At 62.6% G+C, this 112,881-nt stretch carries 108 protein-coding genes and 2 pseudogenes (1 of these 110 only partly in view); 68 read left to right on the top strand and 42 right to left on the bottom strand.

Features of this window, described 5'->3' with window-relative positions; translation table 11 throughout:
• Positions 1-332: 332 nt before the first annotated feature.
• Together rnhB and NKJ09_RS16255 are read right to left on the bottom strand one after the other, a co-directional pair.
• Complete coding sequence (gene rnhB, locus NKJ09_RS16250) at positions 333-1,028, bottom strand: ribonuclease HII (RefSeq protein WP_352483735.1); 696 nt, start codon at positions 1,026-1,028, stop codon at positions 333-335.
• Between the two features lie 166 nt (positions 1,029-1,194).
• Entirely contained in the window at positions 1,195-2,349 is a 1,155-nt protein-coding gene (locus NKJ09_RS16255) for a PA0069 family radical SAM protein (protein WP_352483734.1), read from the bottom strand.
• 151 nt (positions 2,350-2,500) lie between these two features.
• Here NKJ09_RS16255 and NKJ09_RS16260 point away from each other — a divergent pair, with 151 nt between their 5' ends.
• Together NKJ09_RS16260 and NKJ09_RS16265 are read left to right on the top strand one after the other, a co-directional pair.
• On the top strand, positions 2,501-3,004 hold the full coding sequence (locus NKJ09_RS16260) for a glycosyltransferase (RefSeq protein ID WP_023716858.1): 504 nt from the start codon (positions 2,501-2,503) through the stop codon (positions 3,002-3,004).
• A gap of 189 nt (positions 3,005-3,193) precedes the next feature.
• Positions 3,194-4,168: a phytanoyl-CoA dioxygenase family protein gene (locus tag NKJ09_RS16265; RefSeq protein WP_023716859.1), complete on the top strand. Its 975-nt coding sequence runs from the start codon at positions 3,194-3,196 to the stop codon at positions 4,166-4,168.
• Positions 4,169-4,201: 33 nt separating this feature from the next.
• On the opposite strand, the gene moaB is transcribed toward NKJ09_RS16265, so the two are convergent.
• From moaB to NKJ09_RS16295, 6 genes are all read right to left on the bottom strand, one after another.
• A complete protein-coding gene (gene moaB / locus NKJ09_RS16270; RefSeq protein WP_023716860.1) occupies positions 4,202-4,744 on the bottom strand; it encodes a molybdenum cofactor biosynthesis protein B in 543 nt (180 codons plus the stop codon).
• The gene (locus tag NKJ09_RS16275; RefSeq protein ID WP_023716861.1) at positions 4,731-5,633 is read right to left on the bottom strand and encodes a 4-(cytidine 5'-diphospho)-2-C-methyl-D-erythritol kinase; all 903 of its coding nucleotides are present in this window, start codon (positions 5,631-5,633) and stop codon (positions 4,731-4,733) included. Before NKJ09_RS16275 ends, moaB begins: the two co-directional genes overlap by 14 nt.
• 26 nt (positions 5,634-5,659) lie before the next feature.
• On the bottom strand, positions 5,660-5,845 hold the full coding sequence (locus NKJ09_RS16280; RefSeq protein WP_023674078.1) for a membrane protein: 186 nt from the start codon (positions 5,843-5,845) through the stop codon (positions 5,660-5,662).
• 80 nt (positions 5,846-5,925) lie between these two features.
• A complete protein-coding gene (locus NKJ09_RS16285; RefSeq protein ID WP_023716862.1) occupies positions 5,926-6,783 on the bottom strand; it encodes a S49 family peptidase in 858 nt (285 codons plus the stop codon).
• Positions 6,784-6,870: 87 nt separating this feature from the next.
• Complete coding sequence (locus tag NKJ09_RS16290) at positions 6,871-7,671, bottom strand: tRNA1(Val) (adenine(37)-N6)-methyltransferase (RefSeq protein ID WP_352483733.1); 801 nt, start codon at positions 7,669-7,671, stop codon at positions 6,871-6,873.
• Positions 7,671-7,895: a putative signal transducing protein gene (locus NKJ09_RS16295; protein WP_023716864.1), complete on the bottom strand. Its 225-nt coding sequence runs from the start codon at positions 7,893-7,895 to the stop codon at positions 7,671-7,673. Before NKJ09_RS16295 ends, NKJ09_RS16290 begins: the two co-directional genes overlap by 1 nt.
• Before the next feature lie 160 nt (positions 7,896-8,055).
• On the opposite strand from NKJ09_RS16295, the gene NKJ09_RS16300 reads away from it, so the two are divergent.
• A complete protein-coding gene (locus NKJ09_RS16300; protein WP_023716865.1) occupies positions 8,056-9,072 on the top strand; it encodes a polyprenyl synthetase family protein in 1,017 nt (338 codons plus the stop codon).
• 25 nt (positions 9,073-9,097) lie between these two features.
• Here the strand turns inward: NKJ09_RS16300 and NKJ09_RS16305 are convergent, their stop codons facing one another.
• A complete protein-coding gene (locus NKJ09_RS16305) occupies positions 9,098-10,534 on the bottom strand; it encodes an MFS transporter (protein WP_198030447.1) in 1,437 nt (478 codons plus the stop codon).
• Between the two features lie 104 nt (positions 10,535-10,638).
• Between NKJ09_RS16305 and NKJ09_RS16310 the strand changes: the two genes are divergently transcribed.
• The 3 genes from NKJ09_RS16310 (at position 10,639) to NKJ09_RS16320 (ending at position 14,494) form a co-directional block, all read left to right on the top strand.
• The gene (locus NKJ09_RS16310; RefSeq protein ID WP_023716867.1) at positions 10,639-11,244 is read left to right on the top strand and encodes a TetR/AcrR family transcriptional regulator; all 606 of its coding nucleotides are present in this window, start codon (positions 10,639-10,641) and stop codon (positions 11,242-11,244) included.
• Between the two features lie 465 nt (positions 11,245-11,709).
• Positions 11,710-13,485, top strand: coding sequence for a tetratricopeptide repeat protein (locus NKJ09_RS16315; protein ID WP_023716869.1), 1,776 nt, complete (start codon positions 11,710-11,712; stop codon positions 13,483-13,485).
• A gap of 64 nt (positions 13,486-13,549) precedes the next feature.
• Complete coding sequence (locus tag NKJ09_RS16320) at positions 13,550-14,494, top strand: glycine--tRNA ligase subunit alpha (protein WP_023716870.1); 945 nt, start codon at positions 13,550-13,552, stop codon at positions 14,492-14,494.
• Here the strand turns inward: NKJ09_RS16320 and NKJ09_RS16325 are convergent.
• Positions 14,491-14,664: a hypothetical protein gene (locus NKJ09_RS16325; RefSeq protein WP_023716871.1), complete on the bottom strand. Its 174-nt coding sequence runs from the start codon at positions 14,662-14,664 to the stop codon at positions 14,491-14,493. The genes NKJ09_RS16320 and NKJ09_RS16325 overlap by 4 nt on opposite strands.
• A 277-nt stretch (positions 14,665-14,941) precedes the next feature.
• On the opposite strand from NKJ09_RS16325, the gene glyS reads away from it, so the two are divergent.
• On the top strand, positions 14,942-17,524 hold the full coding sequence (gene glyS / locus NKJ09_RS16330; RefSeq protein WP_352494389.1) for a glycine--tRNA ligase subunit beta: 2,583 nt from the start codon (positions 14,942-14,944) through the stop codon (positions 17,522-17,524).
• Positions 17,525-17,553: 29 nt separating this feature from the next.
• Here the strand turns inward: glyS and NKJ09_RS16335 are convergent, their stop codons facing one another.
• Positions 17,554-17,985, bottom strand: a complete 432-nt coding sequence (locus NKJ09_RS16335; RefSeq protein WP_352494388.1) for a hypothetical protein — start codon at positions 17,983-17,985, stop codon at positions 17,554-17,556.
• Positions 17,986-18,144: 159 nt separating this feature from the next.
• On the opposite strand from NKJ09_RS16335, the gene NKJ09_RS16340 reads away from it, so the two are divergent.
• The 3 genes from NKJ09_RS16340 to NKJ09_RS16350 all read left to right on the top strand — a co-directional run bounded on the left by NKJ09_RS16340 (position 18,145) and on the right by NKJ09_RS16350 (position 21,326).
• On the top strand, positions 18,145-19,125 hold the full coding sequence (locus NKJ09_RS16340; protein ID WP_023716874.1) for an L-threonylcarbamoyladenylate synthase: 981 nt from the start codon (positions 18,145-18,147) through the stop codon (positions 19,123-19,125).
• Positions 19,126-19,143: 18 nt separating this feature from the next.
• The gene (locus NKJ09_RS16345; RefSeq protein ID WP_023716875.1) at positions 19,144-20,574 is read left to right on the top strand and encodes an FAD-binding oxidoreductase; all 1,431 of its coding nucleotides are present in this window, start codon (positions 19,144-19,146) and stop codon (positions 20,572-20,574) included.
• Between the two features lie 185 nt (positions 20,575-20,759).
• Positions 20,760-21,326, top strand: a complete 567-nt coding sequence (locus NKJ09_RS16350) for a DUF6101 family protein (protein WP_352763046.1) — start codon at positions 20,760-20,762, stop codon at positions 21,324-21,326.
• Positions 21,327-21,498: 172 nt separating this feature from the next.
• Here the strand turns inward: NKJ09_RS16350 and ubiA are convergent, their stop codons facing one another.
• Entirely contained in the window at positions 21,499-22,482 is a 984-nt protein-coding gene (gene ubiA / locus NKJ09_RS16355; RefSeq protein ID WP_023716876.1) for a 4-hydroxybenzoate octaprenyltransferase, read from the bottom strand.
• Positions 22,483-22,638: 156 nt separating this feature from the next.
• Between ubiA and purD the strand changes: the two genes are divergently transcribed.
• Positions 22,639-23,916, top strand: coding sequence for a phosphoribosylamine--glycine ligase (gene purD / locus NKJ09_RS16360; protein ID WP_352483726.1), 1,278 nt, complete (start codon positions 22,639-22,641; stop codon positions 23,914-23,916).
• A gap of 21 nt (positions 23,917-23,937) precedes the next feature.
• On the opposite strand, the gene NKJ09_RS16365 is transcribed toward purD, so the two are convergent.
• Complete coding sequence (locus tag NKJ09_RS16365; protein ID WP_031193355.1) at positions 23,938-25,098, bottom strand: GH25 family lysozyme; 1,161 nt, start codon at positions 25,096-25,098, stop codon at positions 23,938-23,940.
• A gap of 554 nt (positions 25,099-25,652) precedes the next feature.
• Here NKJ09_RS16365 and NKJ09_RS16375 point away from each other — a divergent pair.
• Positions 25,653-27,416, top strand: a complete 1,764-nt coding sequence (locus tag NKJ09_RS16375; RefSeq protein WP_352494387.1) for an acyl-CoA dehydrogenase family protein — start codon at positions 25,653-25,655, stop codon at positions 27,414-27,416.
• Between the two features lie 36 nt (positions 27,417-27,452).
• The gene (locus NKJ09_RS16380; protein ID WP_023716880.1) at positions 27,453-28,205 is read left to right on the top strand and encodes a crotonase/enoyl-CoA hydratase family protein; all 753 of its coding nucleotides are present in this window, start codon (positions 27,453-27,455) and stop codon (positions 28,203-28,205) included.
• A gap of 72 nt (positions 28,206-28,277) precedes the next feature.
• Here the strand turns inward: NKJ09_RS16380 and NKJ09_RS16385 are convergent, their stop codons facing one another.
• From NKJ09_RS16385 to pdxH, 4 genes and pseudogenes are all read right to left on the bottom strand, one after another.
• The gene (locus NKJ09_RS16385; RefSeq protein ID WP_023716881.1) at positions 28,278-28,577 is read right to left on the bottom strand and encodes a hypothetical protein; all 300 of its coding nucleotides are present in this window, start codon (positions 28,575-28,577) and stop codon (positions 28,278-28,280) included.
• Between the two features lie 71 nt (positions 28,578-28,648).
• A complete protein-coding gene (locus tag NKJ09_RS16390) occupies positions 28,649-29,011 on the bottom strand; it encodes a type II toxin-antitoxin system RelE/ParE family toxin (protein ID WP_348633202.1) in 363 nt (120 codons plus the stop codon).
• A gap of 31 nt (positions 29,012-29,042) precedes the next feature.
• Positions 29,043-29,216: pseudogene (locus NKJ09_RS16395) on the bottom strand (CopG family ribbon-helix-helix protein); the annotation flags it as partial.
• Between the two features lie 27 nt (positions 29,217-29,243).
• Positions 29,244-29,861: a pyridoxamine 5'-phosphate oxidase gene (pdxH, locus tag NKJ09_RS16400; RefSeq protein ID WP_023716884.1), complete on the bottom strand. Its 618-nt coding sequence runs from the start codon at positions 29,859-29,861 to the stop codon at positions 29,244-29,246.
• A gap of 39 nt (positions 29,862-29,900) precedes the next feature.
• Here pdxH and NKJ09_RS16405 point away from each other — a divergent pair, with 39 nt between their 5' ends.
• The 3 genes from NKJ09_RS16405 (at position 29,901) to NKJ09_RS16415 (ending at position 32,321) form a co-directional block, all read left to right on the top strand.
• Positions 29,901-30,362, top strand: a complete 462-nt coding sequence (locus NKJ09_RS16405; RefSeq protein WP_023716885.1) for an RT0821/Lpp0805 family surface protein — start codon at positions 29,901-29,903, stop codon at positions 30,360-30,362.
• 100 nt (positions 30,363-30,462) lie between these two features.
• Positions 30,463-31,389 carry a DnaJ C-terminal domain-containing protein gene (locus NKJ09_RS16410; protein WP_023716886.1) on the top strand — a complete coding sequence of 309 codons (927 nt, stop codon included), beginning with the start codon at positions 30,463-30,465 and terminating at the stop codon, positions 31,387-31,389.
• Between the two features lie 602 nt (positions 31,390-31,991).
• Entirely contained in the window at positions 31,992-32,321 is a 330-nt protein-coding gene (locus tag NKJ09_RS16415) for a hypothetical protein (protein WP_023716887.1), read from the top strand.
• Here NKJ09_RS16415 and NKJ09_RS16420 read toward each other — a convergent pair.
• From NKJ09_RS16420 to NKJ09_RS16440, 5 genes are all read right to left on the bottom strand, one after another.
• On the bottom strand, positions 32,318-32,833 hold the full coding sequence (locus tag NKJ09_RS16420; protein WP_051409559.1) for a hypothetical protein: 516 nt from the start codon (positions 32,831-32,833) through the stop codon (positions 32,318-32,320). The two genes, NKJ09_RS16415 and NKJ09_RS16420, sit on opposite strands and share 4 nt — an antisense overlap.
• Before the next feature lie 110 nt (positions 32,834-32,943).
• Positions 32,944-34,140: a gluzincin family metallopeptidase gene (locus tag NKJ09_RS16425; RefSeq protein WP_023716889.1), complete on the bottom strand. Its 1,197-nt coding sequence runs from the start codon at positions 34,138-34,140 to the stop codon at positions 32,944-32,946.
• A gap of 53 nt (positions 34,141-34,193) precedes the next feature.
• Positions 34,194-34,982 (bottom strand): TfuA-like protein, encoded by a 789-nt coding sequence (locus tag NKJ09_RS16430; RefSeq protein ID WP_023716890.1) that lies wholly within the window; start codon positions 34,980-34,982, stop codon positions 34,194-34,196.
• A gap of 2 nt (positions 34,983-34,984) precedes the next feature.
• Positions 34,985-36,217: a YcaO-like family protein gene (locus NKJ09_RS16435; protein ID WP_023716891.1), complete on the bottom strand. Its 1,233-nt coding sequence runs from the start codon at positions 36,215-36,217 to the stop codon at positions 34,985-34,987.
• Positions 36,214-39,240, bottom strand: a complete 3,027-nt coding sequence (locus tag NKJ09_RS16440) for an ATP-binding protein (RefSeq protein WP_031193359.1) — start codon at positions 39,238-39,240, stop codon at positions 36,214-36,216. The genes NKJ09_RS16435 and NKJ09_RS16440 overlap by 4 nt, the downstream gene beginning before the upstream one ends.
• 650 nt (positions 39,241-39,890) lie before the next feature.
• On the opposite strand from NKJ09_RS16440, the gene fabI reads away from it, so the two are divergent.
• Entirely contained in the window at positions 39,891-40,709 is an 819-nt protein-coding gene (fabI, locus tag NKJ09_RS16445) for an enoyl-ACP reductase FabI (protein ID WP_023716893.1), read from the top strand.
• Between the two features lie 31 nt (positions 40,710-40,740).
• Positions 40,741-41,328, top strand: a complete 588-nt coding sequence (locus NKJ09_RS16450) for a histidine phosphatase family protein (RefSeq protein WP_023716894.1) — start codon at positions 40,741-40,743, stop codon at positions 41,326-41,328.
• A 76-nt stretch (positions 41,329-41,404) separates the two neighbouring features.
• Here the strand turns inward: NKJ09_RS16450 and NKJ09_RS16455 are convergent, their stop codons facing one another.
• A complete protein-coding gene (locus tag NKJ09_RS16455) occupies positions 41,405-42,307 on the bottom strand; it encodes an AfsR/SARP family transcriptional regulator (protein ID WP_023716895.1) in 903 nt (300 codons plus the stop codon).
• A gap of 371 nt (positions 42,308-42,678) precedes the next feature.
• Here NKJ09_RS16455 and NKJ09_RS16460 point away from each other — a divergent pair, with 371 nt between their 5' ends.
• The 3 genes from NKJ09_RS16460 (at position 42,679) to NKJ09_RS16470 (ending at position 46,837) form a co-directional block, all read left to right on the top strand.
• Positions 42,679-43,389 (top strand): N-acetylmuramoyl-L-alanine amidase, encoded by a 711-nt coding sequence (locus tag NKJ09_RS16460; RefSeq protein ID WP_023716896.1) that lies wholly within the window; start codon positions 42,679-42,681, stop codon positions 43,387-43,389.
• Positions 43,390-43,558: 169 nt separating this feature from the next.
• Positions 43,559-44,770, top strand: coding sequence for a YcaO-like family protein (locus tag NKJ09_RS16465; RefSeq protein ID WP_198030448.1), 1,212 nt, complete (start codon positions 43,559-43,561; stop codon positions 44,768-44,770).
• 24 nt (positions 44,771-44,794) lie between these two features.
• Positions 44,795-46,837: an AfsR/SARP family transcriptional regulator gene (locus tag NKJ09_RS16470; RefSeq protein WP_084642385.1), complete on the top strand. Its 2,043-nt coding sequence runs from the start codon at positions 44,795-44,797 to the stop codon at positions 46,835-46,837.
• A 22-nt stretch (positions 46,838-46,859) separates the two neighbouring features.
• Here the strand turns inward: NKJ09_RS16470 and NKJ09_RS16475 are convergent, their stop codons facing one another.
• Positions 46,860-47,327: a hypothetical protein gene (locus NKJ09_RS16475; RefSeq protein WP_031193363.1), complete on the bottom strand. Its 468-nt coding sequence runs from the start codon at positions 47,325-47,327 to the stop codon at positions 46,860-46,862.
• Positions 47,328-47,541: 214 nt separating this feature from the next.
• On the opposite strand from NKJ09_RS16475, the gene NKJ09_RS16480 reads away from it, so the two are divergent.
• Positions 47,542-49,203 (top strand): hypothetical protein, encoded by a 1,662-nt coding sequence (locus tag NKJ09_RS16480; protein WP_352494384.1) that lies wholly within the window; start codon positions 47,542-47,544, stop codon positions 49,201-49,203.
• Between the two features lie 86 nt (positions 49,204-49,289).
• Here NKJ09_RS16480 and NKJ09_RS16485 read toward each other — a convergent pair whose 3' ends face one another.
• Together NKJ09_RS16485 and NKJ09_RS16490 are read right to left on the bottom strand one after the other, a co-directional pair.
• Positions 49,290-49,553 carry a DUF1344 domain-containing protein gene (locus tag NKJ09_RS16485; protein WP_023716902.1) on the bottom strand — a complete coding sequence of 88 codons (264 nt, stop codon included), beginning with the start codon at positions 49,551-49,553 and terminating at the stop codon, positions 49,290-49,292.
• A 15-nt stretch (positions 49,554-49,568) separates the two neighbouring features.
• A complete protein-coding gene (locus NKJ09_RS16490) occupies positions 49,569-49,793 on the bottom strand; it encodes a hypothetical protein (RefSeq protein WP_352494383.1) in 225 nt (74 codons plus the stop codon).
• 37 nt (positions 49,794-49,830) lie between these two features.
• Between NKJ09_RS16490 and aroC the strand changes: the two genes are divergently transcribed.
• Together aroC and ribB are read left to right on the top strand one after the other, a co-directional pair.
• The gene (gene aroC, locus NKJ09_RS16495; RefSeq protein ID WP_352483721.1) at positions 49,831-50,940 is read left to right on the top strand and encodes a chorismate synthase; all 1,110 of its coding nucleotides are present in this window, start codon (positions 49,831-49,833) and stop codon (positions 50,938-50,940) included.
• Between the two features lie 98 nt (positions 50,941-51,038).
• Positions 51,039-52,139, top strand: a complete 1,101-nt coding sequence (ribB, locus tag NKJ09_RS16500; RefSeq protein ID WP_023716904.1) for a 3,4-dihydroxy-2-butanone-4-phosphate synthase — start codon at positions 51,039-51,041, stop codon at positions 52,137-52,139.
• A gap of 59 nt (positions 52,140-52,198) precedes the next feature.
• Here the strand turns inward: ribB and NKJ09_RS16505 are convergent, their stop codons facing one another.
• Positions 52,199-53,422 carry an MFS transporter gene (locus tag NKJ09_RS16505; protein ID WP_352483719.1) on the bottom strand — a complete coding sequence of 408 codons (1,224 nt, stop codon included), beginning with the start codon at positions 53,420-53,422 and terminating at the stop codon, positions 52,199-52,201.
• A gap of 118 nt (positions 53,423-53,540) precedes the next feature.
• Between NKJ09_RS16505 and NKJ09_RS16510 the strand changes: the two genes are divergently transcribed.
• The 7 genes from NKJ09_RS16510 (at position 53,541) to NKJ09_RS16540 (ending at position 59,306) form a co-directional block, all read left to right on the top strand.
• Positions 53,541-54,194, top strand: coding sequence for a TetR/AcrR family transcriptional regulator (locus tag NKJ09_RS16510; RefSeq protein ID WP_023716905.1), 654 nt, complete (start codon positions 53,541-53,543; stop codon positions 54,192-54,194).
• A 131-nt stretch (positions 54,195-54,325) separates the two neighbouring features.
• Positions 54,326-55,252 (top strand): histone deacetylase family protein, encoded by a 927-nt coding sequence (locus NKJ09_RS16515; protein ID WP_023716906.1) that lies wholly within the window; start codon positions 54,326-54,328, stop codon positions 55,250-55,252.
• A gap of 3 nt (positions 55,253-55,255) precedes the next feature.
• Positions 55,256-55,507 carry an exodeoxyribonuclease VII small subunit gene (locus tag NKJ09_RS16520; protein WP_023716907.1) on the top strand — a complete coding sequence of 84 codons (252 nt, stop codon included), beginning with the start codon at positions 55,256-55,258 and terminating at the stop codon, positions 55,505-55,507.
• Positions 55,508-55,614: 107 nt separating this feature from the next.
• Complete coding sequence (locus NKJ09_RS16525; RefSeq protein ID WP_023716908.1) at positions 55,615-55,881, top strand: DUF2277 domain-containing protein; 267 nt, start codon at positions 55,615-55,617, stop codon at positions 55,879-55,881.
• A gap of 9 nt (positions 55,882-55,890) precedes the next feature.
• Positions 55,891-56,811: a pirin family protein gene (locus tag NKJ09_RS16530; protein ID WP_023716909.1), complete on the top strand. Its 921-nt coding sequence runs from the start codon at positions 55,891-55,893 to the stop codon at positions 56,809-56,811.
• A gap of 81 nt (positions 56,812-56,892) precedes the next feature.
• Entirely contained in the window at positions 56,893-58,806 is a 1,914-nt protein-coding gene (gene dxs / locus NKJ09_RS16535; protein WP_023716910.1) for a 1-deoxy-D-xylulose-5-phosphate synthase, read from the top strand.
• 206 nt (positions 58,807-59,012) lie between these two features.
• On the top strand, positions 59,013-59,306 hold the full coding sequence (locus NKJ09_RS16540) for a hypothetical protein (RefSeq protein WP_023716911.1): 294 nt from the start codon (positions 59,013-59,015) through the stop codon (positions 59,304-59,306).
• Between the two features lie 3 nt (positions 59,307-59,309).
• On the opposite strand, the gene NKJ09_RS16545 is transcribed toward NKJ09_RS16540, so the two are convergent.
• Positions 59,310-59,711, bottom strand: coding sequence for a GFA family protein (locus NKJ09_RS16545; RefSeq protein ID WP_352494381.1), 402 nt, complete (start codon positions 59,709-59,711; stop codon positions 59,310-59,312).
• A gap of 174 nt (positions 59,712-59,885) precedes the next feature.
• On the opposite strand from NKJ09_RS16545, the gene NKJ09_RS16550 reads away from it, so the two are divergent.
• The 4 genes from NKJ09_RS16550 to NKJ09_RS16565 all read left to right on the top strand — a co-directional run bounded on the left by NKJ09_RS16550 (position 59,886) and on the right by NKJ09_RS16565 (position 62,879).
• Positions 59,886-60,695, top strand: coding sequence for a TlyA family RNA methyltransferase (locus tag NKJ09_RS16550; RefSeq protein ID WP_023716912.1), 810 nt, complete (start codon positions 59,886-59,888; stop codon positions 60,693-60,695).
• Complete coding sequence (locus NKJ09_RS16555) at positions 60,692-61,933, top strand: class I SAM-dependent RNA methyltransferase (protein WP_023716913.1); 1,242 nt, start codon at positions 60,692-60,694, stop codon at positions 61,931-61,933. The genes NKJ09_RS16550 and NKJ09_RS16555 overlap by 4 nt, the downstream gene beginning before the upstream one ends.
• A 75-nt stretch (positions 61,934-62,008) precedes the next feature.
• Positions 62,009-62,380, top strand: a complete 372-nt coding sequence (locus tag NKJ09_RS16560) for an antitoxin Xre/MbcA/ParS toxin-binding domain-containing protein (protein WP_023716914.1) — start codon at positions 62,009-62,011, stop codon at positions 62,378-62,380.
• Positions 62,346-62,879, top strand: coding sequence for an RES family NAD+ phosphorylase (locus tag NKJ09_RS16565; RefSeq protein ID WP_502895932.1), 534 nt, complete (start codon positions 62,346-62,348; stop codon positions 62,877-62,879). The genes NKJ09_RS16560 and NKJ09_RS16565 overlap by 35 nt, the downstream gene beginning before the upstream one ends.
• Before the next feature lie 249 nt (positions 62,880-63,128).
• Here the strand turns inward: NKJ09_RS16565 and NKJ09_RS16570 are convergent, their stop codons facing one another.
• The 3 genes from NKJ09_RS16570 to NKJ09_RS16580 form a co-directional block, all read right to left on the bottom strand.
• The gene (locus NKJ09_RS16570; protein WP_023716916.1) at positions 63,129-63,836 is read right to left on the bottom strand and encodes an NAD-dependent deacylase; all 708 of its coding nucleotides are present in this window, start codon (positions 63,834-63,836) and stop codon (positions 63,129-63,131) included.
• 66 nt (positions 63,837-63,902) lie between these two features.
• Positions 63,903-65,315: a metalloprotease TldD gene (gene tldD / locus NKJ09_RS16575; protein ID WP_023716917.1), complete on the bottom strand. Its 1,413-nt coding sequence runs from the start codon at positions 65,313-65,315 to the stop codon at positions 63,903-63,905.
• Positions 65,316-65,443: 128 nt separating this feature from the next.
• Positions 65,444-65,968, bottom strand: a complete 525-nt coding sequence (locus NKJ09_RS16580; protein ID WP_023716918.1) for an invasion associated locus B family protein — start codon at positions 65,966-65,968, stop codon at positions 65,444-65,446.
• Positions 65,969-66,339: 371 nt separating this feature from the next.
• On the opposite strand from NKJ09_RS16580, the gene coxB reads away from it, so the two are divergent.
• The 12 genes from coxB to NKJ09_RS16640 all read left to right on the top strand — a co-directional run bounded on the left by coxB (position 66,340) and on the right by NKJ09_RS16640 (position 76,107).
• Positions 66,340-67,218, top strand: coding sequence for a cytochrome c oxidase subunit II (gene coxB / locus NKJ09_RS16585; protein WP_023716919.1), 879 nt, complete (start codon positions 66,340-66,342; stop codon positions 67,216-67,218).
• Positions 67,219-67,256: 38 nt separating this feature from the next.
• Positions 67,257-68,909: a cytochrome c oxidase subunit I gene (gene ctaD, locus NKJ09_RS16590; RefSeq protein ID WP_023716920.1), complete on the top strand. Its 1,653-nt coding sequence runs from the start codon at positions 67,257-67,259 to the stop codon at positions 68,907-68,909.
• Between the two features lie 76 nt (positions 68,910-68,985).
• Positions 68,986-69,930 (top strand): heme o synthase, encoded by a 945-nt coding sequence (locus NKJ09_RS16595; protein ID WP_352483710.1) that lies wholly within the window; start codon positions 68,986-68,988, stop codon positions 69,928-69,930.
• Positions 69,927-70,094, top strand: coding sequence for a cytochrome c oxidase system small membrane protein (locus NKJ09_RS16600; RefSeq protein ID WP_023716922.1), 168 nt, complete (start codon positions 69,927-69,929; stop codon positions 70,092-70,094). Before NKJ09_RS16595 ends, NKJ09_RS16600 begins: the two co-directional genes overlap by 4 nt.
• Before the next feature lie 7 nt (positions 70,095-70,101).
• The gene (locus tag NKJ09_RS16605) at positions 70,102-70,734 is read left to right on the top strand and encodes a cytochrome c oxidase assembly protein (protein ID WP_023716923.1); all 633 of its coding nucleotides are present in this window, start codon (positions 70,102-70,104) and stop codon (positions 70,732-70,734) included.
• Between the two features lies 1 nt (position 70,735).
• The gene (locus NKJ09_RS16610) at positions 70,736-71,617 is read left to right on the top strand and encodes a cytochrome c oxidase subunit 3 (protein WP_023716924.1); all 882 of its coding nucleotides are present in this window, start codon (positions 70,736-70,738) and stop codon (positions 71,615-71,617) included.
• Between the two features lie 111 nt (positions 71,618-71,728).
• Positions 71,729-72,115: a DUF983 domain-containing protein gene (locus tag NKJ09_RS16615; protein ID WP_023716925.1), complete on the top strand. Its 387-nt coding sequence runs from the start codon at positions 71,729-71,731 to the stop codon at positions 72,113-72,115.
• Positions 72,112-72,867: an SURF1 family protein gene (locus NKJ09_RS16620; protein WP_023716926.1), complete on the top strand. Its 756-nt coding sequence runs from the start codon at positions 72,112-72,114 to the stop codon at positions 72,865-72,867. The genes NKJ09_RS16615 and NKJ09_RS16620 overlap by 4 nt, the downstream gene beginning before the upstream one ends.
• 107 nt (positions 72,868-72,974) lie before the next feature.
• A complete protein-coding gene (ispH, locus tag NKJ09_RS16625) occupies positions 72,975-73,979 on the top strand; it encodes a 4-hydroxy-3-methylbut-2-enyl diphosphate reductase (RefSeq protein WP_023716927.1) in 1,005 nt (334 codons plus the stop codon).
• Positions 73,980-73,984: 5 nt separating this feature from the next.
• Entirely contained in the window at positions 73,985-74,947 is a 963-nt protein-coding gene (locus NKJ09_RS16630; RefSeq protein WP_352494379.1) for a homoserine kinase, read from the top strand.
• Positions 74,944-75,471 carry a ribonuclease HI gene (gene rnhA, locus NKJ09_RS16635; RefSeq protein WP_023716929.1) on the top strand — a complete coding sequence of 176 codons (528 nt, stop codon included), beginning with the start codon at positions 74,944-74,946 and terminating at the stop codon, positions 75,469-75,471. Before NKJ09_RS16630 ends, rnhA begins: the two co-directional genes overlap by 4 nt.
• Positions 75,472-75,513: 42 nt before the next feature.
• Positions 75,514-76,107, top strand: coding sequence for a histidine phosphatase family protein (locus NKJ09_RS16640; RefSeq protein WP_023716930.1), 594 nt, complete (start codon positions 75,514-75,516; stop codon positions 76,105-76,107).
• A 5-nt stretch (positions 76,108-76,112) separates the two neighbouring features.
• Here NKJ09_RS16640 and NKJ09_RS16645 read toward each other — a convergent pair whose 3' ends face one another.
• From NKJ09_RS16645 to NKJ09_RS16655, 3 genes are all read right to left on the bottom strand, one after another.
• A complete protein-coding gene (locus NKJ09_RS16645; protein WP_023716931.1) occupies positions 76,113-76,592 on the bottom strand; it encodes a DUF2938 domain-containing protein in 480 nt (159 codons plus the stop codon).
• Between the two features lie 146 nt (positions 76,593-76,738).
• Complete coding sequence (locus tag NKJ09_RS16650) at positions 76,739-77,239, bottom strand: peroxiredoxin (protein ID WP_023716932.1); 501 nt, start codon at positions 77,237-77,239, stop codon at positions 76,739-76,741.
• Between the two features lie 83 nt (positions 77,240-77,322).
• Positions 77,323-78,129: a protein-disulfide reductase DsbD domain-containing protein gene (locus NKJ09_RS16655; RefSeq protein WP_023716933.1), complete on the bottom strand. Its 807-nt coding sequence runs from the start codon at positions 78,127-78,129 to the stop codon at positions 77,323-77,325.
• A 147-nt stretch (positions 78,130-78,276) separates the two neighbouring features.
• Between NKJ09_RS16655 and NKJ09_RS16660 the strand changes: the two genes are divergently transcribed.
• Positions 78,277-78,885, top strand: coding sequence for a YqgE/AlgH family protein (locus NKJ09_RS16660; RefSeq protein WP_023716934.1), 609 nt, complete (start codon positions 78,277-78,279; stop codon positions 78,883-78,885).
• Between the two features lie 23 nt (positions 78,886-78,908).
• On the opposite strand, the gene NKJ09_RS16665 is transcribed toward NKJ09_RS16660, so the two are convergent.
• From NKJ09_RS16665 to thrC, 4 genes are read right to left on the bottom strand one after another with little or no spacing between them, the layout of a single operon-like run.
• The gene (locus NKJ09_RS16665; protein WP_023716935.1) at positions 78,909-81,797 is read right to left on the bottom strand and encodes an EAL domain-containing protein; all 2,889 of its coding nucleotides are present in this window, start codon (positions 81,795-81,797) and stop codon (positions 78,909-78,911) included.
• 2 nt (positions 81,798-81,799) lie between these two features.
• On the bottom strand, positions 81,800-82,396 hold the full coding sequence (locus NKJ09_RS16670) for a GNAT family N-acetyltransferase (protein WP_023716936.1): 597 nt from the start codon (positions 82,394-82,396) through the stop codon (positions 81,800-81,802).
• Positions 82,397-82,411: 15 nt separating this feature from the next.
• Positions 82,412-83,704 carry a M16 family metallopeptidase gene (locus tag NKJ09_RS16675; protein WP_023716937.1) on the bottom strand — a complete coding sequence of 431 codons (1,293 nt, stop codon included), beginning with the start codon at positions 83,702-83,704 and terminating at the stop codon, positions 82,412-82,414.
• Positions 83,705-83,718: 14 nt separating this feature from the next.
• Positions 83,719-85,116: a threonine synthase gene (thrC, locus tag NKJ09_RS16680; protein WP_352483705.1), complete on the bottom strand. Its 1,398-nt coding sequence runs from the start codon at positions 85,114-85,116 to the stop codon at positions 83,719-83,721.
• 127 nt (positions 85,117-85,243) lie between these two features.
• On the opposite strand from thrC, the pseudogene NKJ09_RS16685 reads away from it, so the two are divergent.
• Positions 85,244-85,949 (top strand): annotated as a pseudogene (locus NKJ09_RS16685) (hypothetical protein).
• Positions 85,950-85,987: 38 nt separating this feature from the next.
• On the opposite strand, the gene NKJ09_RS16690 reads toward NKJ09_RS16685, so the two are convergent.
• The gene (locus tag NKJ09_RS16690) at positions 85,988-86,677 is read right to left on the bottom strand and encodes an HAD family hydrolase (RefSeq protein WP_023716940.1); all 690 of its coding nucleotides are present in this window, start codon (positions 86,675-86,677) and stop codon (positions 85,988-85,990) included.
• Positions 86,678-86,857: 180 nt separating this feature from the next.
• On the opposite strand from NKJ09_RS16690, the gene NKJ09_RS16695 reads away from it, so the two are divergent.
• Entirely contained in the window at positions 86,858-87,991 is a 1,134-nt protein-coding gene (locus NKJ09_RS16695) for a site-specific DNA-methyltransferase (protein ID WP_023716941.1), read from the top strand.
• 65 nt (positions 87,992-88,056) lie between these two features.
• On the opposite strand, the gene NKJ09_RS16700 is transcribed toward NKJ09_RS16695, so the two are convergent.
• Positions 88,057-88,668, bottom strand: a complete 612-nt coding sequence (locus tag NKJ09_RS16700) for an HAD family hydrolase (protein WP_023716942.1) — start codon at positions 88,666-88,668, stop codon at positions 88,057-88,059.
• A gap of 11 nt (positions 88,669-88,679) precedes the next feature.
• Positions 88,680-89,792: an A/G-specific adenine glycosylase gene (gene mutY / locus NKJ09_RS16705; protein WP_023716943.1), complete on the bottom strand. Its 1,113-nt coding sequence runs from the start codon at positions 89,790-89,792 to the stop codon at positions 88,680-88,682.
• A gap of 56 nt (positions 89,793-89,848) precedes the next feature.
• Here mutY and NKJ09_RS16710 point away from each other — a divergent pair, with 56 nt between their 5' ends.
• From NKJ09_RS16710 to nadE, 8 genes are all read left to right on the top strand, one after another.
• Positions 89,849-90,349 carry a DUF721 domain-containing protein gene (locus NKJ09_RS16710; protein WP_023716944.1) on the top strand — a complete coding sequence of 167 codons (501 nt, stop codon included), beginning with the start codon at positions 89,849-89,851 and terminating at the stop codon, positions 90,347-90,349.
• 129 nt (positions 90,350-90,478) lie between these two features.
• Positions 90,479-91,207 (top strand): DsbA family protein, encoded by a 729-nt coding sequence (locus NKJ09_RS16715; RefSeq protein WP_023716945.1) that lies wholly within the window; start codon positions 90,479-90,481, stop codon positions 91,205-91,207.
• 117 nt (positions 91,208-91,324) lie between these two features.
• On the top strand, positions 91,325-94,783 hold the full coding sequence (gene smc, locus NKJ09_RS16720) for a chromosome segregation protein SMC (RefSeq protein WP_023716946.1): 3,459 nt from the start codon (positions 91,325-91,327) through the stop codon (positions 94,781-94,783).
• 109 nt (positions 94,784-94,892) lie between these two features.
• Complete coding sequence (locus NKJ09_RS16725) at positions 94,893-95,861, top strand: NAD-dependent epimerase/dehydratase family protein (protein ID WP_023716947.1); 969 nt, start codon at positions 94,893-94,895, stop codon at positions 95,859-95,861.
• A gap of 294 nt (positions 95,862-96,155) precedes the next feature.
• Positions 96,156-98,093, top strand: a complete 1,938-nt coding sequence (gene asnB / locus NKJ09_RS16730; RefSeq protein WP_352763060.1) for an asparagine synthase (glutamine-hydrolyzing) — start codon at positions 96,156-96,158, stop codon at positions 98,091-98,093.
• Between the two features lie 19 nt (positions 98,094-98,112).
• Complete coding sequence (locus NKJ09_RS16735) at positions 98,113-98,376, top strand: acyl carrier protein (protein WP_156948004.1); 264 nt, start codon at positions 98,113-98,115, stop codon at positions 98,374-98,376.
• 22 nt (positions 98,377-98,398) lie between these two features.
• A complete protein-coding gene (locus NKJ09_RS16740; RefSeq protein WP_023716950.1) occupies positions 98,399-99,946 on the top strand; it encodes a class I adenylate-forming enzyme family protein in 1,548 nt (515 codons plus the stop codon).
• Complete coding sequence (nadE, locus tag NKJ09_RS16745) at positions 99,943-100,950, top strand: NAD(+) synthase (protein ID WP_352494377.1); 1,008 nt, start codon at positions 99,943-99,945, stop codon at positions 100,948-100,950. Before NKJ09_RS16740 ends, nadE begins: the two co-directional genes overlap by 4 nt.
• Before the next feature lie 54 nt (positions 100,951-101,004).
• Here nadE and NKJ09_RS16750 read toward each other — a convergent pair whose 3' ends face one another.
• Positions 101,005-102,120, bottom strand: a complete 1,116-nt coding sequence (locus tag NKJ09_RS16750) for a hypothetical protein (protein ID WP_352494376.1) — start codon at positions 102,118-102,120, stop codon at positions 101,005-101,007.
• Between the two features lie 517 nt (positions 102,121-102,637).
• On the opposite strand from NKJ09_RS16750, the gene NKJ09_RS16755 reads away from it, so the two are divergent.
• From NKJ09_RS16755 to NKJ09_RS16800, 10 genes are all read left to right on the top strand, one after another.
• Entirely contained in the window at positions 102,638-103,765 is a 1,128-nt protein-coding gene (locus tag NKJ09_RS16755; RefSeq protein WP_023716954.1) for a transporter substrate-binding protein, read from the top strand.
• Entirely contained in the window at positions 103,762-104,364 is a 603-nt protein-coding gene (locus NKJ09_RS16760; protein WP_023716955.1) for an ANTAR domain-containing response regulator, read from the top strand. The genes NKJ09_RS16755 and NKJ09_RS16760 overlap by 4 nt, the downstream gene beginning before the upstream one ends.
• A gap of 19 nt (positions 104,365-104,383) precedes the next feature.
• Positions 104,384-105,250, top strand: a complete 867-nt coding sequence (locus NKJ09_RS16765; RefSeq protein WP_254818659.1) for an ABC transporter permease — start codon at positions 104,384-104,386, stop codon at positions 105,248-105,250.
• Positions 105,247-106,167: an ABC transporter permease gene (locus tag NKJ09_RS16770; protein ID WP_023716957.1), complete on the top strand. Its 921-nt coding sequence runs from the start codon at positions 105,247-105,249 to the stop codon at positions 106,165-106,167. The genes NKJ09_RS16765 and NKJ09_RS16770 overlap by 4 nt, the downstream gene beginning before the upstream one ends.
• A 32-nt stretch (positions 106,168-106,199) precedes the next feature.
• Positions 106,200-107,843: an ABC transporter substrate-binding protein gene (locus tag NKJ09_RS16775; protein ID WP_023716958.1), complete on the top strand. Its 1,644-nt coding sequence runs from the start codon at positions 106,200-106,202 to the stop codon at positions 107,841-107,843.
• Positions 107,833-108,777: an acetamidase/formamidase family protein gene (locus tag NKJ09_RS16780; RefSeq protein ID WP_023716959.1), complete on the top strand. Its 945-nt coding sequence runs from the start codon at positions 107,833-107,835 to the stop codon at positions 108,775-108,777. Before NKJ09_RS16775 ends, NKJ09_RS16780 begins: the two co-directional genes overlap by 11 nt.
• Positions 108,774-110,570 (top strand): ABC transporter ATP-binding protein, encoded by a 1,797-nt coding sequence (locus NKJ09_RS16785; protein ID WP_023716960.1) that lies wholly within the window; start codon positions 108,774-108,776, stop codon positions 110,568-110,570. Before NKJ09_RS16780 ends, NKJ09_RS16785 begins: the two co-directional genes overlap by 4 nt.
• Before the next feature lie 202 nt (positions 110,571-110,772).
• Complete coding sequence (locus NKJ09_RS16790) at positions 110,773-111,657, top strand: dihydrodipicolinate synthase family protein (protein ID WP_023716962.1); 885 nt, start codon at positions 110,773-110,775, stop codon at positions 111,655-111,657.
• 39 nt (positions 111,658-111,696) lie between these two features.
• Positions 111,697-112,356 carry a GntR family transcriptional regulator gene (locus tag NKJ09_RS16795; protein WP_023716963.1) on the top strand — a complete coding sequence of 220 codons (660 nt, stop codon included), beginning with the start codon at positions 111,697-111,699 and terminating at the stop codon, positions 112,354-112,356.
• 61 nt (positions 112,357-112,417) lie between these two features.
• Positions 112,418-112,881, top strand: the beginning of a protein-coding gene (locus tag NKJ09_RS16800) for an extracellular solute-binding protein (protein WP_352494375.1). The gene runs 874 nt beyond the window's last position; the window shows 464 of its 1,338 coding nt (coding positions 1-464); the start codon lies at positions 112,418-112,420; the stop codon falls past the right edge of the window.

Genomic DNA, 112,881 nt, shown 5'->3' on the forward strand with positions numbered 1-112,881 from the left:
ACGATCAGGTCGCCAAGCCGGTGCGTGGCGTTGGGCGCGCGTGGATCAGGCACCGCGCCAAAGTAGCTCTCAAGGCAGGAAATGGCAGTCGCTCCTTCGCTCACCTGCCTCTCCAAAGAATCCTTTCTCAGCCTAAACTCAACCCCAAAATCGCCATATGCGATTCCCCTGCCCTCGAGGGGGAGATGTCGCCGAAGGCGACAGAGGGGGTCAGTACGTCCTGGCGCGACGCCATGTGGGACGAAAGAGAAGGTTGGCGCTTCACGCGAGGCGACCCCCTCTGGCCTGGCCATCTCCCCCTCGAGGGGGAGATTACGCCTAGCCGCTTTCGCTCAATCCAGGCCCGAAAGGCCCTCTTCCTCCAGCACCTCGGTGCCGCCGAACCGGAACGGCGCGAAGGAGGCGCGGTGCAGCCGTGCCACTGGCCCGTGCAGATCGATCGCCGTGCGATGGCGCACAGTGGCGTAGCCCATATGCAGCTCGAAGCCGTAACGCGCATGATGGCTGCCGCAGCCGCACATCATGCGGTCGCGCAACACCTTGGCGACGATCGAGGCTGCAGCGATCGACTGCGAGCGCTGGTCGCCCTTGATCAGCGCTTTGCCCTCGCAGGGCAGGCCGGGCGGCACGTCGCGGCCGTCGGCCAGCGCCAGCTTCGGCCGGATTGACAGGCCGGCCACTGCACGGCGCATCGCCTCCAGGCTGGCCTTGAGGATGTTGGAGGCATCGATGCCTTCGGCGCTGACCGAGGCCATCGATACGGCGAGTGCGGAGCCGAGGATTTTCAGGAACAGCGCCTCGCGCTGCAAATGCGTCAGCCGCTTGGAATCATCGAGGCCGTCGGGGATGTTGGCGGGATCGAGCACCACCGCTGCAGCCACCACCGGCCCGGCGAGCGGGCCGCGGCCGGCCTCGTCCATCCCCGCCACCGGCCACAGGCCTTCGGCCATCGCCTTCGTCTCGAACGAGAAGTCGGGTTTCTCGACGATTTCGAAGAGAAGCGGAGAATCGGAACGCGGGCGAGCCATGGTGCGGCGAGGTTCGCATCGGCTCCGATTCTCCGCAAGTCCCCTCCGGGTCGGGCGGGGCACCGGACCAGGAGGGGCTACCGTCTGCAAGCCCGGGGACAGGACAGGCCGGACGGGATTTTTCGCCTGCTGCGGCCGCTTCAAGCGGCTGGCGCGAGACGCTTTGTCACAGCAGCATCAGCTGCTCGGTTGCCTTGGCGGCGGGGACGAACCGGTCGGTCCTCAGCGAGCGCCGCTCGGCATTGAGGCCGAGCCGTTTGGCGGCGATCTCGAAACGGCGGCCGATCTGCCAGGCATAAGGGCCGGAGCCTTTCATGCGCTTGCCCCATTCCGAATCGTAGTCCTTGCCGTCGCGCATCGAACGGATCAGCGACATGACGTGGCGATAGCGGTCGGGATAGTGGCGCAGCAGCCAGTCCTTGAAGATCGGCGCGACCTCCAGCGGCAGGCGCAGCAGCACATAGCCCGCTTCACGCGCGCCCGCTGCCTGCGCCGAATCGAGGATGCGCTCCATTTCCGAGTCGGTCAGTCCGGGGATGATCGGCGCGACCATCACCGAGGCCGGAATGCCGGCGTCCGAAAGCTGCCTGATCGCCTCCAGCCGCTTGGTCGGCGTCGACGCGCGCGGCTCCATCGTTCTGGCCAGCATCCTGTCCAATGTCGTCACCGACAGTGCCACCTTGGCCAGCCCGCGTTCGGCCATGCGTGACAGAATGTCGATGTCGCGTGTCACCAGCGCTGACTTGGTGACGATGCCGACCGGATGCCCGCGCGCCTCCAGCACTTCGAGGATCTCGCGCATGATCCGGTATTGCTTCTCGATCGGCTGGTAGGGATCGGTGTTGGTGCCGATGGCGATGGTGCGCGGCTGGTAATTATCCCTGGACAATTCCTTGTCGAGCAGCCGCGCCGCATCCGGCTTGGCAAACAGCTTCGATTCGAAATCCAGCCCCGGCGACAGGCCCATGAAGCTGTGCGTCGGCCGCGCGAAGCAATAGACGCAGCCATGTTCGCAGCCGCGATAGGGATTGATCGAGCGGTCGAAGGAGATGTCGGGCGATTCGTTGCGGGTGATGATGGTGCGCGGCTTCTCGACCTGTACCTCGGTCTTGAAGGGCGGCAGCTCCTCCAGCGAATTCCAGCCGTCGTCGAACACATGCCGGCTGACCGGCTCGAAACGGCCGGACGGATTGATGCCCGCCGACCTGCCGCGATTGCGGTCTGGGCGGACGCGCATGCCGCTCTGCTCGATCATCGCATTCGCCATCTCGGCCCTGCCAGCGCCGAAGGCGGCAATGTCGGCACGCACGATCTGTTCCATTTTGGCCCTTTCCCAGGGACTGTCCGCCCGCTGTCGAATCGCTCTGCTCATGAATGTATTCCTATCGCACCGAGTGGAACAAAGCAAGAACTTTCTCGCGGCGTGCCGCAAAAACTGGCGCTGCCCACCGCTTTCCGCTATTCGGCTAAACATGCTTAGCGTCCTGATCGAAACCCTGAATGACGAGGAGGGCCTCGCCCGCACGCTCGCCTCGCTGATCGGCGGCGCGGTCGAAGGCGTGGTGCGCGACGTTCTCGTCTGCGACACCGGCTCGACCGATCAGACGCACCGCGTCGCCGAACATGCCGGCTGCCACTATGTCAGCGGCGGCATCGCCGCCGGCATCAGGCAGGCCAAGGGCGACTGGCTGCTTTTGCTGGAACCGGGAGCGCGGCTGGGGGAGGGCTGGATCGACGAGGTCGTCGCCCATACGGCCAGGCAAACCATGGCGGCGCGATTTTCACGGGCACGCGGCAGCCGCGCGCCGTTCCTGTCGCGGGTCTTTGCCGGAAATCGCGCTCTCGCCGAAGGCTTGGTGATCAGCAAGCGTCAGGCCGCCGCGCTGTCTAAGAGCGCCCGCAGCGCCGAAGCGATCGCCCGCGGCCTGGCGACAAGAAGGCTCCACGCCGAGATCTGGGTGGCGCCGCGGAAGTGACGGCTTACCATCCCGGCCTAGGAAACGCCGCCCAAGCAAATTTTCTGGCGGGTTGTCGTTTATTGTGCATTGCACAAAATCTGGCCGGGGGTTACCATTCCCAGCGATACGGGCGAATGGGTTTGGGGTGTGCCGGAGCGGCGACGACGACTATCGTCGATGCTGTTCCCTCGACATTTGAGGACCCCGATGACCCTTTCAAGCCCTGACAAGTCCGGCGCTGCAAGCCTCGAGGCGATCGCACGCAACGGCGGTACGCTGCGCCGCATCGCCGCCCGCATTCCGACCTATCTTTCCGACCTTCGCGAGAATCCGGCATGGCTGCCGATGTTCATGCTGGCGCGCACCATGCCGGCGCGGCGGCTGCACTGGCGCGGTGCGAAGCCGGTTCGGCCGGCGCGCAATGTCAGTGAAACGATGTTCGCCGGCGTCGATCGCGATGCCGTCGTCGGCGCGCTGCGGACGGAGGGGCTCTATTCGGGCCTGACGCTGCCAGCCGCCATCCATGAGGAGATCGCCCGCTTCGCCGAGCACACGCCATGCTTCGGCAATTTCGACCGCCGGCTGGAATTCCTGCCCGAAAAACACGCCGATGCAGAAAAGCATTTCGGCCGCCCGCTGCTCAGCGGCCACTATTTCGAGCGGGTCCTCGACTGCAACGCTGCGGTCGCCGTGCAGCGCGATCCGCTACTCCTCGACATCGCAGCGCACTATCTCGGCAGCCAGGCCAAGCTGATCACCACCCGCGTCTGGTGGAGCTTTCCGACCGGTGGCGTCTCGGACGCCGACAAGAACATGGCTTCGCTCGGCAAATACCATTTCGACCTCGACGACTGGCGCATGCTGAAGTTCTTTTTCTACCTGGTGCCGGTCGACAACGACACCGGGCCGCATGTCTATGTCCGCGGCTCCCACAACCGCCGCATCCTGAAGCATCAGCTGACGCTTCTGGTCGGCCATTCGGCGGAAGAGGTGCTGGGCGTCTATGGCGAGCAGAGCCCGGTCACGCTGACGGGGCAGGCCGGTCTCGGCTTTGTCGAGGATCCGTTCGGCTTCCATATGGGTACCGTGCCGACGCGCACCCCACGACTGATGATGGAAGTCGGCTTCGGCGTCTCGCCGCCGTCGCGCCGGCGGTTTCACGGCGAGCCGGTCATTCGCTGAGGCGGGATCGCCCGGCTGATACCTCGCTCCGTCTCAGCCGCGCCGCAAATGCTCGTCCAGGCGCGGCATGATCTCGACGAAGTTGCAGGGCATGTGCCGATAGTCGAGCTGCGGCTTCAAAATGCCGTCCCAGGCGTCCTTGCAGGCGCCGGGCGAGCCCGGCAACACGAAGACGAAGGTGGCGTTGACGACGCCGCCGGTTGCCCGGCTCTGGATCGTCGAAGTGCCGATCTTGTCGTAGGAGATGCGGTGGAACACTTCGGAAAAGCCGTCCATGCGCTTTTCGAAGATCGGCTCCAGCGCCTCCGGCGTCACGTCGCGGCCGGTGAAGCCGGTGCCGCCGGTGGTGATGACGACATCGATCGCATCGTCCTTCGACCAGCCCAAAACCTTGTCGCGGATCTTGTCGCGGTCGTCGGTGACGATGTCACGAGCGGCGAGGATGTGGCCGGCCTCGGTGATGCGGTCGGCCAGGGTCTGCCCGGATTTGTCGTCGGCGAGGCTGCGCGTATCTGAAACGGTCAGTACCGCGATGCGTACGGGAACGAAGGGGCGGCTCTCGTCAATCCTGGCCATGCGCCTCAGCCTCCGATGTCATGCTTCGCGTCGCGGCGACAAACCAGTCGGGATGGCGGCTGCGGATATCGACGGCCGCGCGCTTGGCCACATTGCCGGTCTCGAACAGCCCGAAACAGGTGGCGCCGGAACCAGACATTCTGGCAAAACCGGCTCCAGCCTTGTTGAGCACAGAAAGCGCCTTGCCGATGGCGGGCTGGATTGCACGCGCCGCAGGCTCGAGATCGTTGCGGGTGATCTCCAGCCAGTTGCGGATGCTGTGGAAGTCGAGGCTGTGCGGCAGCGGCGGCAGCCCCGCATTGTCGCGGCGGCCAAGCGCCTCGAACACTTCGGCCGTCGAGACGGCAGTTCCTGGATTGACGAGCACCAGACCCAGGGCCGGGAAACTCCGCACGAGCGTCAGCTCGTCGCCGATGCCGCGGGCTATCAGCGGCTTGGCTGCGAGGCACATCGGCACGTCGGCGCCAAGCGACAGGCCGATCCGCGCCAGTTCGGCATCGCCGATGTCGAGCCTCCAGGCCTGGACCAGAGCACGCAGCACAGCCGCCGCGTCGCTTGACCCGCCGCCGACGCCGGACGCGACCGGCAGGTTCTTTTCGAGCCTGATGGCGACAGCCGGCGCATGCTGGGGACCGGCCTCGCGACGCAGCGCGTCGCGCGCTTTCGCCACCAGATTATTGTCGTCGGCCGGTACCGCGGAGGCGTATTTGCCGGACACGGAAAACCCGTCGCTGTCGGCAAGTTCCGTCTCGATGCGGTCGCCGAAGCGCGTGAACACAGCCAGGCTTTCGATCGTGTGATAACCGTCGGCGCGCCGGCCGGTGACGTGCAGCGCGAGATTTATCTTGGCGTGCGCATGCGATGCCCGGATGCTGGTCTCGGAATCCACTGGCTCGGCCGCGAGGGAGACGACGGTCAATCCTTGGCCAGACGGTATTCGCCGGTCTTCGGATCCTTGACCAGCGTTCCCATCGTACCGTTGGCGGCTTGCTTTTCGGTACGCCGCACCTTGGCGGTCACCCGCTCGGCTTCCCTGACGAAGGAGCGGTAGCCGAAATAGGCGGCAATGCCGACGACGGCGAAGAAGATGATCTGCGGCATGTCAAACTCTCCCTCGCAAGGCCGGCAAGACGGCCGGTCGGGTCGGTTGATGATTTATGCTAGACGCTTTCACCGGCTTTTCAAAGCCCGAAGCGCGCCCACAGCGCGCGCTCTTCCGCCGCATCGATGACGCCGCTTGCCGCGGCGGCGGCAATATCGGGCGCCGAAAAACTCGAGCCGAACAGGCCGAAGCGGCCGAACAGGCCGCGCGGCGCGGTGATCAGCTTGAGCTGGGTCTTCGGCCCGAAACGGCTTTTCAGCACGCTGCGCATGTCGCCGAGGGCATCGACCAGCCCGAGCTCGAGCCCCTTCTTGGCCGTCCAGAACAGGCCGGTGAACAGGTCGGGATCGTCCTTGAGCTTGCTGCCGCGCCTATCCTTGACGAGATCGATGAAGGTCTCGTGGACCTCGAGCTGCAGCGCCTTCAGGCGCTCGACGTCTTCCTTCTTTTCCGGTTTGAACGGGTCGAGCACCGCCTTGTTCTGGCCGGCGGTGTGGACGCGGCGCTCGACGCCGATCTTCTTCAACAGCTCCGGAAAGCCGAACGAGGCCGACACCACGCCGATCGAGCCGACGATGGAGGACGGGTCGGCAAAGATCTCGTCGCCGGCGACCGCGATCATGTAGCCGCCCGATGCCGCCACGTCCTCGACGAAGACCAGGACCTTCTTGTTTTTCTCCGTTGCCAGGTCGCGGATGCGCCTGAAAATCAGCCGCGACTGCACCGGCGAGCCGCCTGGCGAATTGATCGAGATGGCGACCGCCGGCGCGTCGAAGGAAAACAGCTTTTCGAGAAGGCCGGCAGTCGACGCCAGCGACAGGCTCGGCCGGAACTGGCCGCCGCCGGGCATGATGGTGCCGTGCAGCCGGATGACCGGAATGGTGACGACGTTCGAGCGCCAGGATTTCGGCAGCAGGCGATTGAAAAGACGTTTCACGAGGGGGCTGTCTCCGGTCGATTTGCTTGAGGCATGTAGGAATTCGCCGGCCAACGGCAATGCCGTCACCCCGGCAATCAAAATGGATCAGTCTCCGAACAGCGACGCCAACCCGTTATTGATCAGCTCTGCCCGTTCCGAGGGGCCATTGCCTGAATAGGCATGCAGCATCAGCGGCGGCCGGATCGACAGCTTGCCGCGTGCGCCGAGTGCTGCCCGGACGACGATGCGGATCGCTGCCGCTTCGGGGCGAGGATGGACGGCCAGCATCTCGGCATCGCCGAAGCGGCCGGCAATGGCATCGAGGATGGCGCCGAGCTGTTCCGGCCGGGCAATGACGGCCAGCCCGCCGCCCGGCCTGACCACCGCCGCCGCGCTGCGGATCCAGCTGTCGAACAGCCCGTCCTCCGCGACATGCGCGGCCTTTCTCAGCGGATCGGGCGTCGCGCGATCCTCGGCGGCATTGAACGGCGGGTTCATGATGACGAAATCGAAGCTGTTATCCTCGAGGCCGGCGGCCATTCGCGCCCGGCCCGACAGCGCGACATCGGCGACGAGCACCGAGGCGCGGTCGCTGAGATGCGCGTTGCCGGGATGGGCAAGCGTGGTTGTGGCGAAGGCCGCCATTTCCGGAGAACGCTCGACGAGCACTGCCTCGGCACCGGGGCAGCGCGACAGTACCGCCAGGCCGGCGGCACCGGCACCCGCGCCAAAGTCTGCAAGCCGCCCGGCGAACGAGGACGGCACGGCAGCCGCCAGCATCATCGCATCCATGCCGGCGCGGTGACCTGCCTTTCTCGGCTGCACCAGCCAGAAGCGACCGCGATGGAAGGCATCGACCGTATGAGCCGGCATGTCCGGGACAAGGGCAGCGGGCGACGCGGACATTATTTTTGGCGGATCTCGTTGGCGATGCCGGCATCCGTCAGGATGCGCCGCGCCGCATCGGCCTTGTCGGCGTCCACCATGACACGGCGGGGCAGAATGCCGATCGAGCCGTCGAGCACGCTCATGTTCTGGTCGGCGACGAAAAAGCCGATGCCGGCATCGCGCATTAGCGATTCGACAAAGGAAATGATGACGGCGTCGTTGGTGCGGATGAGCTCTATCATCGGATGAAACTCGCAGTTTGCGGCGTTGATGTAAACGTGGACGTGATTATGTACCAGAGCCGCCGCGCCAATTCGCCTCTTGCCGCACCGGTGGCTGCCGCCCTAGAGTCTGTCCAGGGACCATGTTGCCGTCGTGCATATCGAGGTTGGGAGTTTTGCCGTGGGTGTCGTTCTCAACATTGAAAACGGGAAGCGGGAAGCCGCCTCGATCAAGGACCTTATCGACCTGACCGCCGCCGACATGGGGCGCGTCAATGAACTGATCCTGTCGAAGGCCGGCTCCGACGTCGAGATGATCCCGGAGATTGCCAACCACTTGATCTCGTCCGGCGGCAAACGGCTGCGGCCGATGCTGACGCTCGCCGCCGCCCAGATGTTCGGCTATTCCGGTGACGGCCACGTCAAGCTCGCCACCTCGGTCGAATTCATGCACACCGCGACACTTCTCCACGACGACGTTGTCGACGAAAGCGGCATGCGGCGCGGCAAGAAGACGGCGCGCATGATCTGGGGTAACCAGGCCAGTGTTTTGGTCGGCGATTTCCTGCTCGGCCAGGCCTTTCGCATGATGGTCGATGTCGGCTCGCTGGAAGCGCTCGACATCCTGTCGAGTGCGGCTTCGGTCATCGCCGAAGGCGAGGTGATGCAGCTCGCCGCCGCCAAAAACCTCGAGACCACCGAGGATGAGCATTTCGCCGTGATCAAGGCCAAGACCGCGGCGCTGTTTTCGGCCGCCGCCGAGGTCGGCCCGGTCATCGCCCAGGCGACGCGCAATGATCGCGCAGCACTCCGCTCCTACGGCATGAATCTCGGCCTTGCCTTCCAACTGATCGATGATGCGCTGGATTACGGCGGCACCAGCAAGGACCTCGGCAAGAATGTCGGCGACGATTTCCGCGAGGGCAAGGTGACGCTGCCGGTGATCCTCGCCTATCGGCGCGGCACAAAGGCCGAGCGCAGCTTCTGGAAACGCGCCATCGAGGACAATGCCGCCGACGATGCCGGACTGGAGAAGGCCGTCGGCCTGATGCTCCGCCACGGCGCAATTGCCGACACCATCGGACGCGCCCGCCACTTCGGCGAGATCGCCCGTGACGCGCTGGCGCCGCTCGAGGCGACGCCGCAGAAATCGGCGCTGATCGACGTCATCGATTTCTGCATCAGCCGGGTGAATTGACAGGCGTCGGCGCCCGCGCCTGTTCTCATCGCGCCTTTGCCGGAAGAACCATTGCTGCGAGCAGGCTGACGACGATGCCCGCCGCCGCGAGCCAGAAGGCGACCTGGATGCCGTCGGCGACGGCAATTTTCAAGGCATTGCCGGACAATTCGCCGATTTGGCTGTTCGCAATCGCAATCAGCACGGCCATGCCGACGGCATTGCCGACATTGAGTGTCGTCGAAGCCATCCCCGAGGCGACGCCTTGCTGATCATGCGCAACGCCGGAAGCGGCGGCAATCCACATTGCTGTCCAGACGATGCCTTGTCCAACGCCGGAGACGATCAGGCCGGGTACGAGGGACAGATAGCTGCTCTCCGCGGTCGCGCCTGATACCATCAATGCTGTGCCTACCGCGCCGACGATCATGCCGCCGACCAGCGTGCTGCGCGTCGAAAAGCGCGTCGCCAGACGCTCGCCGGCTTGCGTGCCGGTGGCGATGGCGACCGACGGCACGAGAAAGGCGAGGCCCGTCTGCAAGGCGGTGAAGCCGTGCACGTTCTGCAACAGCACGGTGAGGAAGTAGGGCAGCGCTCCGAAAGTGGCCATGTAGAGGAAGGTGATCGTCATGCCGGCGACGAGGCTGCGGTTGTGGAACAGGCGCAGCGGCATCAGCGGATCGGCGCTCTTCGCCTCGATCATCGTGAAAGCGATCAGGAAGAATGCCGCCAGTGCTGCACTGACGATGATTGCGGTCGATCCCCAGCCATATTCGGGCCCCTGAACCAGTGTGAAGACAAGCAAGGTCGCGCCGGCGGTGACGGTCAGCGCGCCCGGCAGATCGAAGCTGCGGTGCTCGTGCGGCTTCGGATCGCGCGGAATGATGGCGAAAGCCGCGATGATGGCGATCCCGGCCAAAAGCACGTTGACGTAGAAGACCGACGGCCAGCCGAAGGCGCTGGTCAGAAACCCGCCGGCAAGCGAACCGAGCGTCAGGCCGCTGGCGCCTGCGCCACCCCAGACGGCGAGCGCCCGGTTGCGTTCCGGTCCTTCGGCGAACAGACGGTTGATCAGCGACAGCGTCGCCGGAAACAGGAAGGCGCCGCCGATGCCTTGCACGGCGCGGGCCGCAATGATGATTTGCGGCGACCATGCGAGGCCGCCGACCAGGGACGAGAGCGCGTAGAGCCAGAGCGCGAAGATGAAGACGCGGCGCTGGCCGATCAGGTCGGCGGCCCGGCCGCCGAACAGTAGGAAGCCGCCGGTGAACACGGTATAGGCGCTGACCACCCATTGCAGGGTCTGGCCTGAAAATCCGAGGCCGGCGCCGATCTCCGGCAACGCCACGAAGACGATGTTGAGGTCGAGCGCGATGATGAGCTGCGCGAAGGCGAGCAGCGCCAGCGTTGCGCCGCGCTTCGCGCTGGTTGTTCCTTGCGCTGCCATCGCCCCGAGCGGCGCGCCTTGATCGAGTGAACTCATGCCGGTCTCCTTGTCGACAATTATTTAATGATCGACAAAGAATTGAGATTTGCAATCCGAAGTCAAGCGGATTATTTGTTGATCGACAAAAATTGGAGACCGCCATGGCAGGCAGGCCAAGGGAATTCGACCGCGACCAGGCGCTTGAGAAAGCCCGCGACGCCTTTTGGAGACGCGGCTACGAGGGCACCTCGATGGCCGATCTCGTATCGGCGCTTGGCCTCGCATCGGCGCGCATCTATGCCGCCTTCGGCTCGAAGGAGGACCTGTTTCGCGAAGCGGTGGCGCTTTACGAAGCCAATGAGGGCGGCTTCGCCACGCGCGCGCTGCAGGAAGAACCAAACGTCCGGCGCGTCATCGAGCGCATGCTTCGCGACGCCGTCGAAATCTATACGCGGCCGGGGCGGCCGCAGGGCTGCATGGTGGTGACGGCCGCGACCAATTGCGCCGTCGAAAATGACGCCGTGCTGCAATGGCTGGCGGAGCACCGGCTGGCACGTACCGCATCGATCGTCGAGCGATTGAAAAAGGCCGTGCGCGATGGCGAATTGAAGCCGGCCACCGACGCCGCGGCGTTGGGCGATTATTATGCCACGCTGATGCACGGCCTTTCGGTGCAGGCACGCGACGGCATTCCGAAAAAACGGCTGCACGATCTTGTCACCGTCGCCATGCAGGCGCTCGACGCAAGGCTTTCGCAAACGTCCTGAGTTCCGGGCCGTGACGCCTCACTTACCGGCTTGTTCGGCGGCCCTTCTGGGATTGACCTCCGGCGTCGGCGGCGGCGAACGCTGCTTCGTAGATACGATCGACGATGGCGAAGGCTTCTTCGTCGCGCGGCACTTCCAGCATCGGCGCCCCCATGGCTGGCGAAGCAAGAATTGAAATCTCATCCTGCCACGCAAAGTTGCATGGCGGAAGCTTTCAACCGATGGCGCTTATGGATCGCTTACGGCATCGGGCAAATAGCGACGCGCAGGCAGCGCCAAAGCGGACGCCACGCGGTCAAGGGTCGCAGTTCAGGCCCTTTCGGCATGGTTTATTAATTGCTTGACCCGATTGTGAATTCGGGCCGGGTTGAAGCACGACCCCAAAAAGGCCATGCTTTACCTGTAAAGATCGAGTCTACGGCGATCCCGCTGACGCGGAGATGGCGTTTGGCTGAAAGGGATATGATGCGGCAAGGATATGCGCGCTGGCTGACGGGGCTGGCAATCGCGACGGGCATGGCGATCTCGGCTCTGCCGGTCCATGCCAAACAGACCGCAGAGCCGGTCAGGATCACATCCTTCTCGGGGGCCTATCTCGCCGCCCGGATTGCCGAAGGCGACAACGACCTCGACAGCGCCGTCTCCTACTACAAGCAGGCGCTTGCCTTCGATCCGAACGATACGGGACTGCAGCAGAGCCTGATGCTGTCGCTGATCGCACAGGGGCGCTTCGATGAGTCCCTGGTCTACGCCGACAAGCTCAAGGCGGTTCCCGATGTCGAGCGCTTCTCGCGCCTGGCGCTGGCCATCGATTCCTTCCACAAGAAGGATTTCTCCAAGGCCGAATACTGGCTCAAGCTGTCGCTCGAATCCGATCTCGACCGGCTGATTTCCGGCGTCATGACCGGCTGGGCCAAGCAGGGTGCGGGTGACGCCGGCGAGGCCATGGCTTCCATCGACAAGCTGCAGGGCCCCGACTGGTTCGGCCTGTTCAAGTCCTTCCACCGTGCCTTGATTGCCGACGCCTCCGGCCTGCCCGACAGGGCGGATGCGCTCTACACCGCCACCCTGCAGGACACGGCCGCCGGCGGTGCCGCCCCCGAAACATGGATGCGCAACGCGCAGGCCTACGCCTCTTTCCTCGCCCGTAAGGGCGACAAGGCCAAGGCGCTGTCGGTGCTCGACCAGGCCGAGACATTTGCGCCCGGCAAGGTCGAGATTGCAGCCCTTCGCGACAAGATCAACAAGGGCGAAAGGATCCAACCCTTCGCTGCCGGCCCGTCGGACGGCGCCTCGGAAATCCTGCTCGATCTCGCCACCGCGCTCAACCGCGGCGGCGGCGAGCCGTTCGTGCGGCTTTATCTGCAATATGCGCTGGCGCTGCGGCCCGACAATGACGCGGCGCTCGTTCAGCTTGCCGCCGTTGCCGAGCAGTTGAAGGACGGCGAGGGCGCCATCGCGCTCTATCGCCGCATTCCCGCCGGTTCGCCGCTGAAGGAGCTTTCGGACCTGCAGCTCGGCCTCAACCTTGCCGATCTCGACCGCAACGACGAGGCGATCACCCACCTCAAGGCCATCGTCGATGCGCATCCCGACGACATGCGCGCCTATCTGGCGCTCGGCGGGGTCTATTCCTCGAAGGAGGATTTCCGCTCCGCCGCCAATCTTTATGACAAGGCGGTCGAGGTGCTGAAGACGCCGACCGCCGTCAACTGGAACATCTTCTACCAGCGCGGCATCGCCTATGAGCGGCTGAAGGAATGGCCGAAGGCCGAGCCGAATTTCCGCAAGGCGCTGGAGCTCTACCCCGACCAGCCGCAGGTTTTGAACTATCTCGGCTATTCCTGGGTCGACAAGGACATGAACCTCAAGGAAGGCCTCGCGATGATCCAGAAGGCCGTCGACCTGAGGCCGAGCGACGGCTACATCGTCGATTCGCTGGGCTGGGCCTATTATCGCCTTGGCCAGTTCGACGACGCTGTGCGCGAAATGGAACGCGCCGTTTCGTTGAAGCCGGAGGATCCGGTGCTCAACGATCACCTCGGCGACGCCTACTGGCGCGTTGGCCGCAAGCTGGAAGCCACCTTCCAGTGGAACCAGGCCCGCGACCTGAAGCCGGACCCGGACGTGCTTGCCGCCTTGCAGCAAAAGCTGATGAAGGGCCTGCCGCCGATCGAATCCAACACGGCGCAGGAAACCCCGAACGTAAAGCCCGAGCCGGCGCCCGCCCCGAAGGGGTGACCCCATCGCCTTGACGGTCGCGGAGCGGCACTCTACGAGGTGCCGCATCCCGCCGGAGGCCGCCGTGACCGTTGACATCCCTGCCCACACGCATCCCAGCCGCTCGTTCCAGGGGCTGATCCTGACCTTGCATAATTATTGGGCGGACTATGGCTGCGTCGTCCTCCAGCCTTACGACATGGAAGTCGGCGCCGGTACCTTTCATCCGGCAACGACATTGCGCGCGCTCGGCCCAAAACGCTGGAACGCGGCCTATGTCCAGCCCTCGCGCCGCCCCAAGGACGGCCGCTATGGCGAAAATCCGAACCGGCTGCAGCATTATTACCAATACCAGGTGATCCTGAAGCCCAATCCGCCCAATTTGCAGGAGCTTTACCTCGGCTCGCTGGCCGCGATCGGCATCGATCCGCTGCTGCACGACATCCGCTTCGTCGAGGACGACTGGGAAAGCCCGACACTGGGCGCCTGGGGACTGGGCTGGGAGTGCTGGTGCGACGGCATGGAGGTGTCGCAGTTCACCTATTTCCAGCAGGTCTGCGGCATCGAATGCGCGCCGGTGGCGGGTGAGCTCACTTACGGGCTGGAACGGCTGGCCATGTATGTGCAGGGCGTCGACAATGTCTACGACCTCAACTTCAACGGCCGCGAAGGCGCCGACAAGGTGACCTATGGCGACGTCTTCCTGCAGGCCGAGCAGGAATATTCGCGCCACAATTTCGAATTCGCCAACACGGTGATGCTGCTCAGGCATTTCGAAGACGCCGAGGCCGAGTGCAAGGCGCTGCTACAAGCCGGCGCGCCGGCGTCGAACGACAATCTGGCGATGCACAGGATGGTATTCCCCGCCTACGACCAGTGCATCAAGGCCAGCCATGTCTTCAACCTGCTCGACGCACGCGGCGTCATTTCCGTCACCGAGCGCCAGAGCTACATCTTGCGGGTGCGCAATCTGGCCAAAGCCTGCGGCGAGGCGTTTCTGCTGACGCAGGCGGGTGGAATGGCGGCTTAGCTCCAGGCGATTTCGACAGGGGCGCTGATTGGCAACGTGCCTTGGCCGCTTGCACCGGCTATTGTCCGCAGCGCCTGCCGGACGCCGGGCATCGAGAAGGCACCGTGCACCTGCGCTGTAAAACAGGCGCTGAGCGCGAGGATCTGCAGGAATGTCGATGCCGTTTTCATGGTCGTTCAGCCAATAGCTCTCTGCCTGAGCGTTGGTCGCTTCAGCGCTGCGTTCGGTTCATGGAAATCTTTGATCCAAGGACGGGCGGACCGGCGCGTGTCCGACAGGAGGCTGAATTTTTTCGGAAATCGCCGCTGGACGCCTTGATCGTGCTGGCCCGATCTTGCTGGGAAGGGTGACAGCGGCCGACCGAGTTGCTATGCCCCGCTTACCTCCGCCTCGATGGGGGAGGACGCCGCGAAGCGGCGGCTGTTTTTTGTCGCGTGAGCTCTTTCAATGCCTGACCTGCTTCTAGAACTTCGTTCCGAAGAAATCCCCGCTCGCATGCAGCGCAAGGCGGCCGGCGATCTCAGGAAGCTTTTGACCGACGGTCTGGTTGAAGCCGGGCTGACCTATGAGGCGGCGCGCGAACATTGGACGCCGCGTCGGTTGGCGCTCGACATCCGCGGCCTGACCGCCCGCTCGAAGGACATCAGCGAGGAGATCAAGGGCCCCTCGACCAAGGCGCCCGAGCAGGCGGTGCAAGGTTTTCTGCGCAAGGCCGGCCTTGCCTCGATTGCCGAGGCGCATGTCCATTCCGATCCGAAGAAGGGCGACTTCTATGTCGCCCATATTTCCAGGCCGGGCAGGTCGGCGGAGCAGATCATCGCCGAGCTGGTGCCGGGCATCATCCGCAACTTCCCCTGGCCGAAATCGATGCGCTGGGGGCCGGCGTCGGCCAAGCCCGGGTCGCTGCGCTGGGTGCGGCCGCTGCAATCGATCCTGTGCACCTTCGGCCCGGAAACCGAGGAGCCGGTGGTGGTCGATTTCGAGATCGACGGTATCCGCTCAGGCAACGTCACCTACGGCCACCGTTTTCATGCGCCGGGCGCCATCACGGTGCGCCGCTTTGACGATTACGTCGCCAAGCTTGAAGCGGCCAAGGTCGTGCTCGATGCCGACCGACGCAAGGAGATCATTCTTGCCGATGCCAGGAACCTCGCCTTCGCCAGCGGGCTCGACCTCGTCGAGGACGAGGGGCTGCTGGAGGAAGTGTCGGGCCTGGTCGAATGGCCCGTCGTGCTGATGGGCGAATTCGAGCAGGATTTTCTGGCCATTCCGGCCGAGGTGATCCGGCTCACCATCCGCGCCAACCAGAAGTGTTTTGTGACGCGGCCGCATGGCGCGGGCGAAGAGCTCTCCAACCGCTTCATCCTGACCGCCAATGTCGAGGCCAAGGATGGCGGCAAGGAGATCGCCCATGGCAACGGCAAGGTGGTGCGCGCCCGCCTGTCCGACGCGCTCTATTTCTGGAAGACCGACCAGGGCGACCTGCCGGATCTCGACCAGTTGCAGGCATCGGCGGAAAAGTTCGGGCTTGACCTCAACAAGCCGCTCGACCAGCGCATGGCCCGCCTCGACCATCTCAATGTGACGTTTCATGCCAAGCTCGGCACGCAGGGCGAGCGGGTGGAGCGGATTGCGCGCTTGGCCGAAGAACTGGCACCAATCGTGGTGCGCGCAATCTCCCCCCTTGAGGGGGAGATGGCCGGCAGGCCAGAGGGGGTCGCTTCGCGTGAAGCGCCGGCATCCTCGGTCCACAAGAGAGAGTCGCGTCAGGACGCACCGATCCCCTCTGTCGCCTTCGGCGACATCTCCCCCTCAAGGGGGGAGATTACCGCGCTGGCGCGTCGCGCTGCCGTCCTCGCCAAGGCCGATCTCACCACCGAGGTGGTTGGCGAATTCCCGGAACTGCAGGGCGCCATGGGTCGCAAATACGCCCTGCTGCAACGCGAGCATCCGTCGGTCGCCGCTGCGATCGAGGAGCACTACAAGCCGCAGGGGCCGTCAGATCGCGTGCCGACTGATCCGGTATCGATCGCCGTGGCGCTCGCCGACAAGCTCGATACGCTGGTCGGGTTCTGGGCGATCGACGAAAAACCGACCGGATCGAAGGACCCCTATGCGCTGCGGAGAGCGGCGCTGGGGGTAACGAGGATACTGATTGAGAACGGGATTAGGTTGTCCCTGAAATCTGTGGCCAATATCGCGTCCGAAGATATTGCAGGTCACATACGCGATCCCAAACTCGACCGACAGTTCGAAATTGCTGCGGAGCTAGACCAGCAACTCGGAGGAGATTCGCTTACCGATCTCGTCATCGAACGCGATTCCGCAATCTCAAACAACACCTTTGAGCGTTCCGGAGAAAGGCAGCAGCAAGAGATCAACAATCTCCTCTCCTTCTTCCACGATCGCCTCAAAGTCTATCTCCGCGATCAGGGTGCGCGGCACGACCTGATCGACGCGGTGCTGGCGAGTGGCGCTGCCCCCTCATCCGGCCCTTCGGGCCACCTTCTCCCCGCTGGGGAGAAGAGGCTGGCACCGGCGTTGGCGACCTCTTCTCCCCTCGGGGAGAAGGTGGCCGCGAAGCGGCCGGATGAGGGGGCTTCGCAAAACGACGACCTTCTGCAAATCGTCCGCCGGGTCGAAGCCCTTGGCTCGTTCCTCGACACCGAGGACGGCAAGAACCTGCTTGCCGGCACCAAGCGCGCGGCCAACATCGTGGCTGCCGAAGAGAAGAAGGCGACAGCGATCGCAAGCAGCGTTGAGCCGGCTCTGTTCCGGGAGGGCGCCGAAAAAACCCTGTTCGCGGCGGTGAATCAGGCCGAGAGGCAAGCCGGCGAAGGAATTCAAAACGAAGACTTTTCCGCCGCCATGCTGGCGCTTAGCGTGTTGCGCGAGCCGGTTGATTCATTCTTTGAGAAAGTCCTGGTAAACGACGACGACCAGGCGGTGCGCGCCAATCGCCTGGCATTGCTCGCCCGCATCCGCGCGGCGACCGACCGGGTCGCGGATTTCTCCAAGATAGCCGGCTGACGTCTGGGAAAAAATCATCGCTTGTGGCGCTATTTGGGCTGGTCGGGAGCTGCTAGCGGCGCAGGCTGCGGCGCTGCCGGCTCAGGGGTTTTGCTGGCGACCTTTGGATCGGCCTTGCTGTTCGCGGCGGGCGCGGCGGCGGTGGCCGGCGCGGCTCTGGGCGCAGGCGTTGCAAAGGCATCGCCGACGATACCGCCGCGAATGATCATCGGACTTCCGTCGAAGCCACGACTCGGCTGGCTCGGGATTGCCGCGACCTTTTCATCGGTGACGTTTTCATTGACGTCAGGCAACTTCTCGCCGAGCGCGACGATCGACCGTGTTTTCGCCCGTTCGAGCGCGCTGGCACTTACAACCGAAGGCGTCGCCGTCGTTTGCCCGAGAAAAACCAGCGATGAGGCCTGTGCCGTGCTGGCCATAACCGCCAGACCAAGCGCTCCAAGGATACGCATCGAAAGCATGATAATTCCCCTTGCCCAACAAGACGGCACCGTAGCCGAGGGCAGTTGATGCCGGCTTGCGGGGAAACATAGCATTTTAGCGATTTGCGATTCGCCAATGCCTGGGCTTGCTCGCCCGGCGTCGCCGTATTAGGCACCCGCATCCGTGAGGTGACGACAGTGGCTGAAATTCGTGCCGTCGGCGAGGCGATGGAAAGGGCGTTGGCGCTGCTCGAAAGCGGCGACGTCGTCGCCATACCGACCGAGACCGTCTATGGCCTGGCCGGCGACGCGACCAACGGCGTTGCCGTGGCTCGTATCTTCGAAGCCAAGGGCCGACCTCGCTTCAACCCGCTGATCGCCCATATAGCCGATCCGGCGATGGCCGAGCGCATCGCGCTGTTCGATCCGCTGTCGGAAAGATTGGCGCAGGTATTCTGGCCGGGGCCGCTGACGATGGTGCTGCCGCAACGGCCCAGCAACGGCATTCATCCGCTGGTCACCGCCGGTCTGGACACCATCGCGCTGCGCATGCCGAAAGGCTTTGGCGGCGAGCTGATTGCCAGGTTCGGTCGCGCGCTTGCGGCGCCCAGCGCCAATTCCTCGGGCAGGATCAGCGCCACGACGGCGGAAGCAGTGGCGGCCGACCTCGGTCCCAGGATCAAGCTTGTGGTCGATGGCGGCGCGACGCCGGTCGGGCTGGAATCGACCATCCTCAAGGTCGAAGCCGGAAAGCTGCGGCTGCTGCGACCGGGCGGCATTGCCGCCGAAGAGATCGAAGCAGTGGCCGGGACAAAGTTGCTGCGCGGCGCTTCGGGCATCGAGGCGCCCGGCATGCTCGCCTCGCATTACGCTCCGGGTGCGGCGGTGCGGCTCAATGCCGGCAAGGTCGCCACAGGCGAAGCCTTGCTGGCCTTCGGCCGCCGCCGTGCCGAGGGCTGGCGCGATGCAGCCGCACTGCGCAATTTGTCGGAGACCGGCGACCTGCGCGAGGCAGCAAGCAATCTCTTCGCTCATCTGCAGGATCTCGATGGCAGCGGCGCCAAAACCATCGCCGTCGAGCCGATCCCGTTCGAAGGGCTGGGCGAGGCGATCAACGACAGGCTTTCGCGCGCCGCCGCCCCGCGTGACAAGATCGCCCCTCGTGACAAGATGGATTGAGCACCATAGTTTCCACCCATGAACGACATTTCCCCCGACCTCGATCCTGCCGTCATCGCGCGCTTTGTGACAATCGTCGGCGACAAATATGCGCTGCGCGACCAGCAGGACATCGCGCCTTACCTCACCGAGCGGCGCGGACTTTGGCACGGCAGGACGGCGCTGGTGCTGAGGCCGGGCAGCGTCGAGGAGATCAGCCGCATCATGCGGCTGGCGACCGAAACGGGCATGCCGATTGTACCGCAAAGCGGCAACACCGGGCTGGTCGGCGCCCAGGTGCCGGACGCGTCCGGCCGCGAGATCGTGCTGTCGCTGTCGCGGCTAAACCGCATCCGTGAGATCGATACCCTGTCCAACACGGTGACGGTCGAAACCGGCGTCATCCTGCAAACGCTGCAGGAAGCGGCCGATGCCGCCGACCGGCTGTTTCCGCTGTCGCTTGCCGCGCAAGGCTCCTGCCAGATCGGCGGCAATCTCTCTTCCAACGCCGGTGGCACCGGCGTGCTTGCCTACGGCAATGCGCGCGAACTCTGCCTCGGCGTCGAAGTGGTGCTGCCGACCGGCGAAGTGTTCGACGATCTGCGCAAGCTGAAGAAGGACAATACCGGTTATGATCTGAAGGACCTGTTCGTCGGCGCCGAGGGTACGCTCGGCATCATCACCGCCGCCGTGCTCAAGCTTTTCCCCAAGCCCAAGGGGCGCGAGGTGGCGTTTGCCGGCCTGTCATCGCCGGAGGCGGCACTGTCGCTGTTCAGCCTCGCGATGGACCGTGCAGGGGCAGCGCTCACCGCCTTCGAGCTGATCGGCCAGAGGCCTTACGACTTCACGCTTGCCCACGCACAAGGCGTAGTGCGGCCGCTGGCCGGCGATTGGCCGTGGTATGTGCTGATGCAGATCTCGTCGGGCCGCTCGGCCGAGGATGCACGGGCGCTGATCGAAGAGGTGCTGGAGGCAGGCCTCGAGCAAGGGATCGTCGGCGATGCGGTGATCGCGTCAAGCATCGCCCAGGGCGATGCGTTCTGGAATTTCCGCGAAGTGCTGCCCGAGGCGCAGAGACCCGAAGGTGCCTCGATCAAGCACGACATCTCGGTGCCGGTGGCGTCGATCCCGCCCTTCATCGAAAAGGCCGCCGGCGCCGTGCAATCGGTCAGTCCCGGCGCACGCGTCGTCTGCTTCGGCCACATGGGCGACGGCAATCTGCACTACAACATTTCCCGGCCGGTCGACGGTGACGACGAGGCGTTTCTCGGCCTTTACCACGTCATGAACAAGGCCGTGCACGACGTCGTGCGCTCGTTTCATGGCTCGATCTCGGCCGAGCACGGCATCGGCCAGTTGAAGCGGGACGAATTGATCGCGACGGCGCCGCCGATGGCGATCGAGCTGATGCGCAGGGTGAAGGCCGCTTTCGATCCCGCCGGCATCATGAATCCCGGTAAGGTTATCTGATCCTTTCGCCGGCCCGCGCCGGTTCGTATTCCGATAACCATCCGCCTCGGATCAGCAAAATTTAACCGACTTTCTTAAGCGCGAGGATAAGAAGCTCGCGCTAATGTTTCTCCACAACGAGGCTGGGAAAACCGGCCCGGAGATCCGGAAACACCGGCTCTCAGGAGAAACAGGAAAGGCACGATATGAACACTGGACTGAAGCCAGTCTGGGCCGGGCGCAATATGCGCCTCGACCCATTCCGCCTGGCGCAGGTGGTGAGCTACGCCACGCGCGACGACTATGGCGACGTTACCTTCACCATCGATCAGCGCGGCGCGGTTATCCGCCGCACGCTGGAGATGAGTGGCGTGCCGGCGATCATCGCTCTGCCCGCCAACGCGTTTCGCGGCGTCGCCGCCCGCGCCATGGAGGATCCGGATGGCAATGTCACAGTGACGCTTGAGCTTCTGCACAACGACCCGATGCTGTCGGTGCCGCTGCTGGTCGCCGACGATCTCGACGACGTCGCCGCCGACTGGCGCGCCTGGGCCGACGCCTACCGCCTGCCGATGCTTCTGATCGAGGCCGACGGCATTGCCCGCACGCTGGAAGAATCGCTCGGCGCCGCCATCAAGGCGCTCCCGGCGCAGGACCGTCGCAAAGGTCGCGTCTCGACCATGCGCCGCCCGCGCTTCCTCGCCCGCCGCCGCGCCGGCGACCTCGGCCTCAGGCTGGTCATCGGCGGCGAGGAGCTTATTTCGCGGGAATAGGCCTGAGCGCCTCTTCCTTCTCCCCCTGTGGGAGAAGGTGGCCGAGCGGAGCTCGGTCGGATGAGGGGTGTTCCAGGGACCGCCAACGCCTCATTTCTTCCAACACCCCTCAACCGTCTTGGCGCTACGCGCCAATCCACCTTCTCCCACAGGGGGAGAAGGGAAAAGGCTCCTAAACCAGCGGCTTCAGCGCCACCCAAACCGCGCCGCCGATCAGGCCGAGGAAGATCAGCCAGCCGACCTGGTTGTTCGATCTGAACAGCCTCAGGCACTGGTCCGGATCGTCGATGTCGAGCACGCCGATCTGCCGCGCCAGATGGGCGCCGGCGGCAATCAGCCCGGCGAGCGCCGGCACCGGTGCCTGCGCCGAGGCGAAAGCAATGGCGAAGCAGACCAGCGCTCCGCCATAAAGTCCGGCAAGCCAGCCCTTGGTGTTGTCGCCGAACAGGCGCGCCGTCGAGCGCACGCCGACGATGGCGTCGTCCTCCTTGTCCTGATGCGCATAGATCGTGTCATAGCCGATCACCCACAGGATCGAGCCGATATAGAGCATGATTGCCGGCCCATCGAGATCGCCGAACTCGACCGCCCATCCCATCAGCGCCCCCCAGGAAAAGGCAAGACCGAGAACCAGTTGCGGCCAATTGGTGTACCGCTTCATGAACGGGTAGATGGCGACGATGACCAGCGAGCCGATGCCGAGCAAGATGGCCAAGCTGTTGAACTGCAAAAGCACGGCGAGGCCGACCAGTGCCTGCAAGACAACAAACATCCAGGCCTGCCGGCGCGTAACCTTGCCGGCCGGCAGCGGTCGCGAGCGTGTGCGTTCCACCTGGTTGTCGATGTCCTCGTCGACTAGGTCGTTGTAGGTGCAGCCGGCGCCACGCATGGCGAACGCGCCAAGAAAAAACAGCAGCAGATACCACGGCGACGGCAGCAGCGAGAGCAGCGGGTCCGTCGGACGCGGATAGGCGCTCGCGGCAAGTGCAGCCGACCACCAGCATGGCCACAGCAGCAATTGCCAGCCGATCGGCCGGTCCCATCGGGCAAGCTGCGCATAGGGCCACAACCCCCGCGGCAGCGCGCGATAGACCCAGTGGCCGCTCGGCGCATCGGCGACGCGGCCCTGGGCCGCTTTCGACTGGACGGTTTCCATTTTGCTGGAGTGGCAGCAGAGGCGAATGCCGTCAAGCGTCAAGCAGGCCGGATCCGCTCGCGGCGCGGAATCGCCGCCGCGGACAGCCAAATGTCTTGACCCGCCGCCCGGGGCGCAATAGCGCAGTCCTGATCGGAACGGGCAAGGAATCCAGGCATGCGTGTTTTGCTGATCGGCTCCGGCGGACGAGAACATGCGTTGGCCTGGAAGATGGCGGCGTCGCCGCTGCTGACCAAACTCTACGCGGCGCCCGGCAATCCGGGCATCGGCGGCGAAGCCGAACTGGTGAGGCTCGATGTTTCGGATCATGCAGCGGTGGTCCGGTTTTGCCGCGAGAAAGAAATAGACCTCGTCGTGGTCGGCCCGGAAGGGCCGCTGGTCGCCGGCATTGCCGACGACCTTCGCGCCGAGGGCATCCGCGTCTTCGGCCCGTCAAAGGCAGCGGCACGGCTGGAAGGCTCGAAGGGGTTCACCAAGGACCTCTGCGCCAAATACGGCATCCCGACCGCCGCCTATGGCCGCTTCGGCGATCTGGCTTCGGCCAAGGCCTATGTCGAGAGAATGGGTGCGCCGATCGTCATCAAGGCCGACGGCCTCGCTGCCGGCAAGGGCGTCACCGTCGCCATGACGCTTGACGAGGCGCTGGCCGCGCTCGACGCCTGTTTCGACGGCTCCTTCGGCCAGGCCGGCGCCGAAGTGGTGGTCGAGGAGTTTCTCAGCGGCGAAGAGGCAAGCTTCTTCTGCCTTTGCGACGGCATCACCGCGCTGCCCTTCGGCACCGCGCAGGATCATAAGCGCCTCAGTGACGGCGACACCGGCCCCAACACCGGCGGCATGGGCGCCTATTCGCCGGCGCCGGTGATGACGCCGGAGATGATCGACCGAACCATGCGCGAGATCGTCGAGCCGACCATGCGCGGCATGGCTGAAACAGGCGCGCCGTTTTCCGGCGTGCTGTTCGCCGGGCTGATGATATCAGACAGCGGGCCGAAGCTGATCGAATACAACAACCGTTTCGGCGACCCGGAATGCCAGGTGCTGATGATGCGGCTGAAGGACGATCTCCTGGTCCTGCTCAACGCCGCCGCCGACGGCCAACTGGCGCACACCTCGGTGCGCTGGCGCGACGAGGCGGCGCTCACCGTGGTGATGGCAGCCAGGGGTTATCCCGGCACGCCGGAAAAGGGCTCGGTCATTCGCGGCGTCGAGGCGGCGGCAGGTGAGGGCGTCGAGATTTTTCACGCCGGCACCGCAATCAACGGCGGCGCACTCGTCGCCAATGGCGGTCGCGTGCTCAACGTCACGGCGACCGGCCGCACCGTCGGCGAGGCGCAGAAGAAGGCTTACGCCGCGCTCGACCGGATCGACTGGCCGCAAGGCTTTTGCCGCCGCGACATTGGCTGGCTGGCGGTGGCGCGCGAGCAGGCGAACTGACGCTTCAGGCGGCCCTCAGCCTCAGCGCAGGCCGCGGCCGAATACGGACGAGACGCTGCTGACCGCATCGGCGGTGGGGGCAATTCCAGACACCGATGCCAGGCGCTCTTCGTTTCGCGTCCAGGCAACATATTCGGCAATCCCGCGCGGAAGGCTCGGCGCCGCCTTCGCCGCAGGCATTTGAAAGCCGCTGCTGAACCTGGCCAAGCGCGTCCTAAATACCGCGACCAGTTGCTCGAGGCTCGCGGGTGCTGCCACTGTGGCATAGGTCATGGCAGTGCCGGCGAGCCCCGCCTCGCGTGAGAGCGGCACCGGTATCGAGGCGAGATAATCCGGCTGCACGTCGATCAGGCCGCCGAACGGCCACTGTGCGCGCAATTCCGTCGCGTTCATCGGCGCGACGCTGACATCGATATCGTTGGGCGTGCCCGCAACCCTGTAGGGACAGCGGAACCGGCCGCAATTTGCTCGCGCCGAAAACTGCCAGAGCGCATAGCCCTGCCAGTTGCCCATCGGAAAATGCACATCGATGTCTGGCTTATAACGCGCGTACCACAGCGGCAACCGGGACAGGAGCGGGTATTTATACTTATTGTCGGCGATATGCCTGGCGGTCGTGCCGTTGGTGTAGAGCACCGGAAAGCGGCCAACCCGACGATGCACATGGCGCACGAATTCCTCGGCATCCTCGAGCGACATCCATTGGGTGGGATCATCGTCCTCGATGTCGAGGGCAAGCAGGTCATCCGGCCCGGGTTTCACGAAATTGATGAAATTATTGGCCTGTCCCACGGGGTTGCCAGGGCGGGCGAGATGATAGGCACCCCATTTCAGGCCCAGCGCCTTGGCCACCACCTTGCGCGTCTGGAACAGTTCCTGTGCCATCGCATGGCGCTTCCAAAGCGTCTTGCACAGACGCATCTCGGTCTCGTCGCCGAAACAGAAATAGGGTGGCGGCATTCCGTCGGATGCCTTGTTGATGAAGCCGACAAGACGCTTGTCGGCAGCTAGCCGGGTCCAGTCAATGGAATTGTATTCGTAGGCGTCGACGACCAGCGCCCGGTCCGCATCCTTCCACGGTTCGGAGAAATCCGAGGCCCTTGCCGGCGTCAGCGCCAGGGTTATCGCGGCCGCGACAAGGAGAAGCGCTGAGCGGACAAGGGGGTGCGCCGGCGTTTTCAAACAGCAGGTCCTTGCTGGCCAAAGCCAGATCCTGAACCGCCATGGTTAAGGAAATGCTTTCGATCGCGGCCCGCGGATGCCACGGCTCGGACAGCTTCTCCGTCGATGGTCTTGATGGTTGTCACTGGCGAGAGGGGATATGAAACGGATTTAGCGCCGGCACTTGCGACAGCGTTCCCTCGGCCTCGCGTTTGCGATGAGGGGTCAGCGAGCATGGTGGTGAGCACAATGTGCCGCGATCCGACCAATAGGCTGCGCCGTTCTCGACCTTACCTTCATGATAGCAAAAACCGGCCGCCCGCCAAAGCAGGCGCATTCGATGCAGCGATGGGCGTCAGGTCTGCGAGCACGAGGCAATCCTATTTCGGTATTCTGCTCTATCTTGGCGAATTTAGCCTGCGTCGTGGCAATTGCAAAATCCACGTGACAAAGTTTGACGTTTACGTAAAAAGAAGATGGACAGGGAACTCCGAAAGCTGATGATTTTGCGCCGGCACGGGTCTTAACTTGGCCTGCCGGACTGAGGAGAGCCAGGCTGAGGAGAAGCGAGCGCCATGTATCGGGCACCGGTCGAGGAAATCGCCTTCACCCTGAAGCATGTCGCCGGCTTGAAGGCGGCGCTCGATGCCGGCACCTTTGGCGAACTCGGCGAAGACCTCGTCGACGCCATTCTGGCCGAGGCCGGCCGTTTCGCCAGTGAGGAGGTGGCGCCGCTCTATGAGATCGGCGACCGGCAAGGCGCGGTGCTCAACGGCGCTGCCGTCACCACGCCAACCGGCTGGAAGGAACTTTATCGCCGCTGGATAGATGGCGGCTGGAACGCGCTGTCCGCGCCGGAAGCGTATGGCGGCCAGGCGCTGCCGGCCATGCTCGGCGCCGCCGCGCTCGAAATGTGGAACTCCGCCTCAATGGCGTTCGGCATCGCTCCGACGCTGACCATGGGTGCGGTCGAAGCACTCGACAAGCACGGCTCGCAAGCGCTCAAGGCCAAATATCTGGAAAAGCTGGTCTCTGGCGAATGGATGGGCACTATGAACCTGACCGAGCCGCAGGCCGGCTCGGACCTGAATGCCTTGCGAACCCGTGCCGAGCCGGCCGGCGACGGCACCTACCGCATCTTCGGGCAAAAGATCTTCATTACCTATGGCGAGCACGATTTCACCGACAACATCATCCATCTGGTGCTGGCGCGGCTGCCGGACGCGCCGGCCGGCACGCGTGGCCTTTCGCTGTTCCTGGTGCCGAAATTCCTGGTTGGCGACGATGGCGCGCTGGGCGGGCGCAATGACGTCTTCTGCTCCGCGCTGGAGCACAAATTGGGCATCCACGCTTCGCCGACCTGCACCATGATCTATGGCGATGGCTTCGAGGGCAGCACGCCCGGCGCGATTGGCTGGCTGGTCGGCGAGGAGAACAAAGGCCTCGCCTGCATGTTCACCATGATGAACAATGCGCGCCTTGCCGTCGGCATGCAGGGCGTCGCGGTCGCCGAGGCGGCGACGCAGAAGGCGCTGGCCTACGCCAATGATCGCCGGCAAGGCAAGGCGGCAAGCTATCGCGGTGCCGGCATGGCGCCGATCGTGCATCACCCCGACATCCAGCGCAGTCTTCTGACTATGAAGGCGCTGACCCAGATTGCCCGCGCCATCTGCTATTCCTGCGCCTACGCCATCGATCTCGCGTCCGCGAGCGAGGATGCAAAGCACTGGCAGGAACGCGCCAATCTTTTGACGCCGCTGGCCAAGGCGTTTTCCACCGATGTCGGCGTCGAAGTCGCCTCGCTTGGGCTTCAGGTGCATGGCGGCATGGGGTTCATCGAGGAGACGGGGGCTGCAGCGCTTTATCGCGACGCACGCATTGCGCCCATTTACGAAGGCACCAATGGCATCCAGGCAATCGATCTGGTGACGCGCAAACTGCCGCTCGGCGGCGGTCGGCATGTGCATGGCTACATCGCCGAGCTCAAGGCCGTCGCCGATGCGGTGCGAGCGTCGAACCTTGAAGGCTTCGGCAGCACCGCCGATCGCCTCGACCAGGCGCTCGACGACCTCACACAGGTGACCTGTTTCCTGCAAGACCTGCAGGCCGAAGGCCGTTCCGACGAGGCGCTGGCCGGCGCCACGCCTTATCTCAGGCTGATCTCGCTTGCCGCTGGCAGCGCCTATCTGGCGCGCGGTGCGCTTGCCGACCAAAACCGCATCGCGCTTTGCCGGTTCTTCGCCGAGAACCTGCTGGGCGAGGTGGGCGCGCTGAAGGAGCGCGTCATCGGCGGCGCCGACAGCCTTGGCGTTGCCGGCAAGTCGCTGATTTCCGCCTGACGTTCGCAAACGCCCGAAATTCACAAAGGACAATCCGTGACAGACCACATCCTCGTCGAACGCCAGGGCGCCATCCAGATCATCCGCATCAACCGTCCGGACAAGAAGAACGCCCTGACCCGCGCCATGTATGCGACAATGTCGGCGGCTCTTACCGGCGGCGACGCCGATCCGGCGATCCGTGTCCATGTCTTTCTCGGCGTGCCCGGTGCCTTCTCGTCCGGCAACGACCTTGCCGATTTCATGGTCATCGCCTCGGGCGGCGAAGCCGGTACCGAAGTCTGGGATTTCCTGATGGCGTTGGCCAAAGTGGAAAAGCCCATGGTTTCCGGCGTCGACGGGATTGCGGTCGGCATCGGCACCACGCTCAACCTGCATTGCGACCTGACGTTCGCCACGCCGCGCACAATATTCCGGACGCCCTTCGTCGATCTCGGCCTTGTGCCGGAGGCCGGTTCGAGCCTGCTCGCACCGCAGATCCTCGGCCGGCAGGGCGCTTTCGCGCTGCTTGGCCTTGGCGAGGGCTTTTCGGCCGAGCGGGCGAAGGCCGCCGGGCTGATCTACGAGGTGGTCGAGGAAGACGCACTCGAAGCATCGGTATTGGCGGCGGCGGGCCAGATCGCGGCCAAGCCGCCGCAAGCGCTGAGGATCGCGCGAGACCTGATGCGCGGCTCGCGCGAAGACCTTGTCGAGCGCATCGGCCAGGAAAGCCAGCATTTCCGCGAGCGGCTCAAATCCGATGAAGCCCGCGCCGCCTTGACCGCCTTCTTGACCAGGAAAAAGGCCTAGACCTTCTGGCCTTGTCTCGCATCGTGGACCCGCCGGCAGCAACCGGCGGGTTTTCTCGCCATGCTCTCTTTGTCACATCGCCATTTTTTTACATTCGGCCTGGGCCTTTGCCGAAGACGTGTCGATCATGAATGTCTTGCCTTTGGCGTCGGTCATCAACATCATGCAATGCTTGATCGGTTTCGCCATTTTCATCATTTCGGCGCTCATCTTCGCGTCGGGCATCATGGTGCCCATATGCCCATCGGGCATGATCGCCATGACCTCGCCACCCTTCATCACCGTCATTGTCCCCATCGCGTCCTCCGCAAAGGCTTGCGAAGCGAAAAGGCCGGCAAGACCGGCTATCGTGACCAACCTGAGTGAATGCATTGCGTCCTCCTGAATTTGCGCCAGCGGCGCGTTGAGCCCTTCCCTGGTTCGTCCCCGCAAGCTGGAACGTTTCACGCACACGAGATCGTGAAGTGAGATCGGAAGCGCCAGGTCTCTGGAGCCCGGGAGTTCCGGGTGGTTCGGCGCAGGCGGTATGGCCTGACCTGGGTGCCGAGCGACTTACAAGGCCTAAGCCACCGCTGGGCGGCGTGCATGACGGTGAGGATTTCGACAGTCTCGCCGTCGACGCGATGAGGGATGATATACGGCTTCGACCAAGACGAGTTCCCGTGTCCCGTTGATGCGCCCGACACGCCCCATCGCGGTTGTTCGGCGAGATGTCCCGCCGCCGTTACGATGCGCGCAATGACTCTCGCGGCGGCCTCGGGATTGTCTTTCTCGCCATGCGCGCCGATTTCATCAAGCCGCCGCAGCGCCCGCTCGGTTTAGCGGATTGACTGTGGCTTATGCCTGGCGGGTCGACTTGACGTATTTCCCGACAACAGCCTCTACCTCGCCGGCACTGGCAAAATCGCCGCGCGAGGCTTCAGCCAATCCTGCCTCTATTTCGGCGAGTTGCCATTCCTCACGGGCTACAAAATCCTCGATGGCCTGCGCAGCCACATAGGAGTCACTCCTGCGATTGAAACAGCGCGGCATCGTCCCCTACGGATAAAGCCTCACCTTGTCCCAGCCGCCCTCGGCGTTGCGCGAAAAGACGACACGGTCGTGCAGCCGGAACGGACGGTCGTGCCAGAACTCGATGCTCTGCGGCACGATGCGAAAGCCTGACCAGTGTTTTGGCCGCGGGATCTCGCCGATCGCATGGCGCGCCGTGTATTCGGCGACCGCCTTTTCCAGCGCGAAGCGGCTCTCCAGCGGCCGCGACTGTTTGGAGGCCCAGGCGCCGATGCGGCTGCCGCGCGGACGCGTCGCGTAATAGGCGTCGGCTTCGGCGTCGGTGACGATCTCCACCGGGCCGCGCGCTCGCACCTGCCGGCGCAGCGATTTCCAGTGGAAGCACATCGCCGCTTTCATGCTGCCAAGGATCTCACGGCCCTTGGCGCTCTCGAAATTCGTGTAGAAGACAAATCCGCCCTCATCGAACCCCTTGAGCAGCACCATACGCACATTCGGCATGCCTTCGGCATCAACGGTCGCCAGCGCCACGCTGTTGGGGTCGTTGATCTCGCTCTTCGTCGCGTCGTCGAGCCACGCCGCAAAGAGCCGGAACGGCTCCGCCGCCTCGGTAAAGTCACCGCTTGTTAACCCGGTTTCGCTCATAGTTTTCCCAAATTTGTCGCCGGCTGGGGAGATTGCCGATTGTCGCGTATCGCGCAAGCTTTTGACAGTGGGCAATGGAGCGTTATCGCTTCGGCCAGCGCCAAAGCCATGATCGTGATAATCGTCCTGCCGCTTACCGCCTGTGGCGGCGGCGGCTTCAGCCTGGAGCAGGCGGAGGTCGACCGCTCGGTGCTGACCTCGAGCACGCCGGCCTCAGTCACGCCGCTCGATCAGGACCGCGCCTCCGATCAGGCCACGATCCGCAACGCCGTGTCCTCCGCCGACGTCGAGCAACTGGCTGGGCAGGCCGTTCCCTGGGCGAATGCCGACACCGGCTCGCGCGGCTCCATCACCGAGCTCGCGGAATTCAGGGCTAACGGTGAGACATGCCGTCGCTTCACCGCGTCGCGCGAGAGCTTCGACGGCGTCGCGCTGTTCAAAGGCGAAGTATGCCTGGCCGGCGGCAGCGCCTGGCGAATGCAGGACTTCAAGGCGCTCTGATTTTCCGCCGGCGATATAGTGGTAAGCCACTGGAATTTCTTCCTATGCAAGCGCATATAGGAGGCGATCATGGAACCACTCCTTCTCCAGGGCAGTAAGCATGCGCGACCCCTATGAGGTGCTGGGCGTTGCCAAGAACGCATCGGCCAAGGACATAAAATCGGCGTACCGGAAGCTCGCCAAGAAGTATCATCCGGACCAGAATCCGGATCCCAAGGCAAAGGAGCGTTTTGCCGCCGCCAACCAGGCTTACGAGATCGTCGGCGACGAGAAGAACCGCGCGGCTTTCGATCGCGGTGAGATCGACGCCGAAGGCAAACCGCGGTTCCAGGGTTTCGAGAGTGCGGCCGGCGGCGCCGATCCTTTCGCCGGTTTCCGCCGGCAGCAAGGGCCGGGCGGCGCGCATTTCGAATTCCGCACGGGCCGTCCCGGCGGTGACCCGTTCGACGGCAACAGCGACATCTTCAGCCAGATCTTCGGCGATGCTTTCAGCCAGCAGCGCGGTGCCGGCATGGGCGCCGGCCGCCGGATGCCGACCGCAGCCGACCTCAACGTGACGCTGGACGTCACCATCGAGGAGGCCGCAACCGCCGAGAAAGTGACGGCGATGTTCCCCGACGGCCGCAAGATGGCGGTCAAGTTGCCGGCCTATGTCGAGGACGGCCAGACCATCCGCCTGAAAGGCCAGGGTGAGCAAGGACCGGGCCAGCCGGGCGATGCGCTGGTTAAAATCCGTTTCCGCCGGCACCCGCGCTACCGCGTCGAGGGGCGCGACCTGCATGTCGACCTGCCGGTGGAACTGGCCGATGCGGTGCACGGCGCCAAGGTGGCGGTCGAAACCCCGACCGGCAGGATTGCGGTCAACGTCCCCCCTTGGTCGAGCTCGGACAAGGTTCTGCGGCTGAAGGGCAGGGGCCTGCCGGAAAAGGCCGGCGGTCACGGCGACCTCTACGCGCACGTGCGGCTGATGCTGCCGGAAGGCGGCGACGCCGAGCTCGAGGCGCTGATGCGCCGGCGAAAGGGCTGACGATCGAAAAGGCCGGCGCTTGATGCCGTGTGGAAAAGCGGACTTGCGGACGCTTCTGCTATACACCGAACGTCTTGATTGGGCCAGGAGCGTTGTCGCCGAACTACTGCTCAGACGTCGCGTTTGGAGCCGCGAGCGGAAGGGCAGCTTATGGAGCTTCATAGATGAGAGCGACGTTCAAGCCACGAAGCGCCGTGAGCGTAGATCGGAGCGCTCGCGACTGCAGAACGGGAATCCCAATTTCCGTCGCAAATCTCTGGAGCTTTGTCGGCTCCTGCAACAGGGGTAGGTTAGCTTATCTCGTAAGGAATAAAGCCACCGGTTTGGTGTTTCCACAGACGGGCAAACAGGGCCATCCTGTCCCACCAGTTCGTCCGGCCCGCCTTCTTCCACGATGCGTCCCTGATCGAGCACAACTATCCGCTCCATCCTGGCAATCGTGGAGAGGCGACCTGCGATGGCGATCACCGGGGTCGAGTTTGTCCGTGTGGGTTCTGTGCCCGAAAGGTAAGGCCGTAGTCACTGCCTTTACAACGAGCCGAACTGGTTGCACTGTACTGCTTCGCACCGAATTTGAGCACGGCCTTCTGCAGGAGGGATCAATGGCAGGCGTGGAATCGATATATTTCACCGTGACGGTTAGTGATAAATTTTTGAGAATAACAGACAAACTACCATTTCCCGAGCCGCCGCCGACGGAGTTTTTCCTGAAAGTCCGTGATGCCAAACGTGAGGTGGCCGTTACGACCCAAGGCAATAACGTCGGCAGTGTCGATGTCTATGTGAGCAAGAACGAGAAAGATTGGCTTGTACACGAAGAGAATATGGAGGTCGAGGCTGACAGCACATACAATATTGATGACAAAGCTTTCCCGCCACCGCCACCCTCGAAGTCGAAGCAAGAAGCCGCCAAGGAAGATACCAAGAACTAACTTTGGCTCCCCCCTCCGCGGCTTAGCCGGCCGCCGCGATGTGCCAGCATGAAGCTGTTCCCGTAAGTGTTTGGGCTGCGGTTGCCGGGAAGGTTTGCATTCAAGATGATTTCTTCGGCGAAGTCAGTACTTGTGGCAAGTTCCATGATCGGGGTTTTCTTTGTAACTCCCCACATGACGTATCCCAGGTCATCAAATCCGCATCCTGTCGCGGCGGTTTCTCGTGACGTTGGATGAAAAATGAGTAGTTTTGGTTTGTCATTGCGGTAGCATTGACCTTCAAAGGCATATCCATAGACGACAGCAATCACCTCCTTGGTTGGAATTATAGGCTCGAGGTCATCGCGTTTCTTGACAATGGACATGCGAAGTAAGTTTTCATTCAACGGCAAAGTCGCTGTTCTGTGACTAACTTTGCCCACATTATCGAAATTCAACCTGACGCCATAGAGCGTAATCTGATCCGGCGAATAGTTTTGCGCGCTGGGTGGCGCAGGAATATCGGACGACATAATGCTTCTCCCTCCAGTATTGTTTGGCGATCGACCTGGCCCACCGCCCGGGCCAGATGGTTTAAGTGGGTTGCCTGTCGGCGTTGGTGACTTTGGCATCCCTTTCTCCTTCAAAAAATCTCGCGCCAGGCGAAGTTGTCGACAAGGCTGTCAGCGAAGCGGCGCGCACGCCCGCTTTCGCAGGCAACAACCATCGCCTCGGCTGCTTCGCGATAGTCCAGTGCATGCGGATCAAGCTCTTCCCACGACCGCACCAGGATCTCGCCCACTAGGTCGCGGGCTTCTTCCAATGCCGATTTCAATGCGAAGAGGCGGCCGTCATTGGCGGCGAGTGAAACCGAAAGCAGGTCTTCGACCTCTTCTTCGGAAAGCTCACTCCTGAGATCACGAAAGTCACGCGGATCCAGATCGGACAGCCCGCGTTCGAACAGCAGCACCTGGTAGATCTCGATAAGGATGTCGAAGAGTGCGCCCGCGAAGGGCTTGGAAAGGTCATGCACTTCCGTGCTGACGTCGCTCATCCGCAGCGAGTGGCTGAACCGTCGGACCTGCTTTTCGTCGGAGAGCTCGCCGAAGCGGTCCAGTTCGTTGTTGATCAGGAGGTTGCCGCGCGTGCGCCGCAAAAGCAAATCCAGCGCAGTATCGAAGTGCAGGAGCGAGATCAGCGCGATGAAATCGGCCACTGCCTCGTGGTAGGCGAAGTATTCATGCGGCGGATCGAAACGGGGAACTCCCATGACGCCGAAAATCACCAGATGCCCGATCTCGTGTGCAACAGCATCGAAGTTGAGCGCGAAGGGCTGCGTGGTTCCGCGGGCCTCATCGATCCCCATCTCCAGAAAGCCGTAACCCGACTGGGCGTTGTCCCAGTTCAGCCGCGGCACAATCTCGAGACGCGGATAGGTCGGTTCGAAGAACCAGGGAATCTCGCGCCCCACATAGCTCTCGCAGATGTCGAGCACCCGCCGCACGCAAGCGTAGGCATGCGCCGCCTCGAACTCCGGTGTGCCCAGCGGAATGTTGTCGAAGTGCCCGTCTGGGCCGGCTACCGCAGGCGGCCTGAGGGCACCGGCGTAAGGAGGCAGGTAAGGAAACTGGTATGGCTGCTTTTCAAGCAACGGGTCGATCACATACATCCGTCGGTCGGCTGGCCCGGGGCCGATCGCGTCAGGCGGCGTGGAGACCCAAATCATCTCGGGCCGTTCGTAACCCTGAATGAAAGGAGGTTGGGGAAAAACAAGAAAGCGTGTTCCAAGGCGCGAAGCCGCGGATCCAATACCCGACTGCCATCTTGCACTGGCGCCCATGCAGGCAGTCCCACCCCTCTCCTGAAAGGACAGTCTGAAGTATTCCTGTTAGATCAAAATCCATCCCGTTCCGCAAGAACAGACCCAATGTCGTCGTCCCACAGCCCGGCCGCGCCGAGGTCATAGGCCCAAGCTTCGGTCAGGGTGAAAGGCGGGGTCATCGGCGCATGCGCCAGAAGTTCAGGGCAGCATGCAAGTTTCGCCAGCAAGCCGGTTGCGTCTTCGCGTTTGCGGTCGATCGCCGATCGGGGGAGCCAGTCAGCAAGCCGATCCAGGGCCGTTGCGGATTTGCTGGGCAGAGAAGATCGCGCCTCCGCGAGCAGCCTCGGATAGCTGCGATCGACGAAGTGCGTGTCCCGCGCCAGCACTTCCAGAGATCGCCTTTCCACGGCGTTGATGATGCCTGCTCGCAATGCCCGCTTTAGCGTAAGGCGTATGTTGATAAGCGCTTCGCTCAGGGCCGCCGCGCCGAGTTCAGTAGGACACATCGCTACCGCGACTTCATCGTCGTCGGCGAGCGGCGTCAACGCGTACCATCGGTAGATGAAGCCATGGCCCTGCATGCCGAACGCCGCCAGTTCAGCGGCGCGGAGCGCGCCCATGCTTGCCGCCCCGAACACCGGAATTCCGTTTCCCAACGCCCACAGGATTTCCTTGTGACGAACTGCCGGTACCTTCCCGAACGAACCGTCGATGAGGATTATCGCTTTCGGTTGATAGGCTCTCATTGCGCGGACGATCGAACCCTGTTCGGCGGGCGGTAGATAAACGGCGTCGAGGATGGCTGCCGCTTGGGCACGCGGCAGTGTCGGTCCGAGGAAAATGACCGGCTTGTCCGCCATCCCTATCCTCTGATGAGGTCTTTGAGCGGAGGGGCGACGAGACGGACAATCTCGATATCGGGATCCGTGCTGCTATGGAGCGGCACGACAAGGGCCGCCTGCGCTCCGGCGCGCCTTAGCGATTTGAGAACGGCGTCGAGCTTGCTGGCGCCTGAGGTCGGTCCGACGCTATCGGCGGGAAGCGTGGTGGCGTTCCCTGGCACCCGGAACGAGCGTCGACGCGTGTCCAGGTCCACTCGGTCGTACCACTCGGGATAAGCGGCACGTGTAATATCTTCACGGGCACCGGCGAGCGCGGTTACCCGGGCCTGTGCCGCCTCCATCAGTGCCTTGGCCAAGGCGCCATCATGGGTAAAGTCGCACGCAAACCCCTCGCCCGGCAGCGGCGCAATCTCCTGATGCGCTTCCGATTCCATTACGGCGCAGCGAAAGACCGGCAAATCATGATCGCCTGGGACGAGCCATATTCCGGCAACGAGATCCGCGGCTGCGAGGCTTGCCAGAATTCGCGACGAACGCGGACCGCCAATACGGGCGGGGTCGATACGAATTTCCGGAAAGGAACGTGGATACCGCTTGGCTCCTGCGATGCTCGCGCGCTCGATGATTTCTAGCGCTGCATGGGTGATCGCGGAAACTAGCGTTTGCCCGGCGGCGAGTCCGCGCGTGGATCGGGGAAACGCCACGGGATGCGGGGACGGAAGCGTGTAGATGGTATCGACCAGGGGGAGAGGAACTGGCAGCACCCGGCCGGTGAAAATATCATAACCGTCGGTCCACTGGAGTTGCAGTTGATCCCAGCCGGCGTCGAAGTCATGGACTCGGCAGCCGGCATAGAGGGCCCGAATCTCTTCTCCCAGAACGCGCGCGCTTGCGATCCTGATGCGCTCATGCGAGACCTGCTCCGCTGCCCATCCTTCGAGCGCTTCCATCAGTGCCCCGGCCGCTGCCTCTATGAGGGTTTCACCCTTGCCCTGGGAGACAGCGTTGGAGAGCGACAATGGCCGCACGGCTTGAGCAACCGCCACGCCGGCGCGATCAAGGCGGGTCAACGATCCGATCCGCGTTATGCCAAAACGTCTCCGGACGGAGAAAAGCCCGCGGGCGAGCTTCTCGGTGGCTGCGGAGTCTGTGCACTGGGCATCGCCAAGGGCGGAGAGTTCGCGGTCGAGCCTAAGACCGATCTCATTCGCAGGAATGGCAAGCGCCTGCGCAAAGCCGGTGTCGGACTTCACAGCCGGAGCCGATCGAGGTCCAGCCGCACGCGTGACGCCAGGGGTGCGGCCCGCTGTTCGGTGCTGACTTCGAGCGCTCGACGAAGGTCGGCCATCACCGCCTCCTGCGATTCGCCAAGGGTATGACGGAGCACACCGCGCTGCCGTAGCAACTCAGCAAGCCAGAACACTTGCCCACTGCTGGTCGAAGCTGCGATGATGCTATCCAGTATCGACAAGGCCTCGTCGTTGCGTCCAGCGCGTTCTAACAACTCCGAACGCATGCCCTCAAAAACGGGGGCACCCTCGTAGGTCGCGATCTCGCGCCAGCGTGTCAGCTCGGTTTCGAATGCCACTACGCCAGCTGCCGCGTCCCCGCTCATACCCTGCGCCCAGGCACGGAACAGCGCCGCCTTGGCGAGTACACCCGGCGTTGCCCGCCCGAGTTCTCCGATCCTTTCGGAGACCGCAATCACACCGGGATGGTCGTTTCGATATCGTTTCAGCTCGATCTCGAACTCCAGTGCATGCAACATGCTGTTCGGATGATTGATGTGCTCGGCCCATCGTTTGGCAGCGATTATACTTTCGGAAGCCCCATTGTCGTCGCCTACGAACCACAGGGAGAACGCACGTTCGCCCAGGCCGCAGACCTTGGCGTCATGACCTCCGTAACGGCCGCGGTTGAAACATGCGCGATCCTCGTCGTAAAGAACGAGACCCTGCTCGACGCATTTTAGGCAGTGCGAATGCAGCCCGGCATCAATGTTGGTCGCCCATGCGCAATGCAGCGACTGAAGCCGGACCTCAGGATCTGCAGAGCCTTCAAGGTCCTGCACGAGGATGTCGGATCTTGCGCGCTGTGTCTGGTAGTCGGGCGCAGTGAACCACCAACCCCAGTAAAGCGGGAACCATTCTGCACGATCCCGATCCTTAACCGTGGCGCACAGCGATACGCCGCGCTCATAGATCGCACGCGCTTGCTTGCTGCCTCTACCGAAAAGCGCTGCAACGACCGGCCCGCGAACTGTGAGGAGGCGAAGCAGCTGCTCATTCGACTCGGCATTCCTGCCGGCCTGAGCGAGTTGTTTCTCAGCGAAATCCAGCAGGTTTTCTGCCTCCTGCATTGCTGACCGAACATCGCAAGCCTCTGCCGCCTGAATAGCGTGGCGCGCCGCCTGCACAGGCTGTCCGGCCTGCCCGAAATGCCATGCCATCGTCTCGTCGGAGAGCGGCGGAACAACACCTGATTGAATGAGATTTACAACGCTTGTGTGGATTTCCTGCCGCTCGGATTTCAGGAGGCTTTCGTAGGCCGCTTCCTGGATCAGCACGTGGCGGAAGCGAATTTCCATACCGCCAGACTTCCGACGGACAATCCCGGCTTGGACAAGACCTTCGATTGCTTCGTCCAGAGGTATGGCAAGAGGCCCAAGTTCAAGCACACAAGCCAGCAGTTTCCGTCGGAACTGTCGCCCTAGGACGCTTGCGATTTGGGCGACACGTCTCAATGGCCCCAAGCTGGCGAGGCGGGCTGCGAGAAGATCCCGGAGATCCAGAATGCTATCCGCACGAAGCAACGCCTCCAATCCGGCCCGATCTGGCAAGCCAGCCTTCGCTCGTTCACGGATCCAAAGCGCCAGCTGTTCGGCAAACAGGGGCACGCCATCGCTCTTCTCGTAGATAAAGGCGACCAGTTCATCTGGTGGCGAATAATCCTCCCAGATCGTGCTGAGCAGCTCCGCGGTAGCTTGAGCAGTCAGGCCAGACAAGGCGACGGCAAGCACGTTTGGATCGCCGAAACCGTCCGGCGCGATAGCCTCGCGCGACGTTACTGCGGCAAGAATCGGCCGTGTTTCGATCCACCGGCTCAGCTTGGCGACAAGTGCTTTGGTGAGCGTGTCTGCCCAGTGAACGTCCTCGATTATCAGGAGGAGCGGTCCAAGAACGGACGGCGACGTCAGAAGTGACAGCATGGCCTCGACAACACGCGCCCTGATCTCCTCGTTCGAGAGATCGACCTGCCAGGCTTGGCCAGCGCCCCCCTCCGTCTCGCCCGCGACAAGGAATGTGATGATCTCGGCATTCAACGCGCCAAGTTCCGAGCCATGTGACCGCAGGTAGCGCGTGACCGCATCCCGATCCGGGTCGGCGTTGCCGGTCGCGTCTGCGATTGCCTTTCTGAGAGGTTCTAGAAACGGGTGCAGCGGTTCCGAATTGCCGCGCGGCTGACATTGAAACACCAGGGTCCGCACACCCTTAGCGGCAAGATCACGGCGGAACTCGGCGATCAGCCGGGATTTTCCGATCCCGGGGTCGCCATGGAGAAGAATGAACTGGCCATTGCCGTTTGCGGCTCTAACCCAACGCCGGCCACACAATTCAAGCTCGTCTTCGCGACCGATTAGCGGCGCGGAAACGCGCCGATACGCTGTGAAGCGGTCGAACTGCTGCCGGCGAGTTAATGGCCGCCACAAAAGTACCGGTTCGCCAAATCCTTTCAGGTGCCTTGGACCGATCTCCTCGAATTCGAACGCGCCCATGGTAAGCCGATAGGTGGCTTCTGCGACAGCAACACTGTTCGGCGCTGCTTCGGACTGGATGCGCGCAGCCAGTGCCGGCGCGACGCCAATAATCTCGGTGGCGCCCGGAAGGTTCGTTTTCGAAGCGTCAGCGATGACGACCACACCTGTGGTGATGCCGACCCTTACCTTGAGGCTGGATTCGGACTGTCTCGCCAGTTTCTCGCACCACTCGACAATTTCGATTGCCGACGCGACCGCACATTCGGCGGCATCTTCCCTGGACTCGGGAAAGCCGAAATAGGCGCAGCCGCCGTCGCCATGAACCCGCTCGAGGTAGCCATTGTAGTCGCTGATCAATGCAGCCGCTCCATTGTGGAGCGAACGTTGCATAGCGCCGAATTCTTCGGGGTCCAGCTGATTTAGCAGAGTGGTCGAACCAACAATGTCATAGTACAGCGCGGTCACATGCCTGCGCTCCCCTGCAAGCGACCCGGTCTGAACTCGTTCCCTGGTGGTCATCGGACGTCCTGCAACACGCTGAGAGAGCCACGCGGCTTTCTCGGATGTTATCGAAGCTCCATCGTGAGCACTAAGGCTTAGAATAGTCCCATTGGCAACGGCATAATGGGTTCCTAGCCCACCCGTCTGCTATCCGTTCGCAATCCAGTCGTGATCATCAACGCGGGCTTTCAGTTCGCTGCAACGACAGGAATGGGGTGCCTCTAGCCTAACAGGAGTGTCGGCTGGAGGAGCGCGCGTGCGGTCCACGTTTGGCGCAATCACGTCTCCAGCGCGCTCACTGGCAACGTCCGCTTCCGGGATAGGACCGCGTCTCCGGAATGTCTTAGATTAGGCGCAAACCGGTCGTCCACAGCTCAAATCATGAAGTCGGCTTGGGGTCATGAGCGTGACTTCGGCCGCTGGCCAACGAAACTTCCGCCAAAGGGTCATCTTCCGCCGTGCCACACGGACACCAAGTGTCGTATTTTTTCACTGGCCCACGACCGCAAGGTCAAAGCGCTACAGCGTCCTTTGCACGTCCAAAGGACGCGCGGCACTGCTGAGCAACCGCTTTGTCCCCCGAACTGTCCGCTTTGAACGCTTGAAGGGGCACTGTGGCTGTGCGATAGGCACTCCACAAAGTAGAGAACCTTGCGGAGAGCGCTGACATGGCGGGTGGACGGGGCCTTATGGCCGGCAAGCGCGGCCTTATCCTTGGCATCGCCAACAATCGCTCGATCGCTTACGGCATCGCCAAGGCCTGTGTCGACCATGGCGCCGAGATCGCGCTGACCTATCAGGGCGAGGCGTTCAAGAAACGCGTCGAGCCGCTTGCCGCGGAACTGGGCGCGCATGTCGCCGGCCATTGCGACGTGACCGACCCGGCCAGCCTTGATGCGGTGTTCGCCGATATCGACAGCCATTGGGGCAAGCTCGATTTCCTCGTCCACGCCATCGCCTTTTCCGACAAGGACGAGCTGACCGGCCGCTATGTCGAGACGACGCGCGACAATTTCCTGCGCACCATGGATATTTCGGTCTATTCCTTCACCACCATCGCCAAACGTGCCGAGGCGCTGATGACCGACGGCGGCTCGCTGCTGACGCTGACCTATTACGGCGCGGAAAAGGTGATGCCGCACTACAACGTCATGGGTGTCGCCAAGGCGGCACTCGAAGCCAGCGTGCGCTATCTGGCCGTCGATCTCGGCGCCAAGAAGATCCGTGTCAACGCGATCTCCGCCGGCCCGATCAAGACGCTTGCCGCATCCGGCATCGGCGATTTCCGCTACATCCTGAAGTGGAACGAATACAATTCCCCGTTGAAGCAGACGGTGACGCAGGAGGAGGTTGGCGATTCCGGCGTCTATTTCCTGTCCGACCTTTCGCGCGGTGTCACCGGCGAGATCCATCATGTCGATTCCGGCTATCATGTCGTCGGCATGAAGGCGGTCGACGCGCCGGATATTTCTACCGTCAAGGACTGACGCCGCCGCCTGACCTCTTCCGGAAGACCTGATGTACCCGCTCGTCTATATCGTGCGCCACGGCCAGACGGCGTGGAACGCCGAGGCCCGGCTGCAGGGGCAGGCCGATACCGACCTCAACGAGCTTGGCCGCGAGCAGGCTAGCCGCAACGGGCGTAGGCTGGCCGAACTCATCGACAAGCCCGAAGATTTCGACTTTGTCGCCAGCCCGATGCGGCGCACGCGCGAGACGATGGAGCGCCTGCGCGCGGCGATGAAGCTCGATCCGCACGCCTATCGTACCGAGCCGCTACTCGTAGAATTGAGCTTTGGCGACTGGCAGGGTTTCACCTTTGCCGAACTCGAGGCGAACGATCCCGGTTCGACCAGGCACCGCCGCCTCGATAAATGGAATTTCCAGCCGCCCGGCGAGGGCGCCGAAAGCTATCAGATGCTGCTCGAACGGGTGAAGCCGTGGTTCGACGCGCTCGATCGCCAGACGGTCTGCGTGACCCATGGTGGCGTCATGCGCGCGCTGTTCCGCTTCGTGCTGGGGATGTCCGAACAAGATGCGGTCAGCATGGAAGTGCCGCAGGACCGCCTGCTCAGGCTGGACGGCTGGCGCCTGGAGTGGCTTTAGTCGTGAGCTTTCGAGAGATTGAAGCAGAATGCGATCTCGCGCTGAATCGGCGACAGAGGCGCGTAGGCGAAGTTGATCACGCCGGGATCGTCGCTGGCCTGAGAACCGGGACAAACCGTTCTCGACCGGCCCTGACATATTGCCCAACAGGTCCGGTCTCACGCGCAAGGCGCGCGAAGAGCAACTGGATGAGGGCACGCAGCTCAGGCGAAGGTGTGCTACCGCATGATGCGCGAAGTGTCCGCTCGTAGCAGGAGTAATCCTCGATCGCGCCAGCAACATCGTCTTGGGCGATGTCGCCCTGAATGAGCGCCTTGTAGATTCTCACAGAGTCGGGGTAAAAATCGAGCGCCCGCAAATAGATAGTCCGGGCTTTCCCAGGATCGTTGCGAGCCTCGCAGTGCTTGCCGATGCGGATCGCGAGTTCGATCACGTCGCGGCGCACGCGTTCAGCGGCCGGCAAGCACCAGGCGGCAATACGCTCGTGCAGAAAGAGAGGCCCCGGGAACAGGAGGAAGAGCCGCTCCAGCTCCGGTTCAGTCACGGCATTCGAGGCCAGAGCCCGTTTGAGGCGCGCCTCCCAATCGGCCAAATCCACCCAAACCCTGTCTGCGGCGAGGCGCAGCTTGCCCTCCCTCTGAATCACCAGGTCCGTCTGGCCGAGCAATTTGCGCAGACGGTGGAGCGCCTGATCGCAGGCAGCCTTCGCCTGGTCGCCGTCAAGGTCGGGCCAGAGCCAGTCCTGCAGGCCTTCGAGCGGGCAGACTTGGCCCTGGGAGATGGCCAAGGCACGAAGAATGTCGAGGGCCCGCGTCGGTGGCTTGGCGCCAAGGTCCAGTGCCGAACCGTCACGTTCAAGCCGGAACCCGCCGAGAACATACACCTTGATCGGCCAAGACAAGCTTGCCGGACGCCGCAGGGACGCAGCCAGCTGGTGGTTGCGGGTCATGGACCGGCAAAACTCGAACTGAGCATTCATCTGCTATCTCCCCACTGGCGTGCCGGATTCGCGAGCGTTCCAATCCGGACGCAGCACGATCGTCTGGGTCGGCGAGACATGCCGGATCCTCGGGTGTTGCGGCGGTTCCGGTAGCCAAAAGTGACGGTTGGCCACAACACGATGATGTTTACGAGTTCATCCACGGCATCGCTCCTCACCAAGGGATCGGGAGAACATCGGGTTCGCCTCCAGATCGGGATATGCACCGATTTGAACCGGGTCGTCGTAAGTTGCTCGTGAGCAGCACGTGATTGGCAGTCGACGCGCGGCAGACGGCTGCGAGCGGGGGAATCACGCTGCCTTCACGCGTGGCGCAGACAAAGGTGGTCTCGACCCTGGGATAACGGACGATGAACGATCCGAGATTTTTTCTCTTTGATTTGCCAAGGTCGGGACGACCTGCACCATTCAGAATTCCGGAGGAATATTATCCCGGCGTACGGGATCACTGGTATAATGCGACGTCCCGTCGAGCGGTCGATCCGATCGAAGGAATCAGGGCGCTGGTCATCCACGCGGCGGCAGGGCTAAGTTCGGCGGGCGCCATGTCCGTCATGAAAGCGCACAGGGCCAGTTGGCATTGGCTGATTCCTGGCACGGACGAAGAGCCGCATGGCAAGTTCGCATGGGCCTGTGTGCCGGAGGCAAGCGCCGCCCTCCACGTGCGAGACCATCGGTCGTATCCTGCGGTGAACGCTGGCCAGGCCAAAGTCGATGACTGGAGCCTCGCAATCCAGATAGTCAATTCGCGGAGCCGCGATGTCGTGGAGCCATTCTCGGACTGGCAGGTGGAGATTGCCGCTGAAATCGTGCGCTACTGTTGGGCGAAGTACCCAAATTTGAAACACATCGCATCGCATGCCTTGCTGGACCCTGATCGATGCAGCGATCCAGGTGCCCACTTTCCGTGGAAACGGTTCCGCGATCTCGTGCTCGACGGTGCCGGCGACACCTACCCAGCTCTGCGTACCCCCGCTGGGGTGCCGATGGAATTGCTGCCCGCCCTGCACGATGTCGCCACCTGCTGCGCGGGCTGGGATTTGCTGCCTGTGGACGACTAATCGGGCCGCACCGCCCACCGATCGCCCGTGTTGCGCATTAGACCTGCACGCGCGAAGATGCCACATCGTCTGTCGAGGCAAGCAGCCGGTTATCCGGCGCCCGGTTGGCCGATATGGTTGGCAAGCCTGCAACGGGCATTCTGCTGGGGCGCTCAGCGATGGAGGGCACGTGGCCACGGTTGCTTCGGGTTCGCTTGAAACTCCACACGAGCTCGATCCGATATCACGAGAAAATCGGATAGCGATCGCGCGGTTGGCGACGAAGCTTCGTCTTATTACTCGACTGCCTCATCCGGACGCACCTGGTGCCGCGATATATGTGGCGCAAGCGCATCCCCATGAACACGGCGAGGAGTTCCGCGACTTTCAGCCTGTCGGAGTCGCGGGCTGCGATTGGCGTTCCGAGCGGGCATTCGAAGCCTGCATCGGCGAAGCAGCCGAATATCTTTCCCAGCTCGAGTACCCGGAGGACCGAAATCCTGGGGCCGAAACGGCCGGTCGGCGCATTGATGCCTTCGATCACTATCTTGCCGGCGTCACCGAAACCGGAGGCGAGCGCCTGTGGCTAGCCGGGCATCAGGTCGGCTCATCGGAACCGGTGGCTTTGCCGGGCGAACTTTGCGTCCGCCGCGCAAGCGGCAATGGTGTTTTGCCGTACAGGCTCGGTAACGGCGTCGCGGCGGGAAGAACCCTTATAGAGGCGGCAAACCGTGCAATATGGGAACTAGTCGAGCGCGATGCCGTCGCGAGATGGTGGCACGGCGACCAGGTGGCGCATGCGATTGGCGAAGATGTATTGCGGGATAGCGGACTCCCGGACCTGCTCTCCCGATACCGGTCGGGAAAGACGACCCGGACGTGTGGCTGGGTCGATATCCGCGCAGCTGTTGACATTCCGGTCATCGCTGCCTTTTCGTTTTCTCGTGACGGGAGCGATTTCGCTTGCGGTTTCGCAGCACGGCCAAACATGGCCGATGCTGTCCACGCCGCAACGAAAGAGATGGTGCAGATGGAAATCGGACATCATCTGGTACGAGCCAAGCAACAGGTGCACGGTTTCGAGAAGCTCAATCAGGATGACCTCGCCTATATTGCGCGAAGCCAGCGGGTCACCCCCGATCATCCAAAGCTTAAAGCTGCTCCCGTCGGCTCGAAGAGTTCGTCCTTAGAAGGCAGCGACGAATTACTCCTCCTCGACTATACGCGCCAGGCACTCCTCCGTGCTGACTGTACGGCCTTTATCGTGGACCTGACGCGCGATCGCATTGGCATTCCGGTCGCCCGCGCTCTTGCCACAGGCCTGCAGCAGATTCCCCCAGGCGACGTGTTGCAATTCGACTCCGTGGGTAGGTGCATCAACTTCAACATTCCGGTACTGTAAGGCGTTTGCTGTAATCAGAGTCCCATGGACCAATATAGCCGGGCAGCATCGCGGAGCAGTGAAACGCCAAGCTTCCGTATTGAGACGCTTGGCATCTTCCGTATGTCTCATGGCGCCGTGAATTGCACCTTCAAGAGCCGTAAGGCACAGGCGCTCTTTGCCTACCTCGCATTTTGCAAGAACATGATTGAAAGCCGGGAGCGCCTCGCCGGCCTTTTGTGGGGCGAAAACAGTGAGGAAGCCGCGCGCACCTCCCTGCGTCAGCTAATCAGTGGGATAAAGAAGGACACGAAGCAGTTTCCAATACAGATATTCGACTGCGATCGGAACAATGTTTGGTTGCAGCCGATCCATGTATCAAGCGACGCGGCGACCCACATCGCCGATCTCGAACAGAATATCGTGCCCGAAGTGATGATCACGCAGAAGCGGCTGTTCGGGGGCTTTCTCGTCAATTTGAGGGACATTGATCCCAGCTTCGATATGTGGCTCTCGGTCCAGCGCGAATATCTCCACGACAGGGCCGTTAAGCTCCTCCAGGACCAGGCCCGGCGCGAGCAGAACGATGCCAAGCGGGAGAGGTTCGCCACCGCCATCCACAATCTGGACCCGACGCATGAGGAAGCCTGCCGTATCCTCATGCAGTGCCGTGCCTCACGTGGCGACACGGCGGGAGCGCTTCGCATCTACAACGACCTGTGGGAATTGCTCGGCACCGACTATGACATGGAGCCGTCACCGCAAACCCAGGCGCTGGTTGCGGAGATAAAGACGGCGGAACCTCTTCCCGCGCCTCCCAGCCACGTCCCGCAACTCGCCCCCGCTGTTCCGGCAGCAGCGCAGCTGTTCGACGGTGTAGGAATCGCCGCTCAGGCGCGCGCTGAACCCCCACTGATCCTGGTTCATCCATTCTTGCACGAGGCGGTTCATGCCATCCGTATCAATGGCTTCCGCCACGAATTGATCGCAGCCATGACACGGTTCCGGGACTGGTCGGTGAGGGAGCATTCGGCCTCCGACGATGCTCTCCCGCCAAGCGGCCGCAAGGTCTATGACTTGCTTGCCACTGCAACCGGCGAGGACGGTGAATTGCACATCGCCGTGCTGCTGCGTCGCAGGTCTGACGGCCACTACATGTGGAGCGAGAACTCGGAGATCGAGATCGGCAACTGGCATCGCGCCAGACTGCAGATCGTCCGGCACCTGGCCGCAGCGCTCGATGTTCAGATCTCGGCAGAGCGTTTGAGCACGACGGCGGGCCTCGCCGATATGGATCTCGACATCTACGACCGCTGGCTACGTGGTAATGAGCTTCTTTCGCGGTGGCGTCCGGCCGACGAGAGCCGGTCCGAGGGGATATTCCGGTCGATCATACGGAATGCTCCCGATTTCGCGCCCGCTCATGCCAGTCTGGCGCAGATCCTCAACAGCAGACATCTCATCTTCCCCGGCCTCATGCGGGATAGAAAGCGGGAACAGGAGGCCCTCAAACTTGCAAACATGGCTTCCAAGCTCGCGCCGATGGATAGCCGGACCAAGCTCACTCTGGCCTGGTCCTATCTTATGAACGAAAAGTACGAGCAAGCGATCTATTGCTATGGGCTGACGCTCAAAATGAACGACAACGATCCTTGGACGCTGATCTCATGTGCGCAGGGCCTTGCCTATTGCGGCGAGAAGGCGCTCGCAGACGAGATCGCACAAAGGGCGCTGCGGGTAGGATATGGCGCCGAACCCGTTCATTGGGCCTACCACGCCTGTATTCGCTTTCTCTTCGGCAACAGCGAGGGCGCGGTGGAAGCAGCCGATCTTGCCGAGGATGCGACCTTCTTTGTCGGCGGCTTGAAAGCGGCGGCGCTGGCCGAGCTTGGCTTGAAAGAGGCGGCTCTTGAAGAGGCGGCAGCGTTCTTCCGCCGTACCGCGGACAACTGGCATGGCGACGGTCCTGCTTCGCCGAAAGCCACGCTCGAATGGTTCTGGCAATGCCTCCCGATCCGCCTGATGGCGGACCGGGAGAGGCTACATTCAGGAATTCTGGCGACCGGGTTGCTCGACCTGGCTGGTTAGCGTTCCACCCACCGTTTTTCGCTCACCGGCAGCCACGCATCGTATAGTCGGCAACCCGCGCATAGAAAAAGCGCAACTGAGTGATCACGCGCTTGTCCTCGTCGCGTCCGCCCGGCTCGAAATCCTTGTAAAGCGCCGGAAGCGGATAGACGTCGTCTTCAACATTAGCTTTGACGATCTGCTCCGACTCCGTTACCTGGCCCTTCGGTGGCAACCGCAGGAGAAACTCGTAGTTACCTTCGATATGGTCGTCGCCCCGTACCACCGTGAGCGTCTTGAAGACGTCCGGTATCGTCAGGAGGTCCTTAAACGCCTCCCGCAACTCATCGATGGTTGTGGGCCAAGAGTCTCTGTCTTGCTGCGCCCATTCGACCAACTTCTTCCCGACAGCCTCGTAATCCTTGAAGATGGCACCTGTCTCGTCGCCATGTCTACCGAACTGAATCGGCGGGTATTTTCGATCTGGTGAACCGATATCTGGTCCCGGCATGCTTCCCTCCTTTGGTAGCGTCTTCACGCACGGGCAGTAGACCGCTAACGTCAAATACCCGCAAGGGCGATTAACTCACATCGTCAGCGTGAAAGCTTCGTGAAAATTTCACGTGACACCGCCAGAAGACAAAATCGGCTTCACGTTTTAACATATCTCCTTTCCGCTAATCGGGGCTCAAGACGGTATTAAGCTTTTTGAGGGGATGGTCGGCATGAACGATATTGGTCGTCTGGGTTTTGCTTGGAGACGACTTTCTCGCCAACTGTGGTCAGTCCGGCTCGCGCCGGTTCGTGGAGTGCTGGTCGGGCTTGCGGTGTTGTTGTCTTCCGCAGGTGCGCCCGATGCCGGCGAAGGTAAGGCGCCGCTTCAAGACCATCCGGAGCGGCGTGGCTTGGGTGTCAAGTTGGCGGGAAAAAGCTCGACGAATACTGAAGCGACACCTGGGCGCGACGCTGGCGCCGCTCCCACCATCGAGTGGGGACGGTCGCTTTTCGTGCGAAAGGCGGCCCTTCTGAACAAAATTTCCTTCACCGCCGTGATGGACCAACTCGTGGCGTCGAGCGGGGGCAAGATCGCCGACCGAAACGAGCTGTTCCGGAACTGGTGGAAAACGGCTGCTGGCTGCGAAGAACTGCGGCCGAAGCAGCCGAATGGTGGCCCGCCGTTTTCCTACGACTGTTCGCGAGCCGAAGGGATGCTCAAGGACAAGGATCCCTACAAGGAGTTCGGCGTTGGCAAAACTCCATTCATCATCATTGCCGCCGTGAATCGGGTCGATCTGCTGCGTGATTCGCTTGGCGGCGATTGCGGCGAGTTTCGCATCATAGCGGGAAAGCATCCGGATTGGGAAAATCCGGCTGCTCCCGATCGAATCCACGGCGAGATGCTGATCGCCTTCGAGGCAGTCATGCCCAATGGGGGGAAGCCGGAGCGCTGCATGGCAATCCAGAAGTTCTGGCTATCCCTTTCGGAAAAGCGGTTCTCGGACGAGGAAGTCGCGATTTGGCTGCGCAGGTTTTTCCTGGAGGGAATAACGCTCGCGGAGGACGGCAGCGTTGTTGACGGCGATGCGGTCGGTCCGACGACGTTTCAGCTGCCTCCGGCCATGCATGTCGACCATCTCGGCGCGTCGGAATCAAGCAGCGGTCAGATCCGGACGAACTCGAAGCTACATGGGGGACAATGGGGGCTCCGTGAGTACCGTTTCGACAAGCCTTCGATGCGCCTGCTTCCCACGCGTACAACAGGTTCCCCTGAGCCCACTCTTTTTTCCAAAAATTCCCCGGACCCCGAAGCAACGAACAAGCTCGTTGAGCTAGTGGCAAAGTCTATTCGCACCGATGGTTCTGCGCCTGGTCCTCTGCTTGATCCCAACATTAACAGCTTCCATTTGTTGCCAAGCCTGCCCGAGCACCTGCTCGCGGCGGAAATGAACGCTGAAGATCGTTCACTCGGCGACTACGCGAAAATACTCGACGCTGAAGGACATCCCGACCTCATTGGTGAGATCGAAGGTGGTGCTACGAGAACTCTGACAGCGGAACAAATCCGAAAGCGGATTCAGTCCCTCTCCTGCGCGGGTTGCCATCAGTTTTCCAGAACGGGCAACGGCGGCTTCACCGACGACTTCAAACGCGAGGTCTGTTGGCAAATTTCCTTCGAGAACAAACACGTCACCACCGAATCAACGGATGGTGAGTACGAAATATCGGATGCTTTGAAGTTCGTCTTTCTACCGCATCGGGAATTTGTAATGCGGAAGTACCTGGCGGGAAAATATATAAAAGGAGTGTACTGGCCGGGAAACGATCCGAAGAAGGAAGACATGAGCAACGATGCGCAAGCAGCCTCGATCGGTCTGCCCCACTGCTAGAAAACCATCTGCTATCACGCGGAATGAATCCCGTTGGATATCTGTGCGGCTCCCCACGCATCGCGTAAGAAGCTTCGCAAAAGACTCTACTCGGTCGATCCGGTGTCCGGCAGTTCCATGTCGGTGACGACGTTCTCGCCATTCGTCACGTCATACGCGAGGACGATGTCCATGCCCGGTTTCAGCGCATCGAGATCGGTTTCGGCGTTCAGCTTGTAGGACTTGCCGTCGTCCAGCGTCAGCGTCAGCGCGTCCTTGTCGACCTTCTTGATCAGGCCTTCGGTCTGGCCGGCGAAGGCGGCGGTGGAAATCAACAGCGTGGCGGCAACAGCGCCAATCAGGATACGCATCATCGTCCTCTTTAATCATTGCCGGTACAGCGGCTCGGTCCAACGGAACGGAACTGAGCAGAAACCAATCGAATGTGTCAAAACTAAATCCGCCGGATCACAGTTTGACCACTGTGGAAAACGCCAATAGAAGGCAAGCTGCAGCGCCGCGTCCTCCTGGGCGCGCAACGAACGCTGTAGCACTTTTGATTTTTTTTGCGCATGATCCTTTCCGAAAATCGCGCCGATTTTCGAGGTCATGCGCTAGGCCGGCTCCGACGCCGGCAGGGCTGGTTCCATGTCGCACAACACGTTCGGCCATCTCTTCCGCGTCACCACCTGGGGCGAAAGCCACGGGCCGGCGCTGGGCTGCGTCGTCGATGGCTGTCCGCCCGGCATCCGCTTCACTCGCGACGAGATCCAGGCCGAACTCGACAAGCGTCGCCCCGGCCAGTCACGTTTTGTGACCCAGCGTCGCGAACCTGACGAGGTCAAGGTCCTGTCCGGCTTTATTGTCGATGAGGACGGGGAGACGATGATCACCACCGGCACGCCGGTGTCGATGCTGATCGAGAATGTCGACCAGCGCTCCAAGGACTATGGCGACATCGCCCGCCAGTTCCGGCCGGGCCATGCCGACTACACTTACGAGGTCAAATACGGCCTGCGCGATTACCGCGGCGGCGGTCGCTCCTCGGCGCGTGAGACTGCGGCGCGAGTGGCGGCCGGGGCGCTTGCCCGCAAAATCGTGCCAGGCATGGTGGTGCGCGGCGCGCTGGTGTCGATGGGCGAAAGATCGATCGATCGCGCCAACTGGAACTGGAATTTCGTCGGTGACGCCGAAAACCCGTTCTTCACTCCCGATCCGGCGTCGGTCGCCGTCTTCACCAAATATCTGGACGGTATCCGCAAGGCGGGCTCCTCGGTCGGTGCGGTCATCGAGATCGTCGCCGACGGCGTGCCGGCGGGGCTTGGCGCGCCGATCTATGCCAAGCTCGACCAGGACATCGCCTCCGGCCTGATGTCTATCAACGCCGTCAAGGGCGTCGAGATCGGCAACGGTTTCGAGGCCGCCCGCATCACCGGCGAGGAGAATGCCGACGAGATGCGCATGGGCAATGACGGCAAACCGGTCTTCCTGTCCAACAATGCCGGCGGCATCCTCGGTGGCATCTCGACCGGCCAGGCGATCGTCGCGCGTTTCGCCGTCAAGCCGACCTCGTCGATCCTGACGCCGCGAAAGTCGATCGACAAGGACGGCAACGACGTCGAGATCATGACCAAGGGCCGGCACGATCCATGCGTCGGCATCCGCGCCGTGCCGATCGGCGAGGCGATGGTTGCCTGCGCCATTGCCGATCATTATCTGCGGCATCGGGGACAGACAGGGAGGGGAGTAGGGGAGTAGGGGAGTATGTTGGTGCACGCCAAGCAGCCAATTTTTTCCTTTTCCCTACTGCCGTACTGCCCTATTCCCCTACTCCCCTGCGAGTGAAACGAGCGCTTATGCCTTACGACCAGAAGAAGATCGTTGAAGCCCTGCGCGCCTTCGAGCGCGGCGAGATCGTCGTCGTCATGGACGATGACGGGCGCGAGAACGAGGGCGACCTGATCGTCGCCGCCGTCCATTGCACGCCGGAAAAGATGGCGTTCATCGTCCGCAACACGTCAGGCATCGTCTGCACGCCGATGCCGCGCGAGGAAGCCAAGCGGCTCAACCTGTCGCCGATGGTGGCCGACAATGATTCTGCCCACACCACTGCCTTTACCGTCAGCGTCGACTTCAAGCACGGCACCACGACTGGCATTTCGGCGGACGACCGCACGCTGACGGTGCGCAATCTCGCCAATGGCAATGTCGGCGCGTCCGATTTCGTGCGCCCCGGCCACATCTTTCCGCTGATCGCGCGCGAGGGCGGCGTACTGATGCGTTCGGGCCATACCGAAGCCGCTGTCGACCTTTGCAAGCTCGCCGGCCTGCCGCCGGTCGGCGTCATTTCCGAGCTGGTCAACGATGACGGCACCGTGATGCGCGGCCCGCAGGTGCAGGCCTTCGCCGAAAAGCACGGGTTGAAGCAGATCTCGGTTGCCGACCTCATCGCCTACCGGCAACGCAAGGAAACGCTGGTCGAACGCGTCGCCTGTTCCGACATCGAGACGCCCGGCGGCAAGGCGCAGGTCTTTACCTATACGCTGCCCTGGGATTCCATGCATCACGTGGCGGTCGTCTTCGGCGATATCCGCGACGGCGTCGAGGTGCCGGTGCGCCTTCATTCCGAGGACGTGGTGAGTGACGTCTTCGGCACCAGCCACAGGCTGGACGCCATCATGAAGGCGATGGGTGAGCGCAAGCGCGGCGTCATCGTCTATCTGCGCGAAGGGTCGGTCGGCGTCGCCCATCAGGAGCGCAAGCGGCCGGCTGCCGGCGACCGCGAGGACCATGAAGAGGCGCGCCGGCGCGAGAACGAATGGCGCGAGATCGGCCTCGGCGCGCAAATCCTCAAGGATCTCGGCATTTCCTCGATCAATCTGATCGCCTCGCGCGAGCGCCATTATGTCGGCCTCGAAGGTTTTGGCATCCACATCGCCAAGACCGAGATTCTTTAGACCGTTCTCACGATGCTGGTATGCGTCCGGCCCCCGCCTCGGGCCGGACGCACCGGAAGCTATTCCGCAGCGACCGCAGCAGCGTCGCAGGCTGCAATGTCGCAATCTGGCGCGGCAAGGCTGCGCTGGCCGGCAAGCACGATGACCAATGCGATTGTGCCCGACGCCACCGATACCCAGAATCCGTTCTGCGCGCCGAAAGCGTCCACCACCCAGCCGGCGGCGAATGAGCCGAGCGCCATGCCGATGCCAATGCCGGTCATCACCCAGGTCACGCCTTCGGTCAGCACCGCCTCGGGCACGCGCCGCTCGATCAGACCGAATGCCGTGATGAAGGTCGGCGAGATCGCCACGCCGCTGACGAAGACGGCCAGTGCCAGCAGCGGCACGGTGTCGGCGACGAGCAGCGGCAGCGTGGTAAGCGCAATGATGGCGATTGCGATGGCAAGTTGAATTTGCAGCGGCACTTTCAGGTTCAGGGCGCCGATAATGATGCCGACGACGAACGATCCGAGCGCGTAGACGCCGATAACGAAGCTGGCGGCGCCCGGCTGGCCAAGCTCCTTGGTGATCGCCACCGTGCTCACCTCAGTGGTTGCAAAGGTCGCGCCAATGAAGATCAGGGCCAAGGTGAGGATCTGGACAGGCCGCAGGCGGATTGCCGAACCGCCCGAACCATGTTCCACCGGTCTGGCTCGCGGTTCGGTCGAACGCTGCAGGATGAAAGCCGTCGAACCGAGGGCGAGGAACAATGTGCTCGCGAGCACTCCCGCTTCCGGGAAAAGCGCGACGCTCAGCCCCACCGACAGCGATGCCCCGGCGATGTAGACCAGTTCGTCCGCCGCCGATTCAAAGGCGAACGCGGTGTTCAGCTCGGGACGGTTGCGGAAGATCTCAGTCCAGCGCGCGCGCACCATTGCCGGGATGCTGGGCATGACAGCAGCCAGCAGCGACGACACGAACAGCGTCCATATCGGCCAATGCTGATTGGCCGCCGCAATCAGGATCGCGAAAGCGAGCGTGGAAATCACGGTGGTCGGCACCACAATCCGCGTCTGGCCGAGGCGATCCACCAGTCGCGATACCTGTGGCGCGACGAAAGCGTTGGCAAGCGCATATGTCGCGGAGACAGCGCCGGCCAGCCAGTATTCGCCATCAGTCTGTGACAGCATCGCAACGATCCCGATCGGAGCCATGGCCATCGGCAGCCGGGCAACGAACCCGGCTGCGGCGAAGCCTATGGCGCCAGGCGCGCGAAAGATCTGGGTATAGGGATTTTGCATGGTCTGGCTCCTCGACAACGAACGGTTCGACGATTACATACGTAACGTATGAGTTTAAATAGATCATACGCCGCGTATGTCAATTGGCGTACGAAGCGTATGTTAATAGGGCCAGAGCATGCACAGACCACGCAAGGAGATGATTGCCGAGACCCGCGCCAAGCTGATTGCCGCGGCACGCCAGGCCTTCGGGACGCTCGGCTATGCCGAAGCCTCGATGGATGATTTCACGGCATCGGCCGGGCTGACGCGCGGTGCGCTCTATCATCACTTCGGCGACAAGAAGGGCCTTCTCCAGGCGGTCATCGCCGAGATCGACGCCGAAATGTCGGCCCGGCTGAAGGTCGTTTCGGCCAAGCCGGACAATCTCTGGCAGGGCTTTGTCGACGAATGCACCGCCTATATTGAGATGGCGCTGGAGCCGGAGATCCAGCGTATTGTGCTTCGCGACGGCCCGGCGGTGCTCGGCGATCCATCGCAATGGCCAAGCCAGAGCACATGCATCCGCTCGATGACGGAGAGCCTGCAAAGACTGAGCGACGAGGGGACCATTCTTGCCGTCGATCCCGAAGCCGCGGCAAGGCTGGTCAGCGGCGCCTCGTTGCATGCGGCGCAGTGGATCGCAAATTCGAACGATCCCGAAGCGACGTCGAAGAAGGCAGTGAAGGCGTTCAAGGTTCTTCTGGAAGGGCTGCTCAATCTCACCGGCAGGCTGCACCAGCCTGATCGACTATCGTCGATGCACCCCGAGATTGACCAGTCACCGGCCTGAGGTTGTTCTTTCCAGCAATCTGGCGGCTCGCGCTGGAACCAGCCGGCCCCGCCCGCTTAAACCCTGTTGAACATCACACCAGCGAGACGCTAAAACATGGCCAAAGCGTCGAGGCGCGCCTATATCGGGGCATGGTCACGAGACTTTACACCCATCCGATTTTCCTCGAACACATAACCCCGCCCGGTCACCCGGAGCGGCCGGACCGTTTGCGCGCCATAGAGCGTGTGCTTGACGACGAGGCCTTCGCGGCGCTCGATCGCGTCCAGGCGCCGGAAGGCGACGAGGCAACCATCCTTTACGCGCATCCGCCCGAATTCGTCGAACGTGTCCGCACAGCGATACCGGACACCGGCATCGCCCGTATCGACGCCGATACCACCGCCAGCCCAAAGAGCTGGCAGGCGGCCGTGACTGCGATCGGGGCTGCCAACGCTGCTGTTGACGACGTCTTCACCGGCCGTGCCGACAATGTCTTCGTCGCCGCACGGCCGCCTGGCCATCATGCCGAAAAGACCACCTCCATGGGTTTTTGCCTGTTCAACACCGCGGCGATCGCCGCACGCTACGCGCAGAAGAACCATGGCGCCGACCGCGTTGCCGTCGTCGACTGGGATGTGCATCATGGCAACGGCACGCAGGACATCTTCTGGGACGATCCGTCGGTGCTCTATTGCTCGACGCACCAGATGCCGCTTTACCCCGGCACCGGGGCCGTGAGCGAAACCGGCGCCGGCAACATCGTCAACGCGCCGCTGGCGCCGCAGAGCGGCAGCGATGTTTTCCGCGACGCCTTTCTGTCGCGCATCCTGCCGGCGCTCGACAATTTTGCGCCCGATCTTATCATCATCTCCGCCGGTTTCGACGCCCACCACCGCGATCCGCTGGCCGAGATCAACCTGACCGAGGATGATTTCGACTGGGCGACCGGTCAGTTGCTCGAACGCGCCGGGCGCCTTAGCGGCAATCGGGTCGTCAGCCTGCTCGAGGGCGGCTACGATCTGCAGGGATTGGCATTTTCAGTCGCCGCCCATGTCGGGCGACTGATGAAGGGATAGACGATGGCTGGTGAGATCAACGAGGACGTCAAGGCGATGAGCTTCGAGCAGGCGCTCGACGCGCTAGAGAGGATCGTCGACGATCTGGAGCGCGGCGACGTGCCGCTCGACCAGTCGATCCGCATCTACGAGCGCGGCGAGGCGCTGAAGGCGCATTGCGACCGGCTGTTGAAGGCGGCCGAGGACAAGGTCGAGAAAATCAGGCTGTCGCGTGACGGCAAGCCGGTGGGGACAGAGCCGTTGGACGCGGATTGAGGCGGCCTCGAACGACGATTGTGCTTGCCGGCTTTGGACATCACCATGATTGAGGATAAAACTCATCCCGTTTGAAACGGCTCCAGGACGAGAGGAGATTGCGAACGATGTGCAGAAACATCAAAACCCTGTTCAATTTCGATCCGCCGGCAACCAATGACGAGGTCCGCGATGCCGCACTTCAGTTTGTCCGCAAGCTGAGCGGAACGACGCGACCGTCAAAACAGAACCAGCATGCGTTCGACCATGCCGTCGAGGCCATTGCCGCCTCGGCGCGCGAATTGCTCGACAGCCTCGAGACGACGCAGCATCCGCGCAATCGCGAAGAGGTGGCGGCCAAGGCGAAGGCCAAATCTGCACTTCGCTTCGCCTGAGGGGACCGCGTGAGCTTCTTTCCCGGAAACGATCCGCAGATGGGCGATGCCTTCGCCAGCGATCAGATCGAGCTGATGGTCATTCCGAACGCCAAGGATATTGGCGGATTTCAGGTTCGCCGCGCCTTGCCGACGGCCAGGCGCCGGCTGGTCGGACCTTTCATCTTCTTCGATCGTATGGGTCCGGCAGTTCTTCGGGCCGGCCAGGCGCTCGACGTCCGTCCGCATCCGCATATCGGACTGTCGACGGTGACTTACCTGTTCGACGGCAAGATCAGGCACCGTGATTCGCTCGGCACCGAGATGGTGATCCAGCCCGGCGACGTGAATCTGATGACCGCCGGCCGCGGCATCGTCCATTCGGAGCGCACGCCAGAAGAACTGCGCGGCGCGCCGATGTCGGTTTCCGGCCTGCAGACATGGTTGGCGCTGCCGGACGGCAAGGAGGAGGTCGCGCCGATCTTCGAAAACACCGCGGCGCTGCGCCTGCCCGAAATCGATGCCGAGGGGGTCAGCGGCCATATCGTCATCGGTGCGTTTTCCGGAATGCGCTCCCCGGTCGCGACCGCTTCGGACACACTGTACGCCGATCTCAGGCTGGCGCCGGGTGCCAGCGTGAAGATCCCGGCCGATGCCGAGGAGCGCGCCATCTATACGCTGGAAGGCGAGGTTTCGATATCCGGTGACCGCTTCCCGGCCGAGCGGCTGCTGGTTTTCCGGCCCGGCGATGAGATCGTTGTTTTATCGGAGAGCGGCGCCCATTTCATGCTGTTTGGCGGCGCTTCGCTCGGTTCGAAACGTTATATCTGGTGGAATTTCGTATCGTCCTCAAAGGAACGCATCGAACAGGCGAAAGAAGAATGGAAGACGGGCCGCTTCGATATCATTCCCGGAGACGAGCAAGAGTTCATCCCGCTGCCCGAAAGCTGATGCGCGTTACCGCCACATTTACATTCGCCGGCCAGCGGCATATTTCACGATGAACAGAAAATCTGACCAGGCTCGCAAACAGTGAACGCAAAGCCCGATACGCCGCTTCTCGACAAGGTCCGCGTCCCAGCCGATTTGCGCACGCTTGCCGAAGGCGACCTGCCGCAGCTGGCTTCCGAGCTTCGCGCCGAACTGATCGACGTCGTCTCCCACACCGGCGGGCATCTCGGCGCCGGCCTTGGCGTGGTCGAGTTGACCGTCGCGCTGCACTACGTCTTCAACACGCCGGACGATCGGCTGATCTGGGACGTCGGCCACCAGGCCTATCCGCACAAGATCCTGACCGGCCGCCGCGACCGCATCCGCACGCTGCGGCAGGAGGGGGGGCTGTCCGGTTTCACCCGTCGCGTCGAGAGCGAATACGATCCGTTCGGCGCAGCCCACTCCTCGACCTCGATTTCAGCCGGCCTCGGCATGGCGATGGCGCGCGATCTGTCCGATGGCCGCAACAATGTCATTGCCGTCATCGGCGACGGCGCCATGTCGGCCGGCATGGCTTATGAGGCGATGAACAATGCCGGCGCACTCGATGCCCGGCTAATCGTCATCTTGAACGACAACGATATGTCGATCGCTCCACCGACCGGCGCAATGAGCGCCTATCTGGCCCGTCTGGCGTCTGGCAAGACCTATCTGGGGTTGCGCGATTTCGGCAAGAAGCTGACGTCCTATCTCGGCGAGCGCGCCGATCGCGCCATCAAGCGGGCGGTCGAGCACGCGCGCGGCTACGTCACCGGCGGCACGCTGTTCGAGGAAATGGGTTTCTACCACATCGGCCCAATCGACGGCCACAACCTCGAGCACCTGATCCCGGTGCTGAAGAACGTCCGCGACAATGCCGACGGCCCGGTGCTGATCCACGTCGTGACCCAGAAGGGCAAGGGCTACGCCCCGGCCGAGGCGGCCGCCGACAAATATCACGGCGTCAACAAATTCGACGTCATTACCGGCGCCCAGGCCAAGGCGCCCGCCAACGCGCCGAGCTACACCAAGGTGTTTGCCGACAGTCTGATCCAGGAGGCCCGAGAGGACGACCGCATCGTCGCCATCACCGCCGCCATGCCGAACGGCACCGGGCTTGACCTCTTCGGCGAAGCGTTTCCGGCGAGGACCTTCGACGTCGGCATTGCCGAGCAGCATGCGGTGACCTTCGCCGCCGGCCTTGCCACGGAAGGCTTCAAGCCTTTTGCGGCGATCTACTCGACCTTCCTGCAGCGCGCCTACGACCAGGTCGTCCACGACGTGGCGATCCAGAAATTGCCGGTGCGCTTTCCGATCGACCGCGCCGGCTTCGTCGGCGCCGATGGTGCCACCCATTGCGGCGCTTTCGACACCACCTTCCTGGCGACGCTGCCCGGTTTCGTCGTCATGGCGGCGGCCGATGAGGCCGAGCTGCGCCACATGGTACGCACCGCTGCAAGCTACGATGACGGCCCGATCGCCTTCCGCTATCCGCGCGGCAACGGCGTTGGCGTCGAGATGCCGCAGCGCGGCTCGGTATTGGAGATCGGCAAGGGCCGGATCGTCAGGGAAGGCACCAAGGTTGCGCTGCTTTCCTTCGGCACCAGGCTGCAGGATTGCCTGGCCGCGGCCGAGGAGCTTGGCGCGGCGGGGCTTTCGACCACGGTCGCCGATGCCCGTTTTGCCAAGCCGCTCGACGAGGATCTGATCCGGCGGCTGGCCCGTTCGCACGAGATACTGGTGACGGTGGAAGAGGGCGCGGTCGGCGGCTTCGCCAGCCATGTGCTGCAGTTCCTGGCCCACGAAGGGCTGCTGGAGAGCGGCCTGAAGGTGCGCCCGCTGGTGCTGCCCGACACTTTCGTCGACCATGCCAAGCCGGAAAAGATGTATGCCGATGCCGGGCTGGACAGCGCCGGCATCGTGCGCACAGTGTTCGTGGCGTTGGGGCATACCGCGCAGGCCCAGCGCGCCTAGTTGTTTCCGCGTTTCTGCAACGCCAAAAGATTCTGCTTGGCTGCAAATGCCAGTCTGAATCAAAATCTCAACTGCTTGAATCAAATTACCGGCGAACAGTCGTAAGATACTGTTTACGCTGCCATTTGGCGATTTGCTTACCGTGTCCTTTGGCCGTTTTTCAACGCCGCCCTGCTAGAAAGCGACCGGCAGGGGAAAGAAGACCAATGAGATCGCTTTTGGGCGGCATCGCGCTAACGGCCATCTTCGCCGCGTCGGCCGTGGCCGAAACGCGCTACGACCGCAAACTCGAAGAGGCGGTGATGGGCATCGTCGCCGGCAAGATCGGCCAAATCCGTGGCGGCTTCTCCTACAAGGAGGCGCCGCAATTCGTCGTCGTGCCAGATACCTTGCCGAAGGCGTCCATTTCCGTTGACCGGCCGCGCCCGCAGGTGTCCGGCGACAGCAGCGACGGTCTGACGCCGGCCGTTGAACGGCGGGTTTCGCGGACCATATTCTAGAAACTAGAACCACATATCCCGCACACAGCGACCATCCCTCGGCAAATCCTCGAATGTGTCGAGACCGTCGAAATGATCGATCGGGAGGTCGGCGACAGCCTCCGGCGGCGCAAGCCTCATATTGACGGCGATGCGGTGGCGACCGGCGGTATCGGCACGCAATCCGCGCCAGGCCAGGACGCAAGCGCACGTTGGACAGAAGAGAATCTCAAGCGAAGGGTGAGCCCTTCCAACGCGCGTATAGGCACTCACGGGCCCCGCAAGGCGGATGCGTTCGTCGACATAGTCATACGCCCAGAGCGTGCCGTAGCGACGGCAAAGCGTACAGTTGCAGGCAGTGATCGAACCGGGATCGCCCTCCAGGGTCCAGTGGGCTGCGCCGCAGTGGCAGGTTCCCGTCAGCATGTTCCTCCTCCACGTTTCGACGGCTAAACGGCATCTCTTCTTAGCATTGCGTCGGGTGTCGTGCGAGGTTCGACAAACAGCGGAGCGGCTGATGAGTTCACCCGCTTTTCCAACTATGCCTAGTCTCATCGCCAATATCCTTGCCATCATCGTTGGCATTCGCCATGAAGGCCGATGACTTCCCTTCCGCCAGCCAGCATTCGCCAGCGGCTCGACGAATTACTCGTCCAGCGCGGCCTGTTTGCCAGCCGCTCGCGTGCTCGCGATGCGGTGGCGCGCGGCACCGTGACGGTCGACGGCATCGTCGCCCACAAGCCGGGCCAGGCCGTTCTGCCTGAGTGCAACATCGTCGTTGACGATCCGGCGCAAGGTTACGTCTCGCGCGCCGCACTGAAGCTGAAGGCTGGTCTCGACCATTTCGGCCTCAACCCCACCGGTAGCGAAGCGCTCGATGTCGGCGCCTCGACCGGCGGCTTCACGCAGGTACTTCTCGAACGCGGCGCGGCGCATGTCACGGCGATCGATGTCGGGCACGGCCAGATCCACTCCGACATTGCCGGCGATCCGCGCGTGACGGTGATTGAAGGCCTGAATGCGCGCGAACTGTCGGCCGCCGATCTCGGCGGCCGTGTGCCGGATTTCATCGTCTCGGATGTCAGCTTCATATCGCTGAAACTGGCGCTGCCGCCGGCGCTTGCCTTGGCCAGGAACGGCGCAAAAGCCGTGTTTCTGGTCAAGCCGCAATTCGAGGCCGGCCGCGAGGCGATCGGCAAGGGCGGCCTGCTGAAGGACCCCTATGATGCGGCGCGCATTGCCGGCCTGATGCAGGACTGGCTCGATGCCATTCCCGGCTGGCGCTCGTTGGGACTTCATCTGTCGCCGATAGAGGGCGGCGACGGCAACCGCGAGTTCCTGCTCGGCGGCATCAAGGCCGTCGCGACCAAGCCTGCCAAGATCGGGCGGGCCGGGATTGAGAAGCGATGACCACGCGTTTCACAATCGCAAAATTGGGCTCGCAGGGCGACGGCATCGCCGAGACCGAGACCGGCGAGGTTTTCATTCCGTTTACGCTGCCGGGAGAGGTCGTCACCGCCGGGCGGGAGAAAGATCGCGCTACCTTGATGTCGGTGCTTGAGGCCTCGCCGCTGCGAGTCGATCCGCCGTGCCGCCATTTCGGCGAATGCGGCGGCTGCGCCGTCCAGCATCTCGAGACTGAAGCCTATCACCAATGGAAGCGCGAAAGGGTCGTGCATGCGCTGAAGAGCAAGGGCATCGCCTGCGATGTCGGCCCGCTGGTGCCGTGCGCGCCGCACACGCGCCGCCGCGTCGTCTTCACTGCCCGGCGGAGCGAGGCGGGAATGCAGTTCGGCTTCGTTCGCGCGCTGTCGTCCGAAATCATCTCCATCGAGGAATGCCCGATCTCGCTGCCGCAGATCGTCGCTGCGCTCGACCGTTTGAGGATGCTTGCCGGACTGATCTGCACCACGACCAAATCGTTCCACATGGCGGTGACGGTGACCGGTTCCGGCCTCGATGTCGCGGTTCACGATTCCGGTAAGCTCGGCGAGAACCAGCGCCGCGTCGCCTCGAACTTTGTCATTGCCGAGAGGCTAGCCAGGCTGTCGGTCGACGGCGAGATCATTATCGAACCAAAGAAACCGGTCGTCCTGTTTGGTGGCGTCGCTGTCGCAGTGCCGCCGGGCGCTTTCCTGCAGGCGACCGAGGCCGCCGAAGAAGCGATGGCCGACATTGTCGGCCAGCATCTCGCGCGCGCCAAAAAGGTCGCCGATCTCTTCGCCGGCTGCGGAAGCTTCGCACTGCGTCTGGCCTCAAGATCGGAGGTTCATGCGGTGGAAGGCGATGCGGCAGCACTCTCGGCGCTTGACCGGGCCTTCCGTTTCGCCAGCGGCCTGAAGCGGGTGACCGGCGAACGTCGCGACCTGTTCCGGCGGCCGCTCACATTCAAGGAGTTGAATGCCTTTGACGGCGTAGTCTTCGACCCGCCCCGCGCCGGCGCCGAGGACCAGTCGAAGCAGATCGCGCGCTCCGACGTGCCGCTCGTCGCCGCGGTGTCCTGCAATCCGGTGACGCTGGCGCGGGATCTTCGCATCCTCCTCGATGGCGGTTACGCCTTGAAGAGCGTAATCCCGATCGACCAGTTCCTGTGGTCGCCGCATGTCGAGGCCGTCGCGCTGTTGGAGAAGCCGAGACGAAGGCGCTAGCAGCTAGGGCTTGAAATGCGCACCAAAAAAGCACATTTTGAGTGTACGTCGTTCAAACTGGGCTAGGAAATTGCCATGAGCACCGCAGCCTTTGAAAATTCGGCATCGCGCTTCGGCGAGGAGCGGGCGCCGTTTCTCTCGCCGAGGCGGGTAGCCGCACTGCTAGGGGTCAATATGACTGAACTGGCCGGCCTGACCGGTCTCGCGCGCAACACGCTTGCCGCCAAGTCCGGTGCGCGCAAGGTCGACGCCGCATTGAGTCCCATCGTCCGCATCCTGGCGATGGCCGGCGAGATGGCCGGTGATGAACAGCGTGCCGCGATCTGGTTCAAACATCAGCCGATCCCCGGCTGGGCGGGAAAGACCGCCTACGATCTCGTTCGCGAAGGCAAGACTGACAAGGTGCTTGCCTATCTGGAGGCAGTCCGCTCCGGCATCTATGCCTGAACCCAGGCTGACTCTATGGCGCGCTTTTGTGCCGCGCTGGGCCCATCTGCCGCTTTCCGGTGAGGGCGCGGCCCGCTTCGGCGGCCGCTGGAATCCGATTGGCACGCCGGCGATCTACGCCGCCCGGGAACTGTCCACGGCTTGGGCCGAGTACAATCAGGGTTTTGTCCAGCACCCGGCGCTGATTGCACAATTGAAACTGTCAGGCGCCCGGCTGGCCGACCTGACAGAGGCTGATACGCTGTCGAAGCTCGGTGTAACGGCCGACATTCACCGGTGCGAATGGCGTGACATCGTGGATGGAGGCTTTGTGCCCGAGACGCACCAACTGAGAGACCGCTTGCTTGGCGACGGGCTGCACGGCGTGATCTACCCGTCCTTCATGTCGCCTGGCGGCACATGCGTCGCGCTGTGGCGCTGGAACGAAAACGATGCTCCGGATCTTGAAATCATCGATCCCGACCATCGCCTGCCGAAAACAGCGGCATCATGGCTTTAGGGCAGTTCGAGCTGCGGCGGGCACACCCGCCTCCATCTCTTCCAACGTCTTCGGCTTGCCTATGTGGGGCAGGGATCCAAATACGTCCTATGGCCGTGTTAAAGGCAAGACTGGAACAGGCAGTGCGACTTGATCGTCGGTCGAACTGGTGACTTCTAGCTTTTCTCCGGCAGCGATCACAGTTTCCTCTCCCGACATAACAAAGATGCTGATCGCGCGCTGAATTCAAGGCTGCATAGCCAGACGGTGCTAGCCTGCGCCTGAAAGGACGCGCTCGACGAAGGCGGGCACCACTTGTGTCGCCGGCCCTTCCATCTGCTCGTCGAAACGGGAGGCCCAGCCGGCGCATTTCAGATTGAGTTCGGCTGTTACGGCTCCGGCCGCGCGTGCCTCCTCCACGAAACCTGCTGCCGGGTAGACACTCCCGCTGGTGCCGATGGCCACGAATAGGTCGCAGCGCGTCAGCGCCTCGCCGACCTCCTCCATGCGGTAAGGCATTTCGCCGAACCAGACCACGTCAGGCCTCAATTGACCTTTTGCGCCACACGCTGGACAGGCCGAATGGGCAGCGATGTCGTCGGCCCAGGTGCTGCTTTGCCCGCAGCTCAGGCAAAGGGCATGGCCCAGTTCTCCATGCATATGGATCAGTTTGCGCGAACCGGCGCGCTCATGCAGGTCGTCGATATTCTGCGTGACGACGAGGACGTCGCCTGGGAATTTCTGCTCGAGCTTGGCCAGCGCGGCGTGCGCCGCATTCGGCTCGACGCTGCCCATCTGCCGCCGGCGCATATTGTAGAAATCCTGCACCTTTACGGGGTCGCGCGCAAAACCTTGCGGCGTGGCCACGTCCTGCAGGTCGTATTTCGCCCAGACCCCGTCGGGATCCCGGAACGTGGCGACGCCCGATTCCGCCGAAATGCCGGCGCCTGTCAGGATGACGATTTTGGCTTTGGACATGGTCGAAGACACCGGCATCCGGAAACATCATTTGGAAGGCGATGTTACCGGAAGGCGGCAGCCGCATCAAACCCTGGTGCCGCCGACCGTCATCTGGTTCATCCTGAGATGCGGCTGGCCGACGCCGACCGGCACGCCCTGTCCGGCCTTGCCGCACATGCCGATGCCGGTGTCGAGCTTCATGTCGTTGCCGACCATCGAAACCCGATGCATGGCATCCGGCCCATTGCCGATCAGCATGGCGCCCTTGATCGGTTGCGTCACCTTGCCGTTCTCGATCATGTAGGCCTCGGTGCAGCCGAACACGAACTTGCCCGAAGTGATGTCGACCTGGCCGCCACCGAACGACACGGCATAGATGCCGTTCTTGACCGAGGCTATGATTTCCTCCGGCTCCATGTCGCCTGCCGTCATGTAGGTGTTGGTCATGCGCGGCATCGGCTCATGCGCGTAACCTTGGCGCCGCCCGTTGCCGGTGGCCTTCATGCCCATCAGCCGTGCATTCTGGCGGTCCTGCATGTAGCCGACCAGCTTGCCATCATCGATCAGCACGTTATGGGCCGAAGGCGTGCCTTCGTCGTCGACGGTCAGCGAACCTCGCCGCTCGGGCATGGTGCCGTCGTCAACGACGGTGACGCCTTTCGCCGCCACCTGCTGGCCAAGCAGGCCGGCAAAGGCCGACGTCTTTTTGCGGTTGAAATCGCCTTCCAGCCCGTGGCCGACGGCCTCGTGCAACATGACGCCGGGCCAGCCGCTCGACAGCACGATGTCGAAAGTGCCGGCAGGTGCTGGAACCGCTTCGAGATTGACGAGCGCCTGCCGCAGTGCCTCCTTGGCCGCGTGCCGCCAGCTGTCCTCGACCAGGAATTCGCCAAAATCCTTGCGGCCTCCCATGCCGTAGGAGCCGCTCTCCTGGCGGTCGCCGTCGCCGACCACCACCGATACGTTGATCCTGACCAGCGGGCGGATGTCGCGGACCATCTGGCCATCGGCGCGCACGATCTCGACATGCTGCCAGGAGGCGGCGAGCGACGCCGTCACCTGCCTGACGCGCGGATCTTCGGCCCGCAGCCATGCATCGATTTCCTGAAGCAACTTGGCCTTGGTCTCGAAGGAAGGCGAGGGGATCGGGTTTCCGTCGCCGTAGAGATGGCGGTTGGTGCGGACGGGCGCTGCGGCAAGCGTGCCGGAATAGCCGCTCTTCACCGTCGAAACGGCATCGGCGGCGCGCCGCAGCGAGGCTTCGGAGAGATCACTGGAATGGGCGTAGCCGCTGGCCTCGCCAGCGACGGCGCGCAGGCCGAAACCCTGGTCGGTGTTGAAATTCGCGGTCTTCAGCTTGCCATTGTCGAACATCAGCGCTTCGCTTTCGCTGTATTCGAGAAACAGTTCGCCGTCGTCGGCGCCGTTGATGGTCTCGGCGACGATCTGCTTGATGCGATCGTCGGAAATGTCGAATTGGCCGATCAGGCTGTTCATGGCAGGTCCATTCGCAGGAGGATTGTTTCCCACGATGTAGGCGCGAAGGCCTGCACAGACAATCTGAAATGAGATTTGCCGTGACCGCGGCCGGTCAACAATCACTGGATCGTGCTACAAGACCGCGTTCAAGGCAGGGCGGCGAAGCCGTCGGCAAAACCCTTGAGGTCGACGGGAATGCCGATGCCTTCTTCGGGCGTCTGGAAGACGATAAAGGTCGCCGACGTACCGGTCTTCAGCGTGTCGAGCAGCGGCTTTTCCAGGATGACCTCGGCATAGCAGCCGTCCTGGAAACAGCGCACGAAATAGGCGCGGCCGATATCCTTGCCGTCGACATTGAGGCCGAGGCCGTTGGGCAACAGCACGCCGAGCGGCGCCAGCACACGAAGGATTTCGGCCTTGTTGTCGGCTGTACGCAGCACGACAACGGAAAGACCCATTTCCGGGCGGTCCTCGGCGACGACGTTCTGCATCATCACGCATTGTTCGGACGTAGCACCGGCCGGCGTATCGCAGATGATCGACCACGCCCCATGCGTCGACTTCACCGTGCCGCTTGGCTGCGCGGCATTGGCCAGGCCGCCGCCTGACAAGGCTATTGCGGCGGCAACAAGGATGACCTCCGCCAAGGTTCTCGAAAGCCACGCGTTCATGACGGCTCCATTGCGAATCACGGCACTTTAAGCCGCACTAAACCCAAGTAAAGGACGAGACCCCCGCGGTCTGCCCCGACATAGGCGACAATGCGCTTTTCCGTGCCAATTTCGCCCTAATTGCGACGGTTTCGCGCGCCGCGCGGCTCATTCTGCCGGGATGCCGCTCCGGTGATTCGCGACGAGCGGTCACCGCACGAAGCTACAGCCGCGCTTGCGCGCAAAAATGCCGCACGGGTTCCGCCGCTCCTTTCTTGCGGAGGCAAATAGAGTATGGTTTGAACCAGCCTTGAATTGTCCGGGATTCCCGTCCCGGCATTATTCGGCATTCTTGCGGTCCGATCGCGAGGAACTGGGAGATGACGAGGGCGATGAGAAAATTCCTGGCAACCGCCAAAATCGTAGCTAGTGCCGCCGCCACGTTGTTTGCCGCTGCATCCGCTCATGCAGCCCAGCCTCAACCCTGGGAAACCAGTTTTCAGCCTCCGGCGACCGATATTATGAGGCAGATCGAGTGGTTCGGAAACTATTCGTTCGCGTTCATCATTGTGATCACCGCCTTGGTGCTTTTTCTGATCGCCTACTGCATTTTGAAATTCCGGGCGAGCGTCAACCCGACCCCGTCGCGCACCAGCCACAACACGCTGATCGAGGTCATCTGGACTGTCGGTCCCGTCGTCATCCTGCTCTGTCTCGCCATTCCTTCGTTCCAGCTGCTGACCGCGCAATACACGCCGCCGGAAGAAGCCAAGCTGACCGTCAAGGCGACGGGCAATCAGTGGAACTGGGATTACGAATACCAGGTCGACAACACGCTTTCCTTCAATTCCGCGATCCTTCAGGATGCCGACAGGGCTGCTGCCGGCAAGGAAGATCGCGCCGCCTATCCGCGCCTGCTCGCCGTCGACAATGAGATGGTGGTGCCTGTCAACACCATGACCCGCGTGCTGGTGACGGCGACCGACGTGATTCACGCCTTTGCCATGCCGTCCTTCGGCATCAAGACCGACGCGGTGCCGGGCCGCATCAACGAGGTGTGGTTCAAGGCCGACAAGGAAGGCCTCTATTACGGCCAGTGCTCGGAACTCTGCGGCAAGGACCACGCCTTCATGCCGATCGCCATTCGCGTCGTCTCCGATGCGCAATACAAGACCTGGCTGGCGGCAGCCAAGACCGATCTTCCCGGCGCCAACAAGGCGCTGATGGCCGAGGTCGATGGCACGAACAAGGTAGCGGCCGCCGGCAACTGATGCCGCGACCAGAAAAGATTCAGGGAACGGAGCCGACCATGGCAGACGCTGCAGCTCACGACGACCACGACCACAAGCCGTATCATGGCTGGGTCCGGTGGGTGTATTCGACCAACCACAAGGACATCGGTACGCTTTATCTGATCTTCGCGATCATGGCGGGCTGCATCGGTGGCGCCTTATCGGTCGTCATGCGCATGGAATTGCAGGAGCCGGGCATCCAGATATTCACTGGCCTGGCACAGATGGTCTACGGCATGAACGGTGACGCCGCCATCGACGGCGGCAAGAGCATGTACAATGCCTTCACCACCGCGCATGCGCTGATCATGATCTTCTTCATGGTGATGCCGGCGCTGATCGGCGGCTTTGCCAACTGGATGGTGCCGATCATGATCGGCGCGCCGGACATGGCGTTCCCGCGCATGAACAACGTCTCGTTCTGGCTGCTGCCGCCGGCTTTCATCCTGCTGATTATCTCGGCCTTCGTCCCGAGTGCGCCGGGCGCCTATGGCGTCGGTGGCGGCTGGACGCTTTATCCGCCGCTCTCGACATCGGGCCAGCCTGGACCGGCCATGGACCTGGCGATCCTTTCAATCCACATCGCCGGCGCCTCCTCGATTCTTGGCGCCATCAACTTCATCACCACCATCTTCAACATGCGCGCGCCCGGCATGACCATGCACAAGATGCCGCTGTTCGCGTGGTCGGTGTTGATCACCGCCTTCCTGCTGCTGCTGTCGTTGCCGGTGCTGGCCGGCGGCATCACCATGCTTTTGACCGACCGCAATTTCGGCACCACCTTCTTCGCCCCGGACGGCGGCGGCGACCCGATCCTGTTCCAGCACCTGTTCTGGTTCTTCGGCCATCCAGAAGTCTATATCCTGATCCTGCCGGGCTTCGGCATCATCAGCCATATCATCTCGACCTTTTCAAGGAAGCCGGTGTTCGGCTATCTCGGCATGGCCTATGCGATGGTTGCCATCGGCGCGGTGGGCTTCATCGTCTGGGCCCACCACATGTACACGACGGGCCTGTCGCTCGACACCCAGCGCTATTTCGTCTTCGCCACCATGGTCATCGCGGTGCCGACGGGCGTGAAGATCTTCTCGTGGATCGCCACTATGTGGGGCGGGTCGATTTCGCTTAAGACCCCGATGCTGTGGGCGATCGGCTTCATCTTCCTGTTCACAGTTGGTGGCGTCACCGGCGTGCAATTGGCCAATGCCGGCCTCGACCGCCCGCTGCACGACACCTATTTCGTGGTTGCGCACTTCCACTACGTGCTGTCACTGGGCGCGGTCTTCGCCATCTTCGCCGGCTGGTACTACTGGTTCCCGAAGATGACCGGCTACATGTATTCGCCGGTGATCGCCAACACCCACTTCTGGGTCACTTTCGTCGGCGTCAACCTGGTCTTTTTCCCGCAGCATTTCCTCGGTCTCTCCGGAATGCCGCGTCGCTATATCGACTATCCCGATGCCTTCGCCGGCTGGAATATGGTGTCGTCCTACGGCTCGTACATCTCGGCTGTCGGCGTCGTCATCTTCCTGTTCGGCGTCTTCGAGGCGTTCCAGAAGAAGCGGGTCGCCGGCGCCAATCCTTGGGGTGAGGGTGCGACCACGCTGGAATGGCAGCTGCCTTCGCCGCCGCCGTTCCACCAATGGGAACAGCTGCCGAAGATCAAGTAGGCGGTTGCCTCCTTTAATACGGAACCGCCGGCCGTCCGGCGGTTTTGGCCAACGGAATGATGGACTCTAAGTACGCATGGCCCTTGCCGAAGACAGACTGATTGACGAGCCGGGCTTCCGCATGTCGGAAGCGACGGCGGGCGATTTCTTCGCCCTGCTGAAGCCGCGCGTCATGTCGCTGGTGGTGTTCACAGCGTTTGTCGGCATGGTCGCCGCCCCGGTGACCATCAATCCGCTGCTGGCGGTGATCGCGATCCTGGCTATTGCCATTGGTGCCGGCGCGTCCGGTGCGCTCAACATGTGGTATGACGCAGACATCGATGCGGTGATGACGCGCACCGCCGGCCGTCCCGTGCCGGCCGGCCGCATACGGCCTGGCGAGGCATTGAGCTTCGGGCTGGTGCTGTCGGTTCTGTCGGTGATGACGCTCGGCGTGCTGGTCAACTGGTTGGCCGCATCGCTTCTGGCCTTCACCATCTTTTTCTATGCCGTCATCTACACGATGTGGCTGAAGCGCTGGACGCCACAGAACATTGTCATCGGCGGTGCTGCCGGTGCCATTCCGCCGGTCATCGGCTGGGCGGCGGTAACCGGATCGGTCAGCCTCGAAAGCTTGGTGCTGTTCCTGATCATCTTCCTGTGGACGCCGCCGCATTTCTGGGCGCTCGCGCTCTTCAAGTCGGAGGACTATGCCAAGGCAGGCATTCCGATGATGCCGAATGTCGCCGGCCAGGCTTCGACCAGACGCCAGATCTTTGCCTATGCGCTGGTCCTCGCACCGGTTGGCGTGCTGCCATGGGTTCTCGGCTTCACCACGCCAGCCTATGGCGTCGTTGCATTGCTGCTCGGCGCCGGCTTCGTCTGGTATGCGTGGAAGGTGCTGCAAATGGCCGATGACGACCGGGCGATGAAGCCGGCCAAGGCCCTGTTCGGCTATTCGCTGCTCTATCTCTTCGCCATCTTCGCCGCCTACCTTGGCGATTGCGTCGTCGCGCGCGCGCTGACCATCGGTGGAGCATGAGCATGGCCGAAAAGAAGCTTGAACTGGTCACGCTGACCGACCGTCAGCAGAAGGCCCGCCGCAATCGCTCGGCCGCAATCGGCTTCGCGCTGGCGGCGCTGGTCGTCATATTCTACGTCGCGACCATCGTGAAATTTGGTCACAGCGTCACCGGTTCGATGTGAGCTGAACATGACCAGGCAAACAGTCACCGATCCTACGAAGAAGAATACGAACCGCGTCGTCGCCGGCGTCTGCATCGCGTTCTTCGGCGGCATGATCGGCATGGCCTATGCCGCAGTGCCGCTCTACGCGATGTTCTGCCAGGCGACAGGCTACGGCGGCACCGTTAAACGGGCGACCCAGCAATATGCCGATCGGGTGCTCGACCGTGACATCACCATCCGCTTCGATGCCAACACCGTCGGCATTCCCTGGCAATTCCAGCCGGTCGCCCGCTCGATCACCATCAAGATCGGCGAAACAGCCGAGGCGCATTTCAGCGCGACCAACAAATTCAGCCGGCCCATCACCGGACGCGCCACCTTCAATGTACAGCCTGAACTGGCCGGACCTTACTTCAACAAGGTCGAGTGTTTCTGCTTCACCGACACGACGCTGAAGCCGGGCGAGACGTTGGACATGCCGGTCGTGTTCTATGTCGATCCCGACATCGTCAACGCGCCGGAACTGAAGGATTTGAGGACGATTACCCTGTCCTATACGATGTTCCCGGTCGACAAGACCAAGCCGGTCGCATCATCGGTGCCGGCCGACGGCCGCCGCAACAAGAGTTCAGATACCGAAGCAAGCCTCGGGGGTTGATATGGCAGACGCACACGCAAAACCACAACATGACTACCACCTCGTCGACCCGAGCCCATGGCCTTTCCTGGGCTCCGTCGGGGCGCTGGTGACCGCGATCGGCGGCGTCTGTTACATGCAATATCTCAAGGGCGGCGATTTCCCCATCTTCGGTTTCAACATCGCCAATCCATGGTTGTTCTTCATCGGCCTGCTGATCGTCATCTACACGATGTTCGCCTGGTGGTCTGATACGATCAAGGAAGCGCATGAGGGACACCACACTCGTGTCGTGTCGCTGCATCTGCGCTACGGCATGATCATGTTCATCGCCTCCGAGGTGATGTTCTTCGTCGCCTGGTTCTGGGCCTTCTTCGACGCCAGCCTGTTCCCCGGCGAGGTCCATCAGTATGCCCGTACCGCCTTCACCGGCGGCGTCTGGCCGCCCAAGGGCCTCGAAGTTCTCGACCCTTTCCATCTGCCGCTTTACAACACCGTCATCTTGCTCCTGTCGGGCACCACGGTGACCTGGGCGCACCACTCGCTCATCCACGGCGACCGCAAAGGGCTGATCAATGGCTTGGTGCTGACCGTCGGCCTCGGCATGCTGTTCACCATGGTGCAGGCCTACGAGTACATGCATGCGCCGTTCGGCTTCAGGGATTCGATCTACGGCGCCACCTTCTTCATGGCGACCGGCTTCCATGGTTTCCACGTCATCATCGGCACTATCTTCCTGCTGGTCTGCCTGATCCGCGCCATGAAGGGCGACTTCACGCCCAAGCAGCATTTCGGCTTCGAGGCCGCCGCCTGGTACTGGCATTTCGTCGACGTGGTGTGGCTATTCCTGTTTGCCTCGATCTATGTCTGGGCATCGAACGGCGCAATGATCGAACCGCACTGACATTGGCCCGAGGAAATGGGCCCGAGGAAAATGGGGCCGAGGAAATAGACAAGGCGGCTGCGGCGACGTGGCCGCCTTATCTTTTGCGGCAAATGCTCCTAGGATGACCCCATGAGCGACGACAAGGCGATCTGGCCACCAATCGATCCGATCTCGGCCGGCCTGCATGGCCGCTGCCCCCGCTGTGGCGAGGGCAAGCTGTTCTCCGGGTTCCTCACCGTCGGCGATCGCTGTACCAATTGCGGCCTCGATTATTCCTTCGCCGATGCCGGCGACGGGCCGGCGGTGTTCGTTATTCTGATCATCGGCTTCATCGTCGTCGGCCTGGCGCTGTGGATGGAGGTGACGCTCAATCCGCCGCTCTGGCTGCATCTGTTGCTGTGGATTCCGCTGACGCTGGTGCTTTGCCTGGCGGCGCTCAGGCTGATCAAGGGCGTGCTGCTGACGCTGCAATACCGCAACAAGGCGGCCGAGGGCCGGCTGGACCGCGGCGAATGAGCGAGGCATCAGGTTTGGTGGCCGGCCGGTCGAGGCCGAAACGCGCATTGGCGCTCGGCCTGGGTATCGTCGTGTTTTTGATCCTGCTGGCACTCGGCACCTGGCAGGTTCAGCGCCTGCACTGGAAAGAGGGCCTTCTCCAGACGATCGACCAGCGCACGCATTCGGCGCCTGTGCCATTGGCCGAGGTCGAAAAGCGGTTTGCTGCCACCGGCGACGTGGACTACACGCCGGTGATAGTGACCGGCACTTTCCTGCATCAAGGCGAACGGCATTTCCTCGCCACCTGGGAAGGCCAGTCCGGCTTCGATGTGTTCACGCCGCTGCAGCTCGAGGATGGCCGTTTCGTGCTGATCAACCGCGGCTTCGTGCCCTACGATTTCAAGGACCCCGCCAAGCGGCCGCAGGGGCAGGTGACGGGCAAAGTGACGGTGACGGGGCTCGCCCGCAACCCGCTGCCGGCCAAGCCCTCGATGATGCTTCCCGACAATGATCCGCAGAAGAACATCTTCTACTGGAAAGATCGTGACGCGATGGCCTCGAGCGCCGGCCTGCCGGCAGGTGCGGCGCTGGTGCCGATCTTCATCGATGCGAACGCCGCCGCCAACCCCGGCGGGCTGCCGGTCGGCGGCGTCACCGTCATCGACCTGCCGAACAGCCATCTGCAATATGCGATAACCTGGTACGGCCTTGCCGTCGCCCTTGCCGGTGTCCTGATCTCCTGGCTCCGCCGCCCGGCGAAAGACCAATGATCGCCGCCACTACCCTTGACAGGGCAGGGCCGCACACCTCATTTCGCGCCTTGAGCTCAGAAGTCATAGTCCGATCAACCGGCCTACAATCAGCGTAAGATGCAATCATGCTTCAGACAAAGCCACCGCTGACCATCCGGCTCTGCCAGCCGCGCGGTTTCTGTGCGGGCGTTGACCGTGCCATCCAGATCGTCGTGCTGGCGCTCAAGAAATATGGCGCGCCGGTTTATGTCCGCCACGAGATCGTGCACAACCGCTACGTCGTCGAAGGGCTGCAAAGCCTCGGCGCGGTGTTCATCGAGGAGCTCTCCGAGATCCCGCCCGAGCATCGCCAGAGCCCGGTCGTCTTTTCGGCGCATGGCGTGCCGAAATCGGTGCCGGCCGACGCCCGGTCCCGCAACCTGTTCTATCTCGACGCGACGTGCCCGCTGGTCTCGAAAGTCCACAAGCAGGCAATGCGCCATCAGCGGCTTGGCCGCCACGTGCTTTTGATCGGCCATGCCGGGCATCCTGAGGTGATCGGCACAATGGGCCAGTTGCCGGATGGCGCGGTCACTCTGATCGAGACCGAAGCCGACGCCGCAAGCTTCGTGCCCGCAGACCCGCGAGCGCTCGGTTTCGTCACCCAGACGACGCTGTCGGTCGAGGACACCGCCGGCATCATCCGCGCCCTGCAGCAACGTTTTCCCGAGTTGCACGCGCCGGCGGCGGAATCGATCTGCTATGCCACCACCAATCGCCAGGAGGCGGTCAAGGAAACAGCGGCCGGCGCCGATCTCTTCCTGGTCGTCGGTGCGCCTAACTCCTCCAACTCACGGCGGCTTGTCGAAGTGGCCGAACGCGCCGGCGCCTCGATGTCGCTTCTCGTGCAGCGCGCCTCCGAAATTCCGTGGAATGACATTGCCGGCATCTCGACACTCGGCCTGTCGGCGGGCGCCTCGGCGCCGGAGATCATCGTCGACGAGATTGTCGATGCCTTCCGGCAGCGCTTCGACGTAACCATCGAGTTGGCCGTGACGGCGACGGAGACGGAGGATTTTCCGGTGATGCGGGTGTTGCGCGATGTCGAACTGACGGCAGCCGACATGGCCTTCGTCAACGGGGCTGCGTAGCAACGATGGCGGTCTACACCGACGTCAATGAGGGCGAGCTCGGCGCGTTCCTCAGGAACTATCCGGTCGGCGATCTCTTGTCCTACAAGGGCATCGCCGAAGGCACCGAAAATTCGAATTTTCTGCTGCACACCAGCAGCGGCTCCTACATACTGACGCTTTACGAGAAGCGCGTCGACAAGGCTGACCTGCCGTTCTTTCTGGGCCTCATGGCCCACCTCGCCAGAAAGGGCATTTCGTGCCCGCTCCCGGTCACCGCGCAGGATGGCGGTGTGATCGGAACGCTTGCCGGCCGGCCGGCGGTCATCATCACCTTCCTTGAGGGTCTATCGCTGCGGCGGCCGACAGCTGGGCATTGCGGCGAGGTCGGCAAGGCTCTGGCGGCACTGCATCTCGCCGGCGCGGATTTCCCGATGACCCGCCCCAACGCCCTTGCCATCGATGGCTGGCGCAAGCTGTGGAACGCCGCCCACGCCCGCGCCGATGAGGTCGAGCCGGGATTGGCGGCCGAGGTCGATGCCGATTTCGCCGATTTCGAGCGGAACTGGCCGAACGGTCTGCCGCAGGGCATCATCCATGCCGATCTTTTCCCGGACAATGTATTCTTCCTCGGCGAGAAACTGTCCGGGCTGATCGACTTCTATTTCGCCTGCAACGACCTCTACGCTTATGATGTTGCCACGTGCCTCAACGCCTGGTGCTTCGAGAAGGATTTTTCCTTCAATCTGACCAAGGGCACGGCGTTGCTTGCCGGCTACCAAAGCGTGCGGCCGCTGAGCAGCGACGAGAAAGCGGCGCTGCCGATGCTGGCGCGCGGTTCGGCGCTGCGCTTCATGCTGACCCGGCTCTACGACTGGCTGACGGTCCCGGACGGCGGGCGTGTGATGAAACGCGACCCGACCGAATATATCCGCCGGATGCGCTTCCATCGGGCGATCAACTCTCCTTCCGAATATGGACTAACATGACCAAGCGCGTTGAAATCTTCACCGATGGTGCCTGTTCGGGCAATCCCGGGCCTGGCGGCTGGGGCGCGATCTTGCGCTTCAACGGTGTGACGAAAGAACTGTCGGGCGGCGAGGCTGCCACCACCAACAACCGTATGGAACTGTTGGCGGCCATCTCGGCGCTTAATGCGCTCAAGGAGCCCTGCGCCGTCGATCTTTATACCGACAGCAACTATGTCAAGGACGGTATTTTCAGCTGGATCGACGGATGGAAGCGCAACGGCTGGAAGACGGCCGCCAGGCAGCCGGTGAAGAATGCCGAGCTGTGGCAGCAGCTCGATGCAGCGCGTAACCGCCATCAGGTCACCTGGCATTGGGTCAAGGGCCATGCCGGCCATCCCGAGAACGAGCGCGCCGACGAATTGGCGCGGCTCGGCATGGCGCCATTCAAGAAAGGGCTCGTCAAGACTGTGGCACCAGTACCAGGTTCGCAGTCAAAGCAGCCGACGACCACAAAGGCGCGGCGCTCGACCCAAAGCTATTGAATTCCGGCTGCGGGTCCGCTCTCTGGCAGGAAGAGCTCTATCATGCCGATCGCATACTACATCACGCATCCCCAGGTTCAGGTCGATGCCAACGTTCCAGTGGCGGAATGGGGACTATCCGACCTCGGGCGAGCGAGAACATCGGCAATGCTCGATCAGCCGTGGGTTGGGTCGATTCGGCGGATCGTGTCATCGGGTGAACGCAAGGCGATAGAAACCGCCGAGATACTCGGAAGGCATCTCCGCCTTGCGATCGAGGTGAGGGAAGGGATGCATGAGAATGACCGATCGGCAACCGGTTTCCTGCCGCCTTCCGAGTTCGAAGCGGTCGCCGACCAATTCTTCGCCAATCCAAACAGCAGCATTCGTGGATGGGAGCGAGCTATCGATGCCCAGCGTCGTATTCTAAGCGAGGTAGACACTGTGCTAGGCACCGACGCCGCTGTCGACGTCGCATTCATAGGTCACGGAGGTGTCGGAACGCTCCTGCTGCTCTCTTTGAGCGGTCGGGAAATCAGCCGCGAGGCGGATCAGCCAGCGGGCGGCGGGAACTACTTCGCATACGATACCGGTGCGCGTCGCGTTATCCATGGATGGCAGCCGATCGACAGGCCGGCGCAGCGCCGCGACGGCTGACTTGGCTATCGGATGAGCAGGGCGGTGCCGAACAGTCCGAGCGCGAACACCGTGTGCGACACCAGATTGAGGGCGCGGACCTGCATTGGATTGGGGCGCTTCGAAGCGGCCCAGCCGGCACCCATGCCGGGCGCCAGCAGAAACCAACCGGCGCCGACGGTGACGATGCCGAGGATAAAGGCCGGCAGGAAGGTCGGCGCGGTGAGCCAGCCCGTTCCGGCCAGCACGACCAGTATGATGCCGTAGACGATGCCGACAGCATAATGAAAGGCCCAGCCAAGTGCAGATTCATGCGCATAGGGCGAGGCCTCGCCAATGTCGTCATGGAAGACCTTGCCTTCCCTGAGATGCCAGACCCAGCGGCCGACCAGCCCCCAGTTCGGCCGCGGCTGAGCAAACGCCTTGTTCAGGAAAATCGCCCAGATATCCATAAGCGCGGTTGCGCCGATACCGATCGCGACAGCGCGCCAAAAGATGTCAGACATAACCGAGGTCCCAAAAAGCAAGCAGTCCCGAAGCGCCGACGCATGGCCCTGAAGACCGGGTCGGCTTTCGGAAGGATCATGCGCCGATGAAAAGGCGGCATCCTTTGAACGCGTAGCGCTCGAAGGCGCCCTTTGTCATCCCTGGCCTAGGCTGTCGCCAAGACGGAAAGCTGTCCGAGAATGTGAGCCGCACCGGACTCGTCGACGCCGGGCTTTGTCTCGACATTGAGTGCGGTGACCTTGCCGTCATCGACGATCATCGAAAAACGCCTCGAGCGCAGCCCCATGCCGCCGCTGGAGAGGTCGGCGTCGAGGCCGACCGATTTGGCGAAATCGCCATTGCCATCGGCAAGATAAAGTATTTTGCCTTCACCGCCGCTGAAGCGAGCCCAGGCTCCCATGACGTGAACATCGTTGACCGAGACGACGGCGATAGTGTCGACGCCGCGCGCCAGGATGGCGTCGTAATTATCCAGGTAGCCCGGCAGGTGATTATTGCTGCAGGTCGGCGTGAAAGCGCCTGGAACGCCAAACAGCACGACCGTCTTTCCTGAGAATATCTCGCCCGTCGTGATCGGCTTTGCACCGTCGGCGGTCATTGTCTTGAAGGTCGCACCCGGCAGTTTGTCGCCAACGGAGATCGTCATGATGGTCCTCGCTTGAGAATGGAAAGGGAGTGTCCTTGCGATAGCGAACTAAGGCGCGCCCGGCAACCGTCCAGACGTTGGCATCACGGAAAAGGCAGCAGGCCTTCGACCGCGCCAGCGGCACTTGTCAGTGTGTAGTGAAGGCCGCCATCGGTTGGCGTTGTCGACGGCCTGTCGAGGATCGGCACCGTAAAGATCAGCTTGCCATCCTTTTCGCTGCGGGTCGGGGCACCGAACATGTAGTCGCGTTCGCCGGCAACGAAGAAGTCGGCGGCCTCGGGAGTGCCCGGAAAGCTCGCTTCGACAATCAGGGTTTCGTGATCGCCCGGCAGTACGTTTATTCCGAAATCGGGCGTTGCCGTGGCGGGCAGAGTTGCAAGGCCTGCCTTGACCAGTGCCGCATCCTCGGCGTTGTCGGGATCGGCGCCGGGATCGATGGTCAGCCTTGTCTGCACCGGGATGCAGATGGTTTCGCAAATGCCGAGGAAGATGTCCGCATCGATGACGGCCGGCTGGCCGGGTGCAGCAAGCGTGAACGTCACCGGCAATGAAACCGGGTGGTCGTAGCCGGCCCATTTGCCATAGCCGTCATCGTGGCGCTGCGGCGGCGGAAACGAAAGCGTCGCGTCGGCAATGTTGGTGCTGGCCGAGATGTCGATCTGTGGCGGCACGCCCGCATCGCCCGGATCGCGCCAATAGGTCTTCCAGCCTGGCTTCAGCGCAATGTCGAGGACACCTTGGAGACGCCCGGCCTCGTCGGCTTTGCCGCTCGTCACCAGCCGCACCCGGCCGCCTTCGCTATTGTACCAGGCCGACGAGGAGGCTGAGGCGGGGAGGCAGGTCGCCGACCCAATGGCCACGCCAAGCAGCAGGATTTTCAAGCTTTGCATGGCAATGATTTGATCGTCTGTTGATGGCCGCACAATGATTTCATGACGCCGCCGGCATCATATTTGCGTGACCTTTGACTTATGAGCCTGATCAAATCGGGCGCCGCCCATCTTTTCGGCGCCCTGGAAACGCGTTACGCTGTGGTCATGGATTTGTTGCGTCATAAAAAGACGGCCGCAGGACCCGGCTTTCTCGACGACCAGTTCCTGATTGCCATGCCCGGCATGAAGGACGACCGCTTCACGCGCTCCGTCATCTACATTTGCGCGCACAGCGACGAAGGCGCGATGGGGTTGATCATCAACCAGACGCAGCAGATGCTGTTTCCGGACCTGCTCGTGCAACTCGGGATCATGAACGAACTGGAGGCAATTCGCCTGCCGCCGCCGGCGCGCGACTTCGTCGTGCGCAATGGCGGACCGGTGGATCGCAGCCGCGGCTTCGTCCTGCATTCGGGCGACTACCGGGTGGAATCCTCGCTCGCCGTGTCCGACGACGTCTGCCTGACTGCGACCGTCGACATATTGCGCGCCATCTCCTCCGGCCGCGGACCCCGGCGGGCTCTGATGGCGCTCGGCTATGCCGGCTGGGGTGCGGGTCAGCTTGAAAACGAGATCGTCGAGAATGGCTGGCTGACTTGCCCGGCTAGTGCCGAGCTTCTGTTCGACGCCGACATCGACCGCAAATACGACCGGATCCTTGCCTCGATCGGCATCGATCTCGCGCATCTCAGCCTGGCTGCCGGTCACGCCTGAACCTCATTACGTCCCGAAATTTGTCACGCCTGAGTGAGCGGATACTGTTCCTTCAGCGTCTTCAGCACCTGGTCGCCCGGCATCGGCGCTCCGAACATGAAACTCTGCACGTATTCGCAGCCCATCTGCCGCAACTCCAGCGCATCGCTCTCGTCCGAAATGCCTTCGGCGACAACCGACAGGCCGAGTTCATGCGCCATGTTGACCATGGATTTGAGCAGCACCGCGCGTTTCGGCGTCGCGTCGTCGACGAAGCTCTTGTCGATCTTGATGGTGTCGAACGGAAAGCGCGTCAGATAGGCCAGCGATGAATAGCCGGTGCCGAAATCGTCCAGCGACAGGCCGATGCCAAGCTGCTTCAGCTTGGTCAGCACATGGGCGGTCTGCTCGGGATTGTCCATCACCAGCGATTCGGTGAGTTCGAGCCGGAAGCAGCGCGGTTTCAGATTGGCCCGCGCGATCACCGAGCGGACGTCGCTGACCAGGTCGCGGCGGATGAGCTGACGGCTGGACAGATTGACCGAGACCGACAGCGGCGCATCGCCGATCTGCTTTTGCCATCCTGCTAGGTCTTCGGCAGCCTGTTGCATGGCAAACAGGCCAAGCTGCACGATCAGGCCGCAGTTTTCGGCGACCGGGATGAAATCCGCCGGCGGAATCATGCCGCGACGCGGATGGTCCCAGCGCAGCAGCGCTTCGAAGCCGGCAACGCTGCCGTCCTCCAGCCGCACGATTGGCTGGTAGGCAAGCGTGAATTCGCGTCGTTCGATAGCCCGGCGCAGATCGGACTCGAACTGCAGCCGGTCGGTGCCGACGGTGCGGAAGGCTGGCCGGAACGGCTCGATCCTGTCGCCGCCGAAGCGCTTGGCTTGATGCATGGCAAGCTCGGCGTCCTTGACCATGTCCTCAGCCGAGGTCTGCGTGGAGGTCCAGGTGATCAGCCCGATCGAGGCGGTCAGCACGATCTCGCGCTTGGCGAAGGTGATCGGGTTGTTGATGGCGTGCTTGATGGCATCGGCAATGGCCGCGATGCGAGCCGGATCCTGCTCCGACAAAAGCATCAGCGCGAACTGGTCGCCGGCAAATCGCGACAGCGAATCCTTCGGCTTGAGCAGCCGGTGCAGCCGCCGCGCGATGGTCAAAAGGATGGTGTCGCCGGCCGAGATGCCGAGCCCATCATTGACCTGCTTGAAGCGGTCGATGTCGATGACGAAGACGGTCGGGCGCACCTTCTCTTCGGTGCGGGCGATCGAGATGATCGCCTCCAGCCGGTTCATGAACAGCTCGCGGTTGGGCAGGCCGGTCAGATTGTCATGTACGGCGTCATGCAGCAGCCGTTCCTCGGACTTTTTCTGCTCCGTCACGTCGACCATGGTGCCGACGCAGCGGATGACCTCGCCGTCCGAGCCGATCACCGGCCGGGCGCGCAGCGAAAACCAGTGATAGTGCCCGTCGGCGCCGCGCAGGCGGAAGTTTTGCGACACCCGGCCGCGCCGGTGCTCGAGCACCACGTCGAGTGTCGTACGAAACGTGTCGCGGTCGTCGGCATGCAGCACCGGCAGCCAGTTGCGGGCAGGGCCGCCGAGGCTGTTGGGCGCAAGGCCGAGCTGAATGCTGACGTCGGGACGAGTGACGACACGGTCGCGCAGCACGTCCCAGTCCCACACGGTATCGCCCGATCCGGCAACCGCCAACGCCTGCCGCTCGAGGTCGGAGAACAGGCCCTGATGCAGGGCGCCGCCGGCAAAAGCGTGCTGCATCACGGTGAAGCCGATCAGCAGGATGATGAGGATCAGCCCACCGCCCAGCGCCGGCTGGGCGATATCGTTGTCCAGCATGCCGGTGATTGCCATCCACGATCCGCATAGCCACAGCAGAACCATCACCCAACTGGGCACCAGCATGATGGCGCGGTCGTAACCGCGTATACCGAGGAAGATGATCAGGCCGAGCCCGGTCAGCGCGGTGGCTGCGAAGGACAGCCTGGCAATGCCGGCGGCAACCGCCGGATCGACGATGGCAACGCCGGCGATCAGCACCAGCCCGAGGATCCAGACCAGTGCGCCGTAGCTGAAATGGCCGTGCCATCGGTTGAGGTTGAGATAGGCAAACAGGAACACCACGAAGGTCGCCGCAAGCGCCACCTCCGTTCCGGCGCGCCACATCTGCTCATTGCCCGGGGATATTTCTATGATCTTGTTGAGAAAGCCGAAATCGACGCAGATATAGGCAAGCACCGCCCAGGCTAGGGCCGCCGTCGCCGGGAACATCGAGGTCCCCTTGACGACGAAAAGAATGGTCAGGAACAGCGCCAGCAGGCCGGCGATGCCGATGACGATGCCACGAAACAGCGTGTAGGAATTGACCGAGTCCTTGTAGGATTCGGGGTCCCACAGATAGACCTGCGGCAGCTTGGGCGAGGCGAGCTCGGCGATGAAGGTAATCACCGTTCCGGGGTTCAGCGTCACCCGGAACACGTCGGCGTCGGGGCTGGTCTGGCGGTCGAGCGCAAAGCCTTCGCTGGGCGTGATCGCGGCGATACGGGTCGAGCCGAGATCCGGCCAGAACAGGCCGGAATTCACCAGCCGGAAATGCGGTGCGACAATCAGCCTGTCGAGCTGCTGATCGGTGGTATTGGCGAGCGCGAACACCGCCCAGTCGCCGGTCGAGCGCGCGTCATTGGCCTCGACCTCGATTCGCCGCACGATGCCGTCCGGGCCGGGTGCCGTTGAGACTTGGAAATTCTCGCCCTGGTTGCGGTAGATTTCAACGGCACCCGAAAGGTCGAGCGCCACGTCGTCGCGGGCAATCTTGATCGGTTCGACCGCAAACGCCGAGGATGCCGCGCAGAGCGTGACGATTGCCGCCAGCATAAGGGCAAGCAGCGACCCGTTCCGCAGAAAATTCGTCAAAATCAGCCCTTTGTTCCAACGCCCGGCGGATCGTCCGCGATTCGGGCGTATAGGTAATGGTCCTGCCAGATGCCGTTGATCCTGAGATAGGATCGTAGCAGTCCTTCGCGCCGGAATCCGGCTTTTTCAAGCACGCGGATCGACCGGGCGTTATCGGGGATACAGGCAGCTTCGATCCGGTGCAACCGCAGCGTTTCGAAGGCGAAACGCGTCACCACCTTGACGGCATCGGTCATCAGCCCGCGTCCGCTGAAGCGCTCGCCGATCCAGTAGCCGATATGGCCGCTTTGGGCGACCCCGTGGCGGATATTGCCGAGGGTGATACCGCCGGCAAGCTTGCCGCTGCTTTTCTCGAAGATGAAGAAGGCGATCGCCGTCCCCTGCGCATAGTCCTCGCGGTAGCGGCCGATACGATGCCGCCATGCGGTGCGGTCGAGCTCGTCAGGGGTCCATCGCGGCTCCCACGGCTCAAGGAAGGCGCGGCTTTCGCCGCGCAGCACCGACCACTCGCGATAGTCGTTGGTCAGCGGCACACGCAGCGTGACAAGGTCGCCCTTCAGTGCCGGCAGGTCGCGGCGAAAGAAAGGGAGCGCGAACACGACGCTCGAATAAGCTTAGACGGCAAGCTTACGGGCAGTGGTCTGCGAGCCCGAAAGCGAATCGAGGATCGCTTCATAGGGCGCGAGCGTACCCACCGGCCCGACGGCTGTAAGCGTCGGCTTCGTCGAAAAAAGCCGCGACGACAGATCCGTCAGCCGCTTGACCGTCAGCGCCGACAGCCGCTCCATCAGCTCTTCCTTGGCGATCGGCCTGCCGAACAGAAGCAACTGCCTGGCGATCTGCGAGGCGCGGCTGGCCGGGCTCTCGGCCGACATGATCAGCCCGGCGCGGTATTGGGCACGCGCCCGGTCGAGCTCCTCCTGCAGGATGTTTTCGCCGGCCTTTTGCAGCTCGTCGATGATCACAGGCACCAGCTCGGCGATATCGCTTTGTCCGGTTGCCGCATGGACCCCGAAGACGCCGGTGTCGGAAAAACCCCAATGGAAGGCATAGACCGAATAGCACAGGCCGCGTTTTTCGCGGACTTCCTGGAAAAGCCGCGACGACATGCCGCCGCCGAGGATCATCGACAGGACCTGAGAGGCATAGAAATCGCGGACGTGATAGGCACGGCCCTCGAAACCCAGCACGATCTGGGCGTCCATCAGGTCGCGGTCTTCGCGAAAATCGCCGCCGACATATTGCGCATATTGCGGGATGGTGCCGTCGGCCTTGCCGCGGAAGCCGCCGAGACGCTTTTCGACCTCGCGCACGAAATCGTCGTGCTTGATGTCGCCGGCTGCCACCATCACCATGTTCTCGGCGCCGTATTGCCGTTCGATGAAGTCGTGCAGTTGCTTCGAAGTGAAGGATTTGACGGTTTCCGGCGTGCCGAGAATCGAGCGGCCGATGGTCTGGTGGCGGAAGGCGGTCTCGGTAAAGTGATCGAAAACGACATCGTCGGGCGTATCGTGCGCGGCGCCGATCTCCTGCAGAATCACATGCTGTTCGCGCTCCAGCTCCTGCGGATCGAATTCGGAGTCCTGCAGGATGTCGGAAAGGATATCGACCGCCAGCGGCACATCGTCGCTCAGAACCCTTGCATAATAGGAGGTCGTCTCGACGCTGGTCGCGGCATTGATCTCGCCGCCGACGTCCTCGATCTCCGAGGCGATCTCGAAGGCGCTTCGCCGCCTGGTGCCCTTGAAAGCCATGTGCTCGAGCAAATGCGCCATTCCGTGCTCTTCGTCACGCTCGTTGCGTGCGCCCGACTTGACCCAGGCACCAAGGGCAACAGATTCGAGGCTTGGAAGGGTTTCGGTGGCGACTGTCAGGCCGTTCGACAGACGGCTTACCTCAACACCCATATGGCAATTACTCCCTAACGCGCCGCCCGCGTGTGGCGGCCGACATAATCTTCCACCATTTTCAGGTCGGATGGAAGTACCGTGTATTTTTCCTCGGCGCTCATCAACCCGCCCAGCCATGCGGGGAGGGCAGGCGACACGCCGCTGGCGGCTTCGACGGCCGCCGGAAACTTTGCCGGGTGCGCAGTGCCCAGCACCACCATTGGCACCTCACCGGCGGCTTTGCCAGTGGCCACATGCACGGCTGCGGCGGTATGCGGGTCGAGCAGATAGCCACTCGCCGCAAGTGTGGTGCGGATTGTGGCGGCGACCTCGCCCATGGTGGCGCGGCCGGCGTCGAATTCGGAGCGGATCTTGGCGATTTCGCCGGCCTCGATGGTGAAGGCGCCGGACTGCTTGAGCCCGTCCATGTAGCGCCGCACGGTCGAGGCATCGCGGCCGGACGCCTCGAACAGCAAGCGTTCGAAGTTCGAAGACACCTGGATGTCCATCGAGGGCGACGTGGTCGAAAAGACCCCTTTCATGCGGTATTCGCCGGTCGCCAGCGTGCGCGCCAGAATATCGTTGTCGTTCGTGGCGATGATCAGCCGCTCGATCGGCAATCCCATCTTCTTGGCGGCGTAGCCGGCGAAAATGTCGCCGAAATTGCCGGTCGGCACCGTGAAGGAAACCGGCCTGTCGGGCGCGCCAAGCGACAGCGCGGAGGAGAAATAATAGACGATCTGGGCCATGATGCGGGCCCAATTGATCGAATTGACGCCGGATAGCGACACCCGGTCGCGAAAACCGTGGTCGTTGAACATGTCCTTCACCAGGCCTTGGCAGTCGTCGAAATTGCCTTCGATCGCCAATGCTTGGACGTTTGCGGCGGTCGACGTCGTCATCTGCCGCTGCTGCACCGGCGAGACGCGGCCGTGCGGGAAAAGCACGAAGATGTCGGTGCGGTTGCGCCCGGCAAAGGCATCGATGGCGGCCCCTCCGGTGTCGCCGGAAGTGGCGCCGACAATGGTGGCGCGCTGGTCGCGCTCGGCCAGCACATGGTCCATCAGCCGCGCAAGAAGCTGCATCGCCACGTCCTTGAACGCGAGCGTCGGGCCGTGGAACAACTCGAGCACGAAGCTGTTCGGCCCGCTCTGCACCAGCGGGCAGACGGCCTCATGGCGGAAGGTCGCATAGGCTTCGCGCACCAGCCGTTCGAACACCGGCGCCGCGATCTCGCCACCGAGGAACGGCGACAGCACGCGGATTGCAAGATCGGGATAGGCAAGGCCGCGCATGGCGCGGACCTCTGCTGCGGAAAAATGCGGCCAGGCGCTCGGCAGATAGAGCCCGCCGTCGCGGGCCAGCCCGGCCAGCACCGCGTCGGAGAATCCAAGCGCGGGCGCTTCCCCGCGGGTACTCACATATTGCATCGTCACGTTTCCATTGCTGCGGGAATCTTCGCCCGCCGTAAGGTGGTGGATTTCTGCGCTGGCTCAGTCGCATTTTTGCCGCGCGGTTGATATACGTCACCGGCTTTGCGAGAGGGAAGTGCAGTTCATGGCGTTTCATTCATTCAACGGTCGTTTTGTCGCGGGTCTGGCGCTCACCGGCTTTATGCTTGCTGCCGCAGGCTGCCAATCGAGCGACAATAGCATTCTCGGCTTCGGCAAGAAGGATACGACGCCACCACCGCCACCCGACCCCAAGGTGCTTTCCAGCCAGCTGCAGGCCTATTGCCCGAAAGTGACGTTGCGTGACGGCACCGCCTTCTTCAATATCTACGCCAAGAGCGGTCCGAAGCCGAAGAAAAAAACCGATGTTGCCGCCGAGGATGCCCAAGCCGCCCAGCCGGCAGCGGACGCGGCAGGCGTCGATCAGCCGGACGATTCCGCCAAGATCATCTATCAGGCTTCGATCACCGATGTGACCCGCGACTGCAGCCGCGCCAACGGCTCCTTGTCGATGAAGATAGCCGTTGCCGGCAAGGTCGTGCCTGGTCCGATGTTCGCCCCCCGGTACCATCACCATGCCGATCCGTATCGCGGTGATGCACGGCACCGAAGTTCTCTATTCGCAGCTTCACTCCTATCAGGTCCAGGTTACCGATCCCTCGAGTGCCACGCAGTTCGTCTTCACCGATTCCAACGTCGTCGTTCCGGAGCCGACGGCGCGGGACTACCAGGCATTTGCCGGGTATGACGAGGGCGCTCCGAAAGGGGCGTCGGACAAGCCGAAGAAGAAGAAAGCCGCCGCGACCAACTGAGCCGGTGCATTCGCGCCACGGCGGTTGGAGGCGGCCTCTCAGGCGTCCGCCGACCATTCCGACAGCGCGGCGATCACGCTTTTCAGTTCCGCCCAGCGGCGGATGACCGTTTCGGCACCGGCTTCGGTCAGCGCATCGGCGTGGCCGGGATAGCTGTGCGCCGCGCCGGTGAAGCCGATGACGCGCATTCCCGCCGTCTTGGCGCCGGTGACGCCATGCACGGAATCCTCGATGACGAAGGTGTTCGCAGGATCGGCCTTGAGCTTTTCCGCGGCGAACCGGAACACGTCCGGCGCCGGCTTGGTTTTCCCGGTCGGCGTTTCCAGCGACGAAAAGATACGGCCGGCAAAGAACGGCAAAAGCTGCACCTTCTCCAGCATGAATTCGATCCGCTCCGAACGCGAATTCGAACAGACGCAGCGCGGCACCATTACCGCGGCGACAGCCTCGTGCGCCCCGTCGATGGCACGCACGTCGCTGCGCAGCCGGCGATCGACCAGCTGTTCCTCCTTGTCGATCAGGGAGGCCTGGAACGGGATCCGGGACTTTTCCTCGACCCGCATCATGATGTCCTTGAAAGTCAGCCCGGCATAGACCTCGGAAATCTCCTCCGCCGATATCTCATAGCCGGCCGAGGTCAAAAGCTCGGCATCGATGCGTGCGGCGATGATTTCGGAATCGACGAGCACGCCGTCGCAATCGAAGATGACAAGGTCTGGCTGGGGCATGGTGATCCGGAAAGCGGGATGAAGGGAATGCCAAGAGGCCTTTGGTCCAAACGGCTCAGGCGGCGCGGCATACACCAACAGGCCGGGCTTCGCAAATTCGGCAGTATGCTTCACTGAATATTTACGCTGATCGGTAACCATAACGGACAGTAAACAGTAACGCGTGCCTTGGGTGTCATAATGTCTGCCGTGCGTCTTCTCGACGAGCTTTCCGATGCTCCCCAGCAATCCGAGTGGCTGGATACGATCCTGAAGGGCGACTGCGTCGCCGCGCTGGAACGGCTGCCGGAAAAATCGATCGACGTGATCTTTGCCGATCCGCCTTACAATCTGCAGCTCGATGGCGATCTGCACCGGCCCGACCAATCCAAGGTCGATGCCGTCGACGACCATTGGGACCAGTTCGACAGTTTTGAGGCCTACGACGCCTTCACCCGCGCCTGGCTGCTGGCGGCGCGCCGCGTGTTGAAGCCCAACGGCACGATCTGGGTCATCGGCTCCTACCACAATATTTTCAGGGTCGGCGCCAAGATGCAGGACCTGGGCTTCTGGATCCTCAATGACGTCGTCTGGCGCAAGACCAATCCAATGCCCAATTTCCGTGGCCGTCGCTTCCAGAACGCGCATGAGACGATGATCTGGGCATCGCGCGACCAGAAGGGCAAAGGTTACACCTTCAACTACGAGGCGCTGAAGGCATCGAACGACGACATTCAGATGCGCTCCGACTGGCTGTTTCCGATCTGCACCGGCGGCGAGCGCCTGAAGAACGACAATGGCGACAAATTGCATCCGACGCAGAAGCCGGAAGCGTTGCTTGCCCGCGTCATGACGGCATCGACCAGGCCCGGCGACATCGTGCTCGATCCCTTCTTCGGTTCAGGAACCACCGGTGCGGTGGCCAAACGGCTTGGCCGCCACTTCGTCGGCATCGAGCGTGAGCAAGCCTATATCGATGCCGCCATGGAACGCATCGATGCGGTCCGGCCGCTGGACGGCGCCAATTTGACAGTGCTGACCGGCAAGCGCGCCGAGCCGCGCGTTGCCTTCGTCACGCTGCTCGACAATGGCCTGGTGGCACCGGGCGCTACGCTCTACGACGCCAAGAAGCGTTGGGCGGCCAAGGTGCGTGCCGACGGCACGCTGGCGATCGGCGACAGTGCCGGGTCGATCCACAAGATCGGCGCTGAGGTACAGGGGCTGGACGCCTGCAACGGATGGACCTTCTGGCATTATGAGCGCAGCGGAGGCCTGACCCCGATTGACGAGCTTCGCCGCATTGCGCGGCTAGGCATGGAACGGGCAGGGGCCTGACGGTTTCTGAGTTGCGACAGATCAGTTAATGCGAAGGCTCAGCCAGTCCCTGGAAGCGATTCAAATCACACCTTGATCCCAAGACGCGCAAGGTCCGCCCTGAGCGTCTTTGCATCGGTGAACAGCACCGACTGCCAGCCGGCCGCCTTGGCGCCGTCGACATTTTTCTGGCTGTCGTCGATGAATAGCGTGGCTGACGGTTCGAGGCCGAACGCGGTGACGTGGTGATCATAGATGGCGCGATCCGGCTTGATTAGCCCGATCTCGGCTGACACGGTGATGCCGCGCGGGCGCTCCAGGAACGGAAAGCGGTCGCGCGCTTCGCGGAACGTATCGTCAGCCCAGTTGGTCAGCAGCGTCACGTCATGGCCAGTGTCGATCAGGCGCTCCATGATGGCTACGCTGTCATTATAGGCATGCGGTGCCATTTCGTGCCAATGGCGGCGGAAATTGCGGATATTCTGTTCGTGATCCGGGTACTGGGCGATCAGGAGCGTCTCTGCCTCTTCCCAGGTCCGGCCGCGATCCTGCTCGATGTTCCAATCATGCGTGCAGACATTGTCGAAGAACCATTTCCGTTCGTCTGGATCGGGGATCAAGCGGCTGAAGGGCAGGTTCGGATCATAGTGGATCAGCACTTTGCCGATGTCGAAAACGATGTGGCGGATTTCGGACATTCTTCTCTCTTTCAATGCGGCCGCTGCTTCTTCGTCGCGCCCGGTATCGCCGCTTCGATTACCTTTTTCATGACGCTCGGCAGCGCTTCCCCGGAAATTTCATGGGCCAGCGACCAGAAATGCCCGGGCGGGGCGGCGCTGTCGGTCTCCGCCTTGAACACGTCGAGTTCGAGCGCAAAATGGGTAAAGACATGGCCGATGCGTCCGGCCTGCCGCCAGTCGCCGGGGAACGGGGCTGCCGCTTCCGTTGTGGCGCCGTCGATGCGCGCGGTCCAGCCGGTCGTCGGCACTTCGGTCATGCCGCCCAGCAGGCCTTTTTCGACGCGCTTGCGCAAAAGCACGGCGCCGTCGCCCCTGACGGCGACGAAAGCGGCGCCGCGGCGCAAGGGTTTCTCGGCCTTGGGCAGGCGGACCGGAAAGCGCTCGGGATCGCCCGAGATTGTGGCGCTGCAATCCTGCCTGACGGGGCAAAGCACGCAGCGGGGCCGGCGCGGTGTGCAGATCGTCGCGCCCAAGTCCATCATCGCCTGCGCGAAGTCGCCGGGCCTTGTCCCGGGAACCATGTGCTCGACATGGCTGCGTATCTCGCTCTTGGCTTCGCCCAGCGGCGTGGCGATCGAAAACAGCCGTGAGACGACCCGTTCGACATTGCCGTCGACGACCGCGGCTGGTCGGTCGAAGGCGATCGCCGCGATCGCCGCTGCCGTATAGGCGCCGATACCGGGCAGTTCCTTCAAGCCGGTCTCACTGTCCGGAAAGCGGCCGCCTAGCCGCGCGACGAGATCGGCGCAAGCCTTGAGGTTGCGGGCGCGAGAATAATAGCCGAGCCCGGCCCAGGCCTTCATGACGTCTTCGATCGGTGCCGCCGCCAGTGCCTCGACAGTTGGCCACTTCTGCACGAACGCCCGGAAATAGGATTTTACCGCCTCGACCGTGGTTTGCTGCAGCATCACCTCGGAAAGCCAGACCAGATAGGGATCGGGCTGCGCGCCGCCTGCCAGCGGGCGCGGCGGAACGCGCCAGGGCAGGTCGCGGTGATGCGCGTCGTACCAGCCAAGCAGCCGGAACGCGATCTCGCCATTGTCTCCGGATACGGCCTTGCGGGTCTGGTCGTGCAGTGCCATTGATCGAGGGTCGGCCCTAATCCACTGGTGCTGAAGCTGGTGACTGGAGAACGCACATGGCAGGGAAAAGGCCCTTCGGCAATCCCGTTCCGGTGAGCGATCTCGCAACCGAGATCCTCGACCCGGTGCTGCGCAAGCGGGCCGGCATGTCGATCGGGCTGGTTCAGTCGTGGGAAGAGATTGCCGGGCCGCGGCTTGCCGGCCGCTCGCGCCCGGAAAAGATCCAGTGGCCACGCCGCATGCACGAGGACGATCCGTTCGAGCCGGCGGTGCTGGTGATTGCCTGCGAGGGTGTGGCGGCACTGCATCTGCAGCACGAGACCGGCGAGATCATCAACCGGGTCAATGCGTTTCTCGGCTTCAATGCGATCGGCCGGATCAGGATCGTGCAGAAACCGGTAATGACTGGCAAGGAAAAGCCGAAACCCATTTTGCGGCCGCTGACCGTGGCCGAGAAGGCGAAGCTGTCGGGCACTGTCGGTTTGATCGAGGACGACGGGCTGCGCGCCTCGCTGGAGCGGCTTGGCGCCACCATTCTAGGCCAAAGGAAGCCGTAATCTCGCGCTATCGTGATGGCATGCTCGAATTTGCCGATTGGAATAGGGGTGGCAATGCCTTAATTCGCGCCAACTCTCGCTTTTTGTAGCCTTTGCATTGCAAAATCCAACTATTGCCAGGTGATTCGTATGATCCGTTCCTTGTCCCGCAGAAATCTCTTGTCGTCGCTCGCCGCCATACCAGCGGTGGCGCTGCTTGCCGCCTGCAGCGATTCCGGCGAGAAAGCCGAGGCGCAGGATGTGAAGCCTGCGGCTCCGGCGGAACCTGCGAAGCCGGCCGCTCCAGCCGCCGCCAAAGCGCCTGAAGCTCAGGGCACGGTGGATATGGCAGCCTTGTTGAAGCCCGGCGCGCTGCCCGACATGCAGCTCGGCAAGGACGACGCAAAGGTCACCATCGTTGAATATGCATCGATGACCTGCCCGCATTGCGCGCATTTCGCCGAGACCACTTTTCCGGAGCTGAAGACGAAATATATCGACACCGGCAAGGCCCGTTACATCCTGCGCGAATTTCCGTTCGACCCCAGCGCCGAGGCCGGTTTCATGCTGGCGCGCTGCTCCAAGGACAACTATTTCCCGATGGTCGACGTGCTGTTCAGGCAGCAGGCGAACTGGGTTGGTGTGAACAATACCAAGGACGCACTGCTGCAAATCGCCAAGCTTGCCGGTTTTACACAGGAGTCCTTCGAGGCCTGCTTGACGGACCAGAAGCTTCTGGACGATGTGAGATCCGTCCAGAAGCGCGGCGCCGACGAATTCAAGGTCGATTCCACACCGACCTTTTTCATCAACGGAAAGACCTACAAAGGGGCGATGTCGATTGCGGAAATGTCGGCCATCATCGACCCTCTGCTCTGACGTTTCGGCAGCGCCGAAGCGGCTGCGCTTCGGCGTGCGCACTTCTTTGTCTTGCCGCTGGTTCTCCTTGCAAAACCGCGGAACAGTTTTGCGAAACTTGGCTATGGGTCGGCGCGAATGAAGTTCTCGCGCCTTCGCCTCCTCGGCTTCAAATCCTTCGTCGAACCCGGCGAGTTCGTCATCGAACGCGGCCTGACCGGCATCGTCGGGCCGAACGGCTGCGGCAAGTCGAACCTGGTCGAGGCGCTACGCTGGGTTATGGGCGAAAGCTCTTACAAGAACATGCGTGCGTCCGGCATGGACGACGTCATCTTTTCCGGCTCGGGAACGCGTCCGGCCCGCAACACCGCCGAAGTCACGCTGTTCCTCGACAATAGCGACCGGACTGCGCCGTCTGCCTTCAACGACGCCGATGAGTTGCAGGTCTCGCGCCGCATCGAGCGCGAGGCCGGCTCGCTCTACCGCATCAATGGCAAGGAAGCCCGTGCCAAGGATGTCCAGCTGCTGTTCGCCGACCAGTCGACCGGCGCCCGCTCGCCCTCGATGGTTGGCCAGGGCCGCATCGGCGAGCTGATCCAGGCAAAGCCGCAGGCGCGCCGCGCACTGCTGGAAGAGGCGGCCGGCATTTCCGGCCTGCACACACGGCGCCACGAAGCCGAGCTGCGGCTGAAGGCGGCCGAACAGAACCTCGAACGGCTGGATGACGTCGTCGGCGAGCTGGAAAGCCAGATCGAAAGCCTGAAACGCCAGGCCCGCCAGGCCTCGCGCTTCAAGAACCTGTCGGCCGACATCCGCAAGGCCGAAGCGACGCTGCTGCATCTGCGTTGGACGCTGGCCAAGACGCAGGAAGGCGAAGCGCGTTCGGCGCTGGCGATTGCCACCGCGCTGGTCGGCGACCGTGCTGCCGCCCAGATGGCTGCCGCAAGGGAACAAGGTATCAACGCCCACCGGCTGCCGGACCTGCGCGATGCGGAAGCCGCCGCCGCCGCCGCCTTCCAGCGTCTGTCGATCGCCAAGGCACAGATCGAGGAAGAGGCAGGCCGCATCCGCGCCCGCCAGGCTGAGCTCGACCGCCGACTGCAACAGCTCGATGGCGACCTTGCCCGCGAGGAGCGCATGGTCCGCGACAATGCGGATATCCTCGAACGCCTCGCCGCCGAAGAAGCCGCGCTCAATGTCGAAAACGCCGGCGCCGCCGAGCGCGAGGCCAGCACCCGCGCGGCTTTCGAGCAGGCGGCATCGACGCTTGCTTCGAGCGAGGCCAAGCTGGCCTCGCTGACCGCCGAACGGGCGGAGGCGGCCGCCTCGCGCAACCAGATTGAACGGACGCTGCGCGATACCGCTGAGCGCCGCGACCGCTTTGCCCGCCAGCTTGCCGATGTCGACCGCGAACTGTCGGAGATCGTCTCCAGGGTCGCCGGCCTGCCCGACCCCGCCGAGAAGCGGCTGCTGGTCGAACAGGCGCAGGCGCTGCTCGAAGGGGCCGAACGAGCCGCGATTGCCACGGAACAGGCGGTCGCCGAGGCACGCGCAAGCGAAAGTGCCGCCCGCCCACCGGTTCAGGACGCAAAGGCCGAACTGGCGCGGATCGAAACCGAGGCCCGCACGCTCGCCAAGATCCTGAACGCCGCGAGCGGCGATTTGTTTCCCTCGGTGCTGGAGCAGATCAGCGTCGAGCGTGGCTACGAGACGGCGCTGGGTGCCGCGCTTGGCGAAGATCTTGACGTGCCGCTTGATCGTAGCGCGCCTGTGCATTGGGGCCAGAGCGAAATCCAGCCCGGCGATGTCGCTTTGCCGGAACGCATAAAGAGCCTCGCTAGCGTGGTGCGCGCGCCGGCGCAACTGGCCCGCCGGCTGGCCCAGATCGGCATTGTCGATGCCGCCGACGGAAGAAAGTTGCAGACGCTGCTTGCTCCCGGTCAACGATTGGTCAGCCGCGAAGGCGCGCTCTGGCGTTGGGATGGCTTCACCGCCAGCGCCGATGCGCCGACCGCCGCCGCGCAGCGGCTGGCGCAGAAAAACCGGCTGGCCGAACTCGATGCCGAAGCGGTTCATGCCACGCGCATCCTGCGCGAAGCCGAACAGGCGCTTGCGCAGGCCGAACAGGCGCTTGCCCAGGCGAGCGAGGCCGAACGCAATGCCCGACAGGCCGGGCGCGACGCCCAGCATGGGCTGGATGCTGCCCGCAATACGCTGGCTGAGGCCGAAAAAGCCGGCGGCGAACTGTCGAGCCGGCGTGCAGCACTTGACGAGGCGCGCGCGCGTATCGTCGACAGCCATGAGGAGACGGCGGCAGCATTCGTCGAGGCGGAAATGCTGCTGCAAGACGCTCCCGATCTCGGCGATCTGCAACTGCAGCTCGAGCAGTCGGCGGCCAACGTCGCCCGCGACCGCGCCGCCCTTGCCGATGCGCGTGCCGTTCACGAGGGCCTGAGGCGAGAAGCCGAGGCACGTACGCGCCGGCTCGACGCGATCGGCGCGGAACGGCGCAATTGGGTGGAGCGCGCCGAAAACGCCTCGACGCAGATCGCGGCACTCGGCGAACGCAAGGCAGAGGCTGAGGCCGAGCGCGAGCAACTGGCCGACGCACCCGACGAGATCGACGCCAAACGGCGCGCCCTGCTGTCGCAACTCGCCGAGGCCGAAAGCCTGCGAAAAGCTGCAGGTGACCGCTTGCAGGAAGCGGAGAACCGGCAGTCCGAGCTGGACAAGGCTGCGACCGCTGCCATTCAGTCGCTCGCCGAAGCGCGCGAAACGCGTGTTCGCGCCGAAGAGCGGCTGACCGCCGCCGACGAGCGTCGGCTGGAAGTCGAGGCGCGCATCCAGGAAACGCTGAACACGCCGCCGCATCTGGTGATCCGCCACACTGGCCTCGAACCCGACAGCCCGATGCCCGAAATGGCCGAGATCGAGCGTCAGCTCGACCGGCTGAAGGTTGAGCGCGAACGGTTGGGCGCCGTCAATTTGCGCGCCGAGGAAGAGCAGAAGGAACTATCGGACCGGCTGGAGACCATCGTCTCCGAGCGCGACGACATCATCGAGGCGATCCGCAAGCTGCGGCAGGCGATCCACAGCCTGAACCGCGAAGGCCGCGAGCGGCTGCTCGCCGCCTTCGAGGTGGTCAACGGCCATTTTCAGCGGCTGTTTTCGCATTTGTTCGGCGGCGGCACCGCCGAGCTGCAACTGATCGAGTCCGACGATCCGCTCGAAGCCGGGCTCGAGATCCTGGCGCGCCCGCCCGGCAAGAAACCGCAGACGATGACGCTGCTGTCCGGCGGTGAGCAGGCATTGACGGCGATGTCGCTGATCTTCGCCGTGTTCCTGACCAACCCGGCGCCGATCTGCGTGCTCGATGAAGTCGACGCCCCGCTCGACGACCACAATGTCGAACGCTTCTGCAATCTGATGGACGAAATGGCCGCAACCACCGAAACGCGCTTCGTCATCATCACACACAACCCGATCACCATGGCGCGCATGGACCGGCTGTTCGGGGTAACCATGGCCGAGCAAGGCGTTAGCCAACTGGTGTCGGTCGACCTGCAGGCTGCCGAAGCCATGCGCGAGGCAAGCTGAAGCATCAGCTTAGTGGTGGTCTCCACCTCGGCTTTCGACTATAGCACGACGAAATGGGCTGGATCTGCCTCTCCAGATACCCGCCCGGCTGTGCGCGTGGAGAAGCTTGTTGCCTATACTTGTCACCGGAGCCGCGGGGTTCATTGGCAGTCATGTTTGCCACCATCTGCTCAACCGGGGAGAAGCGGTCGTCGGCGTCGACAACATGAACGACTATTACGACCTGGCGCTCAAAAAGGGGCGGCTTGCCCGCCTTCTGCCCCGTAAGGATTTTTCGTTCCACCAGATCGATATTGCCGAACAGGGCGCGCTTGCGGCCGCTTTGGCGGGCAAAGGCATCGTCAGAATCGTGCATCTCGCCGCGCAGGCCGGCGTGCGTCACTCACTCGACAATCCACGGCTCTATATCCGTTCCAATGTCATGGGCCACCTCGAAGTGCTCGAATTCTGTCGCGCCGAACCGGCATTCGAGCATCTGGTCTATGCCTCGTCGAGCTCGGTCTATGGTGGCAACCGCAGCGTGCCGTTCAGCGAGGCCGATCAGGTCGACAAGCCCGTTTCGCTTTACGCCGCCACCAAGAAAACCGATGAGTTGATGAGCCATACCTACGCCCATCTGTTCGGCATACCGCAGACCGGCCTGCGGTTTTTCACGGTCTACGGTCCGTGGGGCCGTCCTGACATGGCCTATTGGATGTTCAGCAAGGCGATGCTCGAGGGCAAGCCGATCCGGGTCTTCAACAATGGCGAAATGTGGCGCGATTTCACCTACATAGACGATGTTGTGAAGGCGGTTGTCGCTGTGCTCGACAAGCCCCCCACGGACGTTCCGCCGAACAGGCTTTACAATGTCGGCAACAACCGGCCGGTGCGGCTGGGCGACTTCATCGACATTCTGGAAAGATTGCTCGAGGTCAAGGCAATCCGCCACAACGAGCCGATGCAGGCGAGCGACGTCGAGAAGACTTATGCCGACATGACCGCGCTGGAGCGGGATTTCGGCTTCAGGCCTAGCGTTTCGATAGAGGACGGGCTGAAGAAGTTTGTCGATTGGTACCGGCCGTACTCGAAGCAGTAATTTGCACTGCTCGCCGTGACGTCTTCTATCTCGATGCGAACCGGTATCACTGGCATTCGGCCCAAAACCGCAACTGATCCGGCGCGAAGCTTTGAAGAACCTGGCCGATGGTGCTCGTGCGACAGTAGCTCACCATCAAGCGTGACCTGGAGTGGGTACAAGTCGGACTGCAAAAAGCATCATACTGTCCTAACATCCTGTTAACCACATGCTCGCTGAAAAGTATCTGATTAACCTTTGAGGCGCTTATGAACGCTATGTTCTGTGGCTTGCTGTTCAGTATGAGCTGTGTAGATGTGCGGATTCGGGGGCTATTTCGGTTCAGTCCGGGATGCGGAAGCTTTGCTTGCGCGCATGACGTCTGCGATCGCCCATCGCGGGCCGGATGAACAAGGGAAATTCGTAGCGCCCGAAGCTGGACTTGGGCATGCGCGGCTGTCGGTGATCGGGATTGGTGATGGCCAGCAACCGATGTCCGACGAGACCGGCAATTTGACGATTGCGTTCAACGGCGAGATTTTCAATTACGTGGAATTGCGCGAAGGACTGCTGGCCAAGGGCCGACGCTTCCGCACGTCGAGCGACACAGAAGTTCTCCTGCAGCTGTATGACGAGATGGGCGAGGACTGCCTGTCGCTCCTGAACGGTGATTTCGCCTTCGCGATATGGGATAATCGGCGTCGGCGGATGGTGCTTGCAAGAGACCGCATGGGTGTTCGGCCGCTGTTCTACACCAGCAGGGACGGGGTGCTCTACTTTGCGTCGGAGATAAAAGCCCTGCTGAAGGTGCCCGGCGTCTCGGCCGAAATCGATCAGATCGCACTCGACCAGATCTTTACGCTGTGGGCGCCGATCGCTCCACGCACGGCTTTCCGCAACATCCACGAGCTGGAGCCGGGAAGCGTGATGATCGCGACACTGGGGCAAGTCACGGTCAAACCATATTGGCACCTAGACTACCCGTATCTCGACGCGCCATCAAAAATTAGCAATGAGGACGATGCGGCCGAAGAACTGCAGGCCCTTTTGACCGACGCGGTGAGGCTTCGCATGCGCGCCGACGTTCCGGTCGGTTCTTACCTTTCGGGCGGGCTCGATTCATCCCTCGTTTCGGCAATCGCGGCCGGCATGACTCCTCTTAAGCTGCAGACATTTTCCGTGACGTTCGACAGCGCCGAGCATGACGAAAGCGCCTTTCAGACCGAAATAGCGTTGGCGCTTGGCACCTATCATCGAACCATCGCCTGCCGTGCCGGCGATATCGCCGGTGTGTTTCCCGAAGTCATCCGCTTTGCCGAACGGCCGATCATCCGCACCGCCCCCGCCCCCCTCTATCAACTGTCCGGCCTCGTTCGCCAGGCCGGTTTGAAAGTGGTGCTGACAGGCGAAGGCGCCGACGAGGTCTTTGCCGGCTATGATGTCTTCAAGGAAGCGCGGGTTCGCCGTTTCTGCGGACGACAGCCGGCATCGCGCAGCAGGCCACAGCTGTTCCGCAAGCTTTATCCCTATCTGCCGGGGCTGCAACAGCAGTCCGTGGAGTACCTGGCTGCGTTCTTCGGCACCGGCAGCGCTGCCCTGGACGATCCGCTGTTCTCGCATCGGCCGCGTTTCAAGACCACATCAGCGGCGAAGATGTTCTTTTCCGGTGACCTGCGCGCGACATTGAAGGGCTATGACGCAGCCGAGGAACTGGCCAGCCGGTTGCCTGAGGCGTTTTCCCGGTGGCATCCGCTGCATCAGGGGCAATATCTCGAAACCCGCTTTCTCCTGCCGGGCTACATCCTCTCGAGCCAGGGCGACCGGATGGCCATGGCGCACGGTATTGAAGGGCGTTTCCCCTTCCTCGATCATCGTTTGGTGGAGTTTGCAGCAAGACTTCCGCCGGAAATGAAGCTGAAGGGACTGGTGGAAAAACACATACTGCGCAAAGTTGCCAAGCACTTGCTCCCGACGGCCATCGGGGAGCGCACCAAACAGCCTTACCGGGCGCCGGAAGCCCGCTCCTTCGTTGGAGCCGGAGAACTGGACTACGTGCGCGACTCGCTCAGCGAGGCGAGCATCGCCGCCGGAGGACTATTCAACGCCAAGGCGGTGGCGAACCTGCACGAGAAATGCCGCTTGCAGCCAGCGTCCGGGTTCCGCGACAATGCTGCCTTCGTCGGCATTTTGTCGACCCAACTGTGGCAGAAGATTTTCACCGGCCAAAAGGTCGGTACAGCACGAGCGGCCTGAGAAATCGAGGGAAGAAAACATCATGGTAACAATCAAGGACAAGGTCAAAACCTTTATCGTCGACAACTTCCTGTTCGGCGACTCGTCCTACGAGCTTGCAGACACGGCATCACTGATCGAGAACGACATCATCGACTCGACGGCCGTGCTGGAACTCGTAGCTTTCATTGAGGATGATTTCGGCATCGCGATGGTCGATACCGACATCGTACCGGCCAATCTGGATTCGATTGACCGTATCTCCGCCTTCATCAAGGCGAAAGCAGAAGCGCTGGCAGCGTAGGCGCAATTGGCGAGGAGCGTCCGTGCGGATCGAACATTTTCTGGCTGCCAAGGCCGCTGCCCATCCAGCCAAAACGGCATTGATCACCGAGCACAAAAGGCTGTGTTACGAAGAGCTGGACGATCTCTCAAGCCGCCTGGCCGCCGCCCTTTTCACGAATGGCGTCAGGCGCGACGACCGCGTCCTGATCTTCATGGACAATTGCTGGGAGGCTGCGGTTTCGATTTTCGCAGTTCTTAAGGCAGGCGCGACTTTCAGTCCGATCAACGCATCTACCAAGGCCGAAAAGCTTGCCTACATCATCGCCGATTGCGACGCAGCTGCGATCCTTACGCAAGCAAAACTGATGCCCTTGGTCGCCGAGGCGTCCGGATCCTCCGGCAAGACCGGCATCTTCGTGGCTTCCACCCTTGGTGCGGATAACCAATGCCCGGCAGGCGCCACATCCCTGGCGGATTGCTTGACGTTCCAAGCCAGGGAGATTGACCACCGGGGCATTGACGTCGATCTTGCGATGTTGATCTACACCTCGGGCTCGACCGGCCGGCCCAAGGGCGTGATGATGACGCACCGCAATTGCGACGCGGCGGCCGACTCAATCACCACCTATCTGCGCAATTCGCCGGACGACATCATCTTGAATGTTCTGCCCCTGGCTTTCGACTACGGGCTCTATCAGTTGCTGATGGTTGTCAGGCTCGGCGCCACGCTCGTGCTCGAGAAGTCCTTCGCTTTTCCCCAGGCGGTCTTTGAACGTATCCGCCAGGAAGGCGTCACCGGTCTTCCGCTCGTGCCCACGATGGCAGCGATGATCCTGCAGATGCGTGACCTGGCGCCGGGCTTCCTGCCCAGCCTTCGCTATATTTCCAACACGGCGGCTGCCTTGCCGCCGGCTCACATAGAACGCCTGCGGTTTCTTTTCCCCGATGTCAGGCTCTATTCGATGTATGGCCTGACGGAATGCAAGCGCTGCACCTATCTGCCACCCGAGGAACTCGACCACCGGCCGGGGTCGGTCGGGATAGCCATTCCGAACACCGAGGCCTTTGTCGTCGACGACTACGGGCAACGAGTGCCGCCGGGCGTAGCAGGTGAGTTGGTCATTCGCGGGCCGCACGTCATGCAGGGTTATTGGCGAAACGAAGCTGCGACGGCACAAGCCCTTCGCCCAGGTCCGAATCCTTGGGAGATGGTTCTCTACACCGGCGATCTGTTCCGGGCCGATGAGGAAGGTTTTCTTTATTTCGTCGGCCGCAAGGACGACATCATAAAGTCGCGGGGCGAGAAAGTCGCGCCCAAGGAAGTGGAAGCCGTGCTTCACGCGCATCCGGGCATCGCGGAAGCAGTGGTTGTCGGTGTGCCGGATCCCGTGCTCGGGCATGCGATCGGTGCACTCATCGTACGGTCTGACCCGGCGCTTAGCGAAAAGGATATCATTCGTCATTGTGCACGCCACCTTGAGGACTTTATGGTCCCCAGGGTCATCGAGTTCCGCCGGGAACTGCCGAAGACCGATACCGGCAAGGTCAGTCGTCGGCTTGCGGCAGAAACAATGGAGGCCGCTCAATGAATGTTCGCCCCGCCAAGGACGCGCGGACCTTTCTGGCGCAGGCTCTGGCGATCGACCTGGCCGCCGAAACGGACCGTGTCGTAACGGCTTTGCGCCAGCAGTTGCGCGGGTTTCGCAAGCGGGGCCTTGTGCTCGGTCTTTCGGGCGGGATCGATTCGAGCGTGTCGGTCGCGTTGGCCGCGCGAGCCGTCGGACCGCGGAATGTGCTTTGCCTGTTCATGCCGGAAAGCGATTCCGATCCCGAAAGTCTGCGGCTCGGCCGCCTCGTCGCCGAAACGTTTGGCGTCGAGGCTATCGTAGAGGATATCGGGCCGACCCTGAGCGCGATGGGCTGCTACCAGCGTCGCGACGCCTTTATCCGCGAATTGGTCCCGGAATACGCCGAAGGCTGGGCCTCGAAGATCGTGATCGCGAACGCCCTCGAGGGCAAGGGCTACAATATCTCATCCCTGGTGGTGCAGGATCCGGAAGGCAAGCAGACGAAACTGAGAATGCCGTTGCCTGTCTATCTTGGTATCGTCGCCGCCACCAACATGAAACAGCGCACCCGCAAGCAGATCGAATACTATCACGCCGACCGCTTGAACTTCGCCGTCCTTGGAACGCCGAACCGGCTGGAATACGATCAGGGTTTCTTCGTGAAGAACGGTGACGGCGCAGCGGACGTCAAGCCGATCGCGCACCTCTATAAAACGCAGGTCTATGCGCTGGCGGCCCATCTCGGTGTTCCGGAGGAAATCCGGAACCGGCCGCCGACCACCGATACCTACTCGCTGGCGCAGACCCAGGAGGAGTTCTACTTCTCGCTTCCTTATGACCGTATGGATATTTGCCTTTACGGCCTCAACAACGACGTGGCGGCTGAGCTGGTGGGGCAGGCGGCGGGGTTGGCCGCCTCACAAGTGGAACGCGTCTGGGCCGATATCATCGCCAAACGCAAGGCGACGCGTTATCTGCACCAGCGTCCGCAACTCGTTGATGAAGTCGAGGAAATCGGCACCTGAACCGCCTCGAAACCGGGCCACGGATGGGCGGTTCGATTTGAACGTGTCCCGACTCTAGCTGAAACGGCTCCCGATCAGCCGGCTCCACTGCTCGCCCGCAAGACCGTTCAGGAAGACTTGCGAGTTCTTCATGGCGTCCAACAGCTCTGGATCACGTGAATGCACCACCGTTGAGGCAACGGTCAGGAAAGCGATGCGTCGTCCAAGCATCGCCCCCAGAAGTGCAGGTTGAACACGTCCGCGCAGGCCGCTGACGCCGCGCGCGGCGGCATGATCGATAAGGCAGTCTATCACCGAGCCCGCCTGGCCGGGGAGGGCGAGGATCTGCAGCACGCGACCAATTTGATACTTCCGTGCGTAATAGGCGAAAGCGCCGACATTGTTGCCGACTGGCGATGTCACGCAACCGAAGACAAGCTCGCCTAAATCCGGCTTCTGTGCCGCATCGGTCAGGATGTGGTCGAGTTGGCCTTCCGTCCAATCCGGGCGCAGGGCGAATTGAGCGGTAAACGGCTCGATGAGCTTGGCAAATGTGTGGCTGTCGATTTCGGATATCCGAAATGCTCCGTGGCCTGCCCCTTCCACCGCCACACCTGACCAGCGTCGTTCGCTGGGCGTCATCCTCCTGCAATAAAATCGGTCGACGGCACGCGCCAACGGATTGAGCATTCGGGCAAGCGTCAGGCGATTGGCGGAAAGGCTGAGCATGAAGGCCGCGGGGCGCATCACGCGGACCCAGTCAAGGCTGTATTGCGGCAGGACCGCGCCGCGCAGCCGGGTCCACAATTTCACGGAGATATCGTTGGCCGTCTCGCTGAAGGAGATGTCCTGCGGACCATCAAGGTATGCTTTCAGCAAGCGAGCGCCGGCCAGCGGATCGTGCTCATGGTCCTTGACCATGAGCGAGCTACAGATGGCGGCGCGTAGTTGTCGGCCGTTGAACGTCATCGGCAGCACGTGGACACCGACAAATCCGGAGACGCGACCGGCGTCGTTGACATGGACAAGCGACCGGAGGTCGCCGCCGCAACCGGGCGCATCCAGATAAAACCGTCTCATGTATTCGACGAGAGAGGCCGGCGCTTTCGTCCCTTCCTTCAGCAGCACGCGCTGAAACATGTCCGCGACTGCCGGGAGGTCGGCGCCTTGCAAGGCGCGAATGATGCTCAAGCCCGGCTCCCGGCACCGAAGTCCCGTCCGCCGAGCTTCCGGGCCAAGGCGACACGAGGCACGAGAACATCGGACGCGAGTTCCAACTCGACGCCCATGAAGCCGTGCAACCTCGACCAGTTGCGGTCGCCCCGGTGACTGAACGGAGTGCTGAATTGCTGCGGCAAGGTGGACCCTTTGCTTGACCGACGAAAACCGGCGTCATTGCTGCTAGCAGATTCAGGTAAACCGATATTAAAGTCGTTGCTTTGAATGGTAGCGAACCAGGTTGTCCGGCCTCATACCTGGACATCAGTAATTTTGGTTCCCGGCGGACTCTACACGACCAGCGGCATGAGTTGCGTGCTCCGCGTCGAACCGTTTCGGCTGGCCAAAGTTTCGTGTGGCGGCTCTTGACTGGGGGCGCGGGCGTAATACGGTGAGACAAATACCGGCTCTGGCCGCCGGGCGGCAAGAATGCCTCGTATGCCTCGCCTTGCGGCGGTGGCTGCGGGGCATTGTCATTTTGAGGCTTTGCTTGAAACGGCATATCGAGATCGGCATTCTCTATTCGCGGTCCGGCAACTACCGGCTGGTGTCCGAATCCTGCCGTGCGGGCGCGATGAACGCCATCGCCGACGTCAACGCCGATCCCGTTGTCCCCTTCGAATTCATCCCGGTCGAGCGCGACCCGCAGGGCAACATCGATCGGTATGCAAGCGGCTGCGCGGACATTCTCGCCAACAGCGGCGCGCGTCACATCATTGGCTGCGTCACCTCGTGGAGCCGCAAGGAGGTCATTCCAATCCTGGAAAGGGCAGGCGGCACGCTGTGGTATGCCTGCCCGTACGAGGGCTTCGAAGCCAATGAGCATGTCGTCTACACCCACGCCTGCCCCAATCAGCATCTGGTACCGCTACTTGCCTATGTCGTGCCTCGTTTCGGCGCCGACGGCTTCCTGCTCGGTTCCAACTACATCTGGGGTTGGGAGACCAACCGTGTGGCGCGCGACCTGATTGCGGACGCCGGCGGCAAGGTGCTGGGCGAACGCTATCTGCCGCTTGGCGAGGTCGATGTTGCGAGGCTGATCGCGGAGGTACAGGCGACGAGACCTGATTTCATTCTGAACAATCTCATCGGCCCTTCTTCCTATGCGTTTATCGCCGCCTATGCCGAGCTTGGCCGGCGCGACCCGCATTTCAGGCCGGAGCGTTGCCCGATCCTGTCCTGCAATCTCACGGAATGCGAATTGCCGGCGCTCAACGGGGCAGGGGATGGTCATCTTTCCGTTGGGCCCTATTTTCACGACACCTCGGGGGCGGATCGCGGAGCGGCTTCAGTGTCTTCCGTCATGCCTGCCTCATCCTTCGAGGCGGCGGCTTATGCCTCGGTGCGCACGCTCGCCGAGATCCTCACCCGCAACCCCGGTGCACAATGGACGGACCTGCCCAAGGTCTTTGCCGGAACATCATTTCGAACACCGCTGGGCGACATCGCCATCGATCCGCAAACCCAGCACGCTACCTTGCCGGTGCAGATCGGACGTATCGATGGGACATCGTTCAAAACGGTCACGCTGACGAAGGGCGTGGCACCCGATCCCTACCTTTCCCGCTATGACCGGACGGAGACGTTCGGGCGGCCACGCCTGCGGGTGGTGTCGTGAGCAAGATGGCGCGTATCCCGAACCTTGGAGGCGCCAGGGCTTTTGTCCTGCATCGTCCACATCCGACCGTGCAGGCGATCACAAGGCAATTGTCGGCCATCGGCCTTGAGGCGATTGGCTTCTGGCCGGAACTGCCGGCCGAAGCCTTGGCGGCGGACTTCGTTTTCTTCGACGTAGACCTCGGCTTTGACGAGCAATTTCCGTGGAAGCCGGGCGAGGCACCGATGCCGCTGATAGCGCTGATCGGCTCCGAGGCGCCGGGGCGTGTCGAATGGGCACTGTCGCACAAGGCCGATGCCCAATTGCTGAAACCGGTCGGCAACGCCGGCGTCTATAGCGCGCTTTTGATCGCAAGGCAGAGTTTCGAGGCGCGCAAGCTTCTGGCCAGCGAGATCGCCTCGCTTCGTCAGCGGGTCGCGGAGCGCCAGACCATCGTACGCGCGGTGGAGGTCTTGTCGAAGGGCGCCGAGGACGGCCGTGCCTATGCGCAGCTTCGCTCGCTGGCGATGAGCTGGCAAATCAGCGTCGAGGACGCCGCGCGCAGGATCGTGGCGATGACACAAGAAGAAGGCGACGATGACCAATCCGATCGCGCCTGAGCTTTCAGCCGCGGGGCGCATGCCAGCCAAGCCTCGCGCCGGCGTCTGGCGACGTCTGCTAAAACGGCCTCTCGCATTGCTCGGCCTCGGGATTATTGCCCTTGTCTTGGCCGGCGCCATTCTTGCACCGTGGCTGACAGGCTACGATCCGAACGAGCAGATGTTTGACGGGCTCACGCTTGAAGGCGCGCCACTGCCGCCGGGAGCCCAATTCTGGCTAGGCACCGACCTGCTTGGCCGCGACCTGCTGACCCGTCTTCTCTTCGGCGCGCGCACGTCGCTGATCATCGGCATCGTCGCCAATGGCGTGGCGCTTCTGATCGGCACGCTGGTCGGCATCACGGCCGGCTATTTCCGCGGCTGGATCGGCAGCGCGCTTATGCGCTTCACCGATTTGATGATGGCTTTCCCGGCGCTGCTGCTCGCCATCTGCCTGGCGGCGGTGCTCCAGCCGAGCCTGTGGATCGTCGCTATGGTGATCGCATTGGTGAACTGGGTGCAGACCGCCCGCGTCATCTACACCGAGACAAGTTCGCTCTCCGAGCGCGAGTTCATCGATGCTGAGCGCACCATCGGCGCAAGCGCTCCACGCATCCTGTTTCGTCATATCCTGCCGCACCTTTTGCCGACGATCATCGTCTGGGGCACGCTCGGCATCTCGACCACTGTGCTTCTGGAAGCGACGCTCAGCTATCTCGGTATCGGCGTGCAACCGCCGACTGCTTCCTGGGGCAACATCATCTTCGAAAACCAGACCTATTTCCAGGCAGCGCCCTGGCTGGTTTTCTTTCCGGGTGCGGCGATCCTGGCGCTGGCGTTGGCCTTTAACCTGGTCGGCGATGCGCTGCGCGACATCCTCGATCCGACGCAAAGGGGGCGGGCATGATCGCCTATCTCGGCCGCCGCGTTGTCCAGGCCGTGCTCATCTTGCTCGGCGTCTCTCTGATCACCTTTGCGCTGCTCTATCTGCTGCCCGCCGATCCCGTCCGCCAGATCGCCGGCCGCAGCGCCACGCCCGAGACGGTCGAGAACATCCGCCGGCAGCTCGGCCTCGACCAGCCCTTTGTCGTCCAGTATTGGCACTATCTGATCAGCCTGCTCAGCGGCGATCTGGGGCGCTCCTACATTCAGCGCTCGGAGGTCACGGAGCTTATCGTCTCGCGTCTGCCGGCAAGCCTGCTGCTGATGGTCGGCGCCATTGCTTGCGAAGTCGTGATCGGGCTGACGATGGGCCTCATCGCCGCCGTCAAGCGTGGCACCGCCACCGACCAGTCGCTGATGGTCGCCTCCTTCGTCGGTGTTTCGGCGCCGCAATTCGTCGTGGGCCTGCTGCTGCTTTATGTATTCGCGGTGCGGCTCGGCTGGTTCCCGATCGGCGGTTACGGCGCCTGGCGCCATCTGGTGCTGCCATCGCTGACCATGGGAATTCTCGGCGCCGGCTGGTACGCCCGCATGATGCGCTCGTCGATGATCGACGTGCTGCGCCAGGATTACGTGCGTACCGCGCGTGCCAAGGGTCTTGCACGCAGCGCCATTATCTTCCGGCACGCGCTGCCCAACGCCATCCTGCCGGTCATTGCCATGATCGGCATCGACATCGGCATCTTCATGGGCGGCATCGTGGTTGTCGAAAGCGTGTTCGGCTGGCCAGGCATCGGCCAGCTAGCCTGGCAGGCCATTCAGCGCATCGACATTCCGATCATCATGGGGGTCACCCTGGTTTCGGCCTTTGCCATCGTGCTCGGCAATCTCCTGGCCGACACTGTCGCACCGTTCATCGATCCACGCATCAAGCTCAGATGAAAACCAAGAACACCAGAGAAAGGGAACATGACATGAGAAAATATCTGATATCGACCGTGGCGGCATCGGCGCTTGCGCTGGTGCTTGGCATGACGAGCGTACGCGCCGAAGACGCCGTCGATCCGAATGCCAAGCAGGGCGGCGCGATCACCATCACCTACAAGGACGACGTCGCTACGCTCGATCCGGCCATCGGCTATGACTGGCAGAACTGGTCGATGATCAAGAGCCTGTTCGACGGGCTGATGGACTACGAGCCGGGCACCACCAACCTGCGGCCCGACCTTGCCGAGAGCTACGAGATTGCGCCCGACGGCAAGACCTTCACCTTCAAGCTGCGCCAAGGAGTGAAGTTCCACAATGGCCGCGAGATGACCGCCGACGACGTGAAATATTCTCTCGACCGGGTCACCAATCCAAAGACACAGAGCCCTGGTGCCGGCTTCTTCGGGTCGATCAAAGGCTATGACGATGTCGCTGCCGGCAAGGCGGAAAGCCTGGCCGGCATAACCGTCGGCGATCCCTACACGATCAAGTTCGAGCTGACCCGGCCCGACGCCACCTTCCTGCATGTCATGGCGATCAACTTCTCGCACGTCGTGCCGAAGGAAGAGGTCGAAAAATACGGCGCGGACTTCGGCAAGCACCCGGTCGGAACCGGCGCCTTCAAGCTCGCCGAATGGACGCTCGGCCAGCGCGTGGTCTTCGAGCGCAACCCGGACTACTGGCACAAGGACCTGCCGCATCTCGACAAGATCACCTTTGAGATCGGCCAGGAGCCGATAGTGGCGCTGCTGCGGCTGCAGAAAGGCGAGATCGACGTTCCCGGCGACGGCATTCCGCCAGCGAAATTCCAGGAGGTGATGGCCGATCCCGAGCAGAAGGCCCGTGTCGTCGAGGGCGGCCAGTTGCACACCGGCTATATCACCATGAATACCACCATGGCGCCGTTCGACAATGTGAAGGTGCGGCAGGCGGTCAACATGGCGATCAACAAGGACCGCATCGTCCAACTGATCAACAACCGTGCGGTGCCGGCCAATCAGCCATTGCCGCCGTCGATGCCTGGCTACGACAAAGAATTCAAGGGCTATTCCTATGACGTAGCCAAGGCCAAGGCCTTGCTTGCCGAGGCGGGGCATCCCGGTGGTTTTGACACGCAGCTGTTTGCCATGAATACCGATCCCAACCCGCGTATCGCGCAGGCCATCCAGCAGGATCTGGCGGCCGTCGGCATTAAGGCCAGCATCCAGTCGCTCGCCCAGGCCAACGTCATCGCCGCCGGCGGCGACAAGGCCGGTGCGCCGATGATCTGGTCCGGCGGCATGGCCTGGATCGCCGACTTCCCCGATCCGTCGAACTTCTACGGCCCGATCCTTGGCTGCGCTGGTGCCGTCCCGGGCGGCTGGAACTGGTCGTGGTATTGCAACAAGGAGCTCGACGCCAAGGCGGCCGAAGCCGACTCCATCGTCGACCCGGCCAAGGCTGGCGAACGCGCCAAGATGTGGAGCGAGATCTACGGCAAGATCATGGAAGACGCGCCCTGGGCACCGGTGTTCAACGAGCAGCGTTTCACCATGAAATCAACCCGCATGGGTGGCGCGGACAACCTCTATGTCGACCCGGTCCACATCCCGATCAACTACGACAATGTGTATGTGACCGATGTGCAATAACTGCGACTACACCATCCACGGGCGCCACCATCATTTCGGCTGGGACAATTCCTTTGTCCCGGCCGAACGGGTGGCGCCAGGGTCGACGATCGAGTTCCAGTGCCTGGACTCGTCCGGCGGGCAGCTGACGATGGAGAGCACCGTTGACGACGTTGCTTTGCTCGATTTTGCCAAGGTGAACCCGGTCACTGGGCCAATCTATGTCGACGGGGCGGAGCCGGGCGATGCCCTGAAAATCACCATCGAGGCGTTCAAGCCGTCCGGCTTCGGTTGGACAGCGAATATCCCGGGATTCGGTCTGTTGGCGGATGACTTCACTCAACCGGCACTGAATATCTGGAAGTACGACGCCGCCTCGCTCGAACCCGCGCTGTTCGGCAAGAGCGGCCGGGTGCCGCTCAAGCCCTTCGCCGGCACCATCGGCAATGCCCCGGCTGAGCCGGGTCTGCATTCGGTGGTCCCGCCGCGGCGCGTGGGCGGCAATATGGACATCCGTGATCTCGCTGCCGGCACGGTGCTCTACCTGCCCGTAGAGGTCGCGGGAGCGTTGTTCTCGGTCGGTGACACGCACGCCGCGCAAGGCGACGGCGAGGTCTGCGGCACGGCGATCGAGAGCCCCATGGACGCCGTGCTGACGCTCGATCTGGTCAAGGATGCCCGGCTGCGGACGCCGCGTTTCACGACGCCCGGTCCGGTGTCGCGACATCTCGACGCCAAGGGCTATGAGGTGACAACCGGTATCGGGCCGGATCTGATGGACGGCGCCAGGAGCGCCGTCTCGCAGATGATCGACCTGCTCTCCGGCCGCTACCGCATGGATCCGGTAGACGCCTATATGCTCGTGTCGGTTTGCGGCGACCTGCGCATAAGCGAGATCGTCGACATGCCCAACTGGGTGGTTTCTTTCTACTTCCCCCGCTGCGTCTTTGAATGAAGGTGGAGGACATCAAACGATCCGGGCAGGCCGCCGCGGAGAGTGGCTCTGTCAGGCCGGTACTCAGCGTCTCAGGTCTGAGCGTCGCCGTGCGCGGCGAAGAGGGCGACCGCGACGTCGTTTCCGACCTGACATTCGACCTGATGCGCGGCGAAACGCTTTGCATCGCCGGCGAGTCCGGTTCCGGCAAGTCGATGACGGCGCTGGCCATCATGGGCTTGCTGCCGCAGCCGGCGGCACGCATCAGATCAGGCTCCATCCGGCTCGGCGATCAGGATCTCGCGGCTCTTAGCGAGAGTGGTATGCGCCGCATCCGCGGCGACCGCATTGCCATGATCTTTCAGGAACCGATGACATCGCTCAATCCGGTTCTTTCCATCGGCCGGCAGCTCACGGAGGCGATCGAGGCACACGCCTCGCTGTCGCGCTCCAACTCGCGGCTGAGGGCGCTCGAGGCGCTGAAGGCAGTCCGAATTCCGGATGCCGAACGGCGGCTCGAGCACTATCCGCACGAACTCTCAGGCGGCATGCGCCAGCGTGTGATGATTGCCATGGCTCTGGCCCTGAACCCGGATGTGCTGATCGCCGATGAACCGACGACCGCCCTCGACGTCACCGTTCAGGGCGAGGTGCTGGAGTTGCTGCGTGACCTGCAGCGCGAGCACGGCACCAGCGTTATCCTGATCACGCACGACATGGGTGTCGTCGCCGAGATGGCGGACCGCGTTATCATCATGCGCGATGGCCGGATGGTCGAGCAGGGCAGCGCGACCGACATCTTCACCCGCCCGCAGGCAGATTATACGCGCGAGCTTCTGGCCGCCGTGCCACGCATCGGCGGTGGACGGCCGGCCGAAGACCGACAAGACGCCGCCCACATGCCGGCCGAGCTTGTATCCGTCAGCGATCTTCACGTCCGCTTCGACCTGCGCGGCGGCTTCTTCGGTCGCGTTGACCGCAGGGTGCACGCAGTCGAGGGCGTCAGTTTCTCGATCGCGCCGCACGAAACGCTGTCGCTGGTCGGCGAATCGGGCTGCGGCAAGTCGACGACGGCCAAGGCGATCGCCGGGCTGGTGCCCTACACCGGCAGCATTTCAATCGGCAGCCACGACTTGTCGGCGCTCAGCCGCAAGGAGCGCAAGGCTGTACGCCGCAATGTGCAGATGATCTTTCAGGATCCCTTCGCGTCCCTCGACCCGCGCATGCGAGTAGGCGATCTCGTCGCCGAGCCTCTGCTGATCCACGGCCTCGGCGACAAAGAGCAACGGCACGCCCAGATCGCCGCACTGTTCGAACGCGTCGGCCTCTCGGCTGACCAGATGGAGCGCTATCCCCACGAATTCTCCGGCGGGCAGCGCCAGCGAATCTGCGTTGCACGGGCGCTGGCGCTGCGACCAAAGCTGATCATTGCCGACGAGAGCGTCTCTGCTCTCGATGTGTCGGTGCAGGCGCGCGTGTTAAGATTGCTGAAGGAACTGCAGCGCGAATTCGGCGTCGCATATCTCTTCATCTCGCACGACATGGCGGTGGTAGAGAACATCTCCGATCGCGTGGCGGTAATGTATCTGGGGCAGATCGTCGAGATGGGCACCCGCGACCAGATCTTCTCCAACCCGCGCCATCCTTACACAAAGCGGCTGATCGAAGCCGTTCCGGTTCCCGATCCAGGCCGGCGCCGCGCCCGGTTCGCCCGTTTGGACAGCGAAATTCCAAGCGCTGTGCGGCGCATCGGTGACGAGCCCCGGAAACTCAAGCTTGAAGATGTTGGCGACGGCCACCTCGTCGCCACTTGATCAGCTTAGGCCGCCTCGTCCAGCCAATCCGCAGACGCTCGGGGACAGCAGCATATGTGATGCTCGGGCGGCAGGATGTGATCGGTGATGGCGCTGCCGCGGCAGCGCCAATCGGCGATGCCGAGTTGGCAAGATCGCCAGTTTACATCTGACATGTTAGCGTGCTAACGCTACGTGCACATTGATTTCAACGGAGATCGCATTGGCTTCCCGCTTTGGTCTTTCGGTTGCCTTAGCCACACCCTTCGACCCGTCGGGGCAGATAGCGCTCGCGCCGATGATCGCGCACGCCCGAGCCTGCCTTGGCGCCGGCTGCAGCAGCGCGACGCTGTTCGGCACCACCGGGGAAGGAGCCTCGGTGGGCACCGACGAGCGGCGGATCGTCACCGAAGCCATGTTGGCGGCCGGTATACCGGCACATCAGCTCGTCGCCGGCGTGCTGGTCGATGCAATCGAAGATGCCGCCGATCAGGCTCGGCACGCTTTGCAGCGCGGCGTTCGCAACATTCTGCTCGCTCCGCCGAGCTACTTCAAGAATGTCGGCGAGAACGGGCTGTTCGGATGGTTTTCCGCCGTCTTCGCCGCACTCGGCCCGCTGGCGCGTGATGTGCTCCTCTATAACATCCCCTCTGTCACCATGGTGCCGCTCCCGCTTGGGCTGATCGGCCGGTTGCGCGCCGCCTTTCCCGCTGTGGTGGCCGGGGTGAAGGATTCCGGCGGGGACTGGAGCTACAGTGAGGCGCTGCTTGAAGCGCATGGCGATCTGGTGATCCTGATCGGCGACGAACGGCATCTGGCGAGAAGCGTGCGCCGCGGCGGACAGGGTGCGATTTCCGGCATGGCTAATTTTGTTACCGGCGAAATCCTCGCAATGGTCGAAGACGGCCGCGACGACCCACGCGTCGAGGACTTCGTGCTCGAATTGCTCAAATACCCGGTCACACCGGCGGTGAAGGTCATGGTCGCGCGCACGACCGGCGACGAGCGCTGGCTGGCGGTCCGCCCGCCCCTGGAGGCGATCGGCCCACAAGGACGGCGGCAGCTTGCCGCGGCCTACGACAGGCTGTTTGCGACAGAGGCGGCCTGACCGACAAGGCCGGGCTGGCCGACAAGGAAGCGAGCTGAAGTGGAAGACGGCAGCGAACCGATCACTCTCCGGGAGAAAGCCTATGCCAGCTTCACGCGGCATTTGCTGGCCCGTGATCTGCGGCCGGGGCAGTTCGTGTCACAGCGCGAACTGGTCGCTTTCACCGGGCTGCCGCTGGGCGCTATTCGCGAGATCGTCCCGCGTCTCGAGGCCGAGGGATTGCTGACCACCATCCCGCAGCGCGGCATGCAAATCGCGCACATCGACATCAATCTGATCCGCGAGGCCTTTCAGTTTCGGCTATTCATGGAACGCGAGGCGGTGGCGCTATTCACGGCCAGCGCTTCAGATGCCGAACTTGCCCGCATGCGGCGCGAACACGAGGAGATGCTGGCTCAAGCTCTGGGGCAGGCGCCGACGCCGGAAATGGAAGCCAAGGCCCAGACCATCGACTGGGCCATGCACGATACCTTTATCAATGCGCTGGGCAACGAGATCATCGCCAAGGCCTATCTGGTCAACTCGGTGAAAATCCGGCTGATCCACCAGGAGCGTTTCCGCATCGACGGTCGCGTGGTGCCGGTGATGCGCGAACATTTGGCGGTCATCGAAGCCATGGAGAGCCGCAATTCGCAAAAGGCGGTTGAAGCGATCAGTCTGCATATCGACAATGCGCGCCGGCTGGCGCTCCAGATCTGAGGAAATATAGCCGCGCCGCGGTTCGCGGCGCATCCACAACGACAGCAACCGGGAGGAAGAAATGTCGTCCAATCTGTTCAACCCAACCAGGAGGCAACTCCTTGCCGGAACCGCGGCGCTCACCGCCGCCGGCCTTGTGGGGCTCCGCCCTAGCTTTGCCGCAGGCGTCGACTGGAAACGCTTTGCCGGGACGACGCTTGACGTCAATCTGGTGAAAAGCCCGCGCAGCGACACCATCCTGAAATATCTCGCCGAGTTCGAGGAACTGACCGGCATCAAGGTCAATGCCGAGGCCACGCCCGAGCAGCAGCAGCGCCAGAAGACGGTGATCGAATTGAGCTCGGGCAAGCCCAGCTTCGACGTCGTGCATCTGAGCTACCACGTGCAAAAGCGCCAGTTCGAGAAAGGTGGCTGGCTGGCTGACATCGCCGGCTACCTCGCCGACCCGTCGCTCACCGACCCGGGGTTGGTCGAAAGCGACTTCGCCGAGGCCGGCATGCTGTTTGCCAAGGACGGCCAGGGCGT

This window comes from Mesorhizobium sp. M0189 (assembly GCF_040322135.1).
GTDB lineage: Bacteria > Pseudomonadota > Alphaproteobacteria > Rhizobiales > Rhizobiaceae > Mesorhizobium.

What these genes read in the sequence shown, in the direction of transcription:
- glyS (WP_352494389.1), top strand. Translation starts at nt 14,942, where the DNA reads ATGCCTGACCTGCTTCTAGAACTTCGTTCCGAAGAAATCCCCGCTCGC.
- NKJ09_RS16570 (WP_023716916.1), bottom strand. Translation starts at nt 63,836, where the DNA reads ATGTCCAAAGCCAAAATCGTCATCCTGACAGGCGCCGGCATTTCGGCG.
- pdxH (WP_023716884.1), bottom strand. Translation starts at nt 29,861, where the DNA reads ATGAGCGAAACCGGGTTAACAAGCGGTGACTTTACCGAGGCGGCGGAG.
- aroC (WP_352483721.1), top strand. Translation starts at nt 49,831, where the DNA reads ATGTCGCACAACACGTTCGGCCATCTCTTCCGCGTCACCACCTGGGGC.
- NKJ09_RS16775 (WP_023716958.1), top strand. Translation starts at nt 106,200, where the DNA reads ATGAGAAAATATCTGATATCGACCGTGGCGGCATCGGCGCTTGCGCTG.
- NKJ09_RS16645 (WP_023716931.1), bottom strand. Translation starts at nt 76,592, where the DNA reads ATGTCTGACATCTTTTGGCGCGCTGTCGCGATCGGTATCGGCGCAACC.
- NKJ09_RS16540 (WP_023716911.1), top strand. Translation starts at nt 59,013, where the DNA reads ATGAGATCGCTTTTGGGCGGCATCGCGCTAACGGCCATCTTCGCCGCG.
- NKJ09_RS16485 (WP_023716902.1), bottom strand. Translation starts at nt 49,553, where the DNA reads ATGCGTATCCTGATTGGCGCTGTTGCCGCCACGCTGTTGATTTCCACC.
- NKJ09_RS16595 (WP_352483710.1), top strand. Translation starts at nt 68,986, where the DNA reads ATGGCCCTTGCCGAAGACAGACTGATTGACGAGCCGGGCTTCCGCATG.
- NKJ09_RS16660 (WP_023716934.1), top strand. Translation starts at nt 78,277, where the DNA reads ATGGATTTGTTGCGTCATAAAAAGACGGCCGCAGGACCCGGCTTTCTC.
- NKJ09_RS16415 (WP_023716887.1), top strand. Translation starts at nt 31,992, where the DNA reads ATGGCAGGCGTGGAATCGATATATTTCACCGTGACGGTTAGTGATAAA.
- NKJ09_RS16710 (WP_023716944.1), top strand. Translation starts at nt 89,849, where the DNA reads ATGGCAGGGAAAAGGCCCTTCGGCAATCCCGTTCCGGTGAGCGATCTC.
- NKJ09_RS16715 (WP_023716945.1), top strand. Translation starts at nt 90,479, where the DNA reads ATGATCCGTTCCTTGTCCCGCAGAAATCTCTTGTCGTCGCTCGCCGCC.
- moaB (WP_023716860.1), bottom strand. Translation starts at nt 4,744, where the DNA reads ATGGCCAGGATTGACGAGAGCCGCCCCTTCGTTCCCGTACGCATCGCG.
- coxB (WP_023716919.1), top strand. Translation starts at nt 66,340, where the DNA reads ATGAGAAAATTCCTGGCAACCGCCAAAATCGTAGCTAGTGCCGCCGCC.
- NKJ09_RS16785 (WP_023716960.1), top strand. Translation starts at nt 108,774, where the DNA reads ATGAAGGTGGAGGACATCAAACGATCCGGGCAGGCCGCCGCGGAGAGT.
- NKJ09_RS16610 (WP_023716924.1), top strand. Translation starts at nt 70,736, where the DNA reads ATGGCAGACGCACACGCAAAACCACAACATGACTACCACCTCGTCGAC.
- NKJ09_RS16700 (WP_023716942.1), bottom strand. Translation starts at nt 88,668, where the DNA reads ATGTCCGAAATCCGCCACATCGTTTTCGACATCGGCAAAGTGCTGATC.
- NKJ09_RS16440 (WP_031193359.1), bottom strand. Translation starts at nt 39,240, where the DNA reads ATGACCACCAGGGAACGAGTTCAGACCGGGTCGCTTGCAGGGGAGCGC.
- tldD (WP_023716917.1), bottom strand. Translation starts at nt 65,315, where the DNA reads ATGAACAGCCTGATCGGCCAATTCGACATTTCCGACGATCGCATCAAG.
- NKJ09_RS16510 (WP_023716905.1), top strand. Translation starts at nt 53,541, where the DNA reads ATGCACAGACCACGCAAGGAGATGATTGCCGAGACCCGCGCCAAGCTG.
- NKJ09_RS16650 (WP_023716932.1), bottom strand. Translation starts at nt 77,239, where the DNA reads ATGACGATCTCCGTTGGCGACAAACTGCCGGGTGCGACCTTCAAGACA.
- NKJ09_RS16605 (WP_023716923.1), top strand. Translation starts at nt 70,102, where the DNA reads ATGACCAGGCAAACAGTCACCGATCCTACGAAGAAGAATACGAACCGC.
- NKJ09_RS16770 (WP_023716957.1), top strand. Translation starts at nt 105,247, where the DNA reads ATGATCGCCTATCTCGGCCGCCGCGTTGTCCAGGCCGTGCTCATCTTG.
- NKJ09_RS16260 (WP_023716858.1), top strand. Translation starts at nt 2,501, where the DNA reads ATGCTTAGCGTCCTGATCGAAACCCTGAATGACGAGGAGGGCCTCGCC.
- NKJ09_RS16345 (WP_023716875.1), top strand. Translation starts at nt 19,144, where the DNA reads ATGAACGACATTTCCCCCGACCTCGATCCTGCCGTCATCGCGCGCTTT.
- NKJ09_RS16255 (WP_352483734.1), bottom strand. Translation starts at nt 2,349, where the DNA reads ATGGAACAGATCGTGCGTGCCGACATTGCCGCCTTCGGCGCTGGCAGG.
- NKJ09_RS16475 (WP_031193363.1), bottom strand. Translation starts at nt 47,327, where the DNA reads ATGCCGGGACCAGATATCGGTTCACCAGATCGAAAATACCCGCCGATT.
- NKJ09_RS16480 (WP_352494384.1), top strand. Translation starts at nt 47,542, where the DNA reads ATGAACGATATTGGTCGTCTGGGTTTTGCTTGGAGACGACTTTCTCGC.
- nadE (WP_352494377.1), top strand. Translation starts at nt 99,943, where the DNA reads ATGAATGTTCGCCCCGCCAAGGACGCGCGGACCTTTCTGGCGCAGGCT.
- NKJ09_RS16695 (WP_023716941.1), top strand. Translation starts at nt 86,858, where the DNA reads ATGTCTGCCGTGCGTCTTCTCGACGAGCTTTCCGATGCTCCCCAGCAA.
- NKJ09_RS16505 (WP_352483719.1), bottom strand. Translation starts at nt 53,422, where the DNA reads ATGCAAAATCCCTATACCCAGATCTTTCGCGCGCCTGGCGCCATAGGC.
- NKJ09_RS16425 (WP_023716889.1), bottom strand. Translation starts at nt 34,140, where the DNA reads ATGGGCGCCAGTGCAAGATGGCAGTCGGGTATTGGATCCGCGGCTTCG.
- NKJ09_RS16690 (WP_023716940.1), bottom strand. Translation starts at nt 86,677, where the DNA reads ATGCCCCAGCCAGACCTTGTCATCTTCGATTGCGACGGCGTGCTCGTC.
- NKJ09_RS16455 (WP_023716895.1), bottom strand. Translation starts at nt 42,307, where the DNA reads ATGAATGCTCAGTTCGAGTTTTGCCGGTCCATGACCCGCAACCACCAG.
- NKJ09_RS16490 (WP_352494383.1), bottom strand. Translation starts at nt 49,793, where the DNA reads ATGACCTCGAAAATCGGCGCGATTTTCGGAAAGGATCATGCGCAAAAA.
- NKJ09_RS16525 (WP_023716908.1), top strand. Translation starts at nt 55,615, where the DNA reads ATGTGCAGAAACATCAAAACCCTGTTCAATTTCGATCCGCCGGCAACC.
- NKJ09_RS16560 (WP_023716914.1), top strand. Translation starts at nt 62,009, where the DNA reads ATGAGCACCGCAGCCTTTGAAAATTCGGCATCGCGCTTCGGCGAGGAG.
- NKJ09_RS16675 (WP_023716937.1), bottom strand. Translation starts at nt 83,704, where the DNA reads ATGGGTGTTGAGGTAAGCCGTCTGTCGAACGGCCTGACAGTCGCCACC.
- NKJ09_RS16580 (WP_023716918.1), bottom strand. Translation starts at nt 65,968, where the DNA reads ATGAACGCGTGGCTTTCGAGAACCTTGGCGGAGGTCATCCTTGTTGCC.
- ubiA (WP_023716876.1), bottom strand. Translation starts at nt 22,482, where the DNA reads ATGGAAACCGTCCAGTCGAAAGCGGCCCAGGGCCGCGTCGCCGATGCG.
- NKJ09_RS16460 (WP_023716896.1), top strand. Translation starts at nt 42,679, where the DNA reads ATGAACGATCCGAGATTTTTTCTCTTTGATTTGCCAAGGTCGGGACGA.
- NKJ09_RS16545 (WP_352494381.1), bottom strand. Translation starts at nt 59,711, where the DNA reads ATGCTGACGGGAACCTGCCACTGCGGCGCAGCCCACTGGACCCTGGAG.
- NKJ09_RS16305 (WP_198030447.1), bottom strand. Translation starts at nt 10,534, where the DNA reads ATGAGTTCACTCGATCAAGGCGCGCCGCTCGGGGCGATGGCAGCGCAA.
- NKJ09_RS16310 (WP_023716867.1), top strand. Translation starts at nt 10,639, where the DNA reads ATGGCAGGCAGGCCAAGGGAATTCGACCGCGACCAGGCGCTTGAGAAA.
- ispH (WP_023716927.1), top strand. Translation starts at nt 72,975, where the DNA reads ATGCTTCAGACAAAGCCACCGCTGACCATCCGGCTCTGCCAGCCGCGC.
- mutY (WP_023716943.1), bottom strand. Translation starts at nt 89,792, where the DNA reads ATGGCACTGCACGACCAGACCCGCAAGGCCGTATCCGGAGACAATGGC.
- NKJ09_RS16615 (WP_023716925.1), top strand. Translation starts at nt 71,729, where the DNA reads ATGAGCGACGACAAGGCGATCTGGCCACCAATCGATCCGATCTCGGCC.
- NKJ09_RS16385 (WP_023716881.1), bottom strand. Translation starts at nt 28,577, where the DNA reads ATGCATTCACTCAGGTTGGTCACGATAGCCGGTCTTGCCGGCCTTTTC.
- NKJ09_RS16375 (WP_352494387.1), top strand. Translation starts at nt 25,653, where the DNA reads ATGTATCGGGCACCGGTCGAGGAAATCGCCTTCACCCTGAAGCATGTC.
- NKJ09_RS16765 (WP_254818659.1), top strand. Translation starts at nt 104,384, where the DNA reads ATGCCAGCCAAGCCTCGCGCCGGCGTCTGGCGACGTCTGCTAAAACGG.
- NKJ09_RS16410 (WP_023716886.1), top strand. Translation starts at nt 30,463, where the DNA reads ATGCGCGACCCCTATGAGGTGCTGGGCGTTGCCAAGAACGCATCGGCC.
- NKJ09_RS16335 (WP_352494388.1), bottom strand. Translation starts at nt 17,985, where the DNA reads ATGCTTTCGATGCGTATCCTTGGAGCGCTTGGTCTGGCGGTTATGGCC.
- thrC (WP_352483705.1), bottom strand. Translation starts at nt 85,116, where the DNA reads ATGCAATATGTGAGTACCCGCGGGGAAGCGCCCGCGCTTGGATTCTCC.
- NKJ09_RS16630 (WP_352494379.1), top strand. Translation starts at nt 73,985, where the DNA reads ATGGCGGTCTACACCGACGTCAATGAGGGCGAGCTCGGCGCGTTCCTC.
- NKJ09_RS16295 (WP_023716864.1), bottom strand. Translation starts at nt 7,895, where the DNA reads ATGATAGAGCTCATCCGCACCAACGACGCCGTCATCATTTCCTTTGTC.
- NKJ09_RS16555 (WP_023716913.1), top strand. Translation starts at nt 60,692, where the DNA reads ATGACCACGCGTTTCACAATCGCAAAATTGGGCTCGCAGGGCGACGGC.
- NKJ09_RS16520 (WP_023716907.1), top strand. Translation starts at nt 55,256, where the DNA reads ATGGCTGGTGAGATCAACGAGGACGTCAAGGCGATGAGCTTCGAGCAG.
- NKJ09_RS16265 (WP_023716859.1), top strand. Translation starts at nt 3,194, where the DNA reads ATGACCCTTTCAAGCCCTGACAAGTCCGGCGCTGCAAGCCTCGAGGCG.
- ctaD (WP_023716920.1), top strand. Translation starts at nt 67,257, where the DNA reads ATGGCAGACGCTGCAGCTCACGACGACCACGACCACAAGCCGTATCAT.
- NKJ09_RS16350 (WP_352763046.1), top strand. Translation starts at nt 20,760, where the DNA reads ATGAACACTGGACTGAAGCCAGTCTGGGCCGGGCGCAATATGCGCCTC.
- fabI (WP_023716893.1), top strand. Translation starts at nt 39,891, where the DNA reads ATGGCGGGTGGACGGGGCCTTATGGCCGGCAAGCGCGGCCTTATCCTT.
- NKJ09_RS16420 (WP_051409559.1), bottom strand. Translation starts at nt 32,833, where the DNA reads ATGTCGTCCGATATTCCTGCGCCACCCAGCGCGCAAAACTATTCGCCG.
- rnhA (WP_023716929.1), top strand. Translation starts at nt 74,944, where the DNA reads ATGACCAAGCGCGTTGAAATCTTCACCGATGGTGCCTGTTCGGGCAAT.
- NKJ09_RS16290 (WP_352483733.1), bottom strand. Translation starts at nt 7,671, where the DNA reads ATGTCCGCGTCGCCCGCTGCCCTTGTCCCGGACATGCCGGCTCATACG.
- NKJ09_RS16550 (WP_023716912.1), top strand. Translation starts at nt 59,886, where the DNA reads ATGACTTCCCTTCCGCCAGCCAGCATTCGCCAGCGGCTCGACGAATTA.
- NKJ09_RS16280 (WP_023674078.1), bottom strand. Translation starts at nt 5,845, where the DNA reads ATGCCGCAGATCATCTTCTTCGCCGTCGTCGGCATTGCCGCCTATTTC.
- NKJ09_RS16315 (WP_023716869.1), top strand. Translation starts at nt 11,710, where the DNA reads ATGCGGCAAGGATATGCGCGCTGGCTGACGGGGCTGGCAATCGCGACG.
- ribB (WP_023716904.1), top strand. Translation starts at nt 51,039, where the DNA reads ATGCCTTACGACCAGAAGAAGATCGTTGAAGCCCTGCGCGCCTTCGAG.
- NKJ09_RS16600 (WP_023716922.1), top strand. Translation starts at nt 69,927, where the DNA reads ATGAGCATGGCCGAAAAGAAGCTTGAACTGGTCACGCTGACCGACCGT.
- rnhB (WP_352483735.1), bottom strand. Translation starts at nt 1,028, where the DNA reads ATGGCTCGCCCGCGTTCCGATTCTCCGCTTCTCTTCGAAATCGTCGAG.
- purD (WP_352483726.1), top strand. Translation starts at nt 22,639, where the DNA reads ATGCGTGTTTTGCTGATCGGCTCCGGCGGACGAGAACATGCGTTGGCC.
- NKJ09_RS16325 (WP_023716871.1), bottom strand. Translation starts at nt 14,664, where the DNA reads ATGAAAACGGCATCGACATTCCTGCAGATCCTCGCGCTCAGCGCCTGT.
- smc (WP_023716946.1), top strand. Translation starts at nt 91,325, where the DNA reads ATGAAGTTCTCGCGCCTTCGCCTCCTCGGCTTCAAATCCTTCGTCGAA.
- NKJ09_RS16655 (WP_023716933.1), bottom strand. Translation starts at nt 78,129, where the DNA reads ATGCAAAGCTTGAAAATCCTGCTGCTTGGCGTGGCCATTGGGTCGGCG.
- NKJ09_RS16640 (WP_023716930.1), top strand. Translation starts at nt 75,514, where the DNA reads ATGCCGATCGCATACTACATCACGCATCCCCAGGTTCAGGTCGATGCC.
- NKJ09_RS16430 (WP_023716890.1), bottom strand. Translation starts at nt 34,982, where the DNA reads ATGGCGGACAAGCCGGTCATTTTCCTCGGACCGACACTGCCGCGTGCC.
- NKJ09_RS16620 (WP_023716926.1), top strand. Translation starts at nt 72,112, where the DNA reads ATGAGCGAGGCATCAGGTTTGGTGGCCGGCCGGTCGAGGCCGAAACGC.
- NKJ09_RS16470 (WP_084642385.1), top strand. Translation starts at nt 44,795, where the DNA reads ATGGACCAATATAGCCGGGCAGCATCGCGGAGCAGTGAAACGCCAAGC.
- NKJ09_RS16450 (WP_023716894.1), top strand. Translation starts at nt 40,741, where the DNA reads ATGTACCCGCTCGTCTATATCGTGCGCCACGGCCAGACGGCGTGGAAC.
- NKJ09_RS16515 (WP_023716906.1), top strand. Translation starts at nt 54,326, where the DNA reads ATGGTCACGAGACTTTACACCCATCCGATTTTCCTCGAACACATAACC.
- asnB (WP_352763060.1), top strand. Translation starts at nt 96,156, where the DNA reads ATGTGCGGATTCGGGGGCTATTTCGGTTCAGTCCGGGATGCGGAAGCT.
- NKJ09_RS16780 (WP_023716959.1), top strand. Translation starts at nt 107,833, where the DNA reads ATGTGCAATAACTGCGACTACACCATCCACGGGCGCCACCATCATTTC.